The organism is Mesorhizobium sp. 2RAF45 (assembly GCF_052115225.1).
GTDB lineage: Bacteria > Pseudomonadota > Alphaproteobacteria > Rhizobiales > Rhizobiaceae > Mesorhizobium > Mesorhizobium jarvisii.
Map to the genome: position 1 here is coordinate 1 of NZ_JBFRGG010000015.1, position 112,587 is coordinate 112,587.

A 112,587-nucleotide genomic window follows, 5' to 3' on the forward strand; every position below is an offset into this window, starting at 1 on the left:
AGCGGTTTTGTGCATGTCGGCGACCCGGTGGTCATCAAGTTCGACACCTTCCCCTATTCGCAATACGGCCTCGCCCATGGAACTGTGCGGGCACTCAGCCCAGATTCCTTCTCGGCACAGGAGCAAGCGCGCGACCCGAACAGTTCCCTCGCCATGCTGCCTTCCGATGCCGAGCCATTCTATCGCACGCGTATCTCCATCGACCAGGTCGCCCTCCACGGCGTTCCCGCCGGTTTCGCCGTCAGCCCCGGCATGCCGGTGACCGCCGACGTAAAGGTCGGCCGGCGCACGATACTCAAGTACCTTCTCGGCGTCATGCTCCCGATCGGCCAGGAGGCGATGCGGGAGCCTTAGAGTACTGGAGGAATCAGAGGCTCGGATCGATGACAATCCTGGATCGGCTGACTGGTCTGGCCTTCCCGGCGGCGGTGTTGCGTCGGGCGATCCAGCTTGCTGACAGCGGCAAGGCCGCTGAAGCCTTTCCGCTTATGGCGAAAGCGGCGCGCGCGGGGATCGCTGACGCCGAGTACCGGGTCGCGCGTTGCTATCTGGAAGGCGCCGGTGTGCCACCGAGCCGTATGGAAGGCGCGCGATGGCTGCTGCGGGCGGCGAACCACGGGAGCGCGGATGCGCAGGCGCTTCTCGCCGCGCTCTACGTCACCGGGCTGGTGACGGCGGAAGCCGACGGCAAGGGACCCTCGGAGCACTTGTTCAAACCTGATTCCCCGGGAAAACCAGACTTCACGGCCGCTTTCGACTTTGCCACCAAGGCGGCCGAGGCAGGCTCGGCCACGGGACAGGCGATCCTCGGTTATATCCTTACCAGCGGCCCCGCATCGATGCGCGACGTCGATGCCGCACACCGCTGGTACGAGAAGTCGGCTGCTGCCGGCTGCGCCGAAGGGTGCCTTGGCTTTGCCCTGTCGCTGGCCCGCCGCGGCAAACGCGAAAACAGAGTTCGGATTGCGGAAGAGGTAAGGCGTGCGGCCGACGCCGGCCTGCCGACCGCGACCTATCTTCTTGCGGTCCTTACCGAGCATGGGCTCGGCGTAGCAAGCGACATGGCAGCAGCCGCTCAACTGTATCGGGCTGCTGCAGAGAAGGGCCTGCCCTCCGCCCAGTTCCGGTTGGGACTGGCACTGATCGACGGTGCACTCGTCGGCCAAGATGTCGCTGCCGGGGAGGCATGGATGCGGCGTGCTGCCTTGGCCGGCAATATCGAGGCAGCCTATATGTTGGGGGATCGCTATGCCAAGACGCAGCGGCCGGACTTTGCAGAAGCCGCGAATTGGTACCGGCGGGCGGCCGAAGCGGGCCACCAAGCCGCTGCCCGCGCTTTGGCCTCGCTCTATTTGACGGGAAATGGTGTGGCTGAGGATGTCGAGGAAGGAGCGCGCTGGCTGCGATCTTCCGCAAATGGCGGCAATCAGCAGGCACAGACAGACCTCGCCAATCTTATCCTCGGAGGAGCCGGCGACCCGGATGACGGTGCAAGCGTTTCCGGATGGTTCGAGGCGGCCGCATCATCGGGCGACCTCATCGCGGCATTCAACCTTGGGCTCTGCTTCGCCAAGGGCGTCGGCGTTCGCCAGGACGAGGGGCAAGCGGCACACTGGCTGCGGCGCGCCGCCGAAGGCGTCGCCGAAGCGCAATATATGTATGCCCGCCTCCTCCAGGATGGACGCGGCGTGGCGGCCGACCCAACTCAGGCCCGCGTGTGGTTTGCGCGGGCGGCCGACGCCGGCGTGCTCGACGCACGCGTGGCGCTCGCAGAGATGCTGCTCAATGGGCGCGGCGGCACGCCCGAGCCCGAGGCTGCAATGCGGCTGTTTGAGCAGGCCGCCGCCGACGGTCACGCCGGGGCGATGTTTGCGATTGGCGCGCTGTACGGAGCCGGCCACGGCCTGCCGGCCGATCAGGCGGCAGCGCAGAAATGGTACGCCGCCGCTGCCGGACGCGGGCATAGCCAAGCCCAATTCATGCTCGGACGTTATCTCTTGAAAGGCCTCGCCGGGGAGTGCGACCCGGTTGCCGCTCGCCTTTGGCTCGAACGCGCGGCTGCGCACGGGATCAGTGAAGCCGCCGACGAACTGGGGACTGCGGGCGCGGCGGCGCCATGAGCCATATGCTGGTTTCGACGCGGGAGTGGTCCAGCAAGTTTGCACCACGGCGGATCGACGCATCCCAACTTCCTTCATAGGCGCGCTCAATGAACGATCCGAGTGCGGGAAGGCGCGCCTACGACCCTCAGCAGCTGGAGCCCATGCTGATAGCGAGACAGCATGCGGGCGACGTCGATGGCATGGTCGCGCTGTTCGAGGCGGATGCCGTGATCGACTGCGGCGGCGGACGTTTTCTGCGCGGCCATGAAGCCATTCGTGACTACTATGCCGAGATCGTTACGTCCGGACGGAAGTTTGCGGTCGGAGAACAGCGGCCGGCGCTCATTTGCGGCGACCTTGCCCTCACCTCGACCCGACTTCCCGACGGCGACGTCACCAGCGAGGTTGCCCGGCGGCAGGCCGACGGCTCCTGGCTTTGGGTGATCGACCGCTATTCCGTCGCTTGGGATTAGGCCTTCCGGGAAAACCGGCCGGCCACGTCACCACGGGCGCGTCAACACACTGCGGCCGTCATGGCCGCTGTCCTTGCGTTCGGCAATCCGGGTGCGGCTACCGCCGCAGCGCGTATACGTCCGCCATGGTTTCGCCGGGGACCGGCAGCGCCATGTCGTCGTCCAGAAGCCGCGTGATCCTGGCAAAGCCGGTGAATGCCTTCCTGGCCTCCTCCGCCGACATCTGCCCCGACAAAGCTGCCGAGCAGCAATTCAGCGCGCACTGATACACTGGCCCGCGTCGTCCCGTCGGCCATTTACGCAAGAAAACCATCGCCTCTGCGACACTATCCACTTCTTCTACAGGATGTCCCTGCCCGCGCGAGATCCGCACGGGCGCAAAGAAATGCAGGTAGTCCATCGTTTCCTCCCGGTCGATCGCGATGCCGCCCGATCGAACCTTATGAAACGCACAGTCTTGCGGTTGGTTCCATACAGAAAACAGAACCTTTAAAAAATCTTTTGGTCGATGGTCGCCAGCTAAACCGTGGGGAAGTGGCAGGCCACTTTGCGGCCGGGTCGATACTCCCTCAGCTCCGGCCGTTCCGTGCGGCATCGATCGACCGCGATCGGGCATCTTGGGTGGAAACGGCAGCCGGATGGCGGCTTGAGCGGGCTCGGCACATCGCCAGTGAGGATGATGCGCTTGCGCGTCCCGCTGGGCGTGGTCTCAACGACCGGAACCGCCGAGATCAGCGCCTGGCTGTAGGGATGGGCTGATGTCGCGAACACCTCCTCGGCCGGCCCTTCCTCGACGATCGAGCCGAGATACATGACAGCGATGCGGGTCGACACCTGGCGCACCACCGACAGGTCGTGGGCGATGAAGATGTAGGTGAGGTTCAGCTTCTCCTGCAGATCGGCAAGCAGGTTGACGATCTGCGCCTGCACCGAGACGTCGAGTGCGGAGACCGGTTCATCCAGCACGACCAGATCGGGATTGAGCGCGATGGCCCGCGCGATGCCGACCCGCTGGCGCTGGCCGCCGGAGAATTCGTGGGGATAGCGCATGACATGGTCCGGCAGCAGGCCGACGAGCTCGAACAATTCCGCGACACGCGCGGTGATCTCGCGCGAGGAAAGCTTGCCGTGGATGCGCAGCGGCTCGGCCACCAGATCGCCAACGCGCCGGCGCGGATTGAGCGAGGCCGACGGGTCCTGGAACACCATTTGCAGGCGGCGGCGCAGCGGCCTCAGTTCGGACAGCGATTTCGAGGTGATGTCCTCGCCTTCGAACAGCAGCTCTCCGTCGGATATTTCGTAGAGCCTCACCAGGCAGCGCGCCAGCGTGGACTTGCCGCAGCCGGATTCGCCGACCAGGCCGACCGTCTCGCCGCGCCGCACGGTCAGCGAAACATTGTCGACCGCATGGACGGTTCGCTTGCCTGCGGCGGAGAAACGGGTGCCGATCGAGAAGCGCTTGCCGAGTGAACGCGTTTCGAGGATTGGGCTGTCGGTCATCGGTCCGCTCCTGCCTGCGCCACCCGGAAGCACGCCGCGGCGTGAGTGCCGATGCCAAGGTCTGGCCTGTCGGTCACGCAGGGCTCGTAGTGCACCGGGCATCGCGGGCCGAAGGCGCAGCCCTGCGGCAATCGCAGCAGCGATGGCGGCGAACCGGGAATGGCCGGCAGGCGGCGCGGCTTTTCACCGGTCAGCGGCGGGATCGAACCCAGCAGCGCACGCGTGTAGGGATGTCGTGGGTCGGAAAATAGTTCCATGCGGCTGCCACGTTCCACCACGCGGCCGGCATACATGACCATCACCCGGTCGGCGAGTTCGGAGACCACGCCCATGTCGTGCGTGATGAAGACCACAGCCGATTTGTGCGTCGCGCGCAGCTTGCGCACGAGGTCGAGAATGCCGGCCTGCACCGTGACGTCGAGCGCCGTGGTCGGCTCGTCCGCCACCAGCAGCGCCGGATTGCAGGACAAGGCCATCGCGATCACCGCGCGCTGCCGCATGCCGCCGGAAAGCTGGTGCGGGTAGCGCGACATCGCCTCGCGCGGATTGGGAAAATTCACCTCGGCCAGCAGTTCTTCGACGCGCACCATCGCCTTGGCTTTGCTGATATTTTGGTGCGCGCGGATCTGTTCGGCGATCTGCCAGCCGATCGTGTAGACCGGCGTCAGCGCCGTCATCGGATCCTGGAAGATCATCGCGATCTCGTTGCCGCGCAGCCGCCTCAGCTCCCGCGCCGGCAGCCCCACCAATTCACGGCCCTTGTAGCGGATCGAGCCTTCGATGCTGGCGTTCGGATCGGTGATGAGGCCCATCACCGCCAGCAGCGACACCGTCTTGCCGGACCCGGATTCGCCGACCACGCCGAGGATCTCGCTTTCCTCGAGATCGAAGGAAACGCCATCGATCGCCCGCACCAGACCGTCATTGGTGCGGAAGGATACTTTGAGATCGCGCACCGACAGTATCATGATGTCCTCAGGCGCGGATCGAGAAGGATGTAGACGAAATCGACGACCGCATTGGCGATGACCACGAACATGGACGCATACATCACCGTCGCCATGATCATCGGCAGGTCGAGATTCTGCAGCGCGTCATAAGTGAGCTTGCCGATGCCGTGCAGCCCGAACACCACCTCGGTCAGCAGCGCCGAGCCGCCCACCAGCGCGCCGAAGTCCAGGCCGAACAAGGTGACGAACGCGATGAGCGATGTGCGCAAGGCATGGCGCAGCAGGATGCGCGTCTCCGACAGGCCCTTGGCCCTGGCCGTGCGGATAAAGTCCTCCTGCAAGGATTCGATGATGGCGGCGCGCAGCACGCGCCCGTAAATGCCTATGTAGAGAATGGCCAACGTGATCCAGGGTATGACCAGCGTCAGGAACCAGCCTTTGGGATCGTCGGAGAAATTCTTGTAGCCAAGCGGCGGGACCCATGAGAATGCCCAGCTGTCGTGGTAGCGGCTCTGAGTGATCAGGTTCATCACCTCGCCCAGCCAGTAGACCGGCATGGAGATGCCGAGCAGGCCCAAAGCCATCAACAGCTTGTCCAGCCAGCTGTCGCGGGTGGCGGCGGCAACGATGCCGATGATGATGGAGACAACCACCCAAAGGATCGCCGCCCCGAACACCAGCGAAAGCGTGACGGGGATCGAATCCATGACCGCCGGCACCACCTTCCAGCCGCGATTGACGAAGGAGGTCAGGTCGCCGGTGACGAAGATCTTCTCCATCATCTTCACGTACTGAACGTAAAGCGGCCGGTCGAAGCCGAAATTGTGGCGCACCGCTTCCAGCACTTCGGGTGTTGCATTGCGGCCGGCGATGCGCGCCGCCGGGTCGGCACCCGGCGTCGCGAAGAAGATCAGGAAGACGATGACCGAGATACCGAACATCACGAACAGCATCTGACCGAAACGGCGCAGGATGGCGTAGATCATCAGTCGCGCCCCAACCGAACCTTGGAGCGCGGGTCGAGCGCGTCGCGCAGGCCGTCGCCGAAGACATTGAGCGCCATGACGGACACCGCGATGGCCAGGCCCGGCACCAGCGCCACCAGCGGCCTGGTGTAGAGCAGCGCCTGCCCGTCCTGGATGATGGTGCCCCAGCTCGCGGCGGGCGGCTGCACGCCGATCGACAGGAAGGAGAGTGCGGATTCCGTCAGCATGTTCAGCGCCATCATCAACGGTACGAAGACGATGAGCGTGGTGGTGATGTTGGGCAGGATATCGCGCCACAGGATGCGCCATCCCGGCACGCCGAGATTGATCGCGGCCAGCACAAATTCGCTGTGGCGCAGCGACAGCACCTGCCCGCGTATCGGACGCGCCACATATGGCACGTAGACGATGCCGATGATGATGACCGGCAACCATAGGCTGCCGGACTCGATATCGATCGGCCCGATCCTGATGCCTTGCGCGATGGTGACGATGGAAAGCGAAATCGCCAGCAGATAGATCGGGAACGCCCACAGGACGTCCAGCAGGCGCGACAGCACCGTATCGGTGATGCCGCCGAAATAGCCCGCGATCAATCCCGCCGCCGTGCCGATGACCAGGGTGAAGATGGTGGCCGCACCGGAGATCAGCAGCGAGCTCAGCCCGCCATAGAGCATTCGGGCCATGACATCGCGCCCCTGGCTGTCGGCGCCGAGGAAATAGTTGCCGAGCCGCCAGGTCGGACCGAGCGGCGTGTAGCCGAGCCCCAGCCCCTCGGTCGATTGTTCCATCACCGGAACGTCGGCGCCGTCGATCTGGATGACGGCGTCGAGCGTCGAGGCGAAGGGGTCCACGCCGGCCCACTTCGCGTAGAGAGGCGCGCTGAGGCAGGCCAGCACGATGAGGAGGAACACGGCCAGGGATGCCATGGCAGCCCTGTCCCTTGCCAGCTTCGCAAACGCGACGGCCCAGGGCCCTCGCGTCTTGCGCGGCATGGCGACGGCTTGGTTCGACACGGACGTGCCCTCCGCAGTTCGTTACTGCACCCAGGACTGGGTGATCATCCAGTTGAACTGCCGGTTGAACTTGAAATTGCCAACCCGTTTGCTGACGAAGTCAAGCCGCTTCGGCGTGAAGAGACCGACTGCCGGCGCCTTGTCCGTGACCTGCTTGTCGATTTCGGCCCACATTTTGTCTGCGGCCTTCTGGTCGGTCACGCCGAGATCCAGCGCCTTTTGCATCTTGGCGTCGATGTCCTTGTCGCAGAAGCCGGCGATGTTGATCGAGGCATCCGAACCTTCACGGAAGGAGGCGCAGCTGAACAGGATGTTCAGGAAGTCGGAAGCCGCAGGATAGTCCTTGTACCATTGGGTGACCGACATCTGCACCTTGTTGTTGGTGTTCTGGATGTAGGTGAACTGGATGTTGGACGAGATCGGCTTGACGTCGGCGACATAGCCGATGGTGGTCAGCACGCTCTGCAGGTAGACGCCGATCGACCGCGAAATGGCGGTGTCCTCGACGATAATGGTCACCTTCTGGCCCTTGGTGCCCGATTCCTCAACGAGTTGCTTTGCCTTGTCGAGATCCGGCGCCGACCATTTGGCACCGGGGTTCTTGGTGAAGGGGCAATAGTCCTCATGGCCGGGGAAGTCCGGCGGCAGGACCTGACAGACCGGCGAGGCCAGCACCTTGCCACCGAACAGCTTGACCAGCGTGTTGCGATCGATCGCATAGGCAACGGCCTGGCGCGCCTTTTCATTGTCGAACGGCGCGAGACGGTTGTTCAGGGGTGCATACCACCACGCCGAAAGCGGCGAGATGTGCAGCTGGTCCATGGACTTGCTGCCAAGTTCGCCCAGGCGGTCGCTCGGCAGCGCATCGAACATCCAGTCCGCTTCGCCGTTCTGGATCGCCGTCACGGCCGCTTCCTCGGACAGGCCGAAATCATACTGGACGACATCCGGGTAGCCGTCAGGTTGCGCTTCCTCGCTCCACTGCTTGAAGTTCGGGTTGCGCGACACCGTCATGCCCTTGTTGGGGTCGAAGGCGGAGATCATGTAGGCGCCGGTGCTGGGAATGGGCTTGGAGCCCATGTCTTCGGCGGGCGTATCCGCCGGCAACACCACGGCATGCGGCAAGGCAAGCTTGTAGAGTATCTCTGCGTCGGGCTTGGTGAGATTGAGGGTGATGGTACCGGCCGCTTCATCGCCGACGACACCGCCGTCCAGCGTGCAGTTCTTGGTATCGGCCAGGCATTTGTCGGCGCCGACAATGCCGGCATAGAAGGTGCCGGAAGTCGGCCCGGAAACCTTGAAGATGCGCTGGAAGGAGGCGACGACGTCCTTGACGCCCATATCCTGGCCGTTGGAGAACTTGATGCCCTTGCGCAGCTTGAAGGTGAAGGTCTTGCCGTCATTGCTGACCTGCGGCAGCGCCTCGGCCAGATCGGGGACGATGGTGAAGCCGTCCATGCCCTCGGCCTTGCGGAAGGCCACCAGGCCGTCATAGATCGGCTGGTACATCTGCCAGCCCTGGTCGGTATAGTTGATGTGCGGATCGAGCGTTCCCGCCGCGGAGCGGGCCAGAAGGCGGATGGTGCCACCTCGGTGCTCCTTGAGATATTCAGCCTGTGCCGGAGCGAGCCACGTGCCGGCCAGCAGTGCCGCGGCTGATGCGGCCAAAAGCAGTTTCTTCATGTCTTGGTTCCCCTTTTCTCAGTTGTCGTTGTCGTCCAGGAAGTCGCCCACCACCCGCATGCACGCGTCCTGCTCTTCGACATGCGGCATGTGGCTGGAATGCTCGAATATCTCCCAGCGCGATCCCTTGATGCCGTCCTTGAAGGGCTGCACGGTCGCGGGCGTGGCCTCGTCGTAGCGTCCGGAGATGATCAGTGTCGGAACATCGACGGCCTGCAGCCGATCGATGATGCTCCAGTTCTTCAGCGTTCCGATGACATGGAACTCGTTCGGCCCGTTCATCAGATGATAGACAGTGGGGTTGCGCACGACCTGGTCGAAGGTCTCCGTCACCTCCGGTGGGAAAGGCACGACCCGGCAGACATGCCGCTCGTAGAACACCATCGTCGCTGCCTGGTAGGCCGGATCTTCCGTCGTGCCGGCCTGCTCGTGCCGGGTCAGTGTCTCCTGCACGTCCCCGGGGAGGTCGGCGCGCAACCGGTTGGCCTCTTCGACCCAAAGCTTCATCGAGGCCGGCGAGTTGGCGATGGTCAGCGACTTCAGGCCATTCGGCCGCGTTACCCCATACTCGGCGCCCAGCATGCCGCCCCAGCTCTGACCTAACACATGGAAGCCTGCGCGGATGCCGAGATGATCGACGAGATTTTCCAGCTCGTCGATGAAAAGCCGTGGCGTCCAGAAATCGGCGCCTTTCTCCGGCAGCAAAGTGGAATTGCCGCAACCCAACTGGTCGTAGTGGATGACGGCGCGGTCCCGTCGGGCGAGATGCTTGTAGGCATCGACGTAGTTGTGGGCGGCGCCCGGCCCGCCATGCAGGATCACCACCGGGGGCTTGTCGGCATCGAGATCGCCAGAAATACGATACCAGGTCTCGTAACTGCCGAACGCGGCTCGTCCCTCTTTGCTAGCGACCTCTGACGACATCCCGGTTCCCATCACGTCTGAACGCATTTCGTTTCTGTCCCCGACAGCAGGCGCCTAGTTCAGCCTGGTCTGCACCCACTCTTCCAGCATCTGCACGCCGAACGCCGTGGCGCCTTCGCGGCCGAGCGGACGGTCCGCGTCGGCCATTTCCTTGCCGGCGATGTCGAGATGCACCCAGGGACGATCCTCGGTGAAATGGCGCAGGAACGCCGCCGCGTAAGGCGCGTCACCGTCTTCCATGTCCTTGGCGTGGTGCCGGATGTCAGCGAAGGGCGATTGCAGGCCCTCGTCATAGGCCTTGTCGAGCGGCAGTTGCCAGAACCGCTCGCCAACCGTTTCCCCCGCAGCGATCATCTGCGACGCGATAGCATCGTCGGTGCTGAAAAGACCTGCAAAGATCGATCCCAGGCCGCGCATCACCGAATAGGTCAGCGTCGCCAGATCGACGATCACCGACGGGTTGAAGCGCGAGGCGGCATAATAGAGACAATCGGCCAGGATCAGGCGCCCTTCCGCGTCCGTGTCGAACACCTCGACCGTCTGTCCTGACGCCGTGGTGACGATGTCGCGCGGCTTGAGCGCGGTGCCGGACGGCATGTTCTCGGCAATGCCGAGAACGCCGACGGCATGCACCGGGCTGCCTTGCCGGGCAAGCGCGATCAGCAGGCCGACCACGGCGGCCGCGCCGCCCATATCGGCCTTCATGTCGAACATCTGCTCGCCGCGCTTGATGCAGAGGCCGCCGGAGTCAAAACACACGCCCTTGCCGACGAAAGCCATCGGTTGGGAAGGAGCGCCCTTGCCGCGATAGCGCAGCACCGCGACGCGCGGCGGCCGCACCGACCCGGAACCCACGGCCAGGATCGCGTTCATGCCGAGCTCCTTCAGCCGCGATGGATCGAGTATCTCGACGTCGATGCCGGCTTCGCGCAGCGGCTCCAGATGATCGTGGAAATTGTCGGGGTGGAGATGGTTCGGCGGCAGGTTGACCAGCGTGCGCGCATATTCGACACCGTCCGCGATGGCATTGATCCGCGCCAGTGCCGGGGTCAGATCCGCGCTGCTTGCTCCGACCAGCTGTACCCGCAAGGTCCGGTCCGCTCCCGCCCCCTGGCGCCGGTTGCGCATGTCGAAACGATAGCGCCGCAGCCGCATGCCCAGCGCGACGCGCGCCAGGATCTCGGCTGCGGGCAGGTCAATGCCGTCAATGGGGTCGAGGACAAGCGTCGCGGCGCACTCGCACTTGCCTTCCAGATGCGCGGCAAGCAAACCGCCGGCGCGCGCCAGTGACAGGGCGGTTACGGCCTCGGCCTTGCCAAGGGCCAGGACGATCACGCGCTGGGCCGACACGCCCTGGGGGGCAATAAGATCGATGCACGTGCCGGATTCCGCCAAGGTGGCCGGGTCGGAGCAGGCACGCGACAGGATCCCGCTCACATCAGCGTCCAGTGCCGCTGCCCGCGGGCCAAAGCCTGTCTGGGCGGTTCGCAAGATCACGACGACAGCGGTTTCCGAGGAAATCCCGTCCGCCGTTTCAAAGACCGGCACTGGCGATTGAGGCATAGACTGGCATTCTCCCATTTGCTGACGACTCCGGCCTCGGCTCAGCGTGCATCGCTTCGCCCGCCAATGGCTAAACCTGTTGCCGGTCTCTGCCCTTGGTGGAATGGTGCCGGAGGCCCCAAAAAATCGTTTTCTGATGGCGACTTAGTCGCTCTTGCCTTTTGGGTAGCGCCGACAGGCCAGGCGATCAAACGCCAATTTCGCCCAAGTCGATTGACAAAAACTCAACTGACAATTCATGATCGGCCAATGGCCCTACCTTCACTCAATGGCATGCGCGCTTTCGAGGCCGCCGCACGTCTCGGCAGCATCAAGGATGCAGCCGAAGAGCTGCACCTGACACCCTCGGCCATCAGCCGCCATATCCGTGCGCTCGAAAGAAATCTCGGCCAGGATCTGTTCGAACGCGGCTTTCGCCAGATAACACCGACCATCAGGGGCTCCTACTATGCGCGTAGCCTCTCCGAAGCGTTCGAGGCCATCTGGCGCGCCACCGACGACGTCAGCCTCGCCGATGGCCCAAGCCACGGCAGGACCCAACGCGTCCGGGTCTTGTGCGTCCCGGCGGTCCTGAACCTTTGGTTGGCGGACCGGTTGCCGAACTTTCGCAAGCTGCATCCGACCGTGGAGCTGGAGATCTCGACGTCAGGCAAGCGCGCCAACTTCGATTTGGCCATTGTCGACGAGTTCGTCTACAAGGCCGGCCCGGCCCTGACGCTTTTGATCCCGCTGGTTCTGACGCCGGTCTGTGCGCCCTCATTGCTCGATGGGCCCGTGCCGCTGCGATCGCCCGCCGATCTGGTCAACCATCATCTTATCCACGAATGCGAGAGCATGAGATGGAAGCGTTGGCTGGAGCAGGAAGGCGTTTTGGACACGACGCCGAAATCCAGCACGACGCTGGATGACTGTACGCTCATCATGCGCGAGGCAATCAATGGCGCCGGAATTGCGCTCGCCGATACGATGATGGCGCAGGATCTGCTGCAGCAAGGCAAACTTGTCGCGCCGTTTCAGGCCCGCCATACCTATCCGGCCGGCATCTACCTGCATCAGCGCCGCAGCATCGGCAACAAGCCGGGCACCGGCCTGTTTCAGGACTGGCTGTTGTCGGAAGTCGACGACCACAAGCGGGTCATGGCCATCGCCTAGGCGGAGAAGCGGCACCCGAATTCGAATCACCAGAACTGTTGGTATCCAACAGCGGCCCACCATTGCGACCCCTCGATAATCGCCGTTCGCATTGAATATCTTTAAGGCCAAAGCCGGCAAATGGATTGCTTGTCGGTTCCCCAGCGTCAGGCTTAACCTGCACAGCTATCGCGTGGAGGCGCGTGGCCAATCAAGGGGAGGACATTGCAGTGACCATACAAGGCGCATCGCCTGATCTGTACAACGAGGATCTCGCTCCGGCCAAAGTTCGAAACTGGGGACCATTCTCGATCTTCAACGTCTGGACATCGGACGTTCACAGCCTGTGGGGCTATTATCTCGCCGCCAGCCTGTTCCTGTTCTGCGGCGGCTTCGTCAATTTCATCATTGCTATCGGCATCGGCTCGCTGATCATCTACGCGCTGATGAACATGGTCGGTTATGCCGGCGTCAAGACTGGCGTGCCCTACCCCGTGCTCGCCCGCGCCTCCTTCGGCATCTGGGGTGCCAACATACCGGCCTTGGTGCGCGCCATCGTCGCCTGCTTCTGGTACGGCGCGCAAACGGCCGCCGCCTCCGGCGCCATCGTGGCATTGCTCACTCGCCTGCAATGGTTCGACGAATTCAACAAGACCTCGCATCTTCTCGGCCATTCCACGCTGGAAGTGATCTGCTTCGTCATCATCTGGGCGCTGCAACTGCTGATCATCCAGAAGGGCATGGAAACAGTGCGCCGCTTCCAGGATTGGGCGGGGCCTGCCGTCTGGGTGATGATGCTGCTCCTGGCCATCTATCTCTGCGTCAAATCGGGGAGCTTCGCCTTTACCAGCGATATTCCGATGGACGTGCTGCGCGAAAAGACCGCCGATGCCGGCATTCCGGGCGATCCCGGATCGTGGACGGCGCTCTTCGGGGTCGCGGCGATATGGGTGACCTATTTCTCGGCGCTCTATCTCAATTTCTGCGACTTCGCCCGCTACGCGCCGGACAAGGCGGCGCTGCGCAAAGGCAACATCTGGGGCCTTCCGGTCAACCTCATCCTGTTCTCGCTGGTCGCCGGCGTCACCACCATTGCCGCCTATGACGTCTACCACGAAGTGCTGCTGCATCCCGACCAGATCTCGGCCAAGTTCGACAGCTGGTTCCTGGCGGCGCTCGCGGCCCTGACCTTCGCGGTTGCCACGCTCGGCATCAACGTCGTCGCCAACTTCGTCTCGCCAGCCTTCGACTTCTCCAACGTCTTCCCGCGTCAGATCGACTTCAAGAAGGGCGGCTACATCGCAGCACTCATCGCACTTGTGCTCTATCCCTTCGCGCCGTGGGAAGGCAGTGCGGCGCATTTCGTCGGCATCATCGGCGCGACGATGGGGCCGATCTTCGGTGTCATGATGGTCGACTATTACCTGATCCGCAAAGGCGAGGTCGACGTCGAGGCGCTGTATCGCGAGGACGGCGAGTTCCGCTTCCAGGGCGGCTGGCACGTCAATGCCTTCATCGCGGCTGGCATCGGTGCCGTCTTCTCGTCGATATTGCCGAACTTCACCAACTGGCTGCCGTCCTGGTGGGGCGTCTATGGCTGGTTCTTCGGCGTGGCGATTGCCGGCATCATCTACTACGTGCTGCGCACCGCCGCCGTGGGTGCGGGCGCCAAGATAGCGAAAGCCTGAAAGTGATGCAGTAGGCAGTAGGGGCTAGGGAATACACAAACAGATTCCCTATTCCCTACTGCCAACCATCTCCGCCAATTTGCGCACCGTGTTCCAGTTGCGCGACGTGCCTATGCCCAGGCGCTTGTGATTGGCGGCCGCAAGCAGCCGCGAGCTTGGCCGTTCGCGCGAAAACACAAGCCATATGTCGCCGCCGATCAGGAGCACCTTCTCGTCCTCGGCGGCATAGGCCTGAAGCCCCGACAGGACATCTTCGGCCACAGGCTTGCGCATCACACGCACCGCGACCTGATCCCCGGCTTCCTCCGATTCGGTTGGGAATGGATTGCACGACGCGAGTTTCTGCCAATCTCCAGCGCCACGGACAATGATGTCGACGTGGCGGTCAAAGGCCGTTTCGAAGGCGGCCTCCAGCCGCTTCTCAAGCGCGGCAGTCGCGGTCCTCTCAGCCTCGAAGACCAGATTTCCCGTCGCCACCAGCGTGCGAACATTCCTCAAGCCGAGGCCTTCCGCCATCGCCTTGAGGTCCGCCATGACGACCCGGCGCCCCTCCCCCAGGATGATGCTGTAGAGGAGCGCGACATAGGTCTGCATGAGAGGCTCCGCCTGGCGGGTGCCTACACCAGGCGAGACTGTTCCACGGCAGCCTCGATGAAGCTGGCGAACAGCGGATGCGGATCGAGCGGCCGGCTCTTCAGCTCAGGGTGATACTGGACGCCGATGAACCAGGGATGGTCGGGATATTCGACCGTCTCCGGCAGCACGCCGTCTGGCGACATGCCGGCAAACACCAGGCCGCAATCCTCTAGCCGCTCCTTGTAGTCGATATTGACCTCGTAGCGGTGGCGGTGGCGTTCGGAAATCTGCGTGTCACCGTAGATCTCGGCGATCTTGGAGCCCTTGGCAAGGTCGGCCTGATAGGCGCCGAGACGCATCGTGCCGCCGAGATCGCCGGTTTCTCGCCGCTTCTCCAGCATGTTGCCCTTCAGCCATTCGGTCATCAGGCCGACGACGGGCTCGTTGGTCGGGCCGAACTCGGTCGACGAGGCATGCTCGACGCCCGCCAGCGACCGCGCCGCCTCGATGCAGGCCATCTGCATGCCGAAGCAGATGCCGAAATACGGCACCTTGCGCTCGCGCGCGAATTTCGCCGCCAGGATCTTGCCCTCGGAGCCGCGTTCGCCAAAGCCGCCGGGAACCAGGATGCCATGCACCTTTTCCAGCCACGGCGTCGGATCCTCCTTCTCGAAGATCTCCGATTCGATCCAGTCGAGCTTGACCTTGACGTGATTGGCCAGACCGCCATGCGAAAGCGCTTCGATCAGCGATTTGTAGGCGTCCTTGAGGCCGGTGTATTTGCCGACGATGGCGATGGTCACCTCGCCTTCCGGGCTGTGGATGCGGTCCGACACTTTCTGCCAGGGCTCCATGCGCGGCTTCGGCGCAGGGTCGATGCCAAAGGCGGCCAGCACTTCCGAATCGAGCCCTTCCTTGTGGTAGGCCATCGGCACGTCGTAGATGTGCGGCACGTCGAGCGCCTGGATGACGGCACTTTCCCGGACATTGCAGAACAGCGACAGCTTTCTACGCTCTTCCTTGGGAATGGCGCGGTCGGCGCGAACCAGAAGGATGTCGGGCGCGATGCCGATGCCGCGCAGTTCCTTGACCGAATGCTGGGTCGGCTTGGTCTTCAGCTCACCCGCCGTCGGGATGTAGGGCATCAAGGTCAGATGCACGTAGACGGCGTTGTTGCGCGGCAGGTCGTTGCCGAGCTGACGGATCGCCTCGAGGAACGGCATCGCCTCGATGTCGCCGACCGTGCCGCCGATCTCGCACAGCACGAAATCATAGTCGTCATTGCCGTTGAGGACGAAATTCTTGATCTCGTCGGTGACGTGCGGAATGACCTGCACGGTGGCACCGAGATAGTCGCCGCGCCGCTCGCGCTCGATGATGTTCTTGTAGATGCGGCCGGTGGTGATGTTGTCCTGCTGATTGGCCGAGCGCCCGGTGAAGCGCTCGTAGTGACCAAGGTCAAGATCGGTCTCCGCACCGTCATCGGTGACGAACACCTCGCCATGCTGGTACGGCGACATCGTGCCGGGATCGACATTGAGATACGGGTCGAGTTTTTTGATGCGTGCGCGATAGCCTCGCGCCTGCAGGAGAGCCCCAAGGGCCGCTGCGGCTATGCCTTTTCCAAGTGAGGAAACCACGCCGCCTGTGATGAATACATATCGCGCCATGGGAGTCATCGCTTAACGCGGCTGGATTGATTCCGCCAGAGAAAAAACCACCGCGAAGGTTTTTTCCCAAGAAGGCGTCGGACCATGATCCCGAAGTGTGGAACCCGGTTTTCTCGAACAAACGGTTTTCGTTTGTCCGGGGATCACGACCGGACAGGCTTGTCGTGAGCGAGGCAAAACAAAAGGGCCGGCTGAGCCGGCCCTTTCGGCAGGATGGCGGAAACGTCAGATGATGACGACCTTGGTGCCGACCCTGACGCGGCTGTAGAGATCCATGACGTGCTCGTTGATCATGCGGAAGCAGCCATTGGAAGCGCTGGTTCCGATCGACTGCGGCGCGATGGTGCCGTGGATGCGCAGATGCGTGTCCTTCTTGCCGTCATAGAGGTAGATGGCGCGGGCGCCGAGCGGGTTTTGGCCGCCGCCGGGCATGCCGTCCTTGTACTGCCCGTAGTGCTTGGGCTCGCGCTTCTGCATGTCGAGCGTCGGGATCCAGCGCGGCCATTCCTGCTTGTCGCCCACCGCGACCGTACCCTTGAACTGCAGGCCTTCACGGCCGACCGCGATCGCGTAGCGACGCGCGGTCGAAAACGATTCGACGAGATAGAGCCGGCGCGCGCTGGTGTCGATGACGATGGTGCCCGGCTCATAGCCGGTGAATTCCACGTCCTGCGGCACGAATTCCGGCTTCACCTTGAACGGCTTCTTGGCGTCCTTCTGGGCGAGAGCCCGGTCGAGAGCCCGCGTCTCGGGCAGATAGCTGATCGACGAGCCGGAAGAGGTGCCGCCGAACAGGCCGGCGAACAGGCCGCGGCTCGGCTGCTTCTGGCCGATGACCTCGCTACGAAGCTCACCATTGTTGCCGGTCAGAGCGACATTCATCGCTTCTGCCGGAAGCGGCTCGGCTGACTGGATTGGTGTGATCGGTTCGATCGGCTCGATGACCTTTGTGGTCTTCTTGGCCGGCTTGGCGTCAGCCACTTCGGCCGTTGTAGAAGCGCTCTTTCCCTTCTTAGCCAGGAAGGCCTGCCGTTCGGCGTCGGCCTTGGCCTTGGCCGCCTCGCGCAACGCCAGCTTCCTGGCTTCGAGCGCCTTGGTCTTGGCGTCTTCCTTGTCGGCGGCGATCTTGGCCTCGATTTTCTTGATCTGGGCGAGATCGTCCGGTGTCGGGCTTTTCTTCTTCTTGAGAGCCTTCAACTGCGCCGCATCGCTCTTGACTGCGACGTTGATGGCGTCGGTTTTGTCGACCGACTGATTGGCGGCCAAATTGGCCGGCACGCCGGCGAAAGCCGGGGAACTCAAGCCGAGTACGGCGCAAAGTCCCAGGAAAATGAAGCTGCGAAGCTGCATGGCGAAGATCCGATCGTTCAATGCTTGTTGCCCACGGCGTCGCCCGGCGTCCCCCAAGGACACCGAAAATGCCGCGTGCAATCTATAGTCGAATAAGCGCGGATGCCTCAAGCGCGAGACCACGCTGCTGCCCGTTGAATCTTCGTGATCGCGCAGCATTTGCCGCGACTGTGTTCAAACGATCACAGGTCGCGGTTTGGACCAGATGAGGTTACTGGTTCGGGACCTGCGGTGCCGCGGGCGCCGTGTTGGTGGTGCCGTTGCTTGCCGGCGGCGTTGCACCAGAGGCGGGCGCGGTGGCCGGAGCTGCCGGCGCAGGCGTCGTCGCCGCGCCATTGCCCGACGGCGGCGTCGGGGTGGTGCTGCCGGCCGGTGCCGGGGTCGTCGTGCCAGGCAACTGGTTGAGCACGCCCTTGCCGGCGCCGTCCGAGGTCGCTGGGACGCGATCGAGAATGTCGATCGGCTTTTCGCCGTAGCGGGCAATGATCGACAAGGTCAGCGACGTGACGAAGAAAGCCGCCGCCAGGATCGCCGTTGCCCGGGTCAACGCGTTGGCGGCGCCGCGCGCCGTCATGAAGCCCGATCCGCCTCCAATGCCAAGGCCGCCGCCTTCGGAGCGTTGCAGCAGCACCACGCCGACGAGGGCGAGCACGACCATGAGATGGATGACGATCAGTACGGTTTGCATAGTTTATCCTGGCAAGGCCTTGCCCGGCCGCGGACACGACCGGTGAATTGGAGGCGGCTCAATACAATGCTTTCACGGCATTTCCAAGCCCGTGGCCGGAATATGGGAAGCAACGCGCCCTTTGCAACGAATTTGGACGGGATGAGCCCCACCCTTCGTCGTGAAACTTAGCCTGAAATGCTGCGATAGGCCTCGGCGATACCCAGAAAATCGGCCGCCTTCAGGCTGGCGCCGCCGACCAGCGCGCCATCGACATTCCTGACGCCGAGCAGTTCAACCGCATTGGACGGCTTGACCGAGCCGCCGTAGAGAATGCGCATCTTGGCGGCAGCGGCGCCAAGTTTCTCCGAGAGCTTTTCGCGGATATGCGCATGCGCTTCGGTCACATCGGCCGCGGTCGGCGTCAGGCCCGTGCCGATCGCCCATACCGGCTCATAGGCAATGACGGTGTTGGATGGCGTGGCACTCGGCGGCACCGAGCCGGCGACCTGGCGCGACAGCACGTCGAGCGTGGCGCCCGCTTCACGCTGTTGCTGCGTCTCGCCGATGCAAATGATGGCCACGAGCCCGGCACGCCATGCGGCGGCGGCCTTGGCCTGGACCGTCGCATCGTCCTCGCCGCGTTGTTCGCGGCATTCGGAATGGCCGACTATGACATGGCTCGCGCCGGCGTCCTTCAGCATCTCCGCCGAGATGCAGCCGGTGTAGGCGCCGCTTTCCTTGGTGTGGCAATCCTCGCCGCCGGCATGGACCGGCGTGCGCGACAGAATCTCCGCGGCATGGGAGAGCAGCGTCGCGGGAACGCAGACCAGGGCCTCGGTCTCCGCGTCGAGCCCGCTCATGAAACCGTTGCCGATCATCCTGAGCTCGTTCAGCGAAGCGCTGGTTCCGTTCATTTTCCAGTTGCCGGCGACGAGCGGGCGAATTCCTGGCGTCATGGTCTGCTTCTCCGGGCGATATCAAGCTCTGGCCCTCACTACCAAAATCAGGCCACAAAGCAATCGACAGTGGCCCGGAAGGGCGCTATTGCGCTTGTTTCAGACTCGGCGCATGCGAAAATGCGCATAAATCGGAAGTAACGATGCTTGGTGTATTGAGAAGCGCGGCGGGTACATGGGTCGCGAAGACATTGCTTTCGCTGCTGGTGGTCAGTTTCGCCGCCTGGGGCATCTCCGGGCGGCTGATGGGCGGCTTTGCCGGCCACGATTCGGTGATAATAGCGGGTGGCACCAAGGTATCGATCAACGAATACCGCCTCGCCTATGATCGCCAGCTCGCCGTCATGTCGCAGCAATTCGGTCAGCGCCTCACCCACGAACAGGCAAAGGCGCTCGGCATCGACAACCAGGTCCTGGCTCAGCTTGTCTCCGGCGCCGTTCTCGACGAACAGGCCCGCAAGCTTGGCCTTGGCCTGTCCAAGGACCGGCTGGCCGAGCTGACGCGCGAGGATCCGGCGTTCAAGGGTCCAGGCGGCGAGTTCGACAGGAGAACATTCGAGTACATGCTGCGCCAGGTCGGCATGCGGCCAGAGGATTATCTGAAGAATCGCGCCCAGGTGGCGGTGCGCCAGCAGATCGTCGAGGCGGTCTCGGACGGCCTCAAGGCACCGGACGCTTTCTTCAAGGCCGTCGCGCTCTATCGCGGCGAGGACCGCACCGTTGACTATCTGGTGTTGCCGAAGAAGCTCGTCGAGCCCATCGAGGCACCGAGCGACAGCGTGCTTCAGGCCTATTTCGAGGCCAATAAGAAGACCTACGCCGCACCTGAGTACCGCAAATTCTCCTATGTCCGCCTCGAGCCGGTGGACATCATGGATCCGACTGCCGTCACCGACCAGCAGGTCAATGACGATTACAACAAGAACAAGGCGCGCTACACGACGCCCGAAATGCGCACGATCGAGCAGCTTGTGTTCAAGACACCGGACGCAGCCAAAGCCGCGCTCGATTCGCTCAAGGCCGGCGCCACGTTCGAAAAGCTGGTGACAGCCGAAGGCAAGACCCCGGCCGACACGCTGCTTGGCACGTTGGCCAAGGACAAGATCGCCGACAAGGCGGTTGCCGATGCCGCCTTCGCGCTCAACGCCAACGAAGTCAGCCAGGTCGTTCAGGGCGCCTTCGGTCCGGTGCTGCTGCGCGTCACCGAGATCAAGCCCGAGGTGGTGAAGCCGCTCGCCGAAGTGTCCGACCAGATCCGCAAGGACCTAGCGCTGGGCGAGGCAAGCCGCATCCTTTTGGATGTGCACGACAATTACGAAGATACCCGCGCCTCCGGCAGTTCGCTGGCCGACGCGGCCGCCAAGCTGAAGCTGAAGGACGTCACCATCGATGCCATCGATCGCAGCGGCCTCAGGCCGGACGGCTCCATCGTCAAGGACCTGCCGGAATCTCCTGCACTGATCAAGGCGGTCTTTGATGCCGAACCCAAAACCGAAAACGAAGCGCTGACCACGGCCGACAACGGCTTCATCTTCTATGAAGTCGCCTCGATCACGCCGGCTCGCGACCGCACACTTGACGAGGTCCGCCAGAAAGTCGTCGCCGACTGGACGGCAGCCGAGACCACCAAGCGCCTTGCCGCCAAGGCGAGCGAGCTCGACAAGCGGCTCAAGGCTGGTGCCACGCTCGATGTCATCGCCGGCGATCTCAAACTGGAGAAGCAGACCAAGCGCGGCCTGAGGCGCGAAGCCGACGATGCCGATTTCGGCAAGGAAGGCGCTGCCGTGATGTTCGGCGTCGGCGAAGGCGGCACCGGCTTGATCCCCTCGCCCACCGGCGACGGGCAGATCCTGTTCAAGGTCGCCGAAGTGTTCGAGCCCGCCGGAGCCGATGCCAGCTCGGTGCCGGAGGATGCGCAAAAATCCTTCACTTCCGGCATGTCGGACGATCTGCTCGACCAGTTGGTGGCGCAGTTGCAGACGCAGTATGACGTCCGCATCGACCAGGCCGCCGTTGCCCAAGCCTCGACAAGATGAGCGCGCTGAAAACCCATATCGCCAAGGTGGCGGCCGGCACCGCGCTTTCCTTCGAGGAAGCGCGCGAGGCCTTCGACATCATCATGTCAGGCGACGCGACCCCCGGGCAGATCGGCGGCTTCCTGATGGCGCTGCGCGTACGCGGTGAGACGGTCAGCGAGATTTCGGGCGCTGTCGCCACGATGCGGGCCAAGATGCTGCGCGTCGAGGCGCCCGCGGGTGCCATCGATATCGTCGGCACGGGCGGCGACAATTCCCACAGCGTCAACATTTCGACGGGCTCGGCCTTCGTTATCGCCGCCGCCGGCGTGCCGGTCGCCAAACACGGCAATCGCGGCCTGTCCTCGCTGACCGGCGCGGCCGATGTCCTGATCGCGCTTGGGGTCAAGATAGACATTCCGCCGGAGACGATCGGCCGTTGCATCCATGAAGCCGGCGTCGGCTTCATGTTCGCGCCCGCGCACCACCCGGCCATGAAGCATGTCGGCCCGACCCGCGTCGAGCTCGGCACCCGCACCATCTTCAACCTGCTCGGCCCCCTCTCCAATCCGGCTGGCGTCGTCAGGCAGATGGTCGGTGTGTTCCTGCCGGAATGGATCATGCCGGTGGCCGAGACATTGAAGGCGCTGGGCACCGAGCATGCCTGGGTCGTTCATGGCGACGGCTATGACGAAATCACCACCACCGGCGAGACGCAGGTGGCGGAACTGATCGGCGGTGAGATCCACAGCTTCACACTGACCCCGGAAGAGGTTGGACTGAAGCGCCACACCAAGGACGAGCTGCGCGGCGGTGACGCCGCCTACAATGCCAAGGCCTTGCGCGACATGCTGGGTGGTGCTGCCGGCGCCTATCGTGACACCGTGCTGATGAATGCCGGCGCCGGGCTGGTAATCGCGGGCAAGGCGACGACGCTCGCCGACGGCATCGCGCTCGCGGCACAAGCCATCGACAGCGGCCGGGCGCTGCAGGTGCTCGATCGTTTGGTCGAAATTTCGAACGGGTGAACCGTGTCTGACATTTTGCGCAAGATCGAGGCCTACAAGCGCGACGAGATCGCCGCCGCCAAGGCACTGAAACCGCTGGCCGAGATCAAGGCGCGGGCGAAGGACGCCGACGCACCACGCGGCTTTCTTGCAGCACTTGAGGCGAAGCGCGGATCGGGTCGCTTCGCCCTGATCGCCGAAATCAAGAAGGCGAGCCCTTCCAAAGGGCTGATTCGTGCCGATTTCGATCCGCCGGCACTGGCGCAGGCCTATGAGAAGGGCGGCGCCGCCTGTCTTTCGGTGTTGACCGATGCACCGTCCTTCCAGGGCGCGCCGGAATTCCTCACCAAGGCGCGGGCAGCCGTCGCCCTGCCCGCTCTGCGCAAGGATTTCCTGTTCGATCCCTACCAGGTCTATGAGGCGCGCGCCTGGGGCGCGGATGCCATCCTGATCATCATGGCCAGCGTCGACGATGCCGTGGCGAGCGAATTGGAAGCGGCCGCATTCGAACTCGGCATGGATGCGCTGATCGAGGTGCATGATGAAGCCGAGACGATGCGCGCGCTAAAACTGTCGTCGCGGCTGATCGGCATAAACAACCGCAATCTGAGAACGTTCGAGACCAGCCTCGAAACCTCCGAGCGGCTGGCAACGATGGTGCCGACCGACCGCTTGCTGGTCAGTGAGAGCGGTATCTTCACACATGACGATTGCCTCCGGCTGCAGAAGAAGGACATCGGCACCTTCCTTGTCGGCGAGAGCCTGATGCGGCAACAGGACGTCACCGCCGCCACCCGCCTTCTGCTGACGGGCAAGGCGCTGGATGCATCGGCCCGAAAATCGGAATCGATTTTCGGAGAGCACGATGCATAGATTCAAAGTGATAGAGCGTACTTTGTGCGTCCGAATGGACGCACGTCGCTCTATGGCCGTCTGACGATGACATCGGCCCTCACCCATCTCGGCGCACAGGGCGAGGCCAATATGGTCGATGTCGGCGACAAGGAAGAAACGACGCGCACGGCGATCGCCGAAGGGTTCGTCTCGATGCAGCCCGCGACGCTTAAGACCATCCTCGCCGGCAACGCCAAGAAGGGCGATGTGCTGGGCACCGCCCGCATCGCCGGCATCATGGCGGCGAAGAAGACGCATGAGCTGATCCCCCTCTGCCATCCACTGCTCCTGACCAAGGTTTCCGTCGACATCGAGCCCGACCACGCGCTGCCCGGCCTGAAAGTCACCGCGCTGGCGCGTGTCACCGGCAAGACCGGCGTCGAGATGGAAGCGCTGACCGCCGCATCGGTCGCCTGCCTGACCATCTACGACATGGCAAAGGCCGTGGACCGCGCCATGGTCATTTCCGGCATCAAGCTGGTGGAAAAGACCGGCGGCAAGTCCGGCGACTACAAGGCTGGCGCCTGATGGCGCTGGTTCCGGTGGCCGAGGCGCTTGAGCGCCTGCTGGATGGTGCAGCCCCCCTGGCCAGCGAAAGCGTTTCTCTGTTCGACGCGGTCGATCGGGTGCTGGCGGAACAGGTCGCGGCACTTCGCACTCAGCCGCCCTTCAACGCTTCGGCCATGGATGGTTACGCGGTGCGCGCGGCCGAAGTGGCGTCCGTGCCATCGAAACTTTCGGTGATCGGCATGGCACCGGCCGGGCGCGGTTTTGAGGGCACCGTCGGCGAGCGCCAGGCCGTGCGTATCTTCACCGGTGCGCCGCTGCCTGAAGGTGCCGACACCATCGTCATCCAGGAAAACGTGAGGGATCTCGGCGGCGGTGAGATCGAAGTGATCGAGCCCACTGCGGAATGGCGCAACATACGCCGCATCGGCCTCGACTTTTCCAAGGGCGACGTCCTGCTGGAAAAAGGTCGTTTGCTCGATGCGGCGGCACTCTCGCTGGCGGCATCGGCCAACCATCCCAAAGTGAGTGTGGTAAGGCGGCCGATGGTCGCCATCATCGCCACAGGCGACGAGCTGCTGCCGCCCGGCAGCGATCTCGGGCCGGACCAGATCATCTCGTCCAACGCCTATGGCGTCGCGGCTGCCGCGCAATCGGTCGGCGCCCGCGCGCTCGATCTCGGCATTGCCGCCGACCGCAAGGATGCCATCGCAGCGTTGGTCAAAAAGGCGGTCGCGGCCGGTGCGGATGTCATCGTCACGCTTGGCGGCGCCTCGGTTGGCGACCATGACCTGATCCATGACGTGCTGACCGGCGAAGGCATGACGCTCGGATTCTGGAAGATCGCCATGCGCCCCGGCAAGCCGCTGATGTTCGGACGCCTCGGCGACATCAGGTGCATCGGCCTGCCCGGCAATCCGGTGGCAAGCCTGGTCTGCTCGCAATTGTTCCTCAAGCCGCTTCTGGCGAGGCTAGGCGGCCGTGATCATCGTCAGGACATCCGTTCGGCCCGACTGGGCGCCGCAATGCCGGCCAATGACCTGCGCCAAGACTATGTGCGGTCGGTGGTCAGGGAGGACGATGGCGGGCTCGTGGCGACGCCGTTCAGCATCCAGGACTCGTCCATGCTGAGGATGCTGGCCGACGCCAATGGACTGATCGTGCGGGCGCCATTTGCCCCTGCATCCGCTGCCGGGGATTCTTGCAGCGTGCTGATGCTGCGCTGAAGGATTATCCCATAATTAACTGATAACAGGACAAAAACGATCTCCCCTATTCCGAGATCAAGGTTCGCGTCAGCGCATGCGCCGGATCGGCGAGGCCATCGACAATGTCGTAGTGATGCCGGTCGGGCTCGACCACGCAGATGGTGGTGGCGCCAAGACCGGTCCAGATATTGGCCAGCAGCGCATTCTGGCGCAGGAACTCGGAACGCTCGCCACCGCCGGCCCAGCAGGTGATGCGGGTGCCATCCAAGGGCCGCAACAGGGCGGGGCTCTCGGCCTGCGCTTCGGCTTCGTCGATTGCCAAAGCGCCATTCATGCCGGTGCGCATGAGCGGACGAAGGTCGTGCAGGCCCGAGATCGAAACGACATGGCGGATGCGCTTTGCCACATCGGCCGCCAGAGGCGTCGATGTGGTCACCATTCGGCTGGCGAGATGTCCGCCGGCCGAATGTCCGGTCAGCATCAACGGTCCGTCGACCATTGCCGCCACTTTTTCGATCGCCGCGCCGACTTCACGGACGATGCCCGCGATGCGTATGTCCGGGCACTGCGTGTAGGACGGCATCGCCACGGCAAAGCCGCTGCTGACCGCGCCCTTGGCCAGATGCGACCAGTCGCTCTTGTCGGACTCCAGCCAATAACCGCCATGGATGAACACGATGAGCCCCTGGGGCGCGGCCTCGGGAAGGAAAAGATCGAAGCGATTTCGCGGCCGCTCGCCATAGGCGATGTCCAGCCGTGCCCGGCCTTCTGCCGCCAGCGCGTTCCGGAAGGCTTGCGCCGGTTCCGCCCACGCTGCCGGCCAACGGTCGCTGCCGGCGATGTTCGCGCCATTGGCGTAGGCGTTGTTCCAATCGGCAATGCGATGTCTAGGCATCGGCACCCTCCCCCAAAAACGCATGCGTTTGACGCTAGCAATGGCCGCCACCATGCCATGCGTCAATGCTTCAGGGCAAAAACATTTTAGGCTTGAAACAAATTTCGACTGGTGCGATCCTGCCCCGAGAACAGTCGACAATGGGAGGTCCGCTGTGCTGTCCAAACCTGCGAATGTCCACCCTTCCGGTGGCGTCGCCGAACAGGTGTAACTGGCGACACAAAGCCTCTCGCGAAAAGACGGGAACTTCAGATCCACGACCTCGGACAGATGCTTCGCGCACTGGCCAGGCAGCAAATGGGATGGCGGCGACATGCTTGGGCCTTCAGCGCATATCGATACGTTCACGCGCGAACATCTGCCGCCGCCGGATCAGTGGCCGGACTTCCTGCTCGACGGCTTCGACTATCCCGAACGCCTTAACGCCGGCGTCGAATTGACCGACAGGCTGGTCGAGAAGGGTCTTGGCGATCACACCGCCCTGATCGGCAATGGCCGCCGCCGCACCTACAAGGAACTGTCTGACTGGACGAACAGGCTGGCCCACGCGCTGGTCGAGAATTATGGCGTCAAGCCGGGCAACCGGGTGCTGATCCGCTCCGCCAACAACCCCGCAATGGTTGCTTGCTGGCTGGCCGCCACCAAGGTCGGCGCGGTGGTCGTCAACACCATGCCGATGCTGCGCGCCGGAGAACTTACCAAGATCGTCGACAAGGCGGAGATCACCACCGCGCTTTGCGACACCAGGCTGATGGACGAGATGACCGCCTGCGCCAAGGACAGCGCCTTCCTGAAGCAGGTGATCGGTTTCGACGGCACCGCCAACCACGATGCCCAGCTCGACCGCGCCGCGCTCGACAAGCCGGTCACCTTCACCGCCGTCAACACCGGCCGCGACGATGTCGCCCTGCTCGGCTTCACTTCCGGCACGACGGGCGTGCCGAAGGCCACGATGCACTTCCACCGCGATCTCCTGATCATCGCTGATGCCTATGCGCGCGAAATCCTCCAGGTCACGCCGGACGACATCTTTGTCGGCTCGCCGCCGCTCGCCTTCACCTTCGGCCTTGGCGGCCTTGCCATCTTCCCTCTGCGCTTTGGAGCGGCGGCGACGCTGCTGGAACAGGCGACGCCGCCCAACATGATCCACATCATCGAGACCTACAAAGCGACCATTTCGTTCACGGCGCCTACCGCCTACCGCGCCATGCTGAAGGCCATGGATGAAGGTGCCGATTTGTCATCGCTGCGTGTCGCCGTATCGGCCGGCGAGACCTTGCCGGCTCCGGTCTTCGAGGAATGGACCGAGAAGACCGGCAAGCCGATCCTCGACGGCATCGGCGCCACCGAAATGCTGCACATCTTCATCTCCAACCGTTTTGGCGACATGAAGCCTGCATCCACCGGCAAGCCGGTGGGCGGCTATGAAGCGCGTATCGTCGACGACGCGATGCAAGAGGTGCCACGCGGCGAGACCGGACGGCTGGCGGTGCGCGGACCAACCGGCTGCCGCTACATGGCCGACGACAGGCAGAAGGAGTATGTGCGCGAGGGCTGGAACCTCACCGGCGACACCTTTTCCCAGGACGAGGACGGTTTCTTCCACTTCGCCGCGCGTTCCGACGATATGATCGTCAGCGCCGGCTACAATATCGCCGGACCAGAGGTCGAAGCGGCACTGCTGTCGCATCCCGATGTCGCCGAATGCGCGGTCATAGGCGCCGATGACGGCGAACGCGGTCAGATCGTCGAGGCGCATGTCGTGCTGGTGCAAGGCGTGGCGCCCGATGCGTTGACCGTCAAGCGCCTGCAGGACCACGTCAAGGCAACGATAGCGCCCTACAAATATCCGCGCTCGGTCAAATTCATCGCCGCCCTGCCCAAGACCCAGACCGGCAAGATCCAGCGCTTCCGGCTGCGTACGGAGAAAACCAATTGAGCGAGCCCTACGATCCGGCCTCCGAAGGCGCGCAGATGTCGTTCAAGGAGCGCATGTCCTACAGCGACTATCTGCATCTGGAAAAAGTGCTCGACGCACAGACGCCGCTGTCGTCGGCGCATGACGAGATGCTGTTCATCATCCAGCACCAGACCTCGGAGCTCTGGATGAAACTTGCTTTGCACGAGATTGGCGCCGCCATACGCTCCATTCGCGCCGACCGCCTCGAGCCGAGCTTCAAGATGCTGTCGCGCGTCGCCCGGATTTTCGAGCAGTTGAACAACGCCTGGGACGTGCTGCGCACGATGACTCCAAGCGAATACACCGAGTTCCGCGACGCGCTCGGCCAATCCTCTGGCTTCCAGTCCTGGCAATACCGCGCCATCGAGTTCATGGCTGGCAACCGCAACCTAGCAATGCTCGGACCTCACAAGCACCGGCCGGACCTCACCGGCAAGCTGGAGGCCATCCTGGCCGAGCCATCGCTTTACGACGAAGCGCTGCTGCTTCTGGCGCGCAACGGGTTCGACATCGGCGCCGATGCCAAGCGCACCGACTGGCGTGAGACCCGCACCGAGAACGAAGAGGTGATGGTCGCCTGGCAGACCGTCTACCGCGATCCGCAGCGCTACTGGATGTTCTATGAGCTGGCCGAGAAGCTGGTCGATTTCGAGGACTATTTCCGCCGCTGGCGCTTCAACCATGTCACCACGGTCGAGCGCATCATCGGCCTGAAGCGCGGCACCGGCGGCACCTCAGGTGCGTCCTATCTCAAGAAGATGCTCGAGGTCGTGCTGTTTCCGGAACTGTGGACGGTCCGCACGCGGCTCTGAGGTCTCAAGTCACCGCCGTCTTGACCGCGAAACGCGCTTCCTGCCAGGCGCCGGTGCGCAGGATGTCCTCGAGCACCTCGACCGCCTGCCAGACGTCCTTGTAGCCGACATAGAGCGGCGTGAAGCCGAAGCGGATGGTCGACGGCGCGCGGAAATCGCCGATCACACCGCGCTCGATCAAGGCCCGCATCACCTGGTAGCCATGCGGGTGGAGGAACGACACCTGGCTGCCGCGCGCATTGCCGTCGCGCGGACCTTCGAGTTCGAGGCCGTAGGCGCCGCATCTGGCTTCGACGAGCTGGATGAACAGGTCGGTGAGCGCGATGCTCTTCTTGCGCACCGCCGCCATGTCGACATCGTCCCAGATATCGAGCGCCCCTTTCAGCGCCCGCATCGACAGCACCGGCTGCGTGCCGCACAGGAACCGGCGGATGCCGCTGCCGGCCGCATAACTTTGTTCAAAAGCGAAGGGCCGTGCATGGCCCCACCAACCGCTCAGCGGCTGATGGACGTCGTCGTGGTGGCGCTTCGCTGCATAGATGAACGCCGGCGCACCCGGACCGCCATTGAGATATTTGTAGGTGCAGCCAATGGCGAAATCGGCGTTCGCAGCATCGAGTTCGACCGGCAACGCGCCGGCCGTATGGCAGAGATCCCAGACGATCAGCGCACCGACCTGATGGGCCTTGCACGTCAGCGCGGCCATGTCGCGCAATTGTCCGGTTTTGTAATTGACGTGGTTGACCAGGATGACCCCGACGCGCTCATCGATCAGCTCCTCGATGGTGGGCGCGTCGACGCCTTCGAGCCGCAGCACCGTGCCCGGCCGCGTCGAGGCCACGCCTTCGGCCATGTAGAGATCGGTCGGGAAACTGTCGCCCTCAGCGACGATGACCGAGCGGTTCGGCCGAATGCCAAGGGCTGCATGCAGCACCTTGTAGATGTTGATCGAGGTCGTGTCGCAGACCACCGTCTGGCCGGCCTCGGCGCCGATCAGACGTCCGAGTTGGTCGCCGAGCGCGACCGGCATGTCGAACCAGCCCGCGGTGTTCCAGGCGCGGATGAGATCCTGCGCCCATTCCTGCGTCGCCGCCTTTTGCAGCTCGTTGAAGACGGCGGGCGCCGCGGCACCCAGCGAGTTGCCGTCGAGGTAGATCACACCTTCCGGCAAAATGAAGCGGTCGCGCATGGCACGCAGCGGATCCGCCGCATCCATGGCTTCGACTGCGGCGAGATCGATCGTTGCACGCATGATGTGTGACATTCCCTGGTTATTCACGGATCGCTTCGCGCGCGGGCGCTGGTCCCCGGCTGCGCTTGAGGCTCGGCAGAGCAAGCATGGCGAGCACGAACAGGCCCGTGGCAAGCTTCAGGTCGGGAGGCGGCATGCCGGCGGCAAGGCAGAACGACACCAGCTGGTAGTAGATGATCGCGCCGGCAAAGGGCGCCAGCAGCTGGCGCGAGACCGTCTGCTTGCCAACGACCGCCTCGCCGATCATCAGCGCGGCAAGGCCGTTGATGAGGATGCCCAGCCCCATATTGACGTCGGCAAATCCCTGCGACTGCACCATCAACGCGCCGCTCGAGGCCGAAAACGCGCTTGCCAGCCCGACACCGCCTATGGTCGCCGCCCAGACATTGATGCCCTGCGCCTCGGCCATGTCGGGATTGGCGCCGACGGCGCGCACGGCGGTCCCCTTCTCGGTTCTGAAGAACATGTAGAGCGCCGCAAAGGCGATGAGCGCGAGAAGGCCGGCGACGACGATCTTGCTGGCCGGAAAACCCGGCCGCGCGAACGGCACCCAATCGAACACGGTGGGCGAGCCGAAAACCGAAAGGTTAGACTTGCCCATGATGCGCAGGTTGATGCTGTAGAGCATCGTCATCATCAGGATGCCCGCCAGCAGCGTGTGGATGCGGAAGCGCAGATGGATGAAGGCGGTGCAGCAACCCGCCGCGAAGCCCGCCACAAATGCGACGACGATGCAGGTCAGCGGCGATACCCCGGCAGCCAGCAGCACGCCGCAGACGCAGCCGCCCAGCGGAAAGGCGCCTTCGCTAGTGAGATCGGGAAAGTTCAGCATGCGGAACGGGATCATGATGCCGAGCACGACAAAGGCCAGGATCAGGCTCTGCGCCAGGGTCACCGGCATGATCGCGACAAAGCTCGTCAGAACGTCCGGAATAAAGCCCATGGTGATCAGCTCGCCAGCAACATGCGGTCGGTCTTGATGGAAAAATGGCCGATCAGATCGATAACCGTGACCCTCGCCTTCTCCTCGCCGGAGACCTCCAGCAGGACCCGGCCCGCGTCGAGCATGATCACCCGGCTGCCATAGTCGACGGCGTGCTGCATGTTGTGGGTCACCATCAGCGTGGTCAGCTTCAGCGCGTTGACGGCACGCACCGTCGCCTGCATGACGATCTCGGCCGTGCGCGGGTCGAGTGCCGCGGTATGCTCGTCGAGCAGCAGCAGGTCCGGCGATCCGCCGACTGCCATGATCAGCGACAGCGACTGCCGCTGCCCGCCCGAGAGCAGGTCGACACGGGTGTCGAGACGATTTTCGAGGCCGAGGCCCAATATCGACAGGCGCTCCTTGTAGGACGCGAGCCGCGTGGCGTTCAGCCCTTGCCGCAGCGTGCGTTTTTGGCTGCGCAGATCGGCCAGCAGCATGTTCTCCGCCACGGTCATGCTGGCGGCGGTGCCACGCATCGGATCCTGGAAGACGCGCGCCAATCGTGTGGCGCGCTTGTGCACCGGCATGGCTGTCACGTCGGCGCCGTTGATCAGGATCTTGCCGGAATCCAGGACGAGGGCTCCGGAAATAGCGTTGAGCATGCTGCTCTTGCCGGCCCCGTTGGAGCCGATGACGATGCCGAACTCGCCGGTGGCCAATGACAGGCTGAGGCCGTCGAGCGCGACCTTCTCGTCGGCCTGCCCCTTGTAGAATACTTTGCGCGCGGATCGGATATCGAGCATCGTTCCTCCCTGGCCGGAAGGGCGACGGCGCCAACGCCATCGCCCCTTGCAGCCCGATATCAGTCGACGATGCAGCCGCAATCGGCCATCGAAGCCGGTATCTCGATGCCGAACGCGGCCATCGCCTTGCGGGAAATCGTTGCCATGTGATCCTTGTAGGCCGGGCGCGACGGCGCGATCGTCTTGGGATCCTTGCCCTTGAGGATTTCGGCGGCGATGTTGCCGGCGTTCATGCCGACCTGCGTGTAATTGACCGCGAAGCTCGCCGGCACGGTGCCGTTGCGGACCGCGCTGTCATCAGAGTTGACGACCGGGATACCGGCCTGGCGTGCGGCCGCGGAGACAGCGGCGATTGCCGGCTGGATCAGGTTCGAGGCCGGACCGTAGATCACGTCAGCCTTGCCGGCGAGCGAAGCGATGCGTTGCTGGATGTCATTGACGTTGTCGATGCCGATTTCCACGACCTCGAAACCGGCCGCCGGCGCCGCCGCCTTGATCTTTTCTATCAGGGCAACGTCATTGGCCTCGCCTGGATTGTAAGGCACCCCGAAGCGCTTGGCGTTCGGCAGCAGCTTCTTGGTGAAGGCCATCACCGCGGCGACATCCTGCAGATCGCTGGCGCCGGTCATGCCTTCGTCTCCGGCGTCCCACGACGGCACCAGCTTGGCCGCCACCGGATCGGTGACAGCGGCAAAGACGATCGGAATGCCGGAACCGGCGAGCGCCTTCTTGGCGATCTGCGATACCGGCGTGGTGATGGTGTAGATCAGCTTGGGCTGCTCCGCCTGCAGCTTGGCAATCATCTGCGGCACCAGCGATGCATCGAAGTTGGTATGGCTTTCGGTGTAGACGACGTCCTTGCCCTCGACAAAACCGTTGTCCGTCAATGCCTTCTTGAAGCCGGCTATGGCGGCATTGAGCTGCGGATGCTCGCCGAAATTAGCGATGCCGATGCGTATCTGATCGGCCGCGGCGCTGCCTGCGCTGACCATTAATGCGCCTGCCAGGGCCAATCCCGACAGCCAAGCGGACTTCGACTTCAACATCATTTCCTCCCAGATTTGATCAGCGCCGCCCACAGGACGGCAACTGCGGCGATCATGGTCAGTCGCCCGCCGTGTGTCAAACATTATATATAATTCTTGCCATACCTCCGCTTCATATATAATTTTCGCAAGCCGATGACGGACGGATGGCGATGCAGGATCAGAACAATTCCACGAAGACCGAGGCGGCCTATCAGCTGCTGCGGCGCGATATCCTGACCACCCGCCTCATGCCGGGCGCGCCGCTCAAGCTGAGCGCGCTGCGCGGCACATACGGCGTCGGCTGGACGCCGCTGCGTGAAGCCTTGTCCCGACTTGAAGCCGAGCGCCTGGTCACCGCCATCAGCAATCGCGGCTTTGCCGTCGCTCCCGTGTCGCGCGCCGAGCTCGAGGACCTGGCGCGCGCAAGGATGGTTGTCGAAATGCCGCTGTTCCTGGAATCGATCGCGAACGGCGGCAGGGAATGGGAGGACGCGGTCGTCACCGCTCATTACCGGCTCTCCCGGTGCAAGACCGCAGTCGAAGACCCTTCCGAGGCGGCCGTCGACAAATGGGACGAGAGCCACGAGGCCTTCCATGCGGCTCTGCTGAGCGCGGCGACGTCGAACTGGCTATTGCGCTTCCGCTCGACGATCGCCGATCAACTGCGTCGGCATCATCGGTTTCTCGGCCTGGCGCCGACATTGCGGGCGGCGGCCGGCCTCAAGGACGGCTATGGCGAGGCTATGGACGCCCTGCGCGAGGCGATCGCCATCGAGCATCACACCGCAATCATGGAAGCGGCGCTCGATCGCAATGTCGAGCGGGCAAAGGCGCTGATGACCGCGCATATCGGCTACACGCTGCATGTCTATGTCCACAGCGAAGACAACGGCGCCAACACCTACACCGCGCGCGCCGGCAGCCTGAAAGCGGTTTCCGGATGACGTTGCCGCGGCGTCCATATCCACGCGGCCATGGCCGGCCTGAACCCGCGACCGTTGGCATTTTGATTTCGTTTCGTTCCGCCGGAAATGGATCGATACACCGTACAAATCCGCTCTGTGGACGCCTCTCAAACGCCTGATGCCAAACCGCATCCAGGGGTAGGCCACAGGCCATTAACCAAAATGATTTCAATGAACCTGCGGGGAGCGGAAGCGGTCTAGCGCGGCCCGCTGCCGGGGCCAAATAATTTCGGACGCGTTAACAAATTCATTAAACTTTAAACAGTTGCGGAACACAACTGGAACAGATAGTGTTTGTTCTGGGTTTGTTTTTCGATTCTGATTCACACCCGTCGTTCAATGCCTTGGGGGCCGCCATGCTGACACGCAAGCAACATGAACTGCTGATGTTCATTCATGAACGGCTCAAGGAAAGCGGCATTCCGCCTTCCTTCGACGAAATGAAGGAAGCGCTCGATCTTGCCTCCAAGTCAGGCATTCATCGCCTGATCACGGCACTGGAGGAACGCGGCTTCATTCGCCGGCTGCCCAACCGGGCGCGGGCGCTGGAAGTGCTGCGGCTGCCGGATTCGATCGCACCCGGACTCAACGCGGCAAAGAAATTCTCGCCAAGCGTCATCCAGGGCAGCCTCGGCCAGGGTGGTCTTGGCCGCCAGATCAAGCCGGCGGCATCGCGCTTGCCCGCGGCCGGCAATAATGACGATGCGGTTTCCGCCGTGTCGATCCCGGTGATGGGTCGCATCGCCGCTGGTGTGCCGATCGATGCCATCCAGCATCAGACACATTCGATCTCGGTACCGCCGGACATGATCATGGGTGGCGAGCATTATGCACTTGAGGTCAAGGGCGACTCGATGATCGACGCCGGCATCTTCGACGGCGACACGGTCATCATCCGCAACGCCGACACGGCGAGCCCGGGCGAGATCGTCGTGGCGTTGGTCGACGAGGAGGAAGCAACCCTGAAACGGTTCCGCCGCAAGGGCGCCTCGATCGCCCTTGAAGCCGCCAACCCGGCCTACGAGACGCGCATTTTCGGGCCAGACAGGGTCAAGGTGCAAGGCAAGCTTGTCGGGTTGATCCGGCGCTACTGAGCAGGAACGGCAGGCTTTTCGGGTTTTTGATAGGGCGGCAGCCCCCTCGCCTCGCGCGAAAATTTTCGCTGCTCGTGCCAGGGCCGATATGGCCCGTCCACCGCGAAGCTGATGATTGGCGGACCTGTCGCCGATTGGCGGTCGAAGAAGACGGCGGCACTGCCCTTGCGGGCAAGTTGCCGTTTGGTGACGACAACAACCAGCGGATTGTGGCAGGAATCATAGCCGGTTGCGTCATTGACGACGATCAAATCGGCGAAGCCGCAAGCCTTCCAGGTGTCCTTGCGGTCTTCGACATGCGCGATGATCGCCCCTGACGGGTGCCGGGCAAGACAGACGCCATCCGTGCAATAAAACGGCGCTCCCGGCGGCAGATTGGCGGCATCGGCAATGTCGAATTGCCAGTCCGCCTTGTCGAACATCTCCGGCACGACGATGGTTTCGGACACCAGCGCGCGTTTCCAATTGTCGACGGTGAACTCGTTCGGGCGAGCCCGGCTGACCGCGAGTTCTCCACCGCCGATCGGCAGCGCCACCAAACGCGCATCTTCGGAAATCAGCACATCCGGGGCGCGCGTATCCGATACTGTCAGCAGGCCGGCAAGCGCGAATGGCACTGCCGCGAGCCGCAGCCAGGTCGTCGCCATCGTCGCGATGATCAGGGCGATGGTCACCAGCAGCACGGATTGCTGCGAAATCAGCCCGACCGCATCGACCGGGGAGCGCTCCGATATCCACGCCGATATGGCGATCATTGCGGTCAGGCCCTTGCCCATCACGTAAAGGAAGGGACCGTCGGCACCAAAGGGCATCGCAAGCGAACTGAGAACAGCGAAAGGCATGACAATCAGTGACACGATCGGCATGACGGCCAGATTGGCGAACAGGCTGAGCGGCGACACACGCTGGAAATGCCAGATGGCAAACAGCGCCGTGGCGCAGCCGGCGATGATGGATGTCATCGCCAACCCACCCGTCGCCAGCAGGAATTTTCGCGTGAGAAAACCCGGCAGGGATCGCTTTGGCGGTGGCGGTCTTGCCTTTCCCGCATGGTGATCCGCCCAGCCGGCATAAGCCCCGACCAGCGCCGCGGTCGCGGCGAACGACATCTGGAAGCTTGGGCCGACTACCTCATGCGGCGACACCACAATGACGGCGATCGCCGAGATCGCAAGATTGCGCATGGTCAGCGCCGCGCGATCGAACAGCACGGCAATCAGCATCACCGCCAGCATGATGAAGCTGCGTTCGGCCGCGACGACGACGCCGGAAATGACGAGATAGGCGGCGATCGAGAAAAGGGCCGCGGCGGCCGCATATTTCTTCACCGGCCGACGCGCGGAAAAGTCCGGAAACAGCGCGAAGGCGCCGCGCAGCAGCCCCATGATGGTACCGGCGACGAGCGCCATATGCAGTCCGGAAATGGAGATGATGTGATAGATGCCGGTGCGTCGCATCGCCTCGTTGATTTCATCGGGAATGCCGGCCCGCACGCCGACGATCAGCGCCGCCGCGATCTCACCCTCGGCACCGCCAACCGTGGCCCTGATGTGGTCGGCAATGGCTTCACGGGCATTTTCTATCCCCGAGAAAAGGCGGGCCGTGAGCGGCACCTCGTCGTCCGTGGCTGAGACAAGCTTTGGGTTGCCGAGAAAGAATCCGCTGCCGCCAATGCCGGCAAAATAGCTGTCGAAGGAGAAATCGTAACTGTCCGGCCGCACCGGACCGGTCGGCGGCAACAGTTTAGCATAGCCGGTGACCAGGGAGCCGGCAGTCATTTCCGCCGGGATATCTCGCGCCGAAAGCCTGACCCTTTCCGGCGCATAGCGCAGTTTCGGCCGGGCGGTCGACGTCACGTCGATGGTCAGCCGGATGCGGCCGGTCTCCATCCGGTCGAGCGAAACGACACGGCCGGTGACTTGCGTCGAGATTTCCGAACCCAGCATCTGGGTGCCCGCCCGCCATGTCTCGACCTTGGCGACAAGCAGGCCAAGCGCGCACAACAATGCCGCCGTGAAGCCCAGATGGGTTTTGGGCCAGGAGCGCGAAACAAATGCACAGACCGCCATCAGCACGACGACCGCGACAGGCTTTGCAAAATCAGGCTCCGTCGCGAGCGAATAATAGCCGATCGCTCCAGCGGCCAGACAAACCGGCACCAGCAGGAAGGCGATGCCCCGGTCAAGCTCGAGCTCCGCTGCCGTCGCCGCACTATGGCGTAGGCGAGGCCAGGAAACCCGGGCGAGTCGCCGCCGGACACGCACAATCCGGCCTGAAGCAGGCGGCGGAAGTGTCGCCGGCATATCCGCCTGCGGCGGCTGGCTGCCGGGTGCAGGCATAAGGGGCGATGGCAGTGGGTTCGCAAGGGGAGATGCAAACAACGACCGTTCGCTGACGCCAACACCAGCGTCCTCGCCCTGATCCGAGCCCCAGCCTCGTCCAGCCATCGGGTCCTGCCCCTTGCACCCCTGACGCCCTATGCTACATGAACGCGCGACGCGCGAAAGTCCGCGCGGCCGCACCCCGCTTCAGATGGTTTCCGAGAGTTTCATGTCCGACAAGGTCGTCACCCGTTTTGCCCCCTCGCCCACCGGCTATCTGCACATCGGCGGCGCGCGCACGGCTCTGTTCAACTGGCTCTATGCCAAACACACCGGCGGCACGATGCTGCTGCGCATCGAGGACACCGATCGCGAGCGTTCGACCGCCGCCGCGACGGCTGCCATCCTCGACGGCCTCTCCTGGCTCGGCTTGACCTGGGACGGCGACGCGGTCTCGCAGTTCGAGCGCGCGCCACGCCACCGCGAGGTCGCGGAGGAACTCGTGCGTCTGGGCAAGGCCTATTACAGCTACGAGACGCCGGCCGAGTTGGAGGCGATGCGCGAGGCAGCACGGGCCAAGGGCCTGCCGCCGCGCTACAACGGCCAGTGGCGCGACCGCGCCCCCTCTGAGGCGCCTGCGGGCGTCAAGGGCGCCATCCGCATCAAGGCGCCGACCGAAGGCGAGACGATCGTCCATGACCGCGTCCAGGGCGAGGTGCGCTTCCCCAACAAGGATCTCGACGACTTCATCATCCTGCGTTCGGACGGCAACCCAACCTACATGCATGCCGTCGTCGTCGACGACCACGACATGGGTGTCACCCACATCATCCGCGGCGACGACCACCTGACCAATGCGGCCCGCCAGACCGTGATCTACAACGCCATGGGCTGGGACGTGCCGTCTATGTCGCACATCCCGCTGATCCATGGCGCCGACGGCGCCAAGCTGTCGAAGCGCCATGGCGCGCTCGGCGTCGAAGCCTATCGGGCCATGGGCTACCTGCCGGAGGCACTGCTCAACTACCTGGCGCGCCTGGGCTGGAGTCATGGCGATGACGAGATCATGTCGATCAAGGACATGATCTCCTGGTTCGATATCGGCGACGTCAACAAGGGCGCTGCCCGCTTCGATTTCGCCAAGCTGGAAGCGATCAACGGCGCGCATATGCGGCGCATGGCCGACGCGAAGCTGTTGGACATCTTCATCGCCACTCTGCCCTATCTCGAGGGTGGCCCGGCGATGGCCGCGCGCCTCAACGAACACAACAAGGCGCAGTTGCTGGCGGCCCTTCCGGGCCTGAAGGAGCGCGCCAAGACGCTGGTCGAGCTCGTCGATGGCGCGGCCTATCTGTTCGCCACGCGACCGCTGCCGGTCGACGAGAAGGCGGCCCTCCTGCTCAACGACGACGCCCGCAAGATCCTGCGCGGCGCTCACGAAGCTTTGAATGCGTTTTCCGGCGACTGGACTGCAGCCGCGGCGGAAGCCGTGATCCGCGACTATGCGCTGGCCGGTGGCCACAAGCTTGGCGCCGTGGCCCAACCGTTGCGGGCCGCGCTGACCGGCAAAAGCACCTCGCCTGGCGTGTTCGACGTGCTTGCCGTGCTTGGGCGCGAGGAAAGCCTGGCGCGCATAGCGGATCAAATCGATTAGGAGCAAACTGGCCCAAGAAGATTGGCATTGAAAGGCGCGTTTCGCAGTGCAACATTAGGCCTTGGCCCAATCTGGCACGCACCTCCTAAAATGCGGTGGCGAATACGCGCATTGCGGTGATTTCGACGTGTCGCTCTGCAGAATTTGCCTTTGCCGGCATGAGGAAACAACAAGGAGTTTGCAATGACCGAAGCTGCGAAAAAACTGGATGTGGGCGGCGCGAACCAAGAGGCTACCGCAACGCTTCAATTCGCCGGCAAGACCCATGAATTCAAGGTGCGAAGCGGCTCCGTCGGACCCGACGTCATCGACATCGCCTCGCTCTACAGCACGACCGGCGCCTTCACCTACGACCCCGGCTTCACTTCGACGGCAAGCTGTGAGTCCGAGATCACCTTCATCGACGGCGATGCCGGTATTCTCCTCCACCGCGGCTATCCGATCGACCAGCTGGCCGAACACGGCGACTTCCTCGAAGTCTGCTATCTCCTGCTCTACGGCGAACTGCCGACCAAGGCGCAGAAGGACGATTTCGACTACCGCGTGACGCGCCACACCATGGTGCACGAGCAGATGTCGCGCTTCTTCACCGGCTTCCGCCGCGACGCGCACCCGATGGCGGTGATGTGCGGCGTGGTGGGCGCGCTGTCGGCCTTCTATCACGACTCCACCGACATCTCCGACCCCTACCAGCGCATGGTGGCGTCGATGCGCCTGATCGCCAAGATGCCGACGATCGCGGCCATGGCCTACAAGTACCACATCGGCCAGCCCTTCATTTACCCGAAGAACGATCTCGGTTTCGCGGCAAACTTCCTGCATATGTGCTTTGCGGTGCCGTGCGAGGAGTACAAGATCAACCCGGTGCTGGCGCGCGCCATGGAGCGCATCTTCATCCTGCACGCCGATCACGAGCAGAATGCCTCCACCTCGACGGTTCGCCTCGCCGGCTCGTCGGGCGCCAACCCGTTCGCCTGCATCGCCGCCGGCATCGCTTGCCTGTGGGGCCCGGCCCATGGCGGCGCCAATGAAGCGGCGCTCAACATGCTGGGCGAGATCGGCCATGTCGATCACATCCCGGAATTCATCGCCCGCGCCAAGGACAAAAACGACCCGTTCCGGCTGATGGGCTTTGGTCACCGCGTTTACAAGAACTACGATCCTCGCGCGAAAATCATGCAGAAAACGGCGCACGAGGTGCTGGGCGAACTCGGCATCAAGGACGATCCGCTGCTCGACATCGCGATGGAACTGGAAAAGATCGCGCTGACCGACCCCTATTTCATCGAGAAGAAGCTCTACCCGAATGTCGATTTCTATTCCGGCATCACGCTGAAGGCGCTGGGCTTCCCCACCACCATGTTCACCGTGCTGTTTGCGGTCGCACGCACCGTCGGCTGGATCGCGCAGTGGAAGGAGATGATCGAGGATCCGCGCCAGAAGATCGGCCGCCCGCGCCAGCTCTACACCGGAGCGCCGGAGCGCGACTACGTGCCGATCGCCAAGCGCTGACCGAAGCTGCCGTGATTAAAGAAAGGCGCCTCTCAGGGCGCCTTTTTTATATGGCGCAGCACAACGCCCGCCGCGATCTCACCCGACGGCTTGTCTGTCGCCATGCGCCGCGCAATCTCCGCAAAGCCGTCCTTCTGCCAGGCGCGCATGCCGCTGTCGGCAAACAACGCTTCCAGTTGGCGAGCCAGATTGTTCGGCTTGACGTACTCGTTGTAGAACTCCGGGATGAGCGCGCGATCCGAGATGAGATTGGGCAGCAGCGCCGACCAGACGGAAACAAGATACGGCGCAACGGCACGGGCGACCGGATCGAGCCTGTAGGACGACACCATCGGCACACCAGCCAAAGCCAGTTCCAGCGACACGGTCCCCGATGCGATCAGCGCGGCATCGGCCTTGCCGAAAGCCTGCCATTTGCGTTGCGGATCAACGATGATTTCGGGTTTTTCGTCCCAACGATTGACCGAGGATTTGACGAGATCGGCGACATGCGGAACCGTCGGCAGCAGCAGTCGCAGCCGATGCCCGCGCGCGCGCAGCATCGACACGGTCTCGCCGAATGGTTCGATCAGTCGCCGTACCTCGCCGCGCCGCGAGCCCGGCAGGACGAGCAATGTCTTGATCCGGTCCTGGGCAAGATCGCGCGGCAAGGCCTGCGCCTTCTGGGAGGCAAGCACGCCCGCATCATGCGTCAGGCGATGCCCGACATAGGTGCCCGGCGGGCCGCCCAGCCGGTCGAGTTCCTTCACCTCGAACGGCAGGATGCAGAGGATATGGTCGACATAGGGCTTCATCGCCACCGCCCTGCCCGGCCGCCAGGCCCAGACGCTCGGGCAGACATAATGGATGATCGGTATCGACGGATTGGCTGCCCGTACCTTCCTGGCGACGCGCAAGGAAAAGTCCGGACTGTCGATGGTGACCAGGCAGTCCGGCTTTTCTTCGGCAATGGTTTTGGCCAGTTGGCCGATCCGCCTGATGAGGCGCGGCAGGTCGCGCAGGACGGCGCTGAAACCCATCAGCGCGATCTCACCGGCATCGAAGGGCGACACCAGGCCCAATTCGCCGAGATGCCGGCCGCCGAGGCCGACGAGCCGCACCTCGCGACCTGTTATCTGGCGGAGTGAACGCACGATGTCGGCGCCGAGCAGATCACCCGATTCCTCGCCGGCGACGATCGCGATCTTCAACGCCCTGTCAGCCATGTGCAGGCTCCGCTGCGGCCAGGCCGACGATGAACAGACCAAGTTCATTGGCGCGCGACAGGGTTGCGGGGCCTTCGAGGATCAGTGAGCGCCCCGCTTCGACGGCAATGCCGGCAAGCCCGGCCGCATATGCCGCTTCGACCGTCTGCGGCCCGATGGATGGAAGGTCCGCGCGCAGTTCCTGGCCAGGCTTGGCACATTTGACCAGGACACCGCGGGTCTTGCCGGCGATGCGGCCGTGACCACGCAGCAGTTTGGCGCGGTCGAGCAATCCGGCCGTACCCTCGATGCCCTCGAGCGCAATGGCCCGGCCGCCGACCGCGATCGCCGCCTGGCCGATATCCAGCGCCCCGATGGCCTTCGCCGCGGCAAAGCCTGCCTCGATGTCGCGCCAATCCGATTTCTGCGGCACCGCTTTGGTCAAGACCCCTTCGGCGGCGACCAGGCTCGGCACGATTTCGTGGGCGCCCATGACGTTTATCCCTCGGGCCTCGAGACCGCGCGCCACCACCTTCAACAGGCCATCGTCGCCACGCGCCAGCGCCATGACGACAATTGGTATCACCGCCAGCAGGCTAAGGCTTGGGCGCAGATGCGTCAGCCTTGGCCGGCGCTTGATCTCGCCGGCAAGCACCAGATGGGTAATCCGGTGGCGTTTGAGCAAAGGAATAAGCGAGCCGATCGCCTCCAGGGCAAGGGTCTCATGCTCGTACCGGCACAATTCCGGCAGACGGTCGGCTTCGCCCTCCATGAGGACGATGAAGGGCGGATAACCTTGCCCGGCCGAGCCCGCCGCGACTTCGACCGGAAGACTGCCGCCGCCTGCGATGATGCCGACCCTGGCATCTGGCGGGAGATCAAGACCGGCGGAAGCGGCCTCAGTCTTCATCGTCGGTATCGTCGCCATCGCTGCCTTTTAGCGATGGCACTGCATAGTGCCGCTTGCCGCGACTGCTGATGAAGTCGACGATCTTCATGGCGGTCGGCGAAGAGGCGAACTCGGCCTTGGCGAATTCGATGTTCTCGCCAACGGTGCGAGAGCGGTCGAAAATCGTCCTGTAGGCTTTGCGCAACAGATAGATTTCGGAACGCGGCAGACCGGCGCGCTTGAGGCCGATGATGTTCAAACCGCGCAAGCTGGCGCGGTTGCCGACGGCAATGGCATAGGGAATGACGTCACCAACGAAGGCCGAGCACCCACCAAGAAAGGCATTGTCGCCGACACGCACGAATTGATGAACGGCACTGAGGCCGCCTATATAGACGTTGTCGCCAATCTCGCAGTGGCCGCCCAGCGTCGCGCCATTGGCGAAGGTGGCGTTCTTGCCGACAACGCAATCATGGGCGATGTGGGCGTAGGCAAGGAAATTGCCATTGTCGCCCACTGTCGTTTCGCCGCGGCTGGTGTCGGTCCCGACATGCATCGTGACGCCTTCCCGGATGGTGCAGTTGGCGCCGATGACCAGCGTCGTGCGGCCGCCCTGGTGTTTGGTGTTCTGCGGCGGTGCGCCCAATGTCGCCATCGGATAGACCTTGGTCGAGGCGCCGATGGTGGTCGCGCCCATGACGGAGACATGGCTGACCAGTTCGACACCATCGCCGATCACGGCATCGGCGCTGATATGGCAGAACGGCCCTATGCGCACACCCTGACCGATTTGAGCGCCCTCTTCCATGACGGAGGAAGGATGGATTGAAGTCTTGATTTTCATAAGCACTCGATCGTCAGTCGCCGGTGACCATCATGGCTGAAATCTCGGCCTCGGCCGCCTTGGTGCCATCGACCAGGGCTTCGCAGGCGAATTTGAGCAGGTTGCCGCGCTTCTTGATTTTCTTGACGTGAATCTTCAACTGGTCGCCGGGAACGACCGGTTTGCGGAATTTGGCATTGTCGATGGTCAGGAAATAGACCAGCGACGGCTTCGACGCCCCAAGGCTGCGGATGCAGATGGCGCCTGCCGTCTGCGCCATGGCCTCGACGATCAGCACGCCCGGCATCACCGGCTGCTCCGGGAAATGCCCCTGAAAATGCGGCTCGTTGATGGTGACGTTCTTGATGCCTACGGCGGAATCGTCGCCATCGATGTCGACGATGCGGTCGATCATCAGGAAGGGATAGCGGTGCGGCAGGAGCTTCATCAGCCCCAGTATGTCGACCGCTTCCAGCGTCGTCGCCGCCACCATATCAGCCATTGTCCTTGCCCTGCTTGCGTGCCCTGGCCATCGTGCGCAACATGGCTATCTCCCGCATGGCTTCCGCCATCGGCTGTGCCGGATAACCGCCCCAGATCTCGCCGGCGGGAACATTGCTCATAAATCCACTTCTGGCGGCAAGCTTGGCTCCTGAGCCGATGGTCAAGTGATCCGCGAGTCCGACGCCGCCGCCCATCGTAACGTTGTCACCCACGACCACGGAACCGGAAATACCTGAAAGCCCGGCCACTATGCAATTGCGGCCGATGCGGACGTTATGGGCGATCTGCACGAGATTGTCGATCTTGGTGCCCTGACCGATGATCGTATCGGACATGGCGCCGCGATCGACGGTGGAATTGGAACCGATCTCGACATCGTCCTGGATGACGACCCGTCCGATCTGGGGAACGCGTTCTGGACCCTTGGCACCGCCGACAAAGCCGAAGCCGTCCTGGCCGATCCTGGCGCCGCCGTGGATGATGACCCGATTGCCGATCAGCGCATACTGGATGCTGGCGCCCGGGCCGACATAGCCGTCACGGCCGATCTGGCAGGATTGTCCAATAACCGCGTTTGGCGCGATGACGGTGCCCTTGCCGATCGAGACGCCTGGCCCGATGACCACACCTGCCTCGATAATGGCGCCGGCTTCGATATGCGCGGTCGGATCGATATGGGCATGCGGTGAAATACCGGTCTCACTGGTCATTGGACCCGGCGTGGCAGCTGTCGGAAACAGCAGTCGGCCGACCAGGGCGAATGCCTGTTGCGGACGCGGATGGACCAAAACGGCGACGCTGGACGGCGCCTTGTTGGCGAATTCCGCCGGACACAGCACCGCGGCCGCCCGCAATGACGGCATCAGCGCGGAATTGCGCCTGCCATCGACGAAGACGAGCGCATTGGCACCGCCTTCGTGGGCCGGCGCCAGCGCCTCGATCGAAACGTCGGATTGGCCGGAATCGACAAGCACCGAGCCGGTCAGATTCGCGACTTCGGCCGCCGTATACCGGCGTGATGGCGCGAAGAACACCGGATCGGTCATTCCAGAAGCTATATCCAGCTAGGTCGGAACATTTCTCCCGGATCCAAAAAACCCGGGAGCATCGTTAGCCGCCGATCAGAAGCGGGTCGATATGCCGAAGTTGAATTCCTGCACGTCGTCGCTCGCTTCCTTCCTGACCGGGATCGCATAGTCGATACGGATCGGACCGAACGGCGAGGCCCACATCAGGCCGACACCGACTGAAGCGCGCAATTTCATGCCAACCGACGACTGATCAACCAAGCTCTGGTTGCCGATCTTGTTACCGTAGAGCGTTGCCGCGTCGGCGAATACGGCGCCACGCAGGCCGAAGCTCTCGGGAACGACCGGCAGCGGGAACTGGGCCTCGGCAGAGGCGTTGAAATAGGTCGTGCCGCCCAGATGGTCGCCAACACCAGCAGAGTCGACCGGACCGATGCCGCCATAGGCAAAGCCGCGGATCATGCGGTCGGTGCTCTGGAACTGATCGAAGATGCGCAGACCACCTTCGTTGCCGTAACCCTCGACGTGACCGGCGCCACCCGAAATGAGGCCGACAAGGTCGAGTTGCTCGGACAGCGTCTGATAGACGCTGCCGCGACCGGTGATCTTTACGAATTTGGCATCGCCGCCGAGACCCGCGACCTCCACGGTCGTGTTGGCGTAGATACCCTCATGCGGGTTCTTCATGTCGTCGATGGTGTTGTAGACCAGCCCCAGGCTGACCGACGACTTGATCCAAGGACTTTGATCAATGCCATCCAAGATGGCCGGCGAAATCGTGCAGGTGCCGTCTGGATCTCCGACGCTGGTAGGACCGCAACTGTCGTCGACCTTGTACTTCTCTTGAGCGATATTGTACGCCAGCTGGGTCGTGATGCTGTTGGTGATCGGCAGTCCGAAGCGGATTGTCGCGCCCGTGGTATCGCTGTCGTAGTTGTTATTGTACTCCCTCGTCGACTTGTAGATGTCAAAGCCGGCGGCAATGCGCCGTCCGAGGAAATACGGCTCGGTGAACGAAAGGCTATAGTCGCGCGAATTCTTGCCGCCACCGGCTGAGATCTTGATGAACTGGCCTCGGCCGAGGAAGTTGCGCTCGGTGATCGAGCCTTCGACGGACGGGCCTGCCGTGTCACCGCCGGTCGAATAGCCGGCGCCAACGGAGAATTCACCCGTCGACTTCTCGACCACGTCGACAACCAGCACCACCTGATCGGGCTGCGAGCCGGGCACTGTCGAGATTTCGACTTTGTCAAAATAATTCAGGTCTTCCAGACGCTTCTTCGCGCGCTGGATGAGCACCTGGTTGAACGCATCGCCTTCGCTGACATCGAATTCGCGGCGGATGACATAGTCACGCGTACGGTCGTTGCCGCGGATCTCGATGCGTTCGATATAGGCCTTGGTGCCCTGGTCGACCGTATAGACCACCGAAATCGTATGGTTCTCGAAATTGCGGTCGCCGCGCGGCGTCACCTGCGCGAAGGCATAGCCTGAACCGGCCACCTTCTCGGTGAGAGCGATGATGGAGTCCTCGACATCCTTGGCGTTGTAGACATCGCCCTTGTGGGTCTCGACCACCGATTCCAGCGACTTGGAGTCGACTTCCGGGATCGTGCTTTCGACGCTGATATCGCCGAAATTATAGCGCTCGCCTTCCTGGACGGTGATGGTGACCGTGTATTTGTTCGTCGCATTGTCGAGTTCGCCGACGGCCGACACGACCTGGAAATCGGCGTAGCCGTGATTGTAGTAGAAGCGGCGCAGCAGCTCCTGGTCGGCGCGCAGCTTGTCCTCGTCATAGACGTCGTCGCGCAGGATGAACGACACCCAGGATGAGCGTTTGGTGTTGATCACGTCCGACAAACGACGGCTCGAATAGGCACTGTTGCCGACGAAATTGATCGCCGCGATCTGCGTGCGGTCGCCTTCGGTGATGTGGAACACCACGTTCACGCGGTTGTCGCCGAGTTCCATGATCTGCGTGGTCACGCCGGCATCATCGCGGCCGATGCGCCTGTAGGCGGCCTTCACGGCCTCGACGTCGGAATCGAGCGTCGCTTGCGAGAATGTGCCGCGCGGCTTCAGCTGAACCGCCGCCTCAAGCGCATTGTCCTTGAGCTTCTTGTTGCCCTGGAACAGCACCTGGTTGACGACCTTGTACTCGGCAACCTTGACCACCAGCGTCGAGCCGACCTGATTGATCTGGACGTCCGAGAACAGGCCAGTGCCGAACAGCGCCTTGACGGCCGCATCCACATCGGAACTGGAGAAGGCCTTGCCCGGCTTGATGGTGATGTAATTGCGGATGGTATCGGCGTCGACACGCTGGTTGCCGCTCACCTCCACCCTGCTGACGACAGCGGCTTCAGCCGCCGATGTGGCAACGAATTGTACTGCGAGCGCACCTGGCACGACCAGAGCGGCGGACAGTGCCGCCGCTGACGCGGCGCTCAGAAACTTGGATGCTGCCTTCATCGGGCTTAATAACCTTTTCTCGTAGTCCCCACGGCGAGAAAACCGGACGTGCGGTAATTTCCCCTACCGTATTAACCGGATTTTCCCTACACGCAAGGCTTCTGGTTAATTTGTATTTACTTAACCCTGGTGCGTGGCTTTCGCGTCACTCATATCCCCGTGCATGGTAAACGGCGTCTCAACATCGACCATGCCAAAGCCAAATTTCTTCATGATTTCAGCATCCAAACAGATCGTTCCAGAACACGAAACCCATGAAGCACAAGACCAGGAGCAGACCGGCCCGATAGGCCATTTCCATCATCCGTTCCGACACCGGCCGGCGAATGACGGCCTCCACCCCGTAGAACAACAGATGGCCGCCGTCGAGGGGGGGAATCGGCAAAAGGTTTAGAAAACCTATGCCAATAGAGAGCAGTGCGACGAGCTGCACGAGCCATTCGAAACCGAGTTTCGCCGCCTTGCCGGCCATGTCCGCGATCTTGACGGGACCGCCCAACTGGCACTTGTCCTCGCGCCCGACGGCGAAACGCTGCAAGAACTGGCCGGTGCGCTCGATGACGTGGCCTGTTTCCTCAACTGCCGCCGCAACCGCCCCGACCGGGGTGTAGGTGATGAGACGCGGCTGACCGAGTTCCTTGTTGTTGACGACGCCGATCACCGCGACCTTGACCTTGTTGCCGAGCGCGTCTTGCTGCTCCATCAACTGCGGCGTCGCGGTCACCGTGACTTCCTTGCCGTCGCGCAGCATGACAAAGGTGATGGTATCGCCGGCGCGGCCCGAGACCAGCCGCTGCACATCGCCAAAGGTTTCGACCTTGCTGCCGTCAACACTGACGAATCGATCGCCAGGCTGGATGCCGGCCTTTGCCGCCGGACTGTCCGCCGTGACTTCCGCCACCATGGGCTCTGCGACATAACGCCCATAGGAGGCAAACAGCACGGAAAAGACGACGATCGCCAGCAGGAAATTGAACAGGGGCCCGGCCACCACGGTCGCCGCTCGCTTCCAGATGGCCTGTGTGTGGAAGGCAACCTTGCGCTCCTCGTCGGTCAGCGTTTCGAGATCTTCCGGGGTGGGCTGGCTGGAGGTGGCGTTCATGTCGCCGACAAATTTGACATAGCCGCCAAGTGGAATGGCGCAAAGCTTCCAGCGCGTGCCATGCCGGTCGTTGAAGCCGATGAGTTCGGGACCGAAGCCGATCGAGAAGGCCTTGACCCCGATGCCGCACCAGCGGCCGACGAGGTAGTGGCCCATCTCGTGGACGAACACGACCACGGTCAGCACGAAGAGAAACGGCACGAGCGTGCCGAGAAAAAAGCCTTCGGTGCTGAAAATCGCGTGAAGAATCCCGTTCAACTCATGCCCTCAAATTCTTCCGCTGTCGCGGTGACTGTGACATCAATCCAGGCGAATCCAAGGCACGCCCGCACCAGATCGTGAAACGACACCGTTCAAATCGGAAACAGCCCCTGCGCCGGATGATCGGCGCCCGCCGAAATCCAGCCAATGACGTATAGAGCAAGAGCCGCCGCGACAAGCCCGTCGACACGGTCCATGACGCCGCCATGGCCTGGAATGAGCACGCCCGAATCCTTGCGGCCATGCCGCCGTTTGACCCAGGATTCGAACAGGTCTCCGGCCTGGGCGATAATCGAAAGCACAAGCGCCACGAAGCCAAGCAGCGCCAGATTGCCGGCACCGGCGACTGCTGCCAGCATGACCCCGGCGACAACGCCACCGACCGCGCCGCCGACCGCGCCGCTGCGCGTCTTGCCGGGCGAAATCGACGGCGCCAGTTTGGGACCACCGACGGCGCGCCCGACGAAATAGGCAAAAATGTCGGTCGCCCAGACCACCGCGAACAGGAACAGGATGGCGACGAGGCCCGGATGGTCGCCATCGCGCAACAACGCAAGCGACAGGCCGGACACGCTGGCATAGGCAAGACCGCTTGCCTCCCACTGCCCGGCCTTACGAACCAGGGCGGCAATCGCCGTAACGGCGATCAGAATCACGACAAGCAGCAGCAGCCACGATGCGGCAAGCCCGACAATCAAGGCGCCGATGAAAACGACGACCAGCGCCTCGGGCAGGAAGCCCAGCCCATTGGCCGCGGCGGGCCGCGACATGCGTGTCCACTCGTAGAAGATCATCGCCGACATGGCCGCGCACAGCAGTCGGAATGGCAGGCCGCCAAGCCAGGTCAGGCCAAGGGCGATGACGGCAAGCACGACCGCTGAAATGACGCGGAGCTGAAGGTTGCTCATCCCGCGGCCGGTCGCGAAGCGACGTCTTGCGGGCCCAATCCGCCGAAACGGCGCTCGCGGCCGGCAAATTCGCGCAACGCCTCGGCAAGGTGTTCGCGGCTGAAGTCAGGCCAATAGCAAGGCAGGAAGACGAGTTCGCTGTAGGCGGCCTGCCACAAGAGGAAGTTGGACAGGCGAAGCTCGCCGCTGGTGCGTATGACCAGTTCCGGATCGGGAATGCCTTGGGTGTCGAGACAGCCGGCAAAGCTCTCTGCGGTGATCGATTCGGCGTCGATTTCGCCGCGCGCCGCGGCCGAGGCAAGCTTGCGCGCCGTGCGAACGATCTCGTCGCGCCCGCCATAGTTGAAGGCGATCACCAGCGTCAGGGACTCGTTACGGGCGGTGAGCGATTCGGCCTCTTCGAGCAACCCTCGGATGTCGGCCTGCAGCCCTGCCCTGTCTCCGATGATCCTGACCCGTACGCCGCTCTGGTGCAGTTCGGCGAGATCACGGCGGATGAACAGCTTCAATAGCCCCATCAGGTCGCTGACCTCGGCCTTCGGCCGCGACCAGTTCTCCGACGAGAACGCATAGACGGTCAGGAACGAGATGCCGAGATCGGGCGCCGCGCGCACCGTCTTGCGCAATGCCTCGACGCCTGCGCGATGACCGGCGAGCCGAGGCATGCCGCGCGCCTTGGCCCAGCGTCCATTTCCATCCATGATGATCGCGACGTGCGCGGGCGTTGTCATGATCTCGCTTTCGGGTCAGCCGGCCGCCAACCCTAAACCTGCATGATTTCAGCTTCCTTGTCGGAAAGCAGATGATCGATGGTGCTGATCGTTTCGTCTGTAAGCTTCTGGACCTGATCCGAACGTTTGCGCTGATCATCCTCGCTGATAACGCCGTCCTTCTCGGCCTTCTTCAGGAAGTCCATGCCGTCGCGGCGCACATGGCGCGCGGCGACACGGGCATTCTCGGCATAGCCGTGCGAGATCTTGACCAGTTCCTTGCGGCGCTGCTCGTTGAGCTCCGGCAGCGGAATCCTCAGATTGGTGCCGTCGACGATGGGGTTGAAACCCAGGTTGGATTCGCGGATGGCGCGATCGACGGCGCCGACCATCGACTTGTCCCAGATCGACACCGAGATCATGCGCGGCTCCGGCACCGTGACGTTGGCGACCTGGTTGATCGGCATGGTGGTGCCGTAGGCTTGCACCTGGATGGCATCGAGCAGATTGCTGGAGGCGCGGCCGGTCCGCAGCGAAGCCAGGTCATGCTTGAACGCGGCGATTGCCCCATCCATGCGCCGCTTGAGATCGTCGTACTCACCACTCATCCTAGTCTCCTCGACCCGTCTGCTGCGGGTTCACTGCTTCGGGGCAAGGCCCCGTTCGAGCCTGATTTTCGAAAAGCCGGTTTCCCCTTTGTAGGGATCAGGCCCGGGATCAATCGTCCGCGACGACCGTGCAGCGGCCGCCGCCCCTCAGAATATCGCCGAAACCACCTTTTTCGTGGATCGAATAGACGATTATCGGAATGTTGTTTTCGCGCGCAAGTGCAATCGCAGCCGTATCCATGATGGAAAGGCCTCGATTTATGACTTCGGCATGGCTGATGCGCTCGAAACGCGTCGCTTTCGGATCCTTTTTCGGGTCGGCAGAATAGACGCCGTCGACCTGCGTGCCCTTGAACAACGCATCGGCGCCGATTTCGGCCGCGCGCAGTGCCGCCGCCGAATCAGTGGTGAAGAACGGATTGCCGGTGCCGCCGGCAAAGATCACCACCTTGCCCTGGTTCATGTAGGCGGTGGCCTGGCGCTGTGAAAAGCTTTCGCACAACTCCGGCATGGCGATCGCGGACAGCACCACGGCGTCGACGCCGATCTTGTTCAGCGAGGTGCGCAACGCCAGCGAATTGATGACCGTGGCAAGCATGCCCATGTGGTCGCCGGTGACCCGGTCCCCGCCCTTGGAGGCGACGGCCACGCCGCGAAAGATATTGCCGCCGCCGATGACGACGCCGACCTCGATGCCCAGAGCGCGGGCCTCGGCGATGTCGGCGGCGATGCGATCCACGACCGAGACATCGATGCCGAAATGCTGTTCGCCCATCAACGCTTCGCCCGACGCTTTCAGCAAGACACGTCGGTAGAGGGGCTTCACCGTCATCTGGTCCTCGTCATTTTTGTATGTGGTCACGCCTGGGCTGGCCGCCCTCGCGCAGGCGTCGCGCCCCGAACATTGGCACGATGCCGAGTTCCGATACACGAAGGGCGCCGCGATGTCACGCGGCGCCCGACCGGCAAATTGGTGGCAGCCTGCCGGATCGATCAGCCGGCGGACACGCTGGCTGGCTCGCCCTCGACAAGCACCGGCAATGCGTAACCGGAGGGCTTGTCGCCGGTCGCAGCGCCGCCTGTGACGCGCGCCTGTATCTGCGGCCCAAAATAGGAATAGGGGAACGGCGTCGGCGTTCTGCTGACCGAATCCAGCCGGTCGCGAAGCGCTGCCGGAATCTCGAAGTCCAGCGCGCCAAGATTGTCCTGTATCTGGGCCAGCGTGGTCGCACCGAGGATGACTGTTGCGATCCCCGGCTGCGTCGCCACCCAGTTGAGCGCGACCTGTGGCATGCTGCGGCCGAGCTCGGATGCAACCTTCTCGAGTTCGGTCACGATGGCCCAGTTGCGCTCCGTGAATTTCTGGAAGCCCGGATGCGTCGAATTGCGGAACCCGTCGAGCCGGCCCACATTTCCGGCCTGGGCCGGCCGATACTTGCCGCTGAGCAGCCCGCTGGCCAGCGGGCTCCAGACCATGATGCCGGCGCCATGGCGCGTGCCGAAAGGCACGAACTCGTTCTCGATCGCGCGTTCGGCCAGGGAGTATTCGAGTTGCAGGGCCGAAACCGGCTCATACCCGCGCAGTTCGGCGATCGCCTGCGCGCGCCCCGCATACCAGGCCGGCACATCGGACAGGCCGACATGGCGCACCTTGCCCATCCGCACCAGGTCATCCAGCGTACGCATGACCTCTTCGGCCGGCGTCAGCCTGTCCCACACATGCATGAGATAGAGATCGATATAGTCGGTGCCCAGCCGCTTCAGCGAGGCATCGACCGCCCGCATGATGTTCTTGCGGCCGTTGCCGCCGGCATTCGGATTGCCCGGCTGCATGTTCATGGTGAACTTGCTGGCGATCACCGCGGTGTCACGCAAGCCCTGCTCGGCGATGAATTCCCCAAGCCAGGCTTCGGCCGTGCCGCCGGTGTAGAGGTCCGCCGTGTCGAAGAAATTGCCGCCCGCCTCGACATAGGCGTCGAACATCGCCCGGGCTGTGTTCCTGTCGGCTCCCCACCCCCATTCCTTGCCGAAAGTCATCGTGCCCAGAGCGAGCCGGCTGACCCTGAGGCCGCTGTTGCCGAGCGTGTAATAGGTCATGGTCATGATCGTCTTCCAATGCTTGCTGGTGAATGCCGCGGTGTCACTGGCCCGCCGTGTCATTGCCCGGCGTTGCCTTGACCCAAACGTTGCCGCGCTCATGCGTCATGTGGAACGCGAAGCCGTCGACCTTCCAGCCGGCGGTGGAGCGCGTCAGGTGATGCTCATAGGTGCCCCAGACTTCCCAAAGCGGGTCGCCATTGCCCTCCATCCGGTTCCAGGCATAGCCGTTCGAGCGGACCGTCGCCGTGTTCGCCTCGAGAACGACCTGATGATTTGTGCGCAGATGCAGGCTTGTCTTGCTGCCCTTGAGGTTGCCGGCCCAGGCGCCGATCAGGTCGTCGGAGGCGATGTTGGCCGCCTGCTGCCCGGACAGGCTGCTGAAATCGGCGGTAACCCGATCCGCGAAATAACTGCGCGCCAGTTTCCAGTCCTGCGCGTCGACGGCGCGGTCGATGGCGTCGGCGATCCGGATGACCGCGCGTTCGTCCGCAAGTGCCTGCCAGCCGGAGGGTTCCGCCCCGCCGGCATCGATCGGCGCCAGCGCCATGCCTGCCGCGAACGTCACGTGCTTCAACGCATTCATGTCTCTTCTCCTTGATGCAACCAGCCAATTGCCAATGTGTGGGCGCCGGTGCGTTGGCGACAATGTGGACCCCGGCGGAGGCATCGATAAGATTGCATTGTTCGCAAAGACCATGCGATATTGCTCATGAATGGATCGCGATCTCCTCATACATCTGCCTGTGATCGTTGCCGTTGCCCGGCGTGGCGGCTTCGCGCTCGCGGCGGCCGAACTCGGCATGAGCCCGTCGGCGGTCAGTCACGCCGTACGGCTGGTCGAGGAGCGTATCGGCCAGCCCTTGTTCGCGCGCACGACGCGCAGTGTTTCGCTGACCGAATCCGGAAAGGCGCTGGTGGAGGCCGCGGCTCCTGCCCTTCAGGATATTGGTGAACGGATCGATCGAATCCGCAGCGTCAAGGGCAGGTCCTCCGGCTTGCTCAGGATCAACGCCTCCACCATCGCGATTCCGTTGGCGGTGACGCCTGTCGTCGCGGCGATGGCCGAGCGCTATCCGGACGTTACGGTGGAGATTTTCGCCGACCAGGGGCTGGTCGACATCGTCGGCGAAGGCTTTGATGCCGGCATCCGGCTAGGCGAGATGATCGCGCAGGACATGGTGGCCGTGCGGCTCACGCCTCCGTTCAAAACCGTCATCGTCGCCTCTCCCGCCTATATCGGACGCCGCGGCCGTCCGCGCAGCGTGGCCGATCTCGCCAACCACAATTGCATCGGCTACCGGCTTGTCCGCTCCGGTGCCCTCTATCGCTGGGATTTGACCGAAGACGGCAAGGATGTCGTGGTGCAGACCGGCGGTACGGCCATCGTCACGGATTCGCTCGCAGCGATTGACCTGGCGCTTGCCGGAGTGGGCCTTGCCTATATGTTCGAGCCGCTGGCGCGCGCCGATCTTGCGGCCGGCCGCCTAGTGCAGGTTCTGCCGCAATCGGCAATCGAGGAACCCGGCCTTTTCCTCTATTTTCCGCGCCGGGCGGCGATGGCGCCGAAACTGCGGGCCTTTATCGACACCGCACAAGAAATCAGCCGGACATCTCTGCGGACGTCCGGCCGAAAAACGCTTTTGGAATAAAGCAGTAGGAAGTTTACTTCTTGACCGCCGCCGCGACTTCCGCTGCGAAATCGGTCTCTTCCTTTTCGATGCCTTCGCCGAGCGCGAAGCGCAAATAGGCCGTGATCTTGGCCGGCGCGCCGATTTCCTTTTCGGCATCCTTCAGCGCCTTCTCGACGGTGATGTCGGGATTGAGCACGAAGGCCTGCTTCAGGAGCACGACTTCCTCGTAGAACTTGCGCATGCGGCCCTCGACCATCTTTTCGATGATCGCTTCCGGCTTGCCGGACTGGCGCGCCTGATCGGAGAAGATCGCCTTCTCGCGCTCGACCGCTGCCGGATCGATCTGCTCCGCCGTCAGCGCCATCGGGTTGGTGGCGGCGACATGCATGGCGACCTGACGGCCAAAGGCGTTGGCGGCATGTTCATTGCCTGTGGTTTCGATCGCGACCAGCACGCCGAGCTTGCCGAGGTTGTCGGCAACCGAATTATGGACATAGGTCGCCACGGCACCATGCGGCACCGTGAGCTTCGCCGAGCGGCGGAAGCTGATATTCTCACCGATGGTGCCGACAGCGTCCTTGATCACCTCGGTGACAGTCTTGTCCGAGCCGGGATACTTGGCGGCAGCCACCGCCTCGGTCGTGCCGTAGGCGAGCGCCACCTTGGCGATGTTGCGGACGAGCTCCTGAAACTGCTCGTTGCGGGCCACAAAGTCGGTCTCGGAGTTGACCTCAACAATGGCAGCTTCGCGCACGCCGGCATCGACGCCGATCAGGCCTTCGGCCGCGGTGCGGCCGGCCTTCTTGTCGGCCTTGGAGATGCCCTTCTTGCGCAGCCAGTCGACGGCCTCTTCCATGTTGCCGTTCGTCTCGTTCAACGCCGCCTTGCAGTCCATCATGCCCGCGCCGGTCAAGTCGCGGAGTTCTTTGACCTGTGCAGCCGAAATGCTCATTGTCGCCTCTTTGTTTTAAATGCACCGACGCACCACCGGTACTCGATGATGCGTCCGTTTAGCGTGCCAAAATATTAGAAAGATGAAGGCCGGAACCGGCCCTCGCCGTTTTACGCCTGCGGGGCCTCGGTCGACGGAGCCGGATCGAGCGCCGGCTCGACCGGGGCTTCGACCGAAGCGCCGATATCGACGCCGAGCGCGCCCTGCTGACGGGCGATGCCGTCGATGGCAGCCTTGGCGATCAGGTCGCAATAGAGCTGGATGGCGCGGGCCGCGTCGTCATTGCCGGGGATCGGGAAGTCGATCTTGTCCGGATCGCAGTTCGAATCGATGATGGCGACCACCGGAATGCCGAGGCGCTTGGCCTCCAGGATGGCGATCGCTTCCTTGTTGGTGTCGATCACGAACATCAGGTCAGGCGTCGAGCCCATGTCCTTGATGCCGCCGAGCGCCTTGTCGAGCTTCTCGCGTTCGCGGTCGAGATTCAGGCGCTCCTTCTTGGTCAGGCCCTGGGCCTCGCCGGCCAGCATCTCGTCGAGCTTGCGCAGGCGCTGGATCGAATTCGAGATCGTCTTCCAATTGGTCAGCATGCCGCCGAGCCAACGCGAATTGACATAGTACTGGGCCGAACGCTGCGCCGCATCGGCGACGATGTCGGACGCCTGGCGCTTGGTGCCGACGAACAGCACGCGGCCGCCCTTGGCGACGGTGTCGGAAACCTGCTTCAGCGCCTGGTGCAGCAAGGGAACCGTCTGCGAGAGGTCGATGATGTGGATGTTGTTGCGGGCGCCATAGATATAGGGCGCCATCTTCGGGTTCCAGCGGTGGGTCTGGTGGCCGAAGTGAATGCCAGCTTCCAAAAGCTGGCGCATGCTGAAATCAGGCAGAGCCATTCTCATTTTCCTTTCCGGTTAGCCTCCACGGACACAGGCATTTTTGGACTTTGTCCTCGAACGCCACCGGAGGTTTCAGCCGGATTTCTCCCGGGCAGACACCAAAGTCCGTGTGTGGAATGAGCGCGCATATAGAGGGGAAGCGCGACAAACGCAAGCGGGGTAGCGTTTTCCCGCTCAGCGTGCGGCAATCAGCGCGCCGGTGCCGATCATGGCGCTGCCGGCAAACCGGTTCATCAGCCGCATGCGCTTCGGTGTCCTGAACCAGCCCGAAGCCCGGCCCGCAAGCGCTGCATAGACCCCCATGGTCAGGATGTTGACGCTGATGACGGTGGCCACCACCAGAAGGCCATCGACAAGGGTCAGCGTGTCGAGATTGAGGATCAGCGGCATGATCGAGGCGTGGAACAGGATCGCCTTGGGGTTGCCCAGCGCAATGGACGCGCCAAGGAAAAAGGACCGGGACAATCTCGCCTCGGCCGTCCGCGGCTCATTCGATTGCGAGGCCGAGGCGCGCCACATCCTGATGCCGAGAAAGATCAGATAGGCGGCGCCGGCATATTTCAGCAGGAGAAAGATCCATTCGAAGGTTTGCGCCAGCGCCACCAGCCCGAGCAGCGCCAGGGTGACCAGCACGGCGTCGCCGGCGGCGACCCCGACGCCGGCCATGAAGGCACGGAGGAAACCGCGCGACACACCATTGGTGATGACCGTGAACATCGCTGGCCCCGGCGTGGCCGGAGCAAGTGTGACAGCGGCGCAATAGGCCAGAAATGCTGTTGGTGTCATGACCGGGCCTTTCCATTGGGCACCCGCACGCGCCGGAAGATCGCGACGATCTCCTCGCGGCTGCATTCGATGGCGCCGAGCCGCACCGCGCGGTCGCGCTCGAAGCCGGTTATGTCATAATGCGGGGCCGATGTCTTGGGCGGTCCCTGGTAGGACGAACGCTTGACGCCAAGCGCGGCGGCGAAGCGATGCAGCTCGTTGGTGTCGTCGGCCATCAGGTGGCACCAGCGATGGCCGGCCCACTTCCAGATCGCCGCATCGACGTAGACCGCCATCAAGCCCGCCGCGGCCAGCTCAATTGCGCAACTCTGCTACTTCGATACCGCGCAAGGCTTTGTCTGGTCGAACAGCGAAAGATTGACCAGCTTGCCGGTCATCGAGAAGTCGCCATAGTCCATGGTGAGATCGCGGGTGATGCCGTTCTCGTGCAGCTTGAAGCTGATCCGGTATTCCGGCACTTCCTCGCCGTTCTGGGCGCTGTCGTCGAAATAGGCGATGTCGACCGGCCAGTACTTGTCGGTGGCGAGTTTGGCCAGCGCCGGAGCCTCCGGATCGACCTTGTCGGCTTCGGTCTTCTTGCCGACGACAACAGTGGTCGCCATCACCTTATTGGCGTCCTCCGAGCCGTCGAACAGGTTCGTCTGGTAGAAATTCTCGCCTTTCTCGGCCTTGCCGATCAGTTCGACCAGATGCTGGGTCGGAAACTGGGTGGCGGCGAGTTCCAGGCTGTTCTTCTCGGGCTTGTCGATATCGACCTTGAGGCCCTTGGCGTCTTTCGTGGCGATGCCCTTGACCTCCTTGTCGAGGCTCTGGTCGACAAAGGATTTGGTCACGAAGGAAAAAGTCTTGCCTTCGGCATCTTCGAAAGTCGTCGTCTGCTGGTCCGTCAGCTTCGTGCCCTCGGCGGTAACGATCTGGGTGACGAAGCGAAATTTCACCGTATAACCTTCGCACGCCGAACCGTTGAATTCGTAGACCATGCGACCGGATATACCTGTTATGCCGGAGCGGTCGGAGGCCTTTTTGAGGGTAAGGTCATACACGGCGCGATGCGCCTGCAGCGCCGGCACGGCGAAGGCGGGGACTATCGGGAACACCGCCGATAACAGAACGGCGTGGAATGCGAGGCGCGCTGCGCGCATGAGGTACTCCGATCGTCGCGGCTGATGGCAGGCCGCAGGGAAAGATGGTCCAGCTTAAAAAAAGTCGTGGCGGAAGCGAGGCAAAAATAGCAATTTCGGCCCCGCCAGCGCGGCGCCTTCCAGCAATAGGGAAAAGCAATGAGTGAAACAATCGAAAAGCGGCTAAGTGATCTCGGCGTGACGCTTCCAGTCGCCGCCGCACCTGCCGCCAACTACGTTCCCTACTGCAGGTCGGGCAATCTGCTGTTCACCGCCGGGCAATTGCCGCTCAAGGACGGCAAGCTGCAGGCGAGCGGCCTGCTCGGCCGCGACGTCGACACGGCAAGCGGCAAGGACGCGGCGAGATACTGCGCGATCAACATTCTGGCGCAAGCCAAGGCTGCGCTCGGCGACCTGGAGAAGATCAGCCGGCTGGTGAAGATCACCGTCTTCGTCGCCTCTGCCCCCGACTTTGTCGAACAGCATCTGGTTGCCAACGGCGCTTCCGATTTCCTGGTCGCCGCCCTTGGCGAGCGCGGCAAACACGCCCGCTCCGCCGTCGGCACTGCCTCCCTGCCACTTAATGCCGCAGTGGAAATCGAAGCCATCTTCGAAGTCGAATGAACGAAGGCCTGACATGACCGATCTATCCTGGCTAACCGCCCGGCCCGTTGCCCATCGCGGCTTCCACGACATGAACAAGACGCGCTGGGAAAACACGCTTTCCGCCTTCACGGCCGCGGCCGAACGGGGCTACGCCATCGAATGCGACGTGCATCTGTCGTCGGACGGCGTTCCCGTCATCATCCATGATGACGACCTGAAAAGACTGACTGGAGAGGACGGTTTCGTCTGGCAGCGCAGCGCGGCCGAACTGACCGCGCTCAAGGTTGGCGCCACATCCGACCGCGTGCCGACGCTGCAGGAAGCGCTCGACCTCGTCGACGGCCGCGTGCCCATGGTCGTCGAGCTGAAAGGGGTTCCCGGCCGCGATGAAGGCCTAGTGGCAAGTGTCGGCAGGATGCTCAAGCGCTACAAGGGCAAGGCGGCGATCATGTCGTTCGATCACTGGCTGATCCGTGACTTCCCGAAACATGCACCCGGCATTCCCGCCGGCTTGACCGCCTACGGCAAGGACCTCAAGCTGATCGAGGCGCATTTTTCCATGCTGGCGCATGAGCTATCCTTCACCTCCTACGCCGCCGGCGACCTGCCGAACCCGTTCGTCAGTTTCGTGCGTGAAAAGCTCAAAATGCCTGTCATCACCTGGACGGTGCATGATCAGCCCGCGATCGACCTGACCTTCAAATATGCCGATCAGATGACATTCGAAGGGTTCGAACCCGAGCTGGTCAAAGTCGCTTGAGCGGAGTGTCTGAAACGTGACTTGTAGCGCCCCGGATGGAGCTTAAATAAGCCTCATGGATCAGGGCGACGATGGCGACGGGCAAACTGCAAATGCGGACTATTCGATCCGTATCGCCGCGGGCATCGGCGCGTTCACCTGCGATGAGTGGAACGGCTTTGCCGGCACCACGCGCGGCGATGCGGAAAACGGCTATAATCCGCTCGTTTCATTCGCTTTTTTAAGCGCGTTGGAGGATTCCGGCTGCGCCGTGCGGCGCACCGGCTGGCAGGGACATCATTTGCGGTTGGAGACCGCGCAAGGCAGGCTGCTGGGCGCCGTCCCCTGCTATCTCAAATCGCACAGCCAGGGCGAATATGTGTTCGACCACGGCTGGTCTGACGCCTTCGAGCGCGCAGGCGGCCGCTATTATCCGAAACTGCAATGCGCCGTGCCGTTTACGCCGGTCACCGGCCCTCGCCTGCTGGTCGGCAAAGGCGAGGATCCGGATGCGGTGAGGGCCGGGCTTGCCGCCGGCCTCAAAATGGTGACCGACAAGCTCGGCGTGTCCTCGGCGCATGTCACCTTCGCGCAGGAGAACGATGTCGCGACGCTCGAGGCCGCCGGTTTCCTGCACCGCACCGACCAGCAATTCCACTTCTTCAACGAAGGTTTTTCGACCTATTACGACTTCCTCGCCACGCTTGCCTCGCGCAAGCGCAAGGCGATGAAGAAGGAGCGGCGCGAGGCGCTTGCCGATGGCATCACCATCGACTGGCTGACCGGCAAGGACCTGACGGAAAAGGCCTGGGACGACTTCTTCGCCTTCTACATGGACACCGGCAGCCGCAAATGGGGCCGCCCCTACCTGAACCGTCAGTTCTTCTCGCTGATCGGCGAACGCATGGCGGATGACATCCTGCTGGTGATGGCCAGGCGCAACGGTCGCTACATCGCCGGGGCCATCAATTTCATCGGCTCGGACGCGCTCTACGGCCGCAACTGGGGCTGCATCGAGGATCATCCCTTCCTGCATTTCGAGGTCTGCTACCACCAGGCCATCGACTTCGCCATCGAACGCAAGCTGAAGGTGGTGGAGGCGGGCGCGCAGGGAGAACATAAGCTGGCGCGCGGCTACCGGCCGGTGACGATGCATTCCGCGCACTACATTTCGCACCCCGGCCTGCGCAATGCGGTGGCCGACTATCTCCAGCGCGAGCGGCGCGAAGTGGAGCGGATGAGCGATTATCTCGAAGAACACACGCCGTTTCGCAAGGATCTCGAGGAGTAGCACGCCTTCTGGCATGGCCGATCTCGCCTGATCGTACCGCCACATCGTCTTGCCGCTCCGGAAGAGCTTCGCTACACGGGACGCGAGGCACAATCCGGAGCGTTCGCCATGACTGAGGCCGCCTACGACACCAACAACATCTTCGCAAAGATCCTGCGCGGCGAAATCCCTTCGCACCGCGTCTACGAAGATGACGCCGTCGTCGCCTTCATGGATGTGATGCCGCAAGGACCCGGCCATACGCTGGTTGTGCCAAAAACCCCGTCGCGCAACCTGCTCGACGCCAATCCGTCGACCTTCGGCCCGCTTTTTACCGTCGTCCAGAAAGTGGCGCTGGCAGTCAAGAAGGCGCTCGATGCCGACGGCGTCACCATCCTGCAGTTCAACGAGCCGGCCTCCGGCCAGACCGTCTATCACTTGCACGTCCATATCATCCCGCGCTTCGACGGCATCCCGTTGAAGCCGCATAGCGGTGAGATGGAGAAACCCGAAGTGCTGGCCGGGAACGCCGAGAAAATACGGGCGGCGCTGGGAAGCTGAGCCGAACTTCGTTTCGGGGGCAGGAGAAAGTCTAGCTAGCGGCTTGAGCCAAGCGCTCGATCGCACCCGGCTGAGCGCCATCACGCAGGCGCTGGCGGATTGCTTGTGCGCACTGTTCAGGGCTGAGGACCGAGGTATCGACCTCGAGATCATATATGCCCGGCCGGTGCACCGCTTCTTGCCACATACGCACCGGCAAAGGGGTGGGATCGTCCGAAGAGCCGGTGACATAACCCCGGCCCGCCTCGCTGGCGGCTCGCCTTTCCATGATGATTTCAATCGGACAGCGAACGCCGACGAACAGCGCCGGCAGGCCGGCGAGACGGCGCGCGCAATCGGCCAGGCAATCGAGCGGCTTCGAATAGGCATCGTGATGGCCGACGTCCGTCACGACGTTCAGCCCCAGCCGGCTGTGCACCGCGACCGATTCGTAGAGGGCGGCATAAAGGTGCGGCACGAAGACTTCGAGGTCGGGACGTTCGCCTCCAGGTCGCAACCCTATTCCCGGGCGAAGTCGCGGCGGTATGATCTGGGCATAGCTGTCGACACCCAGATTCATCCATGCGCCATCGAAGCTTTCCTGAATGGCGCGAGCGATGCTCGATTTTCCCGACCGCGGCGCGCCGTTGAGGATGACGATCTGGCCTGGCATAGCCACCCCATTGCTCAAAAATGAAAAAGCCCCGTTGCCGGGGCTTTTTCGAGTGCGTGCCGATCAGCCCTTGCGGGGCAGTTGCGGGACCAGGCTGCGCTTGCCGCCATCCTTGCCCTTGGGCTCCGGCTTCTGCGCCACGACCTTCTTGGCTGCAGGCTTCTTGGCCACTGCCTTGGGCGGCTTCGGCGCGTCTTCCGGCTCTTCCTTCTTCGGCTTCACCGGCGCCTCGTCGGCCAGCGATTCGAGCTTCAGGCCGGTCTCGCCGGTTTCCTTCTTCTCGACGGTGACGCGCACCGTGCCGCCCTTCTTGAGCTTGCCGAACAGCACCTCGTCAGCCAGTGGCTTCTTGATGTGCTCCTGGATCACACGGCCGAGCGGCCGCGCGCCCATGCGCTCGTCATAGCCCTTGTCAGCGAGCCAGGCGATCGCATCCGGCGACAGGTCGAAGGTGACGCCACGCTCGGAGAGCTGCGCCTCGAGTTGCATGACGAACTTCTGCACCACCTGATGGATGACCGGCACCGGCAGCGAGCCGAACGGGATGATCGCATCGAGACGGTTGCGGAATTCCGGCGTGAACAGCCGGTTGATCGCCTCGACATCGTCGCCTTCGCGCTTGGTCGAGCCGAAACCGATCGCCGCGCGCTGCGCATCCGATGCGCCCGCATTGGTGGTCATGATCAGGATGACATTGCGGAAGTCGATCTGCTTGCCGTTGTGGTCGGTCAGTTTGCCGTGGTCCATGACCTGCAACAGGATGTTGAACAGATCCGGATGCGCCTTCTCGACCTCGTCGAGCAACAGCACGCAGTGCGGATGCTGGTCGACGCCGTCGGTGAGCAAGCCGCCCTGGTCGAAACCGACATAGCCGGGAGGCGCGCCGATCAACCGCGAAACGGTGTGGCGTTCCATATATTCCGACATGTCGAAGCGGATCAGCTCGACGCCGAGCGAGGCGGCTAGTTGCTTGGCCACTTCCGTCTTGCCGACACCGGTCGGACCCGAGAACAGATACGAGCCGATCGGCTTTTCCGGTTCGCGCAGTCCGGCACGGGCCAGCTTGATCGCCGAGGTCAGCGCCGTGATGGCAGTATCCTGGCCATAGACGACCCGCTTCAACTCGATATCGAGGCCTTGCAGCACCTTCTCGTCATCGGCCGAAACCGTCTTCGGCGGGATGCGCGCCATGGTAGCGATCGTTGCTTCGATCTCCTTGATGCCAATGGTCTTCTTGCGCTTGGCTTCCGGCACCAGCATCTGCGAGGCGCCGGTCTCGTCGATCACGTCGATCGCCTTGTCCGGCAGCTTGCGGTCGTTGATGTAGCGCGCCGACAGCTCGACCGAAGCCTTGATGGCTTCCGAGGTGTAGCGGACCTTGTGGAACTCCTCGAAATAGGGCTTCAGGCCCTTCATGATCTCGATGGCGTCCTCGATGGTCGGTTCGTTGACGTCGATCTTCTGGAAGCGCCGCACCAGAGCGCGGTCCTTCTCGAAGAACTGGCGGAATTCCTTGTAGGTGGTCGAGCCGATGCAGCGGATCGCACCCGACGACAGAGCAGGCTTCAGCAGGTTCGACGCGTCCATGGCGCCGCCCGAGGTGGCTCCTGCCCCGATCACCGTATGAATCTCGTCGATGAACAACACCGCACCCGGATAGTCCTCGAGTTCCTTGACGACCTGCTTCAGCCGTTCCTCGAAATCGCCACGGTAGCGCGTGCCGGCCAGCAGCGTGCCCATGTCGAGCGCGAAGATGGTGGCGTTGTGCAGCACTTCGGGAACGTCGCCCTCGACGATGCGCTTGGCGAGACCCTCGGCGATCGCCGTCTTGCCGACGCCCGGATCGCCGACATAGAGCGGGTTGTTCTTGGAGCGGCGGCACAGCACTTGGATGGTGCGGTTGATTTCCGACTCGCGGCCGATCAGCGGGTCGATCTTGCCGGCCTTGGCCTTATTGTTGAGGTTGACGCAATAAGCCGTCAGCGCATCCTGCTGCTGCTTCTTCTTGCCGCCTTCCTCTTGCGGCTCGGCGCCATTCTGGCCGCCCTGCTCGTCATCGGCGCCGCGCGGCGAGCGCGTTTCCGATGCGCCGGGGCGCTTGGCTATGCCGTGCGAGATGTAATTGACCGCGTCGTAGCGGGTCATCTGCTGTTCCTGCAGGAAATAGGCGGCATGGCTCTCGCGCTCGGCGAAGATGGCGACGAGCACGTTGGCCCCCGACACTTCCTCGCGGCCCGACGACTGCACATGGATCACCGCGCGCTGGATGACGCGCTGGAAGCCGGCGGTCGGCTTGGAATCCTCGTCGTAGCCGGTGACCAGATTGTCGAGCTCGGTGTCGATATAGGTCAGAACAGTGTGCTTCAGCTCATCGAGATCGACGTTGCAGGCGCGCATGACGGCGGCCGCCTCGGTGTCGTCGATCAACGCGAGCAGCAGATGTTCAAGGGTTGCGTATTCATGGTGCCGCTCATTGGCGAGCGTCAGCGCCTGGTGAAGCGCCTTTTCCAGGCCTTGGGAGAAAGCCGGCATGTTACCTCACTTCTTCTCCATCACGCATTGCAGCGGATGCTGATTCTGTCGGGCGAAATCCATGACCTGAGACACTTTGGTCTCGGCCACCTCGAATGTATAGACCCCGCACTCGCCCACTCCATGATTGTGAACATGAAGCATGATGCGTGTGGCGGCTTCGCGGTCCTTCTGGAAAAAACGCTCCAGCACGTGAACCACGAACTCCATGGGAGTGTAGTCGTCGTTGAGGATGAGGACCCGGTAAAGGCTGGGCTTCTTGGTCTTGGTTTTGGTGCGCGTGATAACGGCCGTCCCGCGGCCGGCCTCATTGCCGTCGCCGCCGCCGTTTTGCATCCGCGCCACTTGTCTCATGGCAGTCAAACTGATCGTCACGTAATCCTGCCTCGTTCGAATCCTCATGCGAGTTCGACATGTAGGTGTTCGATGGACGATTTTAAGCCCTTCTGGTTAGCTGACAATATGGCTAGGTGACCAAACTTGGCGGATTTTCGCAATCGTGAAGCGCTACGCCGCCGCGAACCGGAAATTAGCATGAAAAAACCCGGCCGCGTTTCCGCGACCGGGCTTTGTCCCGGGCCCAAAGGGCCGGATCTGAAAGTGTCAGGGCGAAAATTACCTCGCCCGGGCGAAATTACTTCGCCTTGGCAACGATCGATTCGAACGGCTTGTAGGCTTCCTTGGCGAGTTCGGCATAGAGATCGCCAATCTTGGTGGCCTCGGCGACGAATGCCTCGTAGGACTGCTTGGCATAATCGGTCTGGATCTCGATCGCCTTGTCCAGCGACTTGGCCGAAAACAGCTTCTCGACAGCAGCGCTGCCGGCCTCAAAGCTCTTCTTGGTGTACTCACCGGCCTCGGTGGCGATCGCCTGGGCGCCCTTGGAGAGCGAAGCGAAGCTCTTCAAACCGGTGTCGGCGAATTCCTTGCCGTATTTGCTGAAGTCCTCATAGGTCTGGGTCATTTCACGATTCCCTTGACGGTTGAGGCGTCCTTCTTCGGGGCGCCGTTGTGCAATGCACCTCAATATATTGTGCGCCGCACAAAAGTCAATATTTCACCGGCGTGCGAGGCTCGCCTGCGCAGGCAATGGCTAAAAATCAAATAAAGTGTGTTTCAAGCCCGAAGAAAATGGTGAACGCGGCGGTTACCATAAACGGATTGGTAACGCTGCCCCGTTAGCTTGGCTGAAAGTGAGGCAGGACCCTTTGCCGCCTCCAACGCAACGAAGAATTCAAGGGAAATATCAGTGCGTCAGGCGTTGTTGGGCATCGTTTCCAAATCCACCTCCCCCCTCAAAGCGATCATGGTCCTCGCCCTGGCGATGACGTTCGTTTGCTCCGACGTTGCCGCATCGCTGGCAGCGCGGCAGGCGGCCATCGTTGTGGACGCCAAGACGGGCAAGGTGCTGTACTCCGCGGATGCCAATGGCAGGCGCTATCCGGCGTCGCTGACCAAGATGATGACGCTTTATCTGACCTTCGAAGCGATGGCGAAGGGCAAGATCAGCCGGAACACGCCTGTCGTGTTTTCCGCCAAGGCCTCCGCCGAGGCGCCAACGAAACTCGGCGTGAAGCCGGGCGGTTCGGTCTCGGTCGAAACCGCGATCCTGTCGATCGTCACCAAGTCGGCGAACGACTCGGCCACTGCCCTCGGTGAAATGCTTGGCGGCGATGAATCCACTTTTGCCCGCATGATGACCGCCAAGGCGCGGGCTCTCGGCATGAACGGCACCGTCTTCCGCAACGCCAACGGCCTGCCCGACCCCGGCCAGTTCACCACCGCGCGCGACATGGCCACGCTCGGCATTGCGCTCAGGGAACATTTTCCCCAGTACTACGGCTATTTCTCGCAGCGCTCGTTTCTCTACGGCCGCCAGCGCATCAACGGTCACAACCGACTGCTCGGCCGCATCAAGGGCGTCGACGGCATCAAGACCGGCTATACCCGTGCCTCCGGCTTCAACCTCGTCTCATCGGTGGCCGACGGCAACCGCCGCCTTGTCGCCGTTGTCATGGGCGGCACGTCGGGCGGCAGCCGCGACAACCAGATGGCGTCCCTGATCAACACCTACATGCCAAGGGCCTCGACCCGCGGTGGCGGCGACCTCGTCGCCAAGGCCGACAGCAGCAACCCGGTCAAGGCCCTCGCCAAGGTTCTTTTGCCCAAGCACGACGCGCCGACCCCGGACGACAAGCCGGTCGCGGTGGCCAGCGCCGATGACGCCGTTGCCGACGACGCGACGGCTGCGCAGGGTGATGACGAAGAGAGCGCCGAGGCCGAAGCGCCCAAGCTGGTTGCCCCGGCAAAGAAGGTGAAGACGGTCATCGTCTCAGCGCCCAAGGTCGCCAGCGCACAGGTCGTGGCCGCCTATGCCGAGCCGGCGGCGGCCGCCGAGCCGGCGCCAACCGTCGATCCGGTCAACACCGCTTCGGTGCCGTCGGGTTGGGCGATCCAGGTCGCCTCTTCGCCGAAGCAGTCGGAAGCCCAGGCCGTCCTCGACAAGACCAGCAAGCAGGCGCCGAAGGCGCTGGCGGATGCTTCCGGCTTCACCGTCGCCTTCGACAAGGACGGCGTCACCTATTACCGCGCCCGTTTCGGCGGCTTTGGTTCGAAGGACGCCGCCTGGAAGGCCTGCACCGCTTTAAAGAAGAAGAAAATCGAGTGCTACGCCGTCCAGCAGTAGGGCGGCGTGGAAGTAATCTCCCGGAAAATTTCTGCGTCGAAGGAGACTAGTTGTGATTGGAGAGCAAGACGTCCTTGGCTTCGTTGATTCGCGCCGCCAGGAAAGACGTGCCGCCGATATCGGGGTGCAGGCGCTGCATCAGGCGGCGGTGCGCCTTGCGGACATCCGCCGCGGCGGCCCCCGCTTCAAGACCAAGGACCTTGTAGGCCTCCTCCTTAGTCATGGCGCCCGGACCTGGCGCAACACGCAGCCCTTCGCCACCGTTCGTCTCAGTGTTTTTGCGCCAGACGGGAAATCTGCCGTCAAGATACGTCTCTAGCAACTGGCGGCTCTCCGCATCGGCGGAGAGTTCGCGGTAGAGATGCTGCAACTCCGCAAGGCCCATCGCACCAAGCATCTTGCCGTCATGGCGGCCGGCCAGAACCAGCCCTTCGAGGCCGCCGGTATCGTGATCCAGCTCCATTTCAAGGGCTGCCGTCCGCACCGTTGAGCGTTTTCCCGGCGCCGGCTTGACATCAGGCCGGTTCTTGCGCGTGGCAGCATACCAGCCGATCGCCGCAAACAGCACGACGCCCCCGATTCCGCTTCGACCGACCAGAAGCACGGCGGCGCCCACCAGTGCCAGCAGGATCGGTCCCAGTGTTCTCATGCCGGTTGCCAATCGGGCCGGATCGGCCCGGAGGAAGGCCGAGGCAACGCCCAGGAGCACCAGCAGCAATGCGACCAGACCGATAATTGAGCCTAACATTTCCCACCGCCCCGCAGATGCCCTGTCCGCCTGGACAGCCGCGTGATGTCATCCAACACTTTTTCTGCGCCGGAATGAAGGCTTTCATCTGGACAGGAAGAAGACCGCCATGCGGAATGGCTCCCCAGCCCTGTGGACCTTGTCGGCTTCGCCAGCTTTTCATCGCGCATGGATTTCAAGATGTGGCGTTGTCGCGCCGCTTGCAAGTCCAGAGCGAAGCAAGATGGAGGGCCAGAAAAGCCCGCGCCAAAACCGACAGCGCTTGCGCGCGATGGCCTACAGCAAGCCGAGATCGGCAAGCTCGCGCCTGAGTTTCGGCGGCATCTCGACCAGTCCCGCCTTGCCTTTGCCGAGATCAGGTGGTGCATCCGACGGTTTCAAATAGCGCCAACCCTGGAAGGCCCGACGCGGCTGCCAATCGGTGCGCACGACTTGCGGATCGAGCATCAGGCGGCAGCGACCGATGCCCTCGTCGTCAATGAAGGGCCGGATCTCGGTGATCAGCTGCCGGCATTGCACATTGCCCTTGATCACCCAGTAGAGCGAACCGCCATCGGTGACCTCGGCGCCGCGCGTCGGCACCATGCGGGTGGTGTGCCAGTGTTCGGCCGGTTCGCCGGCCCGGCGCCGTTCGTCGAGGCGGAACTCGATCCATTCCTCGAGATCCTCGACGCTGTCGCAGCCGACGCACAGTTTTAGGAGATTGAGAGCCATTCGCTAAGGTTAGTCCGGAGCGCCGGGACGTCAACGGCCTGAGGGACTTCTCCACAGTGCCAAGCGTTGCTCAGCACTCCACGACATTGACAGCAAGACCGCCGAGGCTGGTTTCCTTGTACTTCTCGTTCATGTCGAGGCCGGTCTGGCGCATGGTCTCGATCGCCGCGTCGAGAGGCACGAAATGGACGCCGTCGCCCTTGATCGCCAGCGACGCGGCCGTCACCGCCTTGACCGCGCCGAGCGCATTGCGCTCGATGCACGGCACTTGCACCAGCCCGCCGACCGGATCGCAGGTCATGCCGAGATGGTGTTCGAGCGCGATTTCGGCGGCATTCTCGACCTGCTCGGGCGTGCCGCCCATGACGGCGCACAGGCCGGCCGCGGCCATCGCCGAGGCGGACCCGACCTCGCCCTGGCAGCCGACCTCGGCGCCCGAGATCGACGCATTGGTCTTGATGATGCCGCCGACGGCGGCAGCCGTCAGCAGGAAATCACGGATGCTCGGTTGGTCGGCCTCGGGATGGAAATGCAGCCAGTAGCGCAGCACCGCCGGCAGCGTGCCGGCCGCACCGTTGGTCGGCGCGGTTACGACGCGGCCGCCGGCGGCATTCTCCTCGTTGACCGCCATGGCGTAGATCGACAGCCAGTCATTGGCGAGCAGCGGATTTGGCCGGTTCTGCTGCCACTGTTCCTGCAGCTTGTCGTGCAACTGCCGGGCCCGACGCCGCACCTTCAACCCGCCCGGCATGATGCCGTCCTGCGACAGGCCACGATCGATGCAGCTCTTCATCGCACCCCAGATGGCGTCGAGGCCGGCGTCGAGGTCCTCGCGCGACATCTGCGTTTCCTCGTTGACGCGCTTCATCTCGGCGATGGAAAGCCCGCTCTTGGCCGCCATCTTGAGCATCTCGACCGCGTTCTTGAAGGGATAAGGCACTTTCTTGCCTTCTGATGTCACCGACCCCTTGGCCTTCACGCGCTGCAGCTCTTCTTCCGACACCACGAAGCCGCCGCCGATCGAATAGTAGATGCGCTTGAGCAGCAGGCGTCCGCCGGCGTCATAGGCATGGAACGCCATGCCGTTGGCATGGCCGGTAAGCGGTGTCTTGCGGTCGAGCACCAGATCGGTTGCCGGATCGAAATGGTAGGACGGGTGACCTGGCGGTGAAATCATCTTGTCGGCGGTGATGCGGCTGATGATGCCGTCGGCCTGGTCCGGATCGACTGTTTGCGGGGTCTGGCCGGCAAGGCCAAGGATGACGGCGCGGTCGCTGCCATGGCCGATGCCGGTATAGGCGAGCGAGCCATGCAGGCTGGCGCCGATGCGGGCAACCTTGGCGCCGGCGGGGCGCGGCCAGTCGTCTCCGGCGACCTCGTCGAGAAACCGCCGCGCGGCCGTCATCGGCCCCATCGTGTGCGAGCTCGAGGGGCCAATGCCGATCTTGAACAGGTCGAAAACCGAAAGGAACACGCTGTCTCCTGGAGTCGCGTCGAGGACTCTACATATAGGAATTCCCAGGAATGTTTCCGCTCTTTTGACGGGCGCGGCGCAGCACCTGCCGACCTTGTTTGCTCCGGCAGCGACATTGCCGCCGATCACGGGAGCCGGCATCGAAGCAACCACGCTGGATGTGATAAATTCAGCCCATGGGCGATTCCTTCTATCTTTCGATGGCTGATCTCGGGGCGCTGGCCTTCTTCCTGATCGCGTGGCTCCTGCATACGCTCGCCTCGGACGGCAAGCTGGTCAGCCGCATGTCGCTGACGACGGCGATGAATGCACAGCGCGAAGCCTGGATGCGCACCATGGCCGAGCGCGAAATCCGCATCGTCGACACCGCCATCATGAGCGGCCTGCAGCAGGGAACCGCCTTCTTCGCGTCGAGTTCGCTGATCGCGCTCGGCGGCTGTTTTGCCTTGCTCGGTGCGTCCGACCGGGTGCTGGAAGTGCTGAGCAACCTGCCGCTCGGCGGCGCGCCATCGCGCCCGGCCTTTCAGATCAAGGTGCTGGGGCTGGTGCTGATCCTCGCCTTCTCCTTCTTCAAATTCGGCTGGGCCTACCGGCTGTTCAACTATTGCTCGATCCTGATCGGCGCCGTGCCGATCCCGCATGGCGAAGCCTCGCGCAATCCGGTCACGGAAACCGCGGTGTGGCGCGCGGCGCAGATGAACATGCTGGCCGGCAAGCATTTCAACTCGGGCCTGCGCGGCGTGTTCTTCTCGATCGGCTATCTCGGCTGGTTCGTCGACCCAGTGGTGTTCGTGCTGTCGACGCTTCTGCTGCTGGCCGTGCTGGTGCGGCGCCAGTTCTTCTCGGCGGCGCGACGCGCCGTCATCGGTCAGCCGCCCGGCCCGGGAAAGGGCTGATCGATGCGGCCGGAAAGCCAATAGGCAAAAAGCCCGATCCATTCGCGGAGCGCTATGGTGGTGTTCTGCACGGAATCAATCGCATTGTCGCGAAACAAGCCGACACCTTCCTTGCCGGAGGTGTGATAGTCGACCGGCCATGGAACGGTTGGAAAACCAGCCTTGTCGAACAGTGCCTTGGCCCGTGGCATGTGGAAGGCGGAGGTCACCAGCAGCCAGGTCTCGCCCGGCTTCGGCTCGACAAGTTTGCGGCTGAAGACAGCATTTTCGTAGGTGTTGCGGGACTTGTCTTCCAGGACAAGACGATCGGCCGATACACCGAGCGGAACGAGCAGGCGGGACGCGGTGTCGGCGTCCCCCTCGGCGTCGATGAAAAACGCGCCGTGACCGCCTGATACAACCACCTTGGCCTGTGGGAAGCGCCGGGCGAGGATTGCGGTCTCGACCATGCGATCGCCGCTGCTGCTCAATTCATAGCCGCCACGCGCGAGGTTAATGGCGCCCTCGAAGCCGCCGCCAAGCACGACGATGCCGTCGACCTTTTGCGGCAGCGGCGGCCGTGGAAAGCGCTCCTCGAGCGGGTTCAGCATCATCGCGCCAAGCGACGTCCAGGTCGAGAGCGCCAGGATTAGAAACGCCAGGACACTGCCGGTGAAGGCCAGCCGCCGCCGGCCGATCAGCCCGGCAATCAATCCCGCCAGAAGCAGGAAGATCGTCAGGTTGAGCGGCTGGATGAAGAACCAGAAGACCTTGGAAAGATAGAAGAACATCGCTCACCCCTTCAGATGATCGATACCCTTACCACCACTTCTCAGGCTGAAATGTGCCGGCCGCCTGCTCGATGACGGCAGCGGTCTGGAAGAGCGTCTCTTCCTCGAACGGCCGGCCGATGAGCTGCAGGCCAAGCGGCAACCCCTTGGGGTCGAGGCCGGCAGGCACGGCGATGCCCGGCAGGCCGGCCATGTTCACAGTGACGGTGAAAATGTCGTTGAGGTACATTTTCACCGGATCGGCCGCCATGTCCTCGTCGGCGATGCCGAAGGCGGCGGACGGCGTCGCCGGGGTCAGGATGACGTCGACGCCGGCAGCGAAGACATTTTCGAAGTCGCGCTTGATCAAATTACGGACCTTCTGCGCCTGCAGGTAGTAGGCGTCGTAATAGCCGGCCGACAGCACATAGGTACCGATCATGATGCGGCGCTTGACCTCGCGGCCGAAACCGGCGGCGCGGGTCTTCTCATACATCTCGACAATGTCCTTGCCTGGCACGCGCAGGCCGTAGCGGACGCCGTCATAGCGCGCCAGGTTGGACGACGCCTCGGCGGGCGCCACGATGTAATAGGCCGGCAGTGCGTATTTCGTATGCGGCAGGGAAATGTCGACGATCTCGGCGCCGGCATCCCGCAGCCAGGCAATGCCCTTCTGCCACAGCGCCTCGATCTCTTCGGGCATGCCGTCGACGCGGTATTCCTTGGGAATGCCGACCTTCATGCCTTTGATCGGCTTGCCGATGGCCGCCTCATAGTCCGGCACCGGGCGGTCGACGGAGGTGGTGTCCTTCGGATCGACCGAGGCCATCGACCTGAGCAGGATCGCGGCGTCGCGCACGTCGCGCGCTATAGGACCGGCCTGGTCGAGCGACGAGGCGAAGGCGACGATGCCCCAGCGCGAGCAGCGGCCATAGGTCGGCTTGATGCCGACGGTGCCGGTGAAGGCCGCCGGCTGGCGGATCGAGCCGCCCGTATCGGTCGCCGTCGCGCCGGCGCACAGGAACGCCGAGACGGCGGTTGCCGAGCCGCCGGAAGAACCGCCCGGCACCAGCTGCGCGTTGTCCAGGCTGCGCTGGGTTTTCGTGCCGCCGGCCGAGACGAAACCGCCGTCGCCCTGATGCGTCGTCGGCATCACCACTGTGTCGAGGCGCGAACGCCGCCACGGGTTGATGACCGGGCCGTAATACGACGTCTCGTTGGACGAGCCCATGGCGAACTCGTCCATGTTGAGCTTGCCGAGCATGACCGCGCCATCCGCCCACAGATTGGCGGTGACAGTCGATTCGTAGAGTGGCTTGAAGCCGTCGAGCACGTGGCTGCAGGCCTGGGTGTGGACACCTTCGGTGCCGAACAGGTCCTTAATCCCCAGCGGAATGCCTTCCAGCGCACCGCCCTCGCCCTTGACCAGCCTGGCGTCGGACGCCTTGGCCATGTCACGCGCCCTGTCGCCAGTCACCGCGACATAGGCATTGAGCGCCGGATTGGCGCGATCGATGGCCGAGAGATAGGCCTCGGTGATCTCGGTCGCGGTGATTTCCTTGCCGCGCAGCTTGGCGCGGGCCTGTGAAATCGTCAGTCTGGTCAGGTCGCTCATCAAAGGCTCTTTTCGTAAAACACCGACCACTTGGAATCGGGATAATCCAGCACCGGGCCGCAGCGCGAAAACCCGGCACGTTCGTAGACGGTCCAGGCGGCGGGATGACGGTCGCCCGTCTCCAGCACCAGCCGCTCCAGCCCTTCCTGACGCGCCAGCGCCTCGACGCGCTCAACGATGCTGGCGCCGATTTTCTGGCCGCGATGCGAAGGCCGCGTATACATGCGCTTGACCTCGCCAATGGCGCCGCCATGGCGCCTCAGCGCGCCACAACCGACGGCGATGCCATTGTCGCGGGCGATGAAAACGGTCGTGTCCTGACCGGCCATCTGCTCCACTGTCAGATGATAGCAGTGCTCCGGCGGCGTCAATTCGAGCAAGGTCTCGTTGAGTTCCTTGACCAGGCCGCGCACATCGTCCTGCAACGGTGTCTCGATGGCGATCTCGATTGCCATCGGCGCCCTACTCCACGACCTTCGGCACGAGGAAGAAATTCTCTTCGGTCGCCGGCGCATTGGCGACGATGTCGGCCGCCTTGTTGCCGTCGGTGACGACGTCCTGGCGCTTCTTCATCTCCATCGGCGTCACCGAGGTCATCGGCCCGACGCCGGAGACATCGACCTCGTTCAGTTGCTCGACGAAGCCCAGTATGGCGTTCAGTTCGCCGGTCATGCGTTCTGCATCTTCTTCGCTCACCGCGATGCGGGCGAGACGCGCGACGCGCTTCACAGTCTGAAGATCAACGGACATAGATTTTGCCTCGGGGAAAACCAGTCCGGGCTATAGCGGCGCCGCGCGCGCGGCGCAACATGCATCATGCGAGAGACCAGGCCGTGGTGGCGCCCTGGCTCACGGCCATCGGTCCAAGGACAAGTCTATGGCAAGGCGACGCCCTCGCACAGATAATAGCTGCCGCTGTTGCCGCTCGCTTCGCTTTCGTCATCGATCGGCCGGACCGATATGAGATCGATCTGCGTCGGGCTGATCCGCGTCACCGACAGGACATCGGGAAAGACATAGCCTGGCTCCTGGCAGATGGCCGTCACCGCCCAGCTCGGCGGGCGTGTCGCCTTGCTGACCTGCACGAATTCGCAATTGTATTCAACGCCCTGCAGGCCATGCACGGAAAGCACGATGTTGCCGGCATCGATCAGCCTCTGCAGCGTGTCCTTCCTGGCCTGCGTGCAAAGCTCCTCGGACTGCAGATAGACGCCTTCGATGAAGTCATCCGCGGCGAGCGCGGGCGATGCCGCGACAAACATCGACACACAAAGAGATCGCCCCAACGCCATGGATTTGTTCCGCTTTGGCTGTTTCTAGATCGTAATCGTTTCACCGATTTTCGGCAACGCGACCTTCACACCGGACCCTTCGAGGCCGGCCTCGAATTTCTCGGGCGTCGGATCGATCATCGGAAACGTGCCGAAATGGCAAGGGACGACCGTGTCGAACTTGAAGAAGCGCCGGCAGGCAAGTGCCGCCACCGCGCCGCCCATGGTGAAACGATCGCCGATCGGCACGATGCCGATCTTCGGCTCATGCAATTCGTTGATCAGCGCCATGTCGGAAAAGATGTCGGTATCGCCCATATGGTAGAGCGTCGGGTCGTCCGGGAAATGCAGGACCAGCCCGCCCGGATTGCCGAGATAGACGTTCTTGCCGCCTTCTTCGCCAAACGAGGAAGAGTGCAGCGCCTGGACGAAAGTGGTGGTGAAGCCGCCGCAATCGACCGTGCCGCCGATATTGCCGGGATTGATCTTGCCGCCGTCGGCGCCCTTGCCGACCAGATACATGCAGATCTCGAAATTGGCGACCAGCTGCGCGCCGCTCTTGCCGAGCACTTCCAGCGCGCCGCTGATATGGTCGCTGTGTCCATGCGTCAGCAGAACATGCGTGATCCCTTCGGCCGGCCCTTCCCAGCCGCCCGTCCAGGACGGGTTGCCGATCAGAAAGGGGTCGATGAGGATCTTGGCGTCGTCGGTTTCGATACGGAAGGCCGAATGGCCGTACCAGGTCAGTTTCATGAAATGCATTCCTCGATTATTGCCGGGCCAGAGGATAAAACGCCGATGACCTCGATATCAAAGGGTATAGTGTCCGCCGCGCATCCGGAAGGACGCACGCTGCTGAAAAAGACAAGGGAAAACCGTTGGCTATCATCACGATTGAGCAATTGCCGGCATGGCTCGCCGACGGCAGGACGCTGGCGGGGCTCGATCTCGGCGACAAGACGATCGGCGTCGCGGTTTCCGACCGGGGATTCGCCTTCGCTCACCCGCGCCCGGTCATCATGCGGAAGAAATTCTCGCTCGATGCCGCCGTGCTTCTGGCATTGCTGAAGAAGGAGAATGTTGGCGCGGTGGCGATCGGGCTGCCGATCAACATGGACGGGTCGGAAGGTCCGCGCGCGCAAAAATCGCGCGCCTTCGTGCGCAACATGGCGCAGCTGAGCGACCTGCCCTTTGTGTTCTGGGATGAACGGCTGTCGACGGTGGCGGCCGAGAGGACGTTGATCGAAATGGATTTCTCGCGCGCCAAACGTGCCGGCAAGATCGATTCGGCGGCCGCGGCCTTTATTCTGCAGGGAGTCTTGGACCGGCTTCAGTCGCGCGATTCAGGCGATCGAACGGAATTGGGCGGTCAAGCGGAACCGGGCCCGAACGACGACGCCTGACCCAATCCAGAATTTCGCGGCGACGGCGAAAAGCCCATATCGCCATCAGCAGAAATCCGTCGAAGATACAGGCCTTTCCCACCATTCCCGGGATGATCGCGGGATCGATGCCGAGCATCTGGCCATAAAGCTGGAACACGAAATCATGCAGCTGCCGGGTCAGCATCACATAGCCGAAATTCATGTCGTTGAGCGACAGGTAGAACCAGCCCCAGAACAGCGCCATCGGGGCCGCCCACAATGCGAAGATATAGCGCATCAGCGGCCTCCCTTCCCGTTCGGCCCGGTCCGGCCCGATATCAGGGAAAGCAGCGAATTGTGGGCCGCTGCCTTCGCCATGCTGTGCGCCGTGGCGCGAAAATCGGCGTCATCCGACGCGGCCGCTGAGCGCCGCTCGGCGAGCATCGCGACATAGGAAGCCAGAAGTGCCGCCAATTGCACCGCGACGACCATGAACAGCCCGTTGATGCCTTGCGCGGCGCCACCGATCAGGATCATCGACAGGACGCCGGACGCGGAAATGAAGGCGATGCGAACGACGCTGTCGGCGCCCGGGCTGGCCGCATCGTTGATCAGCGTATCGACAAAGGCCCAGAAGAACAGCACCGCCACGACCAGCAAGGCGATCGCCAGCGGCGCGACCACGACGACGTTCTGCAGATCGACGAACCGGGCGCTCTCGACGGTCACACCGAGCACGCCGAGGGCCGCCGCCACGCCACGGTCTCCATCTATGCAGATCAGCGCCAGCAGGGCGAAGACAATCGCCCAGTGCACAGACAGAAAGGAGGTCAGTACGTGTCGCATCGTGGTCCCTGCTTCGGCAGGAATGACAGTGGGCTTTGCCGCCCGCCGCCGCAATGGAAACCATTTGTTAAGGTTAACGGCGATCCACAGGACGCACTCACGATGTCCTCGGATGCGTTGAACCGATCGAAAAATCGAGCGGTGCGCCGCTCTCGGCTCAGTTCACCGGCGGATAGAGCGTGTCGATGATCATGCGCGCGTCGTGGCGCGAATCGATCATGCCGTAGGTGTTGCGCCACTGGCCGGCCAGGCGGGTCTCGACGAAGGCATCGGCAATCCGCCCTGCCCCCAGCCGGCGCAGCTCCGCCGCCGCGGCCGACAACGCCAGTTGTTCGGTCAGCAGGCGCGCCGAGCCCTCGTCTGTCGAAGCCACCTGCATCGCCGCCTTCAACACGCCGATCGTGCCGCGCCCGCCGGCGCCGAGGTCGCGGTCGATGCCGGCCAGCACCTCATCGAACAGGCCGGGCGCGCGCCCGAGCACGCGCAGCACATCGAGCGCCATGACATTGCCCGACCCTTCCCAGATCGCGTTGACAGGCGCTTCGCGGTAATAACGAGCGAGCGGCGCCTCCTCGACATAGCCATTGCCACCGAGACACTCCATCGCCTCGTAAAGCAGCGGCGGCGCGATCTTGCACACCCAGTATTTGACCACCGGCGTCATGGCGCGGGCAAATGCCGCCTCGCCGCGATCGCTCGCCGCTTCGTCGAAGGAGCGCGCCAGCCGGAACGACAGCGCGGTTGCGGCGGCGACATCCAGCGCCATGTCGGCCAGCACGCGCTGCATCAGCGGCTGTTCGATCAAGGTCGAGCCGAACACCTGGCGATGGCGAGCATGATGAACCGCTTCCGCCAGTCCTGCCCGCATGATCGCCGAGGACGCCACCGCGCAGTCGAGCCGAGTCAAGGTCACCATGTCCATGATCGTCTTCACGCCGGCACCTGGCTCGCCGACCATCTCGCCGATGGCGTTGACGAATTCGACCTCGGAAGACGCGTTGGAGCGGTTGCCGAGCTTGTCCTTCAGCCGCTGGAAGCGGAAGCCGTTGCCCGACCCGTCGCCGAGCACGCGCGGCACGAGGAAGCACGACAATCCTTCCGGCGCCTGCGCCAGCACCAGGAAGGCGTCCGACATCGGCGCCGACATGAACCATTTGTGGCCGGTCAGGCGATAGAAGCCGCTGCCGGCGCGCTCGGCCCTCGTCACATTGGCGCGCACATCCGTGCCGCCCTGTTTTTCGGTCATGCCCATGCCGAGCGTCAGCCCGGTCTTCTCGACCGGCGGCTTCTGGCTCTGGTCGTATTTGCGCGTCGTCACGCGCGGCGCCCATTCACGAAACAGCTTCGGGCTGGCCATCAAAGCCGCCAGCGAGGCGCTGGTCATGGTGATGGGGCAGAGATGCCCGGTCTCGAGTTCGGCGGTCAGGTAGAAACGGGCGGCGCGCACCTGATGGCGGCGGCCGATCTCGGCGTCGCCATTTTCCCAGACCGAGGAATGCAACCCGTTCGCCACCGAGCGGCGCATCAAGGCGTGGTAGGCGGGGTGGAACTCGACGAGGTCGATGCGACGTCCCTGCCGGTCATGGGTCCTGAGCTTCGGTGTCTCGACATTGGCCAGGCGCGCCAGCTCCTGCGCCTCCTGCGTCAGGACGAAACGGCCGAGACCGTCGAGGTCCTTGCGCACCGGGTCGGAAAAGCGCTCGGCAAGCTGGATCAGCAACGGATCGCCTCGCCAGGCGTTGCCACCCGTCAGCGGCGGCGGCTGGTTCGTCACGTCGTCGGTCACAATTCGTCCCTATCGTCGGAAAGCCTCGAATCCGGGGCCATCGGCTAGATATAGCCAAGCGTTGCCGCGTGCGCGACGAAAATACCGGGGAGAAAGGCGCCAATCCAAAGCTGGTGCTTGCGGGCGCAAAATCCGCACCCTATAGCAGCGCCTTGAGATGACCGACGCTTCGTCCCTGCCACTCTACCCTCACCGCCATCTTCTGGGCATCAGCGACCTTTCGCCCGCCGACATCGAGCTGTTGCTCGACCGGGCGGATCGGGCCGTCGCGATTTCGCGGCAGTCCGAAAAGAAGACCTCGACGCTGCGCGGCCGCACCCAGATCAATCTCTTCTACGAGGCCTCGACCCGCACACAGTCCTCTTTCGAGCTGGCCGGAAAGCGGCTCGGCGCCGATGTCATGAACATGTCGGTGGCAAGTTCTTCCGTGAAGAAGGGCGAAACGCTCATCGACACGGCGATGACGCTGAACGCCATGCGGCCCGATATATTGATCATCCGCCATCAGTCGGCGGGCGCTGCCGCCCTGCTGGCGCAGAAAGTCGGCTGCTCGGTGGTCAATGCCGGCGACGGCGCGCATGAACACCCGACCCAGGCGCTGCTCGACGCACTCACCATCCGCCGCGCCAAGGGGCCGCTGTCGAAATTGATCGTGGCGATCTGCGGCGACATCCTGCATTCGCGCGTGGCGCGCTCCAACATCATGCTGCTCAACGCGCTTGGCGCGCAGGTACGGGTGGTGGCGCCTTCGACGCTGCTGCCGTCCGGCATCGAGAAGATGGGCGTCATCGTCACGCGCTCGATGGCCGAAGGCCTCAAGGACGCCGACGTGGTGATGATGCTGCGCCTGCAGCGCGAGCGCATGGAGGGCGCCTTCGTGCCTTCGGTGCGCGAATATTTCCGCTATTTCGGCCTCGACGCCGAAAAGCTGAAGGCCGCCAAGGACGACGCGCTGGTGATGCATCCCGGCCCGATGAACCGCGGCGTCGAAATCGCCTCGGAAATAGCCGACGGCCCGCAAAGCGTGATCCAGGAGCAGGTGGAGATGGGCGTCGCCGTGCGCATGGCGGTGATGGAAGCGCTGCTCGACCCGCGTCGTAATCAAGAGGGCCGCAACCAGGAGGGTCGCGGCGCATGAGCACGACAGTCTTTGAACGCGCCCGTATCGTCGACCCCTCGCGCGGCATCGACGAAGTCGGCTCAGTCATCGTCGAGGGCCGCAAGATCGTTGCCGCCGGCAAGGCGGCGTTGAACCAGGGCGCGCCCGATGGCGCCGCGACCATCGATTGCGCCGGCAAGGCGATCATTCCCGGCCTAATCGATGGCCGCGTCTTTATCGGAGAGCCGGGCGGCGAGCATCGCGAAACCATCGCTTCGGCCAGCGTCGCCGCGGCCGCCGGCGGCGTCACCTCCGTCGTCATGATGCCTGACACTGATCCGGTCATCGACAATGTCGCGCTGGTCGAGTTCGTGCTGCGCACCGCCAAGGACACGGCGATCGTCAACGTCTTCCCGGCGGCGGCGATCACCAAGGGCCTCGACGGCCGCGAGATGACCGAATTCGGCCTGCTGCGCGAGGCCGGCGCCGTCGCCTTCACCGATGGCCGCCACACCATCGCCAGTTCGCTGGTGATGCGCCGGGCGCTCACCTATGCCCGCGATTTCGGCGCCACCATCGTGCACGAAACGCAGGATGCCGACCTCGGTTCGTCAGGCGTGATGAATGAAGGCCTGTACGCGAGCTGGCTCGGCCTTTCCGGCATTCCGCGTGAAGCCGAATCGATCCCGCTCGAGCGCGACCTGGCTTTGGCGCGGCTGACGCGCGGCTCCTACCACGCGGCAAAAATCTCGACGGCCATGGCGGCAAACGCCGTGACCCGCGCCAAAGCCGATGGTGCGGCGGTGACATCCGGCGTGTCGATCCACAACCTGTCGCTCAATGAAAACGATGTCGGTGAGTACCGCACCTTCTTCCGCCTGACACCGCCATTGCGCGCCGAGGAAGACCGGCTGGCGATGATCGAGGCGGTCAGGGATGGCACGGTCGACATCATCGTCTCCTCGCACGATCCGCAGGATGTCGACACCAAGCGCCTGCCCTTCGCCGATGCCGCGGCCGGCGCCATCGGGCTGGAGACGCTGCTGGGCGCCGCCTTGCGGCTCTACCACAATGGCGATGTGCCGCTGCTGCGGCTGGTCGAAACGCTGTCCACCGCGCCGGCCAGGCTGTTCGGACTGCCCGGCGGCACGCTGAAGCCGGGCTCAGTCGCCGACCTCGCGATCGTCGATCTCGATGAACCCTGGATCGTCAGTGAAGGCGGCATTCGCTCGCGCTCGAAAAACACCTGCTTCGAAGGCGCGCGGCTGCAAGGCAAGGTCTTGCAAACACTGGTCGCGGGCCGCACAGTGTTCTCGGCATAGACCGGCAACGGGCGTCGCGCCTGACCGGGCTGAGCTGGGGGAAATGCGGGGGAAACAATGACTTACGGCCTGATCCTGGCGCTGGTATTCGGCTACCTCTTGGGCTCGATTCCCTTCGGGCTGCTGCTGACGCGCGCCGCCGGCCTCGGTGATGTGCGCAAGATCGGCTCCGGCAATATCGGCGCCACCAACGTCCTGCGCACCGGCAATAAGGGCCTGGCCGCCGCGACCTTGCTGCTCGATGCGCTGAAGGGCACCGCCGCCGTGCTGATCGCAGGCCATTTCGCACCGGAAACGGCGGTCTGGGCCGGCCTCGGCGCCTTTCTCGGTCATCTCTTCCCGGTCTGGCTTGGCTTCAAGGGCGGCAAGGGCGTCGCCACCTATCTCGGCGTGCTGATCGGCCTTGCCTGGCAGGTGGCACTGATCTTCGCCGTCATCTGGCTGGCGATGGCATTCCTGTTCCGCTACTCGTCGCTCGCGGCGCTGACGGCAGCCGTCATCGTGCCGATAGCCCTCTACTTCCTGAGCGCGCCGCAAATTGCCGTTTTGTTCGTGGTGATGAGCATCATCGTCTTCATCAAGCACAGGGCGAACATTTCGCGGCTGCTTGCCGGCACCGAGGGCAAGATCGGAGCCAAGGGGTGAGCGAGCGCGCCACCGCGGTGAGCGAGCCGGCCACCGGGCCGCGCCTCAGCGACCGGCAGCGGCTGAGCTGGCTGCGGCTGATCCGCACCCAGAATGTCGGCCCCGCTTCCTTTCGCGACCTGATCAACCGTTTCGGATCCGCCGAAGTGGCGCTGGAAATCCTGCCGGAACTGATGATTTCGGGCGGCGCCAGCCGGATCGCCCGCATTCCGTCGGTCGCCGAAGCCGAGGCCGAACTCGAGGCAGCCCGCCGGGCTGGCGCGCGCTTTGTCGGCATCGGCGAGCCCGACTATCCCCCGCTGCTGAGAAGCATGGACAATCCCCCACCTCTTTTGGCGGTCAAAGGCAATGCCGCTGTGTTCCGGCTGCCTGGCGTCGCCATCGTGGGCGCCCGCAATGCATCGCTGGCCGGCATCAAGATGGCGCGCATGCTGGCGGCCGCCCTTGGCGGCGACGGCTACGGCATCGTCTCGGGGCTGGCGCGCGGTATCGACACGGCGGCGCATCAGGGCAGCCTGCAAACCGGCACGGTCGCTGTGCTGGCCGGAGGCCTCGACCTGCCCTACCCGCCCGAAAATGCCGGCCTGTGCGCGGAAATTGCCGAGCGCGGCGCCATCATCTCCGAAATGCCGTTCGGCTGGCAGCCGCGTGCCCAGGATTTCCCACGCCGCAACCGTCTTGTCGCGGGTGCTGTCCTCGGGCTGGTGGTGGTCGAGGCCGCCCAGCGTTCGGGCTCGCTGATCAGCGCCAGGCTTGCCGGCGAAATGGGCCGGCTGGTTTTTGCCGTGCCGGGCTCTCCGCTCGATCCACGCGCCGCCGGCACCAACGGTCTGCTCAAGGACGGCGCCACGCTGGTCACCGAGGCATCGGACGTTTCGAGGGCGATCGCGCCGCTGACCGGCATGCGGGCGCCTGCTGTGCCACCGTTCGAGGACCCGCCCGACTTTTCGGCCACACCGCCACCCGGCGAGAGCGACCGCGCCAAGGTCAATGAGGCGCTAGGCCCGACACCGGTGCCAGTCGACGAGATCATCCGCCACACCGGCCTTCACCCGGCCCAGGTCTTCATGGTGCTTTTGGAACTCGACCTCGCCGGCCGGCTCGAACGCCATGCCGGCGGCAATGTTTCGCTGATTTTCGGGGATGGCTGAGCGCAGCCATCAATGACGGCCGGGCTGCTTCTCCCCAGTCTTGGCGTAATCCGGCGTGTTGGCTCCAAACAAATCGTTTTCGACAGCCTTGCGCCAGACTGCGTCCGCATCTTCGGGACGCAGCGGCTCAGCTGCCGCCTGGCGATCTCGGCTGTTCGTCTTGGATTGCCGCCGGAGCCAAGCGGGCATGATTTCCTGGATGAGGCTGGTCAGTTGGGTCATTGCAACTTCCTTCCATGCGCGTGAACCGGCAACGACTTAGGGGGCAGTCCGGTTCATTTGGACGTTGCGGCAAGCGTCGCCGCTTTCGCGGTCTCGCTTCTGCTCATCTCGTCCAGCCAGGCCAGGGCCGCGTCCACCCCAGCCAGCCCAAAAAGCGCCGCTGTCGATCCCTGCGGCTTTATGCGAACCGAAATGCCGTCCCATTCGTTGACGGTCTCGAACCCGTTCTCGTCGGATGTATCGTCGCCCAGAAACACCGGGCGTCGTCCCCTGAAGGCCGGAATTTGCAGGAAGCGCCGGATGGCCGCTCCCTTCGCCGCCTCCAGCGGCATCAGCTCCACACCGGCATTTCCGGCCAGGACCCGATATCCCGCAGGCAATCTGTCCAGTGCCTGTTCGACGAGTTGTGTCGCGCGTTGCAGCAGGTGCGGTGCCGCCCGCGTATGAATGGCCAGGATGGGTCCCTTGCGCTCGATATAGACATCCGCATTGTCCAGTTCCGTCGCGATTTCGTTGGCAAGCGCCGCAATATCAGCCGGTTCGTCGGCCGCCTCGACAGGACCATCGCGCGCCAGCCTGTGTTCCAGGCCATAAAGCCCGGCAGCGCGCAATCTGAGGGGCTGGAAGAGATGATCGACGGCGGCGATCGACCGTCCGGTGATGAACGCCAGTGCTCCGTCCAGTTGCGCTTCGAGCCGCACCAGGAGGGTGCGCAACTCGTCACCGACAACCACCGCATCGGGATGCGCGGCATGTTCGAGAAGCGTGCCATCGATATCGAGGAACAGGCTCCATGGTCCCTGCGGAACGACCGGCACGGCGAGGCTTGGCGAGATCGACATCATAGCGCCGCCACCCGTCTGCGATCGAGCAGCGATATGACGTTGCCTGGGGCCGCTGGAGCGGCGCTGACGGCACGATCGACCGCGTCGCGCTTGCGCAAGCGCGCGGCATCGAGAAGCATGCTGCCCGCCCACCGGTAGACATTGTTGTCGCGCACGACCTCGCGCATGCGTCGCATGCGCTGGCTTTGCTCTTCCTGCGACATGGTCAAGGCCTGCAGCAAGGCATCGCCCATCATGGCCGCGTCATAGGGATTGACGATCAGTGCGTCCAGAAGCTCCTTGGAGGCGCCGGCGAACATGCTGAGCAGCAGCACGCCCTGTTCGTCCTCACGCGCCGCGACAAACTCCTTGGCGACCAGGTTCATGCCGTCATGCAGGCTGGTGACCATGCAAACGTCGGCGGCACGATAGATTTCGTAGACCTGCTGCTGCGAGTGATGTTCCGTTATCATCAGGACGGGCGTGTAGCCTTCGCGACCATAGCGCCGGTTGAGATCCTCGGCATGGCTCAGGCACTCCTCGTAGAGTTGCTGATAGGCAGGCAAGGTGCCGCGGCTGGGCGCAGCGATCTGCAGGAACGCCACCTTGCCGATCCATTCGGGATGAAGCGTCAGCAGCTCATCGAGGGCATTGAAGCGATCGAGGATGCCCTTGGTGTAGTCGAGACGTTCAACGCCCACGCACAGCTTGACATTTTCGGCCAGGCCGAATTTCTCGCGAACCTGCCGGCGGCATTGCGCCACGTCAGGCAGTTTGCCCAGTTGCGCCGGCGGCCATTCGATCGAGATCGGATAGGCATGGACCAGGCTGATCTGGCCGCCATAGGAAATGGCCGAATCCTCGCGCTCGATCCTGCTTTCCAGGAAACGGTCGACGCTGTCGATGAAGTTGTTGCAATGGAACTGGGTGTGGAAACCGACGATCGAACTGCCGAGCAGGCCGTCGAGAATCTTCTCGCGCCACGGGCAAATGCTGAATACCTCGGAATTCGGCCACGGAATATGCCAGAAGGTGATGATGATCGCCTCGGGCAGCCGGTCACGGATCATTCGCGGCAGCAGCGCGAAATGATAATCCTGGACCAGAACGATCGGCCGCTCGTTGCGGGCCTCCGCGACAACGGTGTCGGCGAATTTGCGGTTGACCGCCTCGTAGGCCTCCCAATCCGAGGCGCGGAATATCGGCCGGGTGAAAGCGATATGGCACAGCGGCCAGAGGCCTTCATTGGCGAAGCCGAGATAATAGCCTTGCTGTTCTTCCTCGCTCAGCCAGACACGGCGCAGCGTGTAGGAAGGGTTGTCCGGCGGCACCTCGATCCGATCGTTCTTGTCGACCACCAGCTTGTCGGCCGAACCGCCGCCATAGGCGATCCACGTGCCCGCACAGGCGCGTGTGATCGGCTCCAGTGCCGAGACGAGCCCGCTCGCGGGTACGACCAGCTGGATGTCGTCGCCCTCGCGGTTGTGGATATACGGTTCACGGTTTGAGACGACGATCACCTGGGCATCGGGAAGTTCGGTGGCCAGGATGTGACGCAGCGTTTCGGGCGACCACTGCACCAGTGCCGCGGCCGCCGACTGCCCGTTCTTCTCGAATTCCGGCAATGGGCCGCGAGCTGGGTCAACCTCCACAGCGGCCAGCCTGCTGCCCTTGCGCGCCCGCAACACCATCGTCACCAGCACAATGGCCAGGACGCAGACAGCCGCAACAACGAAGAGCCACAATGTGAAAACGGGAACGACTAGATACGAACTGTTGTCGGGCATTGAAATCGATTACCTTTCAATGGGATACCGCAGCGGCTTTATGGGCTGGAGTTTCGGCACCCCATGGCGTGGTGGTCCAACGCTCACGGTGCAGGATGGTTCCGATTTTTCAGCTCCTGACCACGAGCGGCACCAGCCCCTCATGCGGTTCGGCAAGGAAGGCGCCGACGCGATCCCCGACGCGCTGGAACGTCAGATCCACCGCCGCCTGCCCTACCGAAAGATGGCGGATGACGAGGTTGTCGATGCCGATCGGCAGGCGCGGCCGGGTCACATGGATTTCGCCTGTCCAGCCGTCGATCTGCAGGCCGAGGCACGATTGCATGAGCATGAAGGCGGAGCCGGCGGACCAGGCTTGCGGCAGGCAAGCCACCGGATAGGCGATCGGTGCTTCGCCGGCCGCGCGCGTGAAGCCGCAAAACAGTTCCGGCAACCGCATGTTGAAATGGACAGCGGATTCGAAGGTGCCGCTCATCAGCCGCACGACGCTGTCGCGGATACCGTACCGCGCCAGCCCGGCAGCACAGATCGCTGTATCGTGCGGCCAGATGGAGCCGTTGTGGTAGGACATCGGGTTGAAGAAGATCGCGTCGTCCGCCAGCGTCCGCAGCCCCCAGCCGGAATGAAACGAGGCCGACAGCAGCTGATCGGCGACCATGCGCGCGCGATCCGGACCGGGAAGGCCGACATAGAGCAGGTGACCGGCATTGGACGTGCGCACCTTGCAAGGTTGACCATCGCCGTCCAGCGCCAGCGCATAGTAGCCGAGGTCTTCCATCCAGAAATGGCGCTCGACTTCTTGGCTAATGGTGTCGGCGCGTATTTCCCAGCTCTCGGCGCGTTCCGCCTCGCCACGCAGCCGTGCCAGCTTCGCCAACCCCTGGAACGCCGCGAAGACGTAGCCCTGCACCTCGACCAGCGCGATCGGCCCCTTCGGAATGCGGCCATCGGCGTGAAAGACGGAATCGAAACTGTCCTTCCATCCCTGGTTGGCAAGGCCGGATTCCGCGGCGCGCTGGTAGGTGAGGAACCCCGTCGAACGGCTCGCCGTTTCGATCCATTCGGCCGCGGCGCAAAGCGATGGCCATAGCGTATCGATGAAGGCCGTATCCCCCGTGCGGTCCGCATAGGCGCAGGCAAGGTGGATATAGAGCGGCGTCGTGTCGACACCGCCATAATAGCGGCCGAACGGCAGTTCGCTTAGCGCCACCATCTCGCCCTTGCGGGTCTCGTGCATGATCTTGCCGGGTTCGGAATCGCTGAAAGGCGATGTCTCGGTCGCCTGGTGTTGAGCGAGAAACGCCAGGACGCCGCGCGCCAGACCGGGATTGAGCCAAAGCATCTGCAAGGCCGAGATCACGCCGTCCCGGCCGAAGGCGGTCGAGAACCAGGGAATGCCGGCATAGGGATAGGGCCCGGTCGCCAATTCCGTGGTGAGCAGCGCGACATCGGCGCGCGCGCGCTCCATCCAGTCGTTGAAGACGCGGCCGGAACTATGCAGCGTCGCGCCATGCCGGCGCTTGGCGCGCATGCCGAAGCGAGCGCGGGCGGCAGCCGCGCGAAACCGGCGGCTTTCGGGGCGATCGTCTGTCGCGTTGCCCACTTCCACATAAAGCGTCTGGCTGCTGCGCTTGGTGACGGCGATGACGAAATCGGCGCGCTCGGAAGTCAGTTGATCGGGCGTCTGTGAGAATGAAATCGCCGATGTCCGCACGACCTTGTCCAGGCCTTCGTAGCGAAGCACGACCGCGTTCCCCGTGATCTCGGCCGTATGGGCGGTTCCACGTTTCGATCGGGTCGAGCCGCGGACCTCGAACATGTCGCGGAAATCGGCGGCAAAACGCAGCGACAGCAGGATCGTAGAATGCTCGCGGCTGTAGTTGGACAGCGTTATGCGCTCATAAAGCCTTTCCTCCCACAACAGCCGGACGCGCTCGATATGCATAGCGCCTTGCGGAATCTGGCGGCCAGCGGCGCTCTCTATCGGCAGATTGGTGAGGTTGGTGGTGAAGAGCACGTTGTCCTGGCTGAGCGACGCGCCCAGCAACGACGTCGACCGCCCGCCGACGGTGAGGCGAAATTCGGAAAGCACGCGCGTGTCGTCGCGAAAAAACCCGTCGCCGACACCGCGTATATCGCCATAGGCATCGGCAACGGCAAAGCAATCGCCATGCTTGAGGGCGAACAGCCGATGCGGCTCCCTCGGCGCGGTTTCGTCCAGAGAAGCCAGAGCTATGGCAGGATCAAGCTTGCGCTCGTCGAGTTGGGTGATGGTCAACAGGATTGTCCCCGTGCTGGGTTTTTCGGACGGGTGAAGGCCTACGACGCTCTGCTTTGCTCATGGCCGTTGCGCAGCAGGGAATAAGCCTCGACGTAGTCCCTGGCCATTCTGTCGGCTGAAAACCGCCTTTCGAACACCGCCCTTATGCGCCGCCTGTCGAGCTGCAGGAGAGCCGGCATCGTGGCGACCGCATCCTCGATGGTTTCGACGACGAAGCCTGTAACCCCATAGTCGACGATTTCGGGCATGGCGCCGCAACTCCAGGCCATGACTGGGGTTCCACAGGCCATGGCTTCGATCACGGCAAGGCCGAAGGGTTCGGGCCAATCGATCGGAAACAGCAGGGCGGCTGCATTGCCAAGAAACCTGCTCTTCTGGTCCTCGCCGATTTCGCCGACATATTCGACCCGGTCGCCATCGATCATCGGTTGAACGACTTCCTCGAAATAGGCGCGGTCGCCATCGCCGATCTTGGCTGCTAGCTTGAGTTTCAGGCCGGTGCGGCGGGCGATGTCGATCGCCCGGTCCGGCCGCTTGTCGCGCGACATCCTGCCGAGAAAGGCAAGATAACCGCCATCCGAGCCTGCCTCGAAATCGGGTTCGTAGAGATCGACGGGCAGGCCGTGATGGATCGTGGCAAGCCAGTTGGCGGACGCAAACCTCGCCCGTTGGCTGCGCGATATGGAAACCATCGGGAAGCGCGGGAACCGGTCATAGGCCTGCGCGAGATCCGCGTAATCCAGCCTGCCATGCGGCGTCGTCACCGTGCGCTGCGGCATATCGCGGAAAAATGGGAAATGCAGGAAATGGCTGAGGTGGAAATGAATGACGTCAAAATCGTCGGCGCGTTTCCTCACCTCGTCGAGCATCGACAGATGCGCCGCGATCTCGGACTTCAGCGGGCGTGGATCAAGACGAAGCGCCCGCTCGCGGCAGGGCACGAGTTTGGCGGAAGTCTTCGTGTCGCCGCTGGCGAACAGCGTCACCTCGTGGCCGAGGTCGACGAGGGCTTCGGTCAGGTAGGAAATGATGCGCTCTGTGCCGCCGTAGAGCCTTGGCGGAACGGATTCGTACAGCGGCGCCACATGAGCGATCTTCATGGCCCGGCCTTCCCTCAATGCGCTGGTCATGGAACGAAATGCTTCAGCCGCAGGATCGTTCCGGCCCTTTGGCGGGTGCGACGAAATGGATCGAAGGACGTTTGATGTCCGATCAAGCCGCCCTATTTCTTTTTGGCTGCCGAATTTGTACGCACGGCAGCCTAGGGAGGCTCCGGTGGAACCCAAGGATGTGCAGGAACCCAGGGGCATTGCAGCCCGCAGCCTGAGCATGATCATCGAACAATATGTCGAGGCCAGAAAACGGCGTTATGACTTCGTATCGACGGATCAGGCCGCCAGGGTGATCCGCAAGATCCTGAAACCCGCGGACCCAGCCCTCTCCGACCGCAAGCTCGACGATATGGTCGCCGCCCTCGCCGTCAAGAACGGCCTGGCTGTCGTCTTCGATCGCGGCGTCCGAGGACCGGCCGACGCCGCCGAAGCCGACCTGAGCAGAAAGGAACCGACCATGCGAGCACCAACGGAGATTCCCGATGTTGCCGGCGCGGTGGACGCCATTCTGGCCACCCAGACCGCCCCGCTTTCCCAAGACACCCCGCTTTCCCAAATTACTTCGCTTTCCCAAATTGCTCCGCTTTCAATGAGCGCGGTGATCTCGCTGCTGCGCGAACGGACCGGCACCAAGCGATCGGACGCGGATCTGGAAGGCCTGATCGCCAAGAAGGCCGCCGTCCTGGACGTGCATCTGTCGCGAAACAGCTGAACGGTCGATCGCCACTGCTGCGGAGTCCTGCGAGCGAGACGAACGTCCTCGCTCGCGACATTCGGTTGCAGCGGAAAGCCACGGATCGACCCCACAACGCCGTCGAATGAAACAAATCCTGTGTGCGGCCTTTCCCATGATCGGCACATACTGTAATTGCCCGCAGGTTAAGGCTGCCGCGCTTCAACTGGGGCTGAACTGGCCTCAGCCGGAACGTTATCCGATCGAATTTTTTCCCTACAAGAACGTGTGTTTCGTCCAATGGCCGATAATTTTGGTTCGACGTCGGAACGCTCGTCGACGGACTACTTGGCTTTCCTTGACGGGCTCCGGGCCATCGCGATCCTGTCAGTCGTGTTCTACCATCTGTATGGCGACCGCCTCCCCAATGGTTTTTTAGGGGTTGATGTTTTCTTCGTAATTTCTGGTTTCGTCGTCAGCTATACGGTGTCGAGGCGCTACCGGGGCCAGTCCGCTTTTCATTTTGTCTTGGAATTCTATGCGCGCCGATTCACAAGAATCATGCCGGCGCTGTTGGTGTGCTTACTGTTTAGTGCGCTCGCCACCTTTCTGTTTGTTCCGGACGCTTGGCTCAGCACATCAATCAGCAAAACCGCCTCTTCCGCCTTTGTCGGCCTCAGCAATATCTTCCTGGCCAAGGGAACCGACTATTTTTCACCCGTGACCGAATTTAACCCATTCACCCACACGTGGTCTCTTGGGGTTGAGGAACAATTCTACGTCGTTTTCCCGCTGCTGTTTTTTCCTTGGGTAATAGGACCGCGCGGGAAGAGATTCTCGGCGCTTGTTTATGGTGCGCTCGCCGTCGTGTCGGTGGCGGTATGGCTTCATCTACTGGCTGCGAATCCGCTTCAGGCCTTCTATATGCCCTATGCCCGCTTTTGGCAGTTGGCATGCGGCATATTGTGCTTTCAGCTTGTCAGCCGGATAGGGGAACGGACGGGCTTCGAAAGGCATTGCAATCTTGCAGCCACGATCGCGCTGATCGGACTCGTGGCAACGTTCGCGCTCGACTTTGGCAAGGCCTACGATGGGCTTGAGAACATCGCTGCCGTTGCCTGCACCACTGTCTTGATCGGATGCCTCTACTATCTGGGAAGCGACCGTGCGCCACACTTTGCGGTGTTGGAAATAAAGCCGGTCAGATTCGTCGGATGGATCTCTTATTCTCTCTACCTGTGGCATTGGCCAATCTTGGTGATCGCAAGATGGACGATAGGCACCGAAACCACCGCCACAAAATTAACAGCGTTGCTGGCGGCCGTGGCGTTCAGCCTCGCTTCGTATTTCTGGATCGAAACACCGACGCGTCGATTGCGGCTTCTGAGAACCGCCCCCGACATAGCCGTTGTCGCCCTCTTTCTGGCTGTCATCGCTGCTGCATTTTTCGGCTTCAAACTGATGCAACGACAATCGATATGAAATCGCCTTGAGCGGTCATGAGGAATAGAGGCGAATGGTACGCGACCTCACCAGACACCTCTCCCCAGTCTCCTGGTTGCGCCGTCGTCACGGAAACTGTGGAAGAAGCGCAGTTCTTCACCAAAGGCGGGTGCCCGGGCGAAGGGCGTAGCGAGACCTTGTTCGTGCTGGGCGACTCTCACGCGGGAGCCTACATTCCTCTCCTGAAGCGCTTCACGCTCGAAACCGGTATCCGAACAGTGGTGGTGTCGACCGCTGGTTGCCCGTTTGTCAGCTTGGATCTTCGCCACGACACTGAGCCGACGTGCGCTCATGCCACGGCTGCCAGTGCAGCCTACATAGCCAAGATTGCCAAGCCTCGCGACCTGCTGTTCCTGCCCTCGCTCCGGCTGACCCGACTTAGCCTTCAATGGGCTGCTGGCCCCGACAGCAGCCTGCAGAGCAGCGAGCAGCAGACGGAACAAGCCGTCAAGAACGCTATCGATCAACTTACCCCCCTCTCCAAGGCGGGACTGTCGATTGTTTTCGAGGGCCCAAAGCCAATCTTCAGGGCCCCGGCCTTTCGATGCAGTGATTGGTTCAATTCAATGAATCCGTCCTGTGCCAACGGATTCGACATCGATCGAAAGCTGATAGAAAATCTTCGATCACCAATTTTGAAGGGCTACGCTGAGATATCAGCGGCTCTGCCGAACATTCACGTCTGGGACCCTTTGCCTACGCTCTGCCCGCAAGTTACATGTTCGGCATTCAGGAACGGACACCCGTTGTTCTTCGACGGCGATCATGTCACGGCCTATGCCAATTCGCTTCTGGTGGAGGACTTCGTGTCAGAGATCGAGTCCACAATCTCTAAAGACCAAACAGCACGCGTTAGGATGTGAACCACGTGCCGGCCGGCTTGGCGCCCATGGTGAGAATTTTTCAACCTGCCCGCCAACATTTTCGGGAAAGCCCGGACCGTCGAGAAAGCCAGCGTCTCACCGGGTCCAGCCATGGGATCGGGCCTGTCGACCAGCTTCAATGACACGCCGATGTTTTCGAGCACCATCGCTCTCATGACGTGTTCCATATTGCGCCGGAAAAACAAATCCCGTGACTGCCCAGCCTATTCCGCCGTGGCGCGGCCAAACCCACAAGGCCGGCGATCCCGGCAGGCTTTCGAAAACTGCGGCAGTCGCAGGTTCCGGCCGGGCGGCTGCCTGGTTCAGCATCTATGGCTCGACAGTGAATTCGGCCCACATGCCGGCTCCATAGTGACCTGGCACGTTGCAGATAAGCAGGTATTTTCCAGCCTTCAATTCGACCGTCAATGTGCCTGATTTTCCGGGATCAAGCTCCGAAACTTCGCCCTTGTCGCCGGCCCTATCTTCGTCGACGCGGTTCTCGGCATCAAGGTAGGGAAGCGGCTTGCTGGGATCAGCAAGGTACATGACGATCATTTCGTGAACGGTGTCCTTGGAATCATTCTTCACACTGAATGTGACCTCCCCGGCCTTCGCCGCTCCAGGGGAAGCCTTGATACCCATCGTGGCCTTGGAGAGATCGATCCCGGGCGTGGCATAGGCGAGCCCCATGGGCATTTCCACGCTTGCCCCCTTGTCCCACAGCGAGACCTGGACAATCGAAGCAGCCCGGGTCGCGTCGACGCTGCCGATCATAAGCATTGCGGCCGCAAGCCCGATCGTAGCTCTCCTCGATATGGCTTTCATGACTTTTCTCCTTGGGATAGCAGCAGAAGCGCTCTGTATCCGAGCCATCATCCTGCTCGCGGCGCCACCCGCGGTCCTTGCGCCAGATCAAACCGACCGGCGGTGAGCCCGATCGGCGGTGCCTATGCCGCTGTCAGCCAGTTGTCAGGTTGAATTGGCTATCCCGCACCAATGACGGTGATACCGCCGTCTGACCGAATCGGTCGAAATCCACCCCTCAAGGCGCAACATCCGCGCCCAACCTCTCGAATGGAGCCATCATGTATCGCACCCTCGTCCTCGCCGCGCTCGCCGGCATCATTGCAGGACCGGCGCTCGCTGCTGGCGGCAGCTGCAGCACCGCCTCGAAATCACAGTTCAAGCCCAAGGCAACGCTCGAGGCGCAATTGACCGGCGAAGGTCTTACCGTCCGCCAGATCAAGGTCGAGAAGGGTTGCTACGAAGTCTACGCAGTCGACAAGGCCGGCAAGAAAGTGAATCTGGCCTACAATGCCGAGACCCTTGAAAAGCTCGACAATGCCGAAGCCGGCGAAAACTGATCGCAACGCTTCAAGAGCGGCGGACGCGCAACCATCGCTGGAGATGGTGCGCGTCTGGGACCGGGTCGTGCGGGGCTTTCACTGGGCGCTGGTGCTCAGCTTCATCACGGCCTGGCTCACCTCCCATTCTTCGGAGGACGTTCACCATTGGGCCGGCTACACCGCTGCGGCGCTGGTCGCAATGCGGCTCTTATGGGGTGTTCTGGGCACGCCCTATGCGCGCTTCTCGCAATTCGTGCGCGACCCGGCGACGGTGCTGCGTTATCTCTCGGCAATACTGAGCGGCCGCGAAGCCCGGTACATCGGCCACAACCCAGCCGGCGGCGCAATGGTGGTCGCGCTGATCGCGGCGATGGGGTCAACCGCATTGACCGGTTGGCTGATGACGACGGACGCGTATTTCGGCGTCTCGTGGGTCGAAACGGCGCACAGCCTGAGCGCGCACGGCTTACTTGTGCTGGTCCTTTTCCATATTGGCGGCGTCGCGCTGGCAAGCTTTCGTCATCGCGAAAATCTGGTACTCGCCATGATCACGGGGCGAAAACGCAAGGCCGAGCCGGCGGACATTGCCTGACGACCTATTAACCGACCAAATCCGATTTGCGCCCTGGACGATTTCGGAGGCGCAAGTTGGTCGCTCCCTGTTCGACATGGTCCTGGAAGCACGATGCGACAAGGGCGGAGCGGACAAGATAAGAGCAGAACGCGGCGTGATCGTCATCTGCACCGGCGGTGGCGGGGTCCCGGTGATAGCCCGGCACGACGGCAGTCTTTCCGGCGTGGAAGCCGCCATCGACAAGGATCTGGCAAGCTCGCTTCTCGCTCGCGCGTTGAAGGCAGACACGCTGCTTATGCTGACGGATGTCGAAGGCGTCTATATCGATTACGGAACGGCGACTGATCGCCCGCCGCGGCGCGTAGGCCCGAAGGAGCTATCGGGGAAGAATTTTCCGGCTGGCTCCATGGGACCGAAGGACAGCGCAGCAATCGAGTTCATTGAAGCGACAGGCAAACCTGCCGCAACCGGCAAGCTCAATGACGCCATTGAAATTGTCAGAGGTGAGAAGGGGCACCTGGTTCGCCGGTCGGTAGGAGAGATATCCCAGCGGGACACGCCCACCTATCTGGGAACCACCATCACCGGCCAATCTGCTCGGCGCGAGCAAAATTAGAGGCCAGTCGAGAATAGCGATCCCATCAACCTGAGCCCTGATGCCCTGCCATGGTTCTTTCTCCCTCTCCGGCAATCCGGTTCTTGGCTGAAGACAAAATTGCTCGCCATGACGAACGCCAATAGCTGAGGGTTCATAGCGCTCGGCACCACGATCGCAGCTTCGATCAACCCGCGGATCAAAACGCAGTCGATATGCTGTCCGTTGACAGGCAGGCTTTCTCGCGCCCTTCTTGCCCTGAATCAATTGCCGGCCTTCCACCTTATGCGTCCTTGTTCTCGAGCGCCCTACGCATGCGCCTGATAATCGCTGCGCGGCCCCTCTCGTCGGCCGCAGCGCTCACCGCCTGATTTACGTCAAGGAGAAGCCTTGCAAGGTCGTTGTGCCAATCGAGGTGGGCAATCTTCTCCGACTTCAGACGGCGTGGCTCGTTGAGCTCGACCACCAAACTGCCACTGGGGGTCAATTGGAAGGCATCGTCCAGCCTTGGGATGATGATCTTGTCGTGGGGTATAAGTCCTGCAAGCCTTCCACGCAGGCCGCCGAGACCAGCGTCCTCCCCATGCGTCAGAAACACCCGCTGCCTCACCGGCGTTCGGGCCTTGAGCCAGGCGACCAGCTCGCTGGCGTCGGCGTGGCCGGAATAGAGCTCGAACAGGCTGATCCGCGCCTTGACGTCGACTTCCTCACCCTGGATGCGCACGCGTTGCGCACCATCAAGCAGAATCCTGCCGAGCGACCCCTGGGCCTGATATCCGGCCATCATGACCGTGGCGTTCCGGCGCCAGAGATTGGCCTTGAGATGATGGCGAATACGTCCCGCGTCGCACATGCCGCTGGCGGCGATCACCACGAAGAAGCCGCTCAGGCGGTTGATCGCCTTGCTCTGCTCCACCGTCTCGGTAAAGCGCAATTCCTTCGAGTTGAGCGCTTGGCGCAGCACATCGCCCTGTTCGATCTCCTTGGCATGTCGCTCGAAAATCGCGCTGGCGCGTGTTGCCAGCGGCGAGTCGACGAAGACCGGCGCTGACGGCACCTGCCCTGCTTGCATAAGCAAATACAGATCGACCAGCAGTTCTTGCGTCCTTTCGACAGCGAAGGACGGAATGATAAGGGGCCCGCCGGCCTCTGCGGCGCCACGAACGATGTCGCCGAGTTGGGTTCGCCGCTCTTCTGGCGAAACGTCCGGGCGGTCGCGGTCACCGTAGGTCGATTCGCAGATCAGATAGTCGACGCCGGCGGGCCCCTCGGTTCGGTTTGAAGCAGCTTGTGGCCTGGGCCGATGTCGCCCGAAAACATGATGCGCAACGGGGCATCGCGTCGGTCGATCTCAAGCTCCACCGATGCCGAACCAAGCAGATGGCCCGCGTTCCAGAAGCGGGCGCGAAGGCCATCGGCGACGGTGGTCCATGCGCCGTATTCCAGGGCGCGAAACAAAGTCATGCATGCGGCCGCATCCTGCAGGGTGTAGATCGGTTCAACCGGCGGCCGGCCGCGCTGTGCGTTGCGAATGCGGTCCGCCAAGGTCTCGCAGCTATTTGGAAAGGTTCTTCAGCCTGATTTGTTCCGGGTTGCGGCGCGGTGTCTGGAACAGCCGCGAACGCGCTCGGACGCAGTCACCCTCGCCTGCGAACCCTGAGAAACATTCTTCTGATGAAAAGCGGGATCATGCCGTTGTAGAGCCGTTTGATCTCATTGACGAAATTCGAAAGGCGCGACAACTCGTCGTCAATTCGATGCAATCTGGCCTGGCTGTCCTGGGCCACCCTGTCGAGCGAAGCGGAGGCATCAAGGATCGGTTTTGCGATTTCGGGTCCGATGGCTTTGACCTGCTCGCCAAGCTCTACCAACGACGCGACATTGCTCTCCAGCGTTTTTGTGTTTGATTGCAGCAATTCCACAAGCGCGGTCTGGTCTGGCGAGACCTGCCATCCATGAACCTCTTTCACAATGTGGGCCCATCTGCGGGGCGCAACCGAAACGCCGATTTCCTCTATCCAGCGCGCGGTTGCCAGCGACCGCTCGTCGGCAGTCGTATTCGTCTGCGCCTGTATGGCCTGATTGTAGGCCTTGAGATGCTCTTGAACGAAGTGCGAGACATCAGCCACTTCACGGAAATAGGCACAAACCTTCGCGGCATCGCCGGCATCGAACCGCGAGATCGCCTCCATCAGGTTCTCGACGGTGGTCGGCCTCGTCAGAAGACCAACGCCGAGGTTCATGCGCCGCCATGCCTCCATGTTCGCTGTATCGAGCAGGCCGGCGAAGCCACGCGCGTCGCAGACGACGACCGAACAGCCCACCGCGGCCGCTTCAAGGGCCATACGGGCGGTTGCAAAGACGATGTCGTATTCAGGCAAATCCTTTTCGAGCTGATGGGAAAAGCGTTCGGTAGCCGGACCCACCTCATCCAACGCGATATTGCTCTTCGAGCAGGCCTCACGCACCGCCTGCTGGTGTTCGAAATTCTTGGTCAGCAGCAGCGCTCTGGCGGGCCTGGAAGGTAGCGGCAGGCGCGGCTTGAAACGGTGAAGGTCGACTGCGTTGTAGATGAGGTCCAACCTGTCAGCCGGTACACCACGCGACAGGCACTTGGCCTTGCACGCTTCGTCGACCGCGATCCAGCGGCGTATCTGCGGATGAAGCATGGGAGCTTCGATCTCAAAGAAAGCGCTATGACAGGAAAACACGGCAGGCACGTCGGGAAACCGCGCCAGCGCCGTCAGGCAAGGCGTCAAATGCTGGCCATGGATGATGTCGGGCTTTTCGACAATCTCGGCAATCCGGTCCGCCACATGGTGTCCCCGTCTGCGCATTCTGTCGGCCATGTCGCCAAGTGTTGGCGCCAGCACCATGGTTTGATGACCGGCGCCGCGAAGCCCGTCGGCCAGCAATTCGACAACCACTTCGGTGCCGCTGTTATGCGATACGAACAGATTGGTGATGAGAACCCGCAAATGCCGCCTCCGGTCTGTTTCGCAACCCACCACATTGGCGGCGAGGGACAACAGATGCTAGGCAGCGTTCTTAGTTTGAAGGCATCGACCAGACAAGTTTGTACAAAATTTGCCTCGGCGCCTGCTCCAGTGTTGGGAAGCCTTTGACGGCCGATCGCCTTGGATGCAATTGAAAAACACAGATATATGCCAAAGCCTGGATTGGAGCCGTTGTTTGCCCGAAAAATTACAACATGTGCTGATCCTTGCGCATCCAGGGCATGAGCTTAGGATTCATCATTGGATTGAGCTGAGCAAACCGCGAATCTACCTTTTGACGGATGGTTCGGGCGGACGCCATTCTGCCAGAACCCAATATTCACGCGACCTCGTGGAAGCTGCCGGTGCAACCGCCGGCGCGATGTTCGGCGATATGCCTGATGCCGTCTGGTACAAGGCGCTGTTGGCTGGAGACAGCGGCTTCTTTGCCGATGTGCTGGCGAGGATCCATGCCGATCTGTCTGATATGAAGGACGTGCAGATCGTCTCGGACGCCGTCGATGGCTACAATCCAATGCACGATCTGGCCTATGCATTCGGCAATGCCATCAACCGGCTGCTGCAAAGGCCGGCTCGCAAGCAGCTTTGTTCCGCCGCGGTTCCCAATGTGCCAGGGGCTGTCGAGGTGGAAATCCAACTGGATTCGGCTGCGCGCGCCAGAAAGATGGCTGCGGTCAAAGCCTACACGCCATTGGCGGATGAAGCCCGCCAGATTCTGGATCGGGACCCGCAGGGCTTCGACCGGGAACTTCTCATCTCGCAGCACTTTGACTGGGATGCGCCGTGGACGCCGGACTGGGAGCGCATCGGCAAAGAGCGGGTGGCGAACAAAGTCTACGACAGATGCATCACCTACGAGGAAAATGTACAGCCGGTCGCGCAGCGACTGATGTCGGAAGGCGACCGAACTCACGCGCCGCGGAAAGTCCAGCGTCTGCCTTCCCGGGCCTAGCCAAGGGTCTCGACGATTGCCTGTGCTTGAAACAATGGTGAGCGCGATGGGATTCGAACCCATGACCTACTGATTAAAAGTCAGTTGCTCTACCGGCTGAGCTACGCGCTCCCGCGGGCGCGAAAGGGCGGCCCTCGAAATTGCGCGGAACATAGGGAGAGTGCCTCGACCGGTCAACCGGAAAAAGAGCATCCGCAAGCCAGACCTCGCAAGCATTCCCACTGTGGCGCCTTGCCTGCTTCGATCAACGGCACAACGCCCCTGGCAAAGCGACGGCATCACCTCTTTTCAGCTCAGCTGGCAGGCCGGAGAAACATTACAAATCAGCAACTTGGGATTTAGCGAGGAACCTTACCCCATACTGCCCGTTGTCTCGCCACAAGGGACGTCAACCACCCTTCAAGGAGAAGATCATGAACAAGATCATATCGGGTATGCTGGCGGCCACTTTGTCCGTTTCGTTTGTAGCGGCCGCGATCCCGGCCAATGCCGCTCAGATGTTCGTGCCGCAGGCACCGGAGGCCTCATCCAATATCCTGAACGTTGAAGCCCGCAACGGGGATCGGAATTTCCAATGGCGTCACAAGCGCTATGGCGACCGCAACTTCGGCGTCCGTCGCAACTTTGCCCGAAACAATGACGGCGGCGCCTACTGGAACGGTCATCGCGGCTATCGTGAGTACCATCGCGGCTATCGTCGCCATGGCGACAACTGGTTCCCGCTGGCGGCCTTCGCGACGGGCGCGCTGATTACGGGTGCGATCGTCAACAGCGAGAACAACCGGGTCCACGAAGGCAATGCGCATGTGCAGTGGTGCTACGACCGCTATCGCAGCTATCGCGCTTCGGACAACACATTCCAGCCGAACTACGGACCGCGCCAGGAGTGCCGTTCGCCTTACTGACCCCAGGTATCGGTAGCTAAGACAAGGCCCGCGTCGGAAACGGCGCGGGTCTTTCTTATGCGCTCAGCGTCCTGCGCACAGCATCGCGCCAGCCTGCCAGCTTGGCGGATCGTGTAGCGATATCCATCTCCGGCTTGAACCGCCGCTCGAGCGCCCAGCTCTTGGCGAATTCCTTCGCCTTGGGCCAGACACCAGCCTTCGAGCCGGCAAGCCAGGCTGCGCCCAGCGCGGTCGTCTCGAGGATGGTCGGGCGGTCGACCGGCGCGTCGAGTATGTCGGCCAGCCGCTGCATGGTCCAGTCCGACGCGACCATGCCGCCATCGACCCTGAGCACCGTTTTGGCAGAAGTGCCCTTCCAGTCCTTGCGCATGGCGTCGAGCAGGTCGCGGGTCTGATAGGCGACGGCCTCCAGGGCGGCGCGCGCGAACTCCGCAGGCCCGGAATTGCGGGTCAGCCCGAAAATCGCGCCGCGCGCCTCGGCGTCCCAATGCGGCGCGCCGAGACCGACAAAGGCCGGCACCAGATAGACGTTTTGCGTCGGGTCGGCTTCATCAGCCAGTTTGCCGCTTTGCTCGGCCTTGCCGATCACCTTGATGCCGTCGCGCAACCATTGCACGGCAGCGCCGGCGATGAAGATCGAGCCCTCCAGCGCATAGGTGGTCTTGCCGTTCAGCCGATAGGCGATGGTAGTCAAGAGCCGGTTCTTCGAACGCACCAGATCGCCCCCGGTGTTGAGCAGCGCGAAGCAGCCGGTGCCATAGGTGGATTTCATCATGCCCGGCTCGAAGCAGGCCTGGCCGATGGTCGCGGCGTGCTGATCGCCGGCAACGCCGAGGATCCTTATCTCGGCGCCAAACAGATTTTTCTCGGTCACTCCATAGTCATCGGCGCAGTCCTTGACCTCCGGCAGCATTTTCACTGGAATGTTGAGAATGGCCAAAAGCTCGTCGTCCCAGGCATTTTCCGCGATGTTGTAGACCAGCGTGCGCGAGGCGTTGGTGGCGTCGGTGGCGTGGACCTTGCCGCCGGTCAGCCGCCAGATCAGAAAACTGTCGATGGTACCGGCCAGCAATTCGCCTTTCTCTGCGCGTTTCCTGGCGCCCTTCACCTTGTCGAGCATCCAGGCGATCTTGGTGCCCGAGAAATAAGGATCGAGCAGCAGACCGGTCTTGTGCGTGAACTTCTTCTCCAGTCCCTGCTTCTTCAGTTTCTGGCAGAGCGGCGCGGTGCGGCGGTCCTGCCAGACGATGGCGTTGTGGATCGGCTTCCCGGTCGCCCTGTCCCAGATGACGACGGTCTCACGCTGGTTGGTGATGCCGATGGCCGCGACATCGGATGCTTCGCGGCCAGCATTCTTCAGCGCAGCCTTCACGGTCGTCACGACGCTTGCCCAGATCTCTTCCGGGTCGTGCTCGACCCAGCCGGAGGCCGGATAGTGCTGGCCGAATTCCTGCTGGCCTGTGCCTGCAACCTTCATCTTGTCGTCGAACAGGATCGCCCGGGTCGATGTCGTTCCCTGGTCGATTGCGAGCACAAAACCGCTCATTGCATCCTCCGCCTTCACAAAACAGGGGAGACGGCAACATGCCGCCTCCCCCAATTTCACACGGGCGCGAGCGCCCGCATAGGGCAGTCTTACTTCTGCCAGCTCTTCACCAGTTCGTCGTAGTTGATGGTGATCGGCTTGTCCTTCTCCTTCTCGAGCTTCAGCTGAGGCGCCAGATTGCCGCCCTTGACCGCGTCGGCGTTCCAGTAGGCAAGGTCGTGCTCTTCGGCCATCTTCGGTCCGATGTCGCCCTGGACACCGGATTTCTCGATACGTGCCATGACTTTTTCCTGATCGGCGCAGAGCGAATCCATGGCTTCCTGCGGTGTCTTGGCACCAGACGAGGCGTCACCGATGTTCTGCCACCAGAGCTGCGCCAGCTTCGGATAGTCCGGCACGTTGGTACCGGTCGGCGTCCACTGCACACGGGCCGGCGAGCGATAGAACTCGATCAGACCGCCGAGCTTCGGCGCACGTTCGGTGAAGCTCTTGTCATGGATGGTGGAGTCGCGAATGAAGGTCAGGCCAACCTGGCTCTTCTTCACATCGACGGTCTTCGAGGTGACGAACTGCGCATAAAGCCAGGCGGCCTTGGCGCGGTCGGTCGGCGTCGACTTCATCAGCGTCCAGGAACCGACGTCCTGATAGCCGAGCTTCATGCCGTCCTTCCAGTAGGAGCCGTGCGGAGACGGCGCCATGCGCCACTTCGGCGTGCCGTCGTCGTTCATGACCGGCAGGCCAGGCTTGACCATGTCGGCGGTGAACGCGGTGTACCAGAAGATCTGCTGGGCAACATTGCCTTGCGACGGCACGGGGCCGGATTCGGAGAAGGTCATGCCCTGGGCTTCCGGCGGCGCATAGGCTTTCAGCCAATCAAGATACTTCTGGATGGCATAGACCGATGCCGGTCCATTGGTGTCGCCGCCGCGCGCGGTGCATGAGCCGACAGGCCGCGAATTCGCATCGACCTTGATGCCCCATTCGTCGACCGGCACACCGTTCGGCAGGCCCTTGTCGCCATTGCCGGCCATCGACAGCCAGGCATCGGTGAACCGCCAGCCGAGCGACGGATCCTTCTTGCCGTAGTCCATGTGGCCATAGACCTTCTTGCCGTTGACGTCGCGGCCAGTGAAGAATTCGGCGATGTCCTCATAGGCCGACCAGTTGACCGGCACGCCGAGATCGTAGCCGTATTTGGCCTTGAAGTCGGCCTTGTTCTTCTCGTCGTTGAACCAGTCGTAACGGAACCAGTAGAGGTTCGCGAACTGCTGGTCGGGCAGCTGGTAGAGCTTCTTGTCCGGCGCGGTGGTGAACTTCGTGCCGATGAAGTCGTCGACGTCGAGCATCGGATCGGTAACGTCCTTGCCTTCGCCCGCCATCCAGTCGGTCAAATTGCGCACCTGCTGGTAACGCCAGTGGGTGCCGATCAGGTCGGAATCGTTGACCCAGCCGTCATAGATGTTCTGGCCGGTCTGCATCTGGGTCTGGATCTTCTCGACGACGTCGCCTTCCTGGATGACGTCATGCGTGACCTTGATGCCGGTGATGGCGGTAAAGGCCGGTGCCAGCACCTGAGACTCGTACTGGTGGGTGGTCAAGGTTTCCGACACGACTTTGATTTCCATGCCGGCGAAGGGCTTGGCCGCGTCGATGAACCACTGCATTTGCTTTTCCTGGTCGGCGCGGGAAAGCGTCGACACGCCGCCTATCTCTTTGTCCAGAAAGGCTTTTGCCTCATCCATCCCGGCGTAGGCATTGCCCGCGCCGAGCAACAGGACAAGGGCCGTCGTTGATGTTAAAAATTGCCGTCGCATGTGTTTCCTCCACTGTTTCAGGTTTCAAGTGCGATCTGGAGCGGTCGCCGGCACGCGGCCGCTCCAACAGTTTCCCCCTCTATACGTAGCGGAACACGCCAATGGCGTAGACCACGGAGAGAGCGAGAGCCCACCACAGGTTGGATCCAACGAGACCCAGCCAAGCGAGATGAATAAAGGCGCTGCCAAGCAGCGACAGGAACAAGCGGTCGCCGCGCGTTGTCTCAAAGCGCAGCACGCCGACGCGCGGATTGCCGCCCGGCGAGGCGTATTCCCAGGCGCCCATGCCAACCAGCAGCAGGGCGATGACGCCAAAAAAAGCGGCCGTCGGCCACGTCCACGCCATCCAGGAGAGATCCAGGTTCATGATCACACCCTCCCCAGGGCAAAGCCCTTGGCGATATAATTTCGCACGAACCAGATGACGAGCGCGCCGGGGATCAGCGTCAAGACGCCGGCGGCGGCGAGCAGGCCCCAGTCCATGCCCGCGGCCGAAACGGTGCGCGTCATCGTGGCGGCGATCGGCTTGGCATCGGTGGTCGTCAGCGTGCGTGCGATCAGCAATTCGACCCACGAGAACATGAAGCAGAAGAAGCAGGCGACACCGATGCCGCTCGCGATCAGCGGCATGAAGATTTTTACGAAGAAGCGCGGGAAGGAATAGCCGTCGATATAGGCGGTCTCGTCGATTTCCTTCGGCACGCCCGACATGAAGCCCTCGAGGATCCACACCGCCAAGGGCACGTTGAACAGGCAATGCGCCAGCGCCACAGCGATATGCGTGTCGATCAGCCCGAAGGCCGAGTAGAGTTGGAAGAACGGCAGTGCGAACACCGCCGGCGGCGCCATGCGGTTGGTCAGCAGCCAGAAGAACAGATGTTTGTCGCCAAGGAAGCGGTAGCGCGAGAAGGCATAGGCCGCCGGCAGCGCCACCGATACCGAAATCACCATGTTCATAACCACATAGGTGATCGAATTGATGTAGCCGGAGTACCAGGCCTTCTCGGTGAAGATGGTGACGTAGTTGGCGATTGTCGGCGCGTGCGGGTAGAGCGTCATCGAGTTGACGATCTCGGCATTGGTCTTGAAGCTCATATTGATGAGCCAGTAGATCGGCAGCAAAAGTACGATGATGTAGAGCGTCGGCACGATCCACCACCAGCGCGATTCCTCGCCGCGCCGGCGCATGCGCCTGTCGAGATCGCTCTGCGACAGCGTACCGGCGAGACTTTCCGAGGCAGTCCCGTTCATCGCATTGCGCTCGGTTCGTTCATTGGCGCCAGCCATTTCAGCGCTCCGCGTCGTAGTTGGTCATCACGGTGTAGAACACCCACGACAACAACAGGATGATGAGGAAGTAGACGAGCGACATGGCCGCTGCCGGACCAAGGTCGAACTGGCCGAGGGCCGTCTTGACGAGGTCGATCGACAGGAAGGTCGTCGAGTTGCCCGGCCCGCCGCCGGTGACGACGAAGGGTTCGGTGTAGATCATGAAACTGTCCATGAAGCGCAGCAGCACGGCGATCAGAAGCACGCGCTGCATCTTCGGCAGCTGGATGTAGCGGAACACCGCCCAGCGCGAGGCCCCGTCGATCTTGGCCGCCTGGTAGAAGGCATCCGGGATCGAGACCAGTCCGGCGTAGCAGAGCAGCACCACGAGGCTGGTCCAGTGCCAGACATCCATGACGATGATCGTCACCCAGGCATCGAACGGATCCTGCACGTAATTGTAGTCGATGCCGAGCGCGTTGAGGTAATAGCCCATCAGCCCGATGTCGTTGCGTCCGAACACCTGCCAGATGGTGCCGACGACGTTCCACGGAATGAGCAGCGGCAGTGACATCAGCACAAGGCAGACCGGCACGCCCCAGCCCTTCTTCGGCATGTTGAGCGCGATGAAGATGCCGAGCGGCACCTCGATCGCCAGGATGATGAAGGAAAAGATCAGGTTGCGGACCATCGCCTCCCAGAAGCGGCTGGACGACAGCAGTTCCTCGAACCACTCGGTGCCGGCCCAGGTGAAGACATTGTTGCCGAACGTGTCCTGCACCGAATAGTTGACCACCGTCATCAGCGGGATGACGGCGGTGAATGCCACCAGCACCAGCACCGGCAGCACGAGGAACCAGGCCTTGTTGTTCCAGGTCTTGTCCATCTATGCCCCCATCTCGACGCGCCAGGAATCGGCATAGATGTTGATGCCGGCCGGATCGAACCGCACCTTCGGTTCGGCTGGCACGGTCTCGTCCTCGCCGATGACGGCAGCGATGTCGCGCCCCTCTAGCTTGGCGCGAACCACCTTGTGGCGGCCGAGATCCTCGACCTTGCTGATCGAGACGGCCATGCCGTCGCGGCCAAGCCGCACATATTCGGGGCGGATGCCGAGTTCGACAGCGCCGGCGGCTTTGGGCGCGCCCGGCAGGTCGATCCGCTGCGAGCCGAGCGTCGCCGTCTTGCCGTCGATCGCCACCGGCATGACGTTCATGCCCGGCGAGCCGATGAAATAGCCGACAAAGGTATGGCGCGGCCGCTCGAACAGTTCCGCCGGCGTGCCGATCTGCACGATGCCGCCATCATACATGACCACGACCTGGTCGGCGAAGGTCAGCGCCTCCGTCTGGTCATGGGTGACGTAGACCATGGTATAGCCGAAGCGGCGATGCAGCAGCTTCAATTGCGAGCGCAGCACCCACTTCATATGCGGGTCGATGACGGTCAATGGCTCGTCGAACAGGATGGCGTTGACGTCGGAGCGCACCAGGCCGCGGCCGAGCGAGATTTTCTGCTTCTGGTCGGCAGTCAGGCCCCTCGCCTTCTTCTTGGCCCAGGACGCCAGGTCGATCATCTCCAGCGTCTCGCGCACCTTGCGGTCGACATCGGCCTCCGGCACGCCGCGGTTGCGCAGCGGGAAGGCCAGATTGTCGTAGACGGTCATGGTGTCGTAGATGACCGGAAACTGGAACACCTGCGCGATGTTGCGTTCCTGCGTCGACAGATTGGTCACGTCCCTGCCGTTGAACAGCAACTGGCCGTGCGAGGGGTGCAGCAGGCCCGAAATGATGTTGAGCAGCGTGGTCTTGCCGCAGCCGGATGGACCGAGCAGCGCATAGGCGCCGCCATCCTCGAATGTGTGGTGCACTTCCCTGAGCGCGAAATCGGCATCCTTCTGCGGGTTCGGCAGGTAGGAATGCCTGACATGGTTGACGTCGATGCGCGCCATATCGCTCTCCTCAAGCCGCCAGCTTCGGCGCGGTCACGGCGCGGCCGTGCTCGTCGAAGACCATGATGTGACGCGGATCGATAAACACCTCGACCACTTCGTCGGTCTCGAAATCCCTGATGCCGTGGGTCAGCATGACCCAGCGCACGTCGGCAAAATCGAGATGGATGAAGCTCTCCGACCCGGTGATTTCCGTGATGGTGACCTTGGCCCGCACAGGCACGGCGCCGGCGTTGGGCCGTTCGAGCGACAGATGGTGCGGCTGGAAGCCGATCGTGTAATTGCCGTCGGCGATGCCGACGAGTTCGGGCGGCACCGGCAGCTTCACCCCGCCTTCGAGCAGGAAGTCGACGCCCTTCTTGGCCAGCACGATGGTGTTGAGCGGCGGATCAGCGAAGGTCCTGGCCGTCACCAGGTCGACCGGCTTGCGGAAGACGTCGATGGTCGGTCCGAACTGCGTGATGCGGCCTTCCGACAGCGTTGCCGTATTGCCGCCGAGCAGCAGCGCCTCGTGCGGTTCGGTCGTGGCGTAGACGAAGATGGTGCCGGCGGCGGCGAAGATCCTCGGCAGTTCGGCCCGCAACTCCTCGCGCAATTTGTAGTCGAGATTGGCGAGCGGCTCGTCGAGCAACACCAGGCTGGCATTCTTGACGATGGCGCGCGCCAGCGCGGTGCGCTGCTGCTGGCCGCCCGACAGGCTGAGCGGCGTGCGGTCGAGATAGGGCGTCAGCTTCAGCAGCGCCGCGGCCTCGCGCACCTGGCTGTCGATCTTGCCTTGCTCCCCGCCGGCCACCCGGAGCGGCGAAGCGATGTTCTCATAGACGGTCATCGCCGGATAGTTGATGAACTGCTGGTAGACCATCGCGATCTTGCGCTTCTGCACCGGCATGCCGGTGACATCGTGGCCGTCGAACCAGACCGAGCCGGAGGTCGGCACATCGAGACCTGCCATCAGCCGCATCAGGCTGGTCTTGCCGGAAAGCGTCGGCCCGAGCAGGACGTTGAGCGAGCCATGCTGAAGCGTCAGCGACACATCGCGTACGTGCTCGACCGCACCGACCGTCTTGGTGACGTTCCTCAGTTCAAGCATGACGCCTCCTCCCAGGCTTTCCGCATCAGCTCAAGACCCTCTTCATTCGGCGGCCGCGACATGCCGCCGGCTTATGCCGCGCATGAATTCATCGAGTGCCGCCACCTGCTCGCGGTTGAGATGCAGGCCGCGCTTGGTGCGGCGCCACAGTACATCCTCTGATGTGACGGCCCATTCATTTTCAACGAGATAGCGCACTTCGGCCTCATAGAGATCGCCGCCGAAATTGCGGCCGAGCTCGGCATTCGACTTGGCAAGACCAAGCAGACGCTGAGCCCGCGTCCCGTAAAGCCGGGTCAGTCGGCGGGCGAGACGCGCATCGAGGAAAGGATAGGCTGTCTTAAGCTTCGCCACTTGCGCGTCGAACCCGGTCGCCGGGAAGTCGCCGCCCGGCAACGGCGCGTCCGATGTCCACGGCTTGCCGCGCTTGCCGAGAAAACCTTCGATCTTCTCCAGCATCGATTCCGACAGCCGGCGGTAGGTGGTGATCTTGCCGCCGAACGCATTGACGATCGGAGCTGCACCCTCGCCGCCATCGGCCTTCAGCACATAGTCGCGCGTCGCTTCCTGCGCCTTGGAGGCGCCGTCGTCATAGAGCGGGCGCACGGCCGAATAGGTCCAGACGATGTCGGAGCGCTTGACGGGTTGCGCGAAATACTCGCTGGCCGCGGCGCAGAGATAATCGATCTCGGTGTCGCTGATCTTCACATCGTGCGGATCGCCGGGATAATCCCGGTCGGTGGTGCCGATCAGCGTGAACTCGTCCTCGTAGGGAATGGCGAAAATGATGCGGCCATCCTTGTTCTGGAAGAAATAGGCGCGCGGATCGTCGAACTTCTTGGCGATGACGATATGGCTGCCCTGCACCAGGCGGACATTGTGCACATCGTTGAGGCCGACGACACCGGAAAGCACATGATCGACCCACGGTCCGGCGGCATTGACCAGCAGCCGCGCCTTGATCTCTTCCGTCTCGCCGCTCTGCAGGTTCTCGATCTTGATTGTCCAAAGGCCGTTTTCGCGACGCGCGCCGACCACCTTCGTGCGGGTCCGGATCGTTGCACCGCGATCAGCGGCATCGCGTGCGTTGAGCGCCACCAGCCGCGCATCGTTGACCCAGCCGTCGGAATATTCGAACGCCTTTTTGAACAACGGCTTCAAAGGCTTGCCCGCCGGATCGCTCGCCATGTCGAGCGTCCTGGTCGCCGGCAGCAATTTGCGCCCGCCAATGTGGTCGTACAGGAACAGGCCGAGCCTGATCAGCCAGGCCGGGCGCAGCCCCTTGGCATAGGGCAGCACAAAGCGCATCGGCCAGATGATGTGCGGCGCGTTCTTCCACAGAACCTCGCGCTCCATCAGCGCCTCGCGCACCAGGCGGAACTCGTAGAATTCGAGATAGCGCAGGCCGCCATGGATCAGCTTGGTGGAACCGGAGGAGGTTCCGCTGGCGAGGTCGTTCATCTCGGCGAGAAAAACCGAAAACCCGCGCCCAACGGCATCGCGGGCTATGCCGCAACCGTTGATACCGCCACCTATGACGAAAATATCCCGGACTGAAGACGTGTCCACTTAACTCCTCCACGATTTCGCATTGCACCATTTTTGGTCTTTTGCGAAACCGTGGCGGAATTATTTCGAACTCATAACGAATGTCAAACGAAATATAACAAACCCGTGAGACGATCGTGAAAGGGCCTCACCCCAGCGACGTCTCGATCAGCTGAACCTCGGCCTCCTGGCAGATCTTGCGCACCGAGGGGATGTCGCAGCGGTCGGTGATGAAGGTGTTGACCTGCGACAGGTGACCGATACGCACCGGCGCCGTGCGCTCGAACTTGGTCTGGTCTGAGACCAGAATCACATGCCTGGCATTGGCAATGATCGCCTGCGCCACCTTCACCTCGCGAAAATCGAAGTCGAGCAAGGCGCCGTCATGGTCGATGGCCGAGGCGCCGATAACGGCGTAGTCGACCTTGAACTGCCTGATGAAATCGACCGCTGCCTCGCCGACGACGCCACCATCGGAACCGCGCACCACCCCGCCGGCAATCACCACCTCGATCGAAGGATATATACGCATCCTATTGGCAACATTGATATTATTGGTGATCACCATCAGGCCGTTGTGGTCGAGCAACGCCTTGCTGACCGCTTCCGTCGTGGTGCCGATGTTGATGAACAGCGAGGCGTTGTCGGGGATCAGCCTTGCCGCCGCGCGGCCGATCGCCTCCTTCTCGTCCGCGGCGATCTTGCGCCTCGCCTCATACTCCATGTTCTCGATACCGGACGGGAACAATGCGCCGCCATGGATGCGCGAAAGCAGACGTTGGTCGCAGAGATCGTTGAGATCCTTGCGAATGGTCTGCGGCGTCACGTTGAAATGCGTGGCCAGATCGTCGACCAGCACGCGGCCATGGTCCTTGGCCATCTGGATGATCTCGGCATGGCGTGGCGACAGATACATGGGCGACCTCCCGTTTTCGTTTTTCTTGTCTATAGCCGAAAACGAAAGCAATGAAAAGGCATAAGCCGGCTAATGGAAATCACCTGATTGCAAAGGCGAACTCCAGCGCAATCCAGTATTGGCCGGTCAGACCATGCCACGCGCGATTTCGGTGATGACGGCAAAAGCCGCATCGACATCGCTAGCGGTCGCCTCGAACTGGCCGACCTGGAAGCGGATTGCCACCTGCCCGTCGACCCTCGTCTGCGTCAGGTAAATGCGGCCATCGTCGTTGATCGCATTGACCAGCCGCAGATTGTGCGCGTCGGCATCGGCGCTCGGGGGCGCCCTGTGCCGGAACGAAAACAGCGACAGCATCGGTTCGCTGACGATCTCGAAATCCGGCTCCCTTGCCAGCCGCGCGGCAATACCCTCGCTCCAGGCGACATGGTTGCGGATCATGGCGCGCAGGTTTTCCAGCCCGTGGGCGCGCAGCAGGAACCACAGTTTCAGGGCGCGGAAGCGCCGGCCGAGCGGCACCGACCATTCGGAATAGTTGATGATGCCGTCACGGCCATGCGTCTTCAGGAATTCGGGCTTGATCGCCAGGGTGCGAACAAGATCCTCCGGCTGGCGGATGAACTGCATCGAGCAATCGAATTGGGCGCCGAGCCATTTATGCGGGTTGAAGACGATGGAATCGGCCAGTTCGACACCGGCCCAGAAATGGCGAAATTCGGGGCAGATCATCGCCGATCCGGCCCAGGCGGCGTCGACATGCAGATAGAGCCCGTGGCGTTTGGCCACCGCGGCGACAGCAGCGACATCGTCGGTGCCGCCCGTGCTGGTACCGCCAACGCTGGCGATGATGCCGGCGGGCAGCATGCCGGCCTCGCGATCGGCGACAATCGCCGCCTCGAGTGCTGCCGCATCCATGGCGCGAAAGCGGCCATCGACGGGAATGCGCACAAGATTGTCTTCGCCGATGCCCGACACCCAGATCGACCGGTCGATCGACGTGTGCACCTGATCCGAGGAATAGATGCGCAGCCGCCCCTGCCCGGCCAACCCCTTTTTGTTGCCTTGCCAGTCCAGCGCCCGCTCGCGCATGGTCAGCACGGCATTGAGTGTCGCCGACGAGGCCGAATCCTGGATGACGCCGGAAAATCCTTCGGGAAGGCCAAGTGCCTGGCGCATCCAGTCGACGGTGCGGGTCTCGAGTTCGGTCGCCGCCGGCGAGGTCTGCCAAAGCATGCACTGCGCGGCCATTGCGGAGACGAGATACTCAGCCACCACCGAAACCGGCGCCGCATTGGCCGGGAAATAGGCGAAGAAGCGCGGGTGCTGCCAATGCGTCATGCCCGGCACGATCTTCTCTTCGAAGTCGGCGAAGATCCTGTCCATCGGCTCGGCGTCTTCGGGCGGCGAGGCTTCAATGCTCTTGAAAATGTCGCCCGGCTCGACCAGCGGCCGCACCGGCCGGTCGCGCAATGAATTGCGATAATCGGCGCCCCAGTCGGCTGCACGCCGCGACCACTGCCGGAACTCGTCATTGTTCATCCTGTCCTCCCCGACACGAATGCAATGCCGGCACTCTTCGCCCGGCTCTCAGATTCATCAATAATTAACATGTGAAATAGATGCAAGCGCCGGCAGCTACCGCAAGCGCCCTAAAGCGCATCGCTTGATCGGATCCAAGCGATGCGCTTTAGATCCTTGTTCTTGTGCATGTCGTTCCCCCGAAACCGGGACTTTTGGGCGACATACATCACCCCGGAAAATCCGGCAGGCTGGCAAAGGCGCTCTTCAGCGCATTCGACCAGCCATCGGAGATGGTGCGATAATATTGGTCGTCCTGGCCGATCCGCTTCTTCAGGCCGACCTTGAAGGAATCCTTCTCCAGGAACAGCAGGTCGAGCGGCAAGCCGACCGACAGGTTCGACTTGAGTGTCGAATCGAACGACACCAGAAGCAGCTTCACCGTCTCGGCAAGGCTCATCGTGCGCTCATAGGCGCGGATGATGATCGGCTTGCCGTACTTGGTCTCGCCGATCTGGAAGAACGGCGTGTCGTCGGTCGATTCGATGAAGTTGCCCTCGGGATAGATCATGAACAGCCGCGGCGGACTGCCCAGGATCTGGCCGCCCAGGATGAAGGAGGCGTTGAAATAAGAATCGGCCTTCTCGCCGGCGGGTGATGCCTGCGCGATCACCTCTTTCACCGTATCACCGACCAGCCGCACCGTCTGGTACATCGATGGCGTTTCGAGCAGTTTCTCGTGGCGGTCGGTCACCGCTTTGGTGCGCTCGTCAAGCAGGCTGACGACGGCCTGAGTCGTCGCCAGATTGCCGGCCGACATCAAGACGATGACGCGCTCGCCGGGCTGTTCCCAGACATGCATCTTCTTGAAGGTCGAGATCGAATCCATGCCGGCATTGGTGCGCGTGTCCGACATGAACACGAGCCCGCGATCGATCTTCAGGCCGACGCAATAGGTCATGGAATCTCTTCTGGCACTAATCCTTGCCGGATTACTGCTCTACCGTGACGGTGACCGCAAGCCGTTCTTGCGCCTGTCCCAGTCGAATTCCCGACACCGGTGAGGCGTCGCGGTAGTCGCGGCCGATTGCCACCTTCACATAGCGTTCGTCGGGAGAAATACCGTTGGCGGGATCGAAGGCAACCCAGCCGAGACCCGGAACATGCGCTTCGGCCCAGGCATGGCTTGCCGCCTGCTCGACAGAATCCATCATCAGATAGCCAGAAACGTAGCGCGACGGAAATCCCATGGCGCGCGCGGCGGCGGCAAAGATATGGCTATGGTCCTGGCAAACCCCGGTCTTCAGCGCCAGCGCCTCTTCGGCCGGTGTGGCCGCATTTGTGGTGCCTGGCGTGTAGGCGACGCGCTCGCCGATCATGGCCATCAGCCGGTGCAGCCTTTCGATGTCGGTTCCCGGGCCGACCGCTTCGGCTAGCTTACGGATGCCGCCACCGATGGTGGTCAAGGGCGTTTCCTGCGCGAA

At 62.7% G+C, this 112,587-nt stretch carries 109 protein-coding genes, 1 tRNA gene and 1 pseudogene (1 of these 111 only partly in view); 36 read left to right on the plus strand and 75 right to left on the minus strand.

The window, feature by feature from the left end:
- The 3 genes and pseudogenes from AB4Z43_RS27710 to AB4Z43_RS27720 all read left to right on the plus strand — a co-directional run.
- Positions 1–354 (plus strand): annotated as a pseudogene (locus tag AB4Z43_RS27710) (HlyD family type I secretion periplasmic adaptor subunit); the annotation flags it as partial.
- Positions 355–383: 29 nt separating this feature from the next.
- On the plus strand, positions 384–2,120 hold the full coding sequence (locus AB4Z43_RS27715; protein ID WP_441939807.1) for a tetratricopeptide repeat protein: 1,737 nt from the start codon (positions 384–386) through the stop codon (positions 2,118–2,120).
- 89 nt (positions 2,121–2,209) lie between these two features.
- Positions 2,210–2,575, plus strand: coding sequence for a YybH family protein (locus tag AB4Z43_RS27720; RefSeq protein WP_441939810.1), 366 nt, complete (start codon positions 2,210–2,212; stop codon positions 2,573–2,575).
- 97 nt (positions 2,576–2,672) lie between these two features.
- Here the strand turns inward: AB4Z43_RS27720 and AB4Z43_RS27725 are convergent, their stop codons facing one another.
- The 8 genes from AB4Z43_RS27725 to AB4Z43_RS27760 all read right to left on the minus strand — a co-directional run bounded on the left by AB4Z43_RS27725 (position 2,673) and on the right by AB4Z43_RS27760 (position 11,197).
- Positions 2,673–2,975: a DUF982 domain-containing protein gene (locus tag AB4Z43_RS27725; RefSeq protein ID WP_010909507.1), complete on the minus strand. Its 303-nt coding sequence runs from the start codon at positions 2,973–2,975 to the stop codon at positions 2,673–2,675.
- Positions 2,976–3,094: 119 nt separating this feature from the next.
- A complete protein-coding gene (locus tag AB4Z43_RS27730; RefSeq protein WP_441939812.1) occupies positions 3,095–4,075 on the minus strand; it encodes an ABC transporter ATP-binding protein in 981 nt (326 codons plus the stop codon).
- Positions 4,072–5,043, minus strand: coding sequence for an ABC transporter ATP-binding protein (locus tag AB4Z43_RS27735; RefSeq protein ID WP_441939814.1), 972 nt, complete (start codon positions 5,041–5,043; stop codon positions 4,072–4,074). The genes AB4Z43_RS27730 and AB4Z43_RS27735 overlap by 4 nt, the downstream gene beginning before the upstream one ends.
- Positions 5,040–6,011 carry an ABC transporter permease gene (locus tag AB4Z43_RS27740; RefSeq protein WP_441939816.1) on the minus strand — a complete coding sequence of 324 codons (972 nt, stop codon included), beginning with the start codon at positions 6,009–6,011 and terminating at the stop codon, positions 5,040–5,042. Before AB4Z43_RS27740 ends, AB4Z43_RS27735 begins: the two co-directional genes overlap by 4 nt.
- On the minus strand, positions 6,011–7,027 hold the full coding sequence (locus AB4Z43_RS27745) for an ABC transporter permease (RefSeq protein ID WP_441939818.1): 1,017 nt from the start codon (positions 7,025–7,027) through the stop codon (positions 6,011–6,013). The genes AB4Z43_RS27740 and AB4Z43_RS27745 overlap by 1 nt, the downstream gene beginning before the upstream one ends.
- Before the next feature lie 21 nt (positions 7,028–7,048).
- Positions 7,049–8,710, minus strand: a complete 1,662-nt coding sequence (locus AB4Z43_RS27750; protein WP_019858160.1) for an ABC transporter substrate-binding protein — start codon at positions 8,708–8,710, stop codon at positions 7,049–7,051.
- An 18-nt stretch (positions 8,711–8,728) separates the two neighbouring features.
- Positions 8,729–9,634, minus strand: a complete 906-nt coding sequence (locus AB4Z43_RS27755) for a proline iminopeptidase-family hydrolase (protein WP_038646840.1) — start codon at positions 9,632–9,634, stop codon at positions 8,729–8,731.
- 54 nt (positions 9,635–9,688) lie between these two features.
- A complete protein-coding gene (locus AB4Z43_RS27760; protein WP_441939820.1) occupies positions 9,689–11,197 on the minus strand; it encodes a leucyl aminopeptidase in 1,509 nt (502 codons plus the stop codon).
- 66 nt (positions 11,198–11,263) lie between these two features.
- Between AB4Z43_RS27760 and AB4Z43_RS27765 the strand changes: the two genes are divergently transcribed.
- The gene (locus AB4Z43_RS27765) at positions 11,264–12,349 is read left to right on the plus strand and encodes a LysR substrate-binding domain-containing protein (RefSeq protein WP_441939822.1); all 1,086 of its coding nucleotides are present in this window, start codon (positions 11,264–11,266) and stop codon (positions 12,347–12,349) included.
- Positions 12,350–12,558: 209 nt separating this feature from the next.
- Positions 12,559–14,016, plus strand: coding sequence for an NCS1 family nucleobase:cation symporter-1 (locus AB4Z43_RS27770; protein WP_020628874.1), 1,458 nt, complete (start codon positions 12,559–12,561; stop codon positions 14,014–14,016).
- Positions 14,017–14,064: 48 nt separating this feature from the next.
- Here AB4Z43_RS27770 and AB4Z43_RS27775 read toward each other — a convergent pair whose 3' ends face one another.
- The 5 genes from AB4Z43_RS27775 to tpiA form a co-directional block, all read right to left on the minus strand.
- Positions 14,065–14,610 (minus strand): DUF1697 domain-containing protein, encoded by a 546-nt coding sequence (locus tag AB4Z43_RS27775; protein WP_441939824.1) that lies wholly within the window; start codon positions 14,608–14,610, stop codon positions 14,065–14,067.
- A gap of 23 nt (positions 14,611–14,633) precedes the next feature.
- On the minus strand, positions 14,634–16,271 hold the full coding sequence (locus tag AB4Z43_RS27780; protein WP_020628875.1) for a CTP synthase: 1,638 nt from the start codon (positions 16,269–16,271) through the stop codon (positions 14,634–14,636).
- Between the two features lie 216 nt (positions 16,272–16,487).
- On the minus strand, positions 16,488–17,612 hold the full coding sequence (locus AB4Z43_RS27785) for a L,D-transpeptidase (protein ID WP_038652706.1): 1,125 nt from the start codon (positions 17,610–17,612) through the stop codon (positions 16,488–16,490).
- Positions 17,613–17,823: 211 nt separating this feature from the next.
- Entirely contained in the window at positions 17,824–18,300 is a 477-nt protein-coding gene (gene secG, locus AB4Z43_RS27790; protein WP_019858168.1) for a preprotein translocase subunit SecG, read from the minus strand.
- A gap of 167 nt (positions 18,301–18,467) precedes the next feature.
- Entirely contained in the window at positions 18,468–19,238 is a 771-nt protein-coding gene (tpiA, locus tag AB4Z43_RS27795) for a triose-phosphate isomerase (RefSeq protein ID WP_019858170.1), read from the minus strand.
- A gap of 143 nt (positions 19,239–19,381) precedes the next feature.
- Here tpiA and AB4Z43_RS27800 point away from each other — a divergent pair, with 143 nt between their 5' ends.
- From AB4Z43_RS27800 to AB4Z43_RS27820, 5 genes are all read left to right on the plus strand, one after another.
- Positions 19,382–21,274: a SurA N-terminal domain-containing protein gene (locus AB4Z43_RS27800; RefSeq protein ID WP_038646847.1), complete on the plus strand. Its 1,893-nt coding sequence runs from the start codon at positions 19,382–19,384 to the stop codon at positions 21,272–21,274.
- Positions 21,271–22,281 (plus strand): anthranilate phosphoribosyltransferase, encoded by a 1,011-nt coding sequence (trpD, locus tag AB4Z43_RS27805; protein ID WP_441939828.1) that lies wholly within the window; start codon positions 21,271–21,273, stop codon positions 22,279–22,281. Before AB4Z43_RS27800 ends, trpD begins: the two co-directional genes overlap by 4 nt.
- 3 nt (positions 22,282–22,284) lie before the next feature.
- Positions 22,285–23,133: an indole-3-glycerol phosphate synthase TrpC gene (gene trpC, locus AB4Z43_RS27810; protein ID WP_441939830.1), complete on the plus strand. Its 849-nt coding sequence runs from the start codon at positions 22,285–22,287 to the stop codon at positions 23,131–23,133.
- A 66-nt stretch (positions 23,134–23,199) separates the two neighbouring features.
- Positions 23,200–23,682 carry a cyclic pyranopterin monophosphate synthase MoaC gene (gene moaC, locus AB4Z43_RS27815; RefSeq protein ID WP_202359931.1) on the plus strand — a complete coding sequence of 161 codons (483 nt, stop codon included), beginning with the start codon at positions 23,200–23,202 and terminating at the stop codon, positions 23,680–23,682.
- Positions 23,682–24,887: a molybdopterin molybdotransferase MoeA gene (locus AB4Z43_RS27820; protein ID WP_441939832.1), complete on the plus strand. Its 1,206-nt coding sequence runs from the start codon at positions 23,682–23,684 to the stop codon at positions 24,885–24,887. The genes moaC and AB4Z43_RS27820 overlap by 1 nt, the downstream gene beginning before the upstream one ends.
- A gap of 46 nt (positions 24,888–24,933) precedes the next feature.
- On the opposite strand, the gene AB4Z43_RS27825 is transcribed toward AB4Z43_RS27820, so the two are convergent.
- Entirely contained in the window at positions 24,934–25,764 is an 831-nt protein-coding gene (locus AB4Z43_RS27825; RefSeq protein WP_202359929.1) for an alpha/beta hydrolase, read from the minus strand.
- Positions 25,765–26,077: 313 nt separating this feature from the next.
- Between AB4Z43_RS27825 and AB4Z43_RS27830 the strand changes: the two genes are divergently transcribed.
- Positions 26,078–27,703 carry an AMP-binding protein gene (locus AB4Z43_RS27830; RefSeq protein WP_441939834.1) on the plus strand — a complete coding sequence of 542 codons (1,626 nt, stop codon included), beginning with the start codon at positions 26,078–26,080 and terminating at the stop codon, positions 27,701–27,703.
- A complete protein-coding gene (kynA, locus tag AB4Z43_RS27835) occupies positions 27,700–28,536 on the plus strand; it encodes a tryptophan 2,3-dioxygenase (protein WP_019858179.1) in 837 nt (278 codons plus the stop codon). Before AB4Z43_RS27830 ends, kynA begins: the two co-directional genes overlap by 4 nt.
- A gap of 4 nt (positions 28,537–28,540) precedes the next feature.
- Here the strand turns inward: kynA and kynU are convergent, their stop codons facing one another.
- Genes kynU through AB4Z43_RS27855 form a run of 4 tightly spaced genes read right to left on the minus strand, consistent with a single transcriptional unit; the run spans position 28,541 to position 32,562 of the window.
- Complete coding sequence (kynU, locus tag AB4Z43_RS27840; protein ID WP_069093422.1) at positions 28,541–29,788, minus strand: kynureninase; 1,248 nt, start codon at positions 29,786–29,788, stop codon at positions 28,541–28,543.
- A 19-nt stretch (positions 29,789–29,807) separates the two neighbouring features.
- Entirely contained in the window at positions 29,808–30,731 is a 924-nt protein-coding gene (locus AB4Z43_RS27845; RefSeq protein WP_019858181.1) for an ABC transporter permease, read from the minus strand.
- A gap of 5 nt (positions 30,732–30,736) precedes the next feature.
- Positions 30,737–31,516: an ABC transporter ATP-binding protein gene (locus AB4Z43_RS27850; protein ID WP_038646859.1), complete on the minus strand. Its 780-nt coding sequence runs from the start codon at positions 31,514–31,516 to the stop codon at positions 30,737–30,739.
- A 59-nt stretch (positions 31,517–31,575) separates the two neighbouring features.
- Entirely contained in the window at positions 31,576–32,562 is a 987-nt protein-coding gene (locus AB4Z43_RS27855; RefSeq protein WP_441939837.1) for an ABC transporter substrate-binding protein, read from the minus strand.
- A 152-nt stretch (positions 32,563–32,714) separates the two neighbouring features.
- On the opposite strand from AB4Z43_RS27855, the gene AB4Z43_RS27860 reads away from it, so the two are divergent.
- Positions 32,715–33,488: a GntR family transcriptional regulator gene (locus AB4Z43_RS27860; RefSeq protein ID WP_441939839.1), complete on the plus strand. Its 774-nt coding sequence runs from the start codon at positions 32,715–32,717 to the stop codon at positions 33,486–33,488.
- Between the two features lie 377 nt (positions 33,489–33,865).
- Entirely contained in the window at positions 33,866–34,603 is a 738-nt protein-coding gene (gene lexA, locus AB4Z43_RS27865) for a transcriptional repressor LexA (RefSeq protein WP_020628877.1), read from the plus strand.
- On the opposite strand, the gene AB4Z43_RS27870 is transcribed toward lexA, so the two are convergent.
- Positions 34,597–37,050: a ComEC/Rec2 family competence protein gene (locus tag AB4Z43_RS27870; protein ID WP_441939842.1), complete on the minus strand. Its 2,454-nt coding sequence runs from the start codon at positions 37,048–37,050 to the stop codon at positions 34,597–34,599. The genes lexA and AB4Z43_RS27870 overlap by 7 nt on opposite strands.
- Before the next feature lie 103 nt (positions 37,051–37,153).
- Here AB4Z43_RS27870 and gltX point away from each other — a divergent pair, with 103 nt between their 5' ends.
- A complete protein-coding gene (gene gltX, locus AB4Z43_RS27875) occupies positions 37,154–38,578 on the plus strand; it encodes a glutamate--tRNA ligase (RefSeq protein WP_064985725.1) in 1,425 nt (474 codons plus the stop codon).
- Between the two features lie 183 nt (positions 38,579–38,761).
- Positions 38,762–40,090 (plus strand): citrate synthase, encoded by a 1,329-nt coding sequence (gene gltA / locus AB4Z43_RS27880; protein WP_019858188.1) that lies wholly within the window; start codon positions 38,762–38,764, stop codon positions 40,088–40,090.
- A gap of 32 nt (positions 40,091–40,122) precedes the next feature.
- Here gltA and lpxB read toward each other — a convergent pair whose 3' ends face one another.
- The 13 genes from lpxB to AB4Z43_RS27945 form a co-directional block, all read right to left on the minus strand.
- Positions 40,123–41,295 (minus strand): lipid-A-disaccharide synthase, encoded by a 1,173-nt coding sequence (lpxB, locus tag AB4Z43_RS27885; RefSeq protein ID WP_441939844.1) that lies wholly within the window; start codon positions 41,293–41,295, stop codon positions 40,123–40,125.
- Entirely contained in the window at positions 41,288–42,202 is a 915-nt protein-coding gene (locus tag AB4Z43_RS27890; RefSeq protein ID WP_441939846.1) for an LpxI family protein, read from the minus strand. The genes lpxB and AB4Z43_RS27890 overlap by 8 nt, the downstream gene beginning before the upstream one ends.
- The gene (lpxA, locus tag AB4Z43_RS27895; protein ID WP_027046851.1) at positions 42,174–43,007 is read right to left on the minus strand and encodes an acyl-ACP--UDP-N-acetylglucosamine O-acyltransferase; all 834 of its coding nucleotides are present in this window, start codon (positions 43,005–43,007) and stop codon (positions 42,174–42,176) included. Before lpxA ends, AB4Z43_RS27890 begins: the two co-directional genes overlap by 29 nt.
- A 13-nt stretch (positions 43,008–43,020) precedes the next feature.
- Positions 43,021–43,488 (minus strand): 3-hydroxyacyl-ACP dehydratase FabZ, encoded by a 468-nt coding sequence (fabZ, locus tag AB4Z43_RS27900; protein WP_020628878.1) that lies wholly within the window; start codon positions 43,486–43,488, stop codon positions 43,021–43,023.
- On the minus strand, positions 43,481–44,536 hold the full coding sequence (lpxD, locus tag AB4Z43_RS27905) for a UDP-3-O-(3-hydroxymyristoyl)glucosamine N-acyltransferase (protein ID WP_019858194.1): 1,056 nt from the start codon (positions 44,534–44,536) through the stop codon (positions 43,481–43,483). The genes fabZ and lpxD overlap by 8 nt, the downstream gene beginning before the upstream one ends.
- A gap of 75 nt (positions 44,537–44,611) precedes the next feature.
- Positions 44,612–46,993, minus strand: a complete 2,382-nt coding sequence (bamA, locus tag AB4Z43_RS27910; protein ID WP_441939849.1) for an outer membrane protein assembly factor BamA — start codon at positions 46,991–46,993, stop codon at positions 44,612–44,614.
- Between the two features lie 217 nt (positions 46,994–47,210).
- On the minus strand, positions 47,211–48,353 hold the full coding sequence (gene rseP / locus AB4Z43_RS27915; protein ID WP_064985510.1) for an RIP metalloprotease RseP: 1,143 nt from the start codon (positions 48,351–48,353) through the stop codon (positions 47,211–47,213).
- Positions 48,354–48,448: 95 nt separating this feature from the next.
- Entirely contained in the window at positions 48,449–49,264 is an 816-nt protein-coding gene (locus AB4Z43_RS27920; RefSeq protein ID WP_064985512.1) for a phosphatidate cytidylyltransferase, read from the minus strand.
- Positions 49,261–49,995: an isoprenyl transferase gene (locus AB4Z43_RS27925; RefSeq protein WP_019858199.1), complete on the minus strand. Its 735-nt coding sequence runs from the start codon at positions 49,993–49,995 to the stop codon at positions 49,261–49,263. The genes AB4Z43_RS27920 and AB4Z43_RS27925 overlap by 4 nt, the downstream gene beginning before the upstream one ends.
- A 32-nt stretch (positions 49,996–50,027) precedes the next feature.
- A complete protein-coding gene (gene frr / locus AB4Z43_RS27930) occupies positions 50,028–50,582 on the minus strand; it encodes a ribosome recycling factor (RefSeq protein ID WP_010909550.1) in 555 nt (184 codons plus the stop codon).
- A gap of 109 nt (positions 50,583–50,691) precedes the next feature.
- Positions 50,692–51,414, minus strand: a complete 723-nt coding sequence (gene pyrH / locus AB4Z43_RS27935; RefSeq protein ID WP_038646872.1) for a UMP kinase — start codon at positions 51,412–51,414, stop codon at positions 50,692–50,694.
- Positions 51,415–51,575: 161 nt separating this feature from the next.
- Positions 51,576–52,685 (minus strand): aldo/keto reductase, encoded by a 1,110-nt coding sequence (locus AB4Z43_RS27940; RefSeq protein WP_038652721.1) that lies wholly within the window; start codon positions 52,683–52,685, stop codon positions 51,576–51,578.
- 37 nt (positions 52,686–52,722) lie between these two features.
- The gene (locus tag AB4Z43_RS27945) at positions 52,723–53,265 is read right to left on the minus strand and encodes a nuclear transport factor 2 family protein (RefSeq protein ID WP_027046854.1); all 543 of its coding nucleotides are present in this window, start codon (positions 53,263–53,265) and stop codon (positions 52,723–52,725) included.
- A 130-nt stretch (positions 53,266–53,395) separates the two neighbouring features.
- Here AB4Z43_RS27945 and AB4Z43_RS27950 point away from each other — a divergent pair, with 130 nt between their 5' ends.
- A complete protein-coding gene (locus tag AB4Z43_RS27950; protein ID WP_019858204.1) occupies positions 53,396–54,331 on the plus strand; it encodes a LysR family transcriptional regulator in 936 nt (311 codons plus the stop codon).
- Positions 54,332–54,344: 13 nt separating this feature from the next.
- Here the strand turns inward: AB4Z43_RS27950 and tsf are convergent, their stop codons facing one another.
- From tsf to AB4Z43_RS27975, 5 genes are all read right to left on the minus strand, one after another.
- Positions 54,345–55,265, minus strand: a complete 921-nt coding sequence (gene tsf, locus AB4Z43_RS27955) for a translation elongation factor Ts (protein WP_019858206.1) — start codon at positions 55,263–55,265, stop codon at positions 54,345–54,347.
- Between the two features lie 110 nt (positions 55,266–55,375).
- Positions 55,376–56,158 (minus strand): 30S ribosomal protein S2, encoded by a 783-nt coding sequence (rpsB, locus tag AB4Z43_RS27960; RefSeq protein ID WP_010909556.1) that lies wholly within the window; start codon positions 56,156–56,158, stop codon positions 55,376–55,378.
- Between the two features lie 177 nt (positions 56,159–56,335).
- On the minus strand, positions 56,336–56,947 hold the full coding sequence (locus AB4Z43_RS27965) for a LysE family translocator (RefSeq protein ID WP_441939851.1): 612 nt from the start codon (positions 56,945–56,947) through the stop codon (positions 56,336–56,338).
- Positions 56,944–57,222, minus strand: a complete 279-nt coding sequence (locus tag AB4Z43_RS27970) for a DUF4031 domain-containing protein (RefSeq protein WP_202359917.1) — start codon at positions 57,220–57,222, stop codon at positions 56,944–56,946. The genes AB4Z43_RS27965 and AB4Z43_RS27970 overlap by 4 nt, the downstream gene beginning before the upstream one ends.
- A gap of 36 nt (positions 57,223–57,258) precedes the next feature.
- Entirely contained in the window at positions 57,259–58,089 is an 831-nt protein-coding gene (locus AB4Z43_RS27975) for a cell envelope integrity EipB family protein (RefSeq protein ID WP_441939853.1), read from the minus strand.
- Positions 58,090–58,227: 138 nt separating this feature from the next.
- Between AB4Z43_RS27975 and AB4Z43_RS27980 the strand changes: the two genes are divergently transcribed.
- From AB4Z43_RS27980 to AB4Z43_RS27995, 4 genes are all read left to right on the plus strand, one after another.
- The gene (locus AB4Z43_RS27980) at positions 58,228–58,692 is read left to right on the plus strand and encodes a RidA family protein (protein WP_038646884.1); all 465 of its coding nucleotides are present in this window, start codon (positions 58,228–58,230) and stop codon (positions 58,690–58,692) included.
- 13 nt (positions 58,693–58,705) lie between these two features.
- Positions 58,706–59,434 (plus strand): glycerophosphodiester phosphodiesterase, encoded by a 729-nt coding sequence (locus tag AB4Z43_RS27985; protein ID WP_038646886.1) that lies wholly within the window; start codon positions 58,706–58,708, stop codon positions 59,432–59,434.
- A 55-nt stretch (positions 59,435–59,489) separates the two neighbouring features.
- On the plus strand, positions 59,490–60,704 hold the full coding sequence (locus AB4Z43_RS27990) for a GNAT family N-acetyltransferase (protein WP_441939854.1): 1,215 nt from the start codon (positions 59,490–59,492) through the stop codon (positions 60,702–60,704).
- A gap of 108 nt (positions 60,705–60,812) precedes the next feature.
- Positions 60,813–61,244: an HIT family protein gene (locus AB4Z43_RS27995; protein WP_038646890.1), complete on the plus strand. Its 432-nt coding sequence runs from the start codon at positions 60,813–60,815 to the stop codon at positions 61,242–61,244.
- 31 nt (positions 61,245–61,275) lie between these two features.
- On the opposite strand, the gene AB4Z43_RS28000 is transcribed toward AB4Z43_RS27995, so the two are convergent.
- The 4 genes from AB4Z43_RS28000 to AB4Z43_RS28015 form a co-directional block, all read right to left on the minus strand.
- The gene (locus AB4Z43_RS28000) at positions 61,276–61,896 is read right to left on the minus strand and encodes a chloramphenicol phosphotransferase CPT family protein (protein WP_202359916.1); all 621 of its coding nucleotides are present in this window, start codon (positions 61,894–61,896) and stop codon (positions 61,276–61,278) included.
- Positions 61,897–61,959: 63 nt separating this feature from the next.
- Entirely contained in the window at positions 61,960–64,428 is a 2,469-nt protein-coding gene (clpA, locus tag AB4Z43_RS28005; RefSeq protein ID WP_010909564.1) for an ATP-dependent Clp protease ATP-binding subunit ClpA, read from the minus strand.
- A gap of 6 nt (positions 64,429–64,434) precedes the next feature.
- A complete protein-coding gene (clpS, locus tag AB4Z43_RS28010) occupies positions 64,435–64,764 on the minus strand; it encodes an ATP-dependent Clp protease adapter ClpS (RefSeq protein ID WP_010909565.1) in 330 nt (109 codons plus the stop codon).
- 298 nt (positions 64,765–65,062) lie between these two features.
- A complete protein-coding gene (locus tag AB4Z43_RS28015; protein ID WP_010909566.1) occupies positions 65,063–65,392 on the minus strand; it encodes a phasin family protein in 330 nt (109 codons plus the stop codon).
- A gap of 285 nt (positions 65,393–65,677) precedes the next feature.
- Between AB4Z43_RS28015 and AB4Z43_RS28020 the strand changes: the two genes are divergently transcribed.
- Positions 65,678–67,114, plus strand: a complete 1,437-nt coding sequence (locus AB4Z43_RS28020) for a D-alanyl-D-alanine carboxypeptidase (protein ID WP_019858219.1) — start codon at positions 65,678–65,680, stop codon at positions 67,112–67,114.
- A 46-nt stretch (positions 67,115–67,160) separates the two neighbouring features.
- Here the strand turns inward: AB4Z43_RS28020 and AB4Z43_RS28025 are convergent, their stop codons facing one another.
- From AB4Z43_RS28025 to AB4Z43_RS28035, 3 genes are all read right to left on the minus strand, one after another.
- Positions 67,161–67,862, minus strand: coding sequence for a DnaJ domain-containing protein (locus AB4Z43_RS28025; RefSeq protein ID WP_441939857.1), 702 nt, complete (start codon positions 67,860–67,862; stop codon positions 67,161–67,163).
- Positions 67,863–68,138: 276 nt separating this feature from the next.
- Positions 68,139–68,576 (minus strand): DUF1489 family protein, encoded by a 438-nt coding sequence (locus tag AB4Z43_RS28030; RefSeq protein ID WP_069092196.1) that lies wholly within the window; start codon positions 68,574–68,576, stop codon positions 68,139–68,141.
- Between the two features lie 70 nt (positions 68,577–68,646).
- A complete protein-coding gene (locus AB4Z43_RS28035; protein WP_069092197.1) occupies positions 68,647–70,050 on the minus strand; it encodes an L-serine ammonia-lyase in 1,404 nt (467 codons plus the stop codon).
- 176 nt (positions 70,051–70,226) lie between these two features.
- On the opposite strand from AB4Z43_RS28035, the gene AB4Z43_RS28040 reads away from it, so the two are divergent.
- On the plus strand, positions 70,227–70,946 hold the full coding sequence (locus tag AB4Z43_RS28040) for a DUF599 domain-containing protein (protein WP_019858224.1): 720 nt from the start codon (positions 70,227–70,229) through the stop codon (positions 70,944–70,946).
- Here AB4Z43_RS28040 and AB4Z43_RS28045 read toward each other — a convergent pair.
- From AB4Z43_RS28045 to AB4Z43_RS28070, 6 genes are all read right to left on the minus strand, one after another.
- Positions 70,919–71,716 (minus strand): YdcF family protein, encoded by a 798-nt coding sequence (locus AB4Z43_RS28045; RefSeq protein WP_019858225.1) that lies wholly within the window; start codon positions 71,714–71,716, stop codon positions 70,919–70,921. The genes AB4Z43_RS28040 and AB4Z43_RS28045 overlap by 28 nt on opposite strands.
- 28 nt (positions 71,717–71,744) lie before the next feature.
- Positions 71,745–73,310, minus strand: a complete 1,566-nt coding sequence (locus tag AB4Z43_RS28050; RefSeq protein WP_019858227.1) for an amidase — start codon at positions 73,308–73,310, stop codon at positions 71,745–71,747.
- Positions 73,310–73,765 (minus strand): GNAT family N-acetyltransferase, encoded by a 456-nt coding sequence (locus tag AB4Z43_RS28055; RefSeq protein WP_441939860.1) that lies wholly within the window; start codon positions 73,763–73,765, stop codon positions 73,310–73,312. Before AB4Z43_RS28055 ends, AB4Z43_RS28050 begins: the two co-directional genes overlap by 1 nt.
- A 7-nt stretch (positions 73,766–73,772) precedes the next feature.
- On the minus strand, positions 73,773–74,060 hold the full coding sequence (gene gatC, locus AB4Z43_RS28060) for an Asp-tRNA(Asn)/Glu-tRNA(Gln) amidotransferase subunit GatC (protein WP_019858229.1): 288 nt from the start codon (positions 74,058–74,060) through the stop codon (positions 73,773–73,775).
- 125 nt (positions 74,061–74,185) lie between these two features.
- A complete protein-coding gene (locus AB4Z43_RS28065) occupies positions 74,186–74,602 on the minus strand; it encodes a hypothetical protein (protein WP_441939862.1) in 417 nt (138 codons plus the stop codon).
- Positions 74,603–74,626: 24 nt separating this feature from the next.
- A complete protein-coding gene (locus AB4Z43_RS28070) occupies positions 74,627–75,334 on the minus strand; it encodes a metal-dependent hydrolase (RefSeq protein ID WP_027046857.1) in 708 nt (235 codons plus the stop codon).
- 125 nt (positions 75,335–75,459) lie between these two features.
- On the opposite strand from AB4Z43_RS28070, the gene ruvX reads away from it, so the two are divergent.
- Positions 75,460–75,984, plus strand: a complete 525-nt coding sequence (ruvX, locus tag AB4Z43_RS28075) for a Holliday junction resolvase RuvX (RefSeq protein WP_441939863.1) — start codon at positions 75,460–75,462, stop codon at positions 75,982–75,984.
- Here ruvX and AB4Z43_RS28080 read toward each other — a convergent pair.
- The 3 genes from AB4Z43_RS28080 to AB4Z43_RS28090 all read right to left on the minus strand — a co-directional run bounded on the left by AB4Z43_RS28080 (position 75,884) and on the right by AB4Z43_RS28090 (position 78,577).
- Entirely contained in the window at positions 75,884–76,243 is a 360-nt protein-coding gene (locus AB4Z43_RS28080) for a DUF6105 family protein (RefSeq protein ID WP_080643738.1), read from the minus strand. The genes ruvX and AB4Z43_RS28080 overlap by 101 nt on opposite strands.
- Entirely contained in the window at positions 76,243–76,791 is a 549-nt protein-coding gene (locus AB4Z43_RS28085; protein ID WP_019858234.1) for a hypothetical protein, read from the minus strand. Before AB4Z43_RS28085 ends, AB4Z43_RS28080 begins: the two co-directional genes overlap by 1 nt.
- Positions 76,792–76,948: 157 nt before the next feature.
- Positions 76,949–78,577: a DNA alkylation response protein gene (locus tag AB4Z43_RS28090; RefSeq protein ID WP_038646902.1), complete on the minus strand. Its 1,629-nt coding sequence runs from the start codon at positions 78,575–78,577 to the stop codon at positions 76,949–76,951.
- A 157-nt stretch (positions 78,578–78,734) separates the two neighbouring features.
- On the opposite strand from AB4Z43_RS28090, the gene AB4Z43_RS28095 reads away from it, so the two are divergent.
- Genes AB4Z43_RS28095 through dprA form a run of 4 tightly spaced genes read left to right on the plus strand, consistent with a single transcriptional unit; the run spans position 78,735 to position 82,794 of the window.
- Positions 78,735–79,715 (plus strand): aspartate carbamoyltransferase catalytic subunit, encoded by a 981-nt coding sequence (locus tag AB4Z43_RS28095; protein WP_019858236.1) that lies wholly within the window; start codon positions 78,735–78,737, stop codon positions 79,713–79,715.
- Positions 79,712–80,998 (plus strand): dihydroorotase, encoded by a 1,287-nt coding sequence (locus tag AB4Z43_RS28100; protein WP_202359910.1) that lies wholly within the window; start codon positions 79,712–79,714, stop codon positions 80,996–80,998. Before AB4Z43_RS28095 ends, AB4Z43_RS28100 begins: the two co-directional genes overlap by 4 nt.
- Before the next feature lie 57 nt (positions 80,999–81,055).
- Positions 81,056–81,643: a glycerol-3-phosphate 1-O-acyltransferase PlsY gene (plsY, locus tag AB4Z43_RS28105; protein WP_010909584.1), complete on the plus strand. Its 588-nt coding sequence runs from the start codon at positions 81,056–81,058 to the stop codon at positions 81,641–81,643.
- Between the two features lie 17 nt (positions 81,644–81,660).
- On the plus strand, positions 81,661–82,794 hold the full coding sequence (gene dprA / locus AB4Z43_RS28110) for a DNA-processing protein DprA (protein WP_027046858.1): 1,134 nt from the start codon (positions 81,661–81,663) through the stop codon (positions 82,792–82,794).
- A gap of 9 nt (positions 82,795–82,803) precedes the next feature.
- Here dprA and AB4Z43_RS28115 read toward each other — a convergent pair whose 3' ends face one another.
- From AB4Z43_RS28115 to AB4Z43_RS28135, 5 genes are all read right to left on the minus strand, one after another.
- The gene (locus AB4Z43_RS28115; protein ID WP_019858240.1) at positions 82,804–83,016 is read right to left on the minus strand and encodes a hypothetical protein; all 213 of its coding nucleotides are present in this window, start codon (positions 83,014–83,016) and stop codon (positions 82,804–82,806) included.
- A gap of 53 nt (positions 83,017–83,069) precedes the next feature.
- A complete protein-coding gene (gene otsB, locus AB4Z43_RS28120) occupies positions 83,070–83,861 on the minus strand; it encodes a trehalose-phosphatase (RefSeq protein WP_441939865.1) in 792 nt (263 codons plus the stop codon).
- The gene (locus AB4Z43_RS28125) at positions 83,858–85,627 is read right to left on the minus strand and encodes an alpha,alpha-trehalose-phosphate synthase (UDP-forming) (RefSeq protein WP_441939866.1); all 1,770 of its coding nucleotides are present in this window, start codon (positions 85,625–85,627) and stop codon (positions 83,858–83,860) included. Before AB4Z43_RS28125 ends, otsB begins: the two co-directional genes overlap by 4 nt.
- A gap of 109 nt (positions 85,628–85,736) precedes the next feature.
- A complete protein-coding gene (locus tag AB4Z43_RS28130) occupies positions 85,737–87,899 on the minus strand; it encodes an amylo-alpha-1,6-glucosidase (RefSeq protein ID WP_441939922.1) in 2,163 nt (720 codons plus the stop codon).
- A 47-nt stretch (positions 87,900–87,946) separates the two neighbouring features.
- A complete protein-coding gene (locus AB4Z43_RS28135; RefSeq protein ID WP_019858244.1) occupies positions 87,947–89,008 on the minus strand; it encodes a glycosyltransferase family 4 protein in 1,062 nt (353 codons plus the stop codon).
- A 175-nt stretch (positions 89,009–89,183) separates the two neighbouring features.
- Between AB4Z43_RS28135 and AB4Z43_RS28140 the strand changes: the two genes are divergently transcribed.
- The 3 genes from AB4Z43_RS28140 to AB4Z43_RS28150 all read left to right on the plus strand — a co-directional run bounded on the left by AB4Z43_RS28140 (position 89,184) and on the right by AB4Z43_RS28150 (position 92,059).
- Positions 89,184–89,732: a hypothetical protein gene (locus AB4Z43_RS28140; RefSeq protein ID WP_441939867.1), complete on the plus strand. Its 549-nt coding sequence runs from the start codon at positions 89,184–89,186 to the stop codon at positions 89,730–89,732.
- Between the two features lie 261 nt (positions 89,733–89,993).
- Entirely contained in the window at positions 89,994–91,175 is a 1,182-nt protein-coding gene (locus AB4Z43_RS28145) for an acyltransferase family protein (RefSeq protein WP_441939869.1), read from the plus strand.
- A 98-nt stretch (positions 91,176–91,273) separates the two neighbouring features.
- Positions 91,274–92,059 carry an SGNH hydrolase domain-containing protein gene (locus AB4Z43_RS28150; RefSeq protein WP_441939870.1) on the plus strand — a complete coding sequence of 262 codons (786 nt, stop codon included), beginning with the start codon at positions 91,274–91,276 and terminating at the stop codon, positions 92,057–92,059.
- 330 nt (positions 92,060–92,389) lie between these two features.
- Here AB4Z43_RS28150 and AB4Z43_RS28155 read toward each other — a convergent pair whose 3' ends face one another.
- On the minus strand, positions 92,390–92,887 hold the full coding sequence (locus AB4Z43_RS28155) for a sulfocyanin-like copper-binding protein (protein ID WP_441939872.1): 498 nt from the start codon (positions 92,885–92,887) through the stop codon (positions 92,390–92,392).
- Positions 92,888–93,147: 260 nt separating this feature from the next.
- On the opposite strand from AB4Z43_RS28155, the gene AB4Z43_RS28160 reads away from it, so the two are divergent.
- From AB4Z43_RS28160 to AB4Z43_RS28170, 3 genes are read left to right on the plus strand one after another with little or no spacing between them, the layout of a single operon-like run.
- Entirely contained in the window at positions 93,148–93,426 is a 279-nt protein-coding gene (locus AB4Z43_RS28160; protein ID WP_019858251.1) for a PepSY domain-containing protein, read from the plus strand.
- Positions 93,404–94,000, plus strand: a complete 597-nt coding sequence (locus AB4Z43_RS28165) for a cytochrome b/b6 domain-containing protein (protein WP_223217732.1) — start codon at positions 93,404–93,406, stop codon at positions 93,998–94,000. Before AB4Z43_RS28160 ends, AB4Z43_RS28165 begins: the two co-directional genes overlap by 23 nt.
- Positions 93,993–94,598, plus strand: coding sequence for an amino acid kinase family protein (locus tag AB4Z43_RS28170; protein WP_236952058.1), 606 nt, complete (start codon positions 93,993–93,995; stop codon positions 94,596–94,598). Before AB4Z43_RS28165 ends, AB4Z43_RS28170 begins: the two co-directional genes overlap by 8 nt.
- A gap of 262 nt (positions 94,599–94,860) precedes the next feature.
- On the opposite strand, the gene AB4Z43_RS28175 is transcribed toward AB4Z43_RS28170, so the two are convergent.
- From AB4Z43_RS28175 to AB4Z43_RS28185, 3 genes are all read right to left on the minus strand, one after another.
- Positions 94,861–95,649, minus strand: coding sequence for an MBL fold metallo-hydrolase RNA specificity domain-containing protein (locus AB4Z43_RS28175; RefSeq protein WP_441939875.1), 789 nt, complete (start codon positions 95,647–95,649; stop codon positions 94,861–94,863).
- A gap of 170 nt (positions 95,650–95,819) precedes the next feature.
- On the minus strand, positions 95,820–96,122 hold the full coding sequence (locus AB4Z43_RS28180; RefSeq protein WP_441939876.1) for a hypothetical protein: 303 nt from the start codon (positions 96,120–96,122) through the stop codon (positions 95,820–95,822).
- A 92-nt stretch (positions 96,123–96,214) separates the two neighbouring features.
- Complete coding sequence (locus AB4Z43_RS28185; RefSeq protein WP_244748164.1) at positions 96,215–97,555, minus strand: glycosyltransferase; 1,341 nt, start codon at positions 97,553–97,555, stop codon at positions 96,215–96,217.
- Positions 97,556–97,718: 163 nt separating this feature from the next.
- On the opposite strand from AB4Z43_RS28185, the gene AB4Z43_RS28190 reads away from it, so the two are divergent.
- Positions 97,719–98,546, plus strand: a complete 828-nt coding sequence (locus tag AB4Z43_RS28190) for a hypothetical protein (RefSeq protein WP_202359904.1) — start codon at positions 97,719–97,721, stop codon at positions 98,544–98,546.
- Positions 98,547–98,581: 35 nt separating this feature from the next.
- Here the strand turns inward: AB4Z43_RS28190 and AB4Z43_RS28195 are convergent.
- Positions 98,582–98,657: transfer RNA gene (locus AB4Z43_RS28195), tRNA-Lys, on the minus strand.
- A gap of 302 nt (positions 98,658–98,959) precedes the next feature.
- On the opposite strand from AB4Z43_RS28195, the gene AB4Z43_RS28200 reads away from it, so the two are divergent.
- Positions 98,960–99,451 carry a BA14K family protein gene (locus AB4Z43_RS28200; RefSeq protein ID WP_202359903.1) on the plus strand — a complete coding sequence of 164 codons (492 nt, stop codon included), beginning with the start codon at positions 98,960–98,962 and terminating at the stop codon, positions 99,449–99,451.
- Between the two features lie 55 nt (positions 99,452–99,506).
- Here the strand turns inward: AB4Z43_RS28200 and glpK are convergent, their stop codons facing one another.
- The 12 genes from glpK to AB4Z43_RS28260 all read right to left on the minus strand — a co-directional run.
- On the minus strand, positions 99,507–100,997 hold the full coding sequence (gene glpK, locus AB4Z43_RS28205) for a glycerol kinase GlpK (protein WP_441939878.1): 1,491 nt from the start codon (positions 100,995–100,997) through the stop codon (positions 99,507–99,509).
- An 89-nt stretch (positions 100,998–101,086) separates the two neighbouring features.
- Positions 101,087–102,811, minus strand: coding sequence for an ABC transporter substrate-binding protein (locus tag AB4Z43_RS28210; RefSeq protein ID WP_019858260.1), 1,725 nt, complete (start codon positions 102,809–102,811; stop codon positions 101,087–101,089).
- Positions 102,812–102,890: 79 nt separating this feature from the next.
- Positions 102,891–103,178, minus strand: coding sequence for a DUF2160 domain-containing protein (locus AB4Z43_RS28215; protein ID WP_064985619.1), 288 nt, complete (start codon positions 103,176–103,178; stop codon positions 102,891–102,893).
- Positions 103,179–103,180: 2 nt separating this feature from the next.
- Positions 103,181–104,062 carry a carbohydrate ABC transporter permease gene (locus tag AB4Z43_RS28220; RefSeq protein ID WP_394811856.1) on the minus strand — a complete coding sequence of 294 codons (882 nt, stop codon included), beginning with the start codon at positions 104,060–104,062 and terminating at the stop codon, positions 103,181–103,183.
- 37 nt (positions 104,063–104,099) lie between these two features.
- Positions 104,100–104,966 (minus strand): carbohydrate ABC transporter permease, encoded by an 867-nt coding sequence (locus AB4Z43_RS28225; protein WP_019858264.1) that lies wholly within the window; start codon positions 104,964–104,966, stop codon positions 104,100–104,102.
- Positions 104,967–106,031: an ABC transporter ATP-binding protein gene (locus tag AB4Z43_RS28230; RefSeq protein WP_202359900.1), complete on the minus strand. Its 1,065-nt coding sequence runs from the start codon at positions 106,029–106,031 to the stop codon at positions 104,967–104,969.
- A gap of 10 nt (positions 106,032–106,041) precedes the next feature.
- A complete protein-coding gene (locus tag AB4Z43_RS28235) occupies positions 106,042–107,121 on the minus strand; it encodes an ABC transporter ATP-binding protein (protein ID WP_019858266.1) in 1,080 nt (359 codons plus the stop codon).
- 42 nt (positions 107,122–107,163) lie between these two features.
- On the minus strand, positions 107,164–108,690 hold the full coding sequence (gene glpD / locus AB4Z43_RS28240) for a glycerol-3-phosphate dehydrogenase (protein WP_019858268.1): 1,527 nt from the start codon (positions 108,688–108,690) through the stop codon (positions 107,164–107,166).
- Between the two features lie 127 nt (positions 108,691–108,817).
- Positions 108,818–109,585, minus strand: a complete 768-nt coding sequence (locus AB4Z43_RS28245) for a DeoR/GlpR family DNA-binding transcription regulator (protein ID WP_010909603.1) — start codon at positions 109,583–109,585, stop codon at positions 108,818–108,820.
- Positions 109,586–109,711: 126 nt separating this feature from the next.
- Positions 109,712–111,124 (minus strand): pyridoxal phosphate-dependent decarboxylase family protein, encoded by a 1,413-nt coding sequence (locus tag AB4Z43_RS28250; protein WP_064985623.1) that lies wholly within the window; start codon positions 111,122–111,124, stop codon positions 109,712–109,714.
- A 208-nt stretch (positions 111,125–111,332) separates the two neighbouring features.
- Complete coding sequence (locus AB4Z43_RS28255) at positions 111,333–112,064, minus strand: peptidase (protein ID WP_019858273.1); 732 nt, start codon at positions 112,062–112,064, stop codon at positions 111,333–111,335.
- Positions 112,065–112,095: 31 nt separating this feature from the next.
- On the minus strand, positions 112,096–112,587 hold the 3' portion of the coding sequence (locus AB4Z43_RS28260; protein WP_441939882.1) for a transglutaminase family protein. Its footprint extends 300 nt past the window's final position; only the last 492 of its 792 coding nucleotides appear in the window; the start codon falls outside the window, past its right edge — the gene reads right to left on this strand; it ends in the stop codon at positions 112,096–112,098.

Bases quoted from the DNA above. Each gene is read 5' to 3' on its own strand.
- AB4Z43_RS27715 (WP_441939807.1), top strand. From the start codon at position 384: ATGACAATCCTGGATCGGCTGACTGGTCTGGCCTTCCCGGCGGCGGTG.
- AB4Z43_RS27720 (WP_441939810.1), top strand. From the start codon at position 2,210: ATGAACGATCCGAGTGCGGGAAGGCGCGCCTACGACCCTCAGCAGCTG.
- AB4Z43_RS27725 (WP_010909507.1), bottom strand. From the start codon at position 2,975: ATGGACTACCTGCATTTCTTTGCGCCCGTGCGGATCTCGCGCGGGCAG.
- AB4Z43_RS27730 (WP_441939812.1), bottom strand. From the start codon at position 4,075: ATGACCGACAGCCCAATCCTCGAAACGCGTTCACTCGGCAAGCGCTTC.
- AB4Z43_RS27735 (WP_441939814.1), bottom strand. From the start codon at position 5,043: ATGATACTGTCGGTGCGCGATCTCAAAGTATCCTTCCGCACCAATGAC.
- AB4Z43_RS27740 (WP_441939816.1), bottom strand. From the start codon at position 6,011: ATGATCTACGCCATCCTGCGCCGTTTCGGTCAGATGCTGTTCGTGATG.
- AB4Z43_RS27750 (WP_019858160.1), bottom strand. From the start codon at position 8,710: ATGAAGAAACTGCTTTTGGCCGCATCAGCCGCGGCACTGCTGGCCGGC.
- AB4Z43_RS27755 (WP_038646840.1), bottom strand. From the start codon at position 9,634: ATGTCGTCAGAGGTCGCTAGCAAAGAGGGACGAGCCGCGTTCGGCAGT.
- AB4Z43_RS27760 (WP_441939820.1), bottom strand. From the start codon at position 11,197: ATGCCTCAATCGCCAGTGCCGGTCTTTGAAACGGCGGACGGGATTTCC.
- AB4Z43_RS27765 (WP_441939822.1), top strand. From the start codon at position 11,264: ATGGCTAAACCTGTTGCCGGTCTCTGCCCTTGGTGGAATGGTGCCGGA.
- AB4Z43_RS27775 (WP_441939824.1), bottom strand. From the start codon at position 14,610: ATGCAGACCTATGTCGCGCTCCTCTACAGCATCATCCTGGGGGAGGGG.
- AB4Z43_RS27780 (WP_020628875.1), bottom strand. From the start codon at position 16,271: ATGACTCCCATGGCGCGATATGTATTCATCACAGGCGGCGTGGTTTCC.
- AB4Z43_RS27785 (WP_038652706.1), bottom strand. From the start codon at position 17,612: ATGCAGCTTCGCAGCTTCATTTTCCTGGGACTTTGCGCCGTACTCGGC.
- secG (WP_019858168.1), bottom strand. From the start codon at position 18,300: ATGCAAACCGTACTGATCGTCATCCATCTCATGGTCGTGCTCGCCCTC.
- tpiA (WP_019858170.1), bottom strand. From the start codon at position 19,238: ATGACGCCAGGAATTCGCCCGCTCGTCGCCGGCAACTGGAAAATGAAC.
- AB4Z43_RS27800 (WP_038646847.1), top strand. From the start codon at position 19,382: ATGCTTGGTGTATTGAGAAGCGCGGCGGGTACATGGGTCGCGAAGACA.
- trpD (WP_441939828.1), top strand. From the start codon at position 21,271: ATGAGCGCGCTGAAAACCCATATCGCCAAGGTGGCGGCCGGCACCGCG.
- moaC (WP_202359931.1), top strand. From the start codon at position 23,200: ATGACATCGGCCCTCACCCATCTCGGCGCACAGGGCGAGGCCAATATG.
- AB4Z43_RS27820 (WP_441939832.1), top strand. From the start codon at position 23,682: ATGGCGCTGGTTCCGGTGGCCGAGGCGCTTGAGCGCCTGCTGGATGGT.
- AB4Z43_RS27825 (WP_202359929.1), bottom strand. From the start codon at position 25,764: ATGCCTAGACATCGCATTGCCGATTGGAACAACGCCTACGCCAATGGC.
- AB4Z43_RS27830 (WP_441939834.1), top strand. From the start codon at position 26,078: ATGCTTGGGCCTTCAGCGCATATCGATACGTTCACGCGCGAACATCTG.
- kynU (WP_069093422.1), bottom strand. From the start codon at position 29,788: ATGCGTGCAACGATCGATCTCGCCGCAGTCGAAGCCATGGATGCGGCG.
- AB4Z43_RS27845 (WP_019858181.1), bottom strand. From the start codon at position 30,731: ATGGGCTTTATTCCGGACGTTCTGACGAGCTTTGTCGCGATCATGCCG.
- AB4Z43_RS27850 (WP_038646859.1), bottom strand. From the start codon at position 31,516: ATGCTCGATATCCGATCCGCGCGCAAAGTATTCTACAAGGGGCAGGCC.
- AB4Z43_RS27855 (WP_441939837.1), bottom strand. From the start codon at position 32,562: ATGTTGAAGTCGAAGTCCGCTTGGCTGTCGGGATTGGCCCTGGCAGGC.
- AB4Z43_RS27860 (WP_441939839.1), top strand. From the start codon at position 32,715: ATGCAGGATCAGAACAATTCCACGAAGACCGAGGCGGCCTATCAGCTG.
- lexA (WP_020628877.1), top strand. From the start codon at position 33,866: ATGCTGACACGCAAGCAACATGAACTGCTGATGTTCATTCATGAACGG.
- AB4Z43_RS27870 (WP_441939842.1), bottom strand. From the start codon at position 37,050: ATGGCTGGACGAGGCTGGGGCTCGGATCAGGGCGAGGACGCTGGTGTT.
- gltX (WP_064985725.1), top strand. From the start codon at position 37,154: ATGTCCGACAAGGTCGTCACCCGTTTTGCCCCCTCGCCCACCGGCTAT.
- gltA (WP_019858188.1), top strand. From the start codon at position 38,762: ATGACCGAAGCTGCGAAAAAACTGGATGTGGGCGGCGCGAACCAAGAG.
- lpxB (WP_441939844.1), bottom strand. From the start codon at position 41,295: ATGGCTGACAGGGCGTTGAAGATCGCGATCGTCGCCGGCGAGGAATCG.
- AB4Z43_RS27890 (WP_441939846.1), bottom strand. From the start codon at position 42,202: ATGGCGACGATACCGACGATGAAGACTGAGGCCGCTTCCGCCGGTCTT.
- lpxA (WP_027046851.1), bottom strand. From the start codon at position 43,007: ATGAAAATCAAGACTTCAATCCATCCTTCCTCCGTCATGGAAGAGGGC.
- fabZ (WP_020628878.1), bottom strand. From the start codon at position 43,488: ATGGCTGATATGGTGGCGGCGACGACGCTGGAAGCGGTCGACATACTG.
- lpxD (WP_019858194.1), bottom strand. From the start codon at position 44,536: ATGACCGATCCGGTGTTCTTCGCGCCATCACGCCGGTATACGGCGGCC.
- bamA (WP_441939849.1), bottom strand. From the start codon at position 46,993: ATGAAGGCAGCATCCAAGTTTCTGAGCGCCGCGTCAGCGGCGGCACTG.
- AB4Z43_RS27920 (WP_064985512.1), bottom strand. From the start codon at position 49,264: ATGAGCAACCTTCAGCTCCGCGTCATTTCAGCGGTCGTGCTTGCCGTC.
- AB4Z43_RS27925 (WP_019858199.1), bottom strand. From the start codon at position 49,995: ATGACAACGCCCGCGCACGTCGCGATCATCATGGATGGAAATGGACGC.
- frr (WP_010909550.1), bottom strand. From the start codon at position 50,582: ATGAGTGGTGAGTACGACGATCTCAAGCGGCGCATGGATGGGGCAATC.
- pyrH (WP_038646872.1), bottom strand. From the start codon at position 51,414: ATGACGGTGAAGCCCCTCTACCGACGTGTCTTGCTGAAAGCGTCGGGC.
- AB4Z43_RS27940 (WP_038652721.1), bottom strand. From the start codon at position 52,685: ATGACCATGACCTATTACACGCTCGGCAACAGCGGCCTCAGGGTCAGC.
- AB4Z43_RS27945 (WP_027046854.1), bottom strand. From the start codon at position 53,265: ATGAATGCGTTGAAGCACGTGACGTTCGCGGCAGGCATGGCGCTGGCG.
- AB4Z43_RS27950 (WP_019858204.1), top strand. From the start codon at position 53,396: ATGGATCGCGATCTCCTCATACATCTGCCTGTGATCGTTGCCGTTGCC.
- tsf (WP_019858206.1), bottom strand. From the start codon at position 55,265: ATGAGCATTTCGGCTGCACAGGTCAAAGAACTCCGCGACTTGACCGGC.
- rpsB (WP_010909556.1), bottom strand. From the start codon at position 56,158: ATGGCTCTGCCTGATTTCAGCATGCGCCAGCTTTTGGAAGCTGGCATT.
- AB4Z43_RS27965 (WP_441939851.1), bottom strand. From the start codon at position 56,947: ATGACACCAACAGCATTTCTGGCCTATTGCGCCGCTGTCACACTTGCT.
- AB4Z43_RS27970 (WP_202359917.1), bottom strand. From the start codon at position 57,222: ATGGCGGTCTACGTCGATGCGGCGATCTGGAAGTGGGCCGGCCATCGC.
- AB4Z43_RS27975 (WP_441939853.1), bottom strand. From the start codon at position 58,089: ATGCGCGCAGCGCGCCTCGCATTCCACGCCGTTCTGTTATCGGCGGTG.
- AB4Z43_RS27980 (WP_038646884.1), top strand. From the start codon at position 58,228: ATGAGTGAAACAATCGAAAAGCGGCTAAGTGATCTCGGCGTGACGCTT.
- AB4Z43_RS27985 (WP_038646886.1), top strand. From the start codon at position 58,706: ATGACCGATCTATCCTGGCTAACCGCCCGGCCCGTTGCCCATCGCGGC.
- AB4Z43_RS27990 (WP_441939854.1), top strand. From the start codon at position 59,490: ATGGATCAGGGCGACGATGGCGACGGGCAAACTGCAAATGCGGACTAT.
- AB4Z43_RS27995 (WP_038646890.1), top strand. From the start codon at position 60,813: ATGACTGAGGCCGCCTACGACACCAACAACATCTTCGCAAAGATCCTG.
- AB4Z43_RS28000 (WP_202359916.1), bottom strand. From the start codon at position 61,896: ATGCCAGGCCAGATCGTCATCCTCAACGGCGCGCCGCGGTCGGGAAAA.
- clpA (WP_010909564.1), bottom strand. From the start codon at position 64,428: ATGCCGGCTTTCTCCCAAGGCCTGGAAAAGGCGCTTCACCAGGCGCTG.
- clpS (WP_010909565.1), bottom strand. From the start codon at position 64,764: ATGCAAAACGGCGGCGGCGACGGCAATGAGGCCGGCCGCGGGACGGCC.
- AB4Z43_RS28015 (WP_010909566.1), bottom strand. From the start codon at position 65,392: ATGACCCAGACCTATGAGGACTTCAGCAAATACGGCAAGGAATTCGCC.
- AB4Z43_RS28025 (WP_441939857.1), bottom strand. From the start codon at position 67,862: ATGTTAGGCTCAATTATCGGTCTGGTCGCATTGCTGCTGGTGCTCCTG.
- AB4Z43_RS28030 (WP_069092196.1), bottom strand. From the start codon at position 68,576: ATGGCTCTCAATCTCCTAAAACTGTGCGTCGGCTGCGACAGCGTCGAG.
- AB4Z43_RS28040 (WP_019858224.1), top strand. From the start codon at position 70,227: ATGGGCGATTCCTTCTATCTTTCGATGGCTGATCTCGGGGCGCTGGCC.
- AB4Z43_RS28045 (WP_019858225.1), bottom strand. From the start codon at position 71,716: ATGTTCTTCTATCTTTCCAAGGTCTTCTGGTTCTTCATCCAGCCGCTC.
- AB4Z43_RS28050 (WP_019858227.1), bottom strand. From the start codon at position 73,310: ATGAGCGACCTGACCAGACTGACGATTTCACAGGCCCGCGCCAAGCTG.
- AB4Z43_RS28055 (WP_441939860.1), bottom strand. From the start codon at position 73,765: ATGGCAATCGAGATCGCCATCGAGACACCGTTGCAGGACGATGTGCGC.
- gatC (WP_019858229.1), bottom strand. From the start codon at position 74,060: ATGTCCGTTGATCTTCAGACTGTGAAGCGCGTCGCGCGTCTCGCCCGC.
- AB4Z43_RS28065 (WP_441939862.1), bottom strand. From the start codon at position 74,602: ATGGCGTTGGGGCGATCTCTTTGTGTGTCGATGTTTGTCGCGGCATCG.
- AB4Z43_RS28070 (WP_027046857.1), bottom strand. From the start codon at position 75,334: ATGAAACTGACCTGGTACGGCCATTCGGCCTTCCGTATCGAAACCGAC.
- AB4Z43_RS28080 (WP_080643738.1), bottom strand. From the start codon at position 76,243: ATGCGCTATATCTTCGCATTGTGGGCGGCCCCGATGGCGCTGTTCTGG.
- AB4Z43_RS28085 (WP_019858234.1), bottom strand. From the start codon at position 76,791: ATGCGACACGTACTGACCTCCTTTCTGTCTGTGCACTGGGCGATTGTC.
- AB4Z43_RS28095 (WP_019858236.1), top strand. From the start codon at position 78,735: ATGACCGACGCTTCGTCCCTGCCACTCTACCCTCACCGCCATCTTCTG.
- AB4Z43_RS28100 (WP_202359910.1), top strand. From the start codon at position 79,712: ATGAGCACGACAGTCTTTGAACGCGCCCGTATCGTCGACCCCTCGCGC.
- plsY (WP_010909584.1), top strand. From the start codon at position 81,056: ATGACTTACGGCCTGATCCTGGCGCTGGTATTCGGCTACCTCTTGGGC.
- AB4Z43_RS28115 (WP_019858240.1), bottom strand. From the start codon at position 83,016: ATGACCCAACTGACCAGCCTCATCCAGGAAATCATGCCCGCTTGGCTC.
- otsB (WP_441939865.1), bottom strand. From the start codon at position 83,861: ATGATGTCGATCTCGCCAAGCCTCGCCGTGCCGGTCGTTCCGCAGGGA.
- AB4Z43_RS28125 (WP_441939866.1), bottom strand. From the start codon at position 85,627: ATGCCCGACAACAGTTCGTATCTAGTCGTTCCCGTTTTCACATTGTGG.
- AB4Z43_RS28135 (WP_019858244.1), bottom strand. From the start codon at position 89,008: ATGAAGATCGCTCATGTGGCGCCGCTGTACGAATCCGTTCCGCCAAGG.
- AB4Z43_RS28145 (WP_441939869.1), top strand. From the start codon at position 89,994: ATGGCCGATAATTTTGGTTCGACGTCGGAACGCTCGTCGACGGACTAC.
- AB4Z43_RS28155 (WP_441939872.1), bottom strand. From the start codon at position 92,887: ATGAAAGCCATATCGAGGAGAGCTACGATCGGGCTTGCGGCCGCAATG.
- AB4Z43_RS28160 (WP_019858251.1), top strand. From the start codon at position 93,148: ATGTATCGCACCCTCGTCCTCGCCGCGCTCGCCGGCATCATTGCAGGA.
- AB4Z43_RS28165 (WP_223217732.1), top strand. From the start codon at position 93,404: ATGCCGAAGCCGGCGAAAACTGATCGCAACGCTTCAAGAGCGGCGGAC.
- AB4Z43_RS28175 (WP_441939875.1), bottom strand. From the start codon at position 95,649: ATGCAAGCAGGGCAGGTGCCGTCAGCGCCGGTCTTCGTCGACTCGCCG.
- AB4Z43_RS28190 (WP_202359904.1), top strand. From the start codon at position 97,719: ATGCAATTGAAAAACACAGATATATGCCAAAGCCTGGATTGGAGCCGT.
- AB4Z43_RS28200 (WP_202359903.1), top strand. From the start codon at position 98,960: ATGAACAAGATCATATCGGGTATGCTGGCGGCCACTTTGTCCGTTTCG.
- glpK (WP_441939878.1), bottom strand. From the start codon at position 100,997: ATGAGCGGTTTTGTGCTCGCAATCGACCAGGGAACGACATCGACCCGG.
- AB4Z43_RS28210 (WP_019858260.1), bottom strand. From the start codon at position 102,811: ATGCGACGGCAATTTTTAACATCAACGACGGCCCTTGTCCTGTTGCTC.
- AB4Z43_RS28215 (WP_064985619.1), bottom strand. From the start codon at position 103,178: ATGAACCTGGATCTCTCCTGGATGGCGTGGACGTGGCCGACGGCCGCT.
- AB4Z43_RS28220 (WP_394811856.1), bottom strand. From the start codon at position 104,062: ATGAACGGGACTGCCTCGGAAAGTCTCGCCGGTACGCTGTCGCAGAGC.
- AB4Z43_RS28225 (WP_019858264.1), bottom strand. From the start codon at position 104,966: ATGGACAAGACCTGGAACAACAAGGCCTGGTTCCTCGTGCTGCCGGTG.
- AB4Z43_RS28230 (WP_202359900.1), bottom strand. From the start codon at position 106,031: ATGGCGCGCATCGACGTCAACCATGTCAGGCATTCCTACCTGCCGAAC.
- AB4Z43_RS28235 (WP_019858266.1), bottom strand. From the start codon at position 107,121: ATGCTTGAACTGAGGAACGTCACCAAGACGGTCGGTGCGGTCGAGCAC.
- AB4Z43_RS28245 (WP_010909603.1), bottom strand. From the start codon at position 109,585: ATGTATCTGTCGCCACGCCATGCCGAGATCATCCAGATGGCCAAGGAC.
- AB4Z43_RS28250 (WP_064985623.1), bottom strand. From the start codon at position 111,124: ATGAACAATGACGAGTTCCGGCAGTGGTCGCGGCGTGCAGCCGACTGG.
- AB4Z43_RS28255 (WP_019858273.1), bottom strand. From the start codon at position 112,064: ATGACCTATTGCGTCGGCCTGAAGATCGATCGCGGGCTCGTGTTCATG.